The following is a 115343-nucleotide window of genomic DNA, read 5'->3' as shown; positions in this document are numbered from 1 at the left end:
CATCAAATAAAGTGGATCCATTGACAAAAATGAAAATCTATAATGGAGAAGAAATAGTCGAAAAAGGAACAACGAAAAAGATTGACATCATGGAGCTGAGAGAAGAAGCAGGTTTAAGGGAAGGAATGTCAGGTATATCCACAAGATTTATAATAAAAGCTATTGATAATGCACTTTCAAATTCTGAATATGACTGTATCAATCCTTTAAGTGTTATGGAGAATATGATAAAATCTGTAAAAGAACTTGATATATCAGATGATGAAAAAAAGAAATATTTAGCATTTTTACAAGATACCATTCGTAAAGAATACAATAAAATGCTTGAAAAGGAAATTACAAAGGCATTTATCATGAGCTACAAAGAACAAGCTGAAAGCTTATTTAATAACTATCTTGACCATGCCGAAGCATATGTAAATAAAACGAGAATTAAAGATAGGGCAACAGGGGAACAGTTAGAACCAGACGAGAAATTTATGAGGTCTATAGAGGAGCAGATAGGTATAACAGAAAGCTCTGCAAAAGGTTTCAGACTAGATGTAACATCGTATATGTTCTATCTAATTAGAAACGGGGGCAAAATCGATTATACTGCATATGAACCATTGAAAGAGGCTATAGAAAAGAAATTAACAGCTTCTGTAAAAGAACTTTCAAGAATAATTACAAAATCAAAAGTCAGAGATAAAGATCAAGATGAAAAATATAATGCTATGGTCAAAGAGATGAAAGCAAATGGATATTGCGACTACTGCTGTGACGTTGTATTAAAATATGCTGCAAATAATCTTTGGAAGGATTGATGACTATGGCAATTTTTAGGGAATTCAATCCAATAGAACATGATAGGGCTGTTGAAGATAGAAGAAGACACCGTCAGCTTGTGGAAGAATCAATCAAAAAAAATCTTGTTGATATAATATCAGAAGAAAGCATAATAGGGCAAAGCAAGGACAAAAAGATAAAAATACCGATAAGAGGGCTTAAAGAATATCAATTTATTTATGGGCGAAATATCCCCAGTATTGGAAGTGGTGATGGTACTGAAAAAAGAGGAGATAAGATAGGAAGTGTTGGTGAAAATGGTCAAGGAAAGGGTAATTTAGGCGCTGGCAATGAAGAAGGAGAAGATATTTATGAAACTGACGTTACAATAGAGGATTTGATATATTTCCTTTTCGAAGACCTAAACCTTCCATATCTTGATAGAAAAAAGTTTTCTGAAATTTTGTCAGAGAACTCCAATAAGAGGTCAGGATATCAAAGAAATGGAATACCTCCAAGACTTGCAAAGAAGAGAACAGTTTTAGAGAAATTAAAAAGAAAACAGTCTATGAAAAGAGCCTTAAAAGAAGCAGATTTGGATGAGAAGATACAGAGATTTCCATTCAAAAATGATGATTTAAGATTTTATCGGATAAAAGAATCTAAGAGGCGAGAGTCTAATGCAGTTGTTATTTGCATCATGGATACATCCGCGTCGATGGACCAAACAAAGAAATACCTTGCAAGGTCTTTCTTTTTCCTTCTTTATCAATTTTTAAGAATGCGTTATTTGAATGTGGAAATAGTATTTGTTGCACATTCGACAGTTGCAAAAGAAGTAGATGAAAATGAATTTTTTCATAAAGTTGAATCAGGAGGAACTTATATTTCTAGTGGATATAACAAAGCCTTAGAAATTATAGAGCAACGGTATAGTCCAAAATTCTGGAATATTTATGCTTTTCATTTAAGTGATGGTGATAACTGGAATGAAGATGATGTAAAGGCAATAGAAATGGCCAAAAAGCTTTGTGAAGTATGTAACCTTTTCGGCTATGGAGAAATAATGCCAAGGTTTTATTCTAGTACTATAAAGAAAAAGTATTTAGAACAAATAAAATATAGAAATTTTGTAATTGCTACTATAGAACGCAAAGAGGATTTATGGCCGTCGCTCAAATCAATGCTTCAAAAAGATTTAAAGGATGCGTGATAATATGGAGTATACAATTAAAGAGCTTGAAGAATGGAATAAAAAAATTGAAAAAATAGCAAATGATGAAGGGCTCAATTATTATCCACAAGAGTTTGAGATAATAAGTTACGATGATATGATTGCATATGAAGCATATGTGGGAATGCCTTCAAGGTATCCCCACTGGAGTTTTGGCAAATCATATGAAAGGATTAAATCGCTTTATAGATACAATCTAACAGGTCTTCCTTATGAAATGGTAATAAATTCTGATCCATGTATAGCATACCTTGTCAAAGATAATACGTTGCTTCTTCAAATTTTAACTATGGCACATGTATATGGGCATAACGATTTTTTTAAGAATAACAGACTATTTAGGATAGGTACAAATGCATCATATACTGTTGAAATGTTTAAGAACCATGGTAGCCGAATAAGGAGCTATATTAATGATCCAAGCATAGGTTATGAAAATGTGGAAAAGATTTTAAATGCTGCACATGCATTAAGATATCAAATATCAAGAGCAATCGGTGAAAAAAGAATAAGCGATGAAGAACTCAAAAAAAGATTAATTGAAGATTACAAAGAAAAAACATCAAAGCATAGCCTTATTGAACCAAAGATACAATTGGAACCACCTGATCTAAGTAAAATACCACTTCAACCAGAGGATGATTTGTTATACTTTATAATAAAATATTCTGATTTATCAGAATGGGAAAAAGATATATTGGAAACAGTTCGTGAGGAGACGGAATATTTCATACCACAAATAGAAACAAAAATAATGAATGAAGGTTGGGCAAGTTTTTGGCACTATAGAATCTTAAATAGACTTGAATTACCAACAAATTTACACCTTGAATTTATTAAAAGGCATAATGATGTTGTTGCACCCGTAAGTGGAAGTATCAACCCTTATTATCTAGGCTTTGAAATATATAAAGATTTAGAAAAAAAACATGGCGTTAAAAAATTATTTGAAGTAAGGCTTCTCGATAGAGATCAAACATTTATAAGAAGGTACCTCACTGAAGAATTATGCAATAAATTAAATTTATTTGAATATGGGAAATTCGGAAATGACTATATTATAACGGAAGTACCTGATAAAGAGGGGTTTGAGAAAATAAGAAATACATTGAGCGATTCAGCAGGAATGGGAATGATACCTTATATAAGAGTAATTGATATGTCTAAAAAAGATAAAACATTGACATTGGAACATGTTTTTGATGGTAGAGAGTTAAATGTAAAATATGCTGAGGAAACTTTAAAATACGCGGTTGAATTATGGGGACACAGAGTAATATTAAAAACAAATATTAATGGGAAATCTTCCGATATAATATGTGATGAAGAAAAAAATATTTCATACGCATAAGCAGGTTTAACCTGCTTTTTTTATGTGAATAACACAAAAAAACTATAGTAAATGTTTTATTTGAAAATTATTTAAGAATGATTAAAAATTTTAGACTTTTAATTTTATATGACATAGTGCTATAATAAAATAATAATACCAGCTACTAATTATTATAATGAATGGAGTGGATTATATGATTAATATGACGTTAGGGCAATACCTTGACCATATTGCAAGCAAATATCCAGATCAGGATGCCCTTGTTGTATCAGGTAAATTAAGATATTCTTACAAAACACTAAAAAATATTGCAAATAGATTAGCAAAAGGTCTTCTGAAAATAGGTTTAAAAAAAGGTGACCATGTAGCTATATGGGCATCTAACGTACCAGAATGGATAATAACACTTTTTGCAACTGCAAAAATTGGTTGTCCTCTCGTTCCAGTGAATACAGAATATAAGGACAGCGAAGTGGAATATATTCTTAAGCAATCAGACTCTAAAGCTATTATATTAATAGATGGATATAAAAAATTAAATTATGTTAAAACAATCTATGATTTAATGCCTAATCTTAAGAGATCTCAAAAGGATAATTTTCATTCTGAAAAATTTCCTAATCTTAATTATATAATAAATATCGGTAAGAATATATATCCCGGAATGTATAATTTTGATGAAATATTAGAAATTGGCAATATGCAAGATGATAATATAGTCTATGAAATACAAAACTCTTTAAAACCCGATGAAGTAATTGACATTCAATATACATCAGGAACAACAGGCTTTCCTAAGGGTGCGATGCTTACACACTATGGGCTTTTAAATAATGGTGATGCCATAGCAACACGAATGAAGTTTACAACAAATGATAAACTTTGTATTACTGTACCGCTTTTTCACTGTTTCGGATATACTCTTTCAGTAATGGCGTGCCTATCAAAAGGAACGACAATGGTATTAGTTGATCATTTTAACCCATTAACAGTTATGGAAGTTTTGGATAAGGAAAAGTGTACTGCAGTACACGGTGTTCCCACTATGTTTATAACCATGCTTAACCATCAAGATTTCAATAAATTTGATTTTTCAAATATGCGTACAGGTATCATGGCAGGCTCTGTATGTCCTATAAAAGTTATGAAAGCCGTTGTAGAAAAGATGAACATGAGAGAAATTACCAGTGTATATGGGTTAACGGAGGCATCGCCGGGTATAACACAGACAAGTGTTGATGATTCTTTAGAAGATAGGGTTTCGACAGTTGGATATGTTTTTCCAGAAATTGAGATGAAGGTCGTTGATCCCAAAACTGGAGATGAATTACCTATAGGTGTTGAAGGAGAAATTATAGCTCGAGGTTATAACATAATGAAAGGTTACTACAAAATGAAAGAAGAAACAGAAAAAGTAATAGAACCTGATGGTTGGCTCCATACAGGTGATATTGGAAAAATTGACGAAAGAGGATATTTGAGAATTACAGGCAGATTAAAAGATATGATCATAAGAGGTGGTGAAAATATTTCTCCGACAGAAATCGAAGAATGTTTATACCACCATCCTGGTGTTAAAGATGTACAGATTATAGGTGTACCCGATGAGAAATACGGTGAGGAAATAATGGCATATGTGATACCAAAGGAAGGCTATCATTTAGCGGAAGATGACATTATAGAATATGCAAAACAAAAATTAGCGAGATTCAAAATACCAAAGTATGTGAAGATAATAAGTGAATTTCCTACGACAACAAGTGGTAAGGTGCAGAAATATCGCTTAAGAGAAATGGCTATTTCTGAATTAAATTTTTCTTGACTTTATCATTAGAAAGTATTAAAATATCAGAAAATATCATAAAGGGGTGTCATATGAACATATATTATCTCGGCCCTAAAGGTACATTTTCTGAGCAGGCTCTTTTGACATATATAAAAGGGAAAGAAGGCTATTGCGTCGAAGAGGTAAAAACCATACCCGATATTATTATGCGTATTAGCAACAATATAGGCGATGAAGCTTTAGTTCCTATAGAGAATTCTATAGAAGGTTCTGTAAATGTGACATTGGATATGCTTATTAACGATGCTGAAGGTTTGAAAATAAAAGATGAAATAGTACTGCCAATTTCCCATTGTCTTATTGCGGACAAAATGATTGATTTTAATGATATAAAATCAATCATTTCACATCCGCAGGCATTGGCACAATGTCGAAAATATATTAAAGACAATTTTCCGCAAGCAAATATTATAAATTCTGACAGTACAGCAAAAGCAGTTGCTGAGATAAAGCACAAATACGATGCGGCTGCCATTGGAAATGCGAGAGCGGCTGAAATATATGATGCAAAAATAATAGATAAAGATATACAAGACATAAAGAATAATTTTACACGATTTATTGTACTTGCACATAAAGATTCTATGTATACAGGTTACGATAAAACATCATTAGTTTTTTCAGTACCAAATGAACCGGGAAGCTTATATAGAATACTTGAAGTTTTTGCAAATGAGAACATAAACATGACTAAGATAGAGTCTAGACCATCAAGAAGAAAAATTGGAGAATATGTTTTTTGGGTTGACATTGAAGGCCATAGGTGCGATAATCATATTATCAAAGTTTTAAATGTATTAAATGGTAAAACGGATTTTTTGAAAATATTAGGATCATATCCCAAATATAAGTAAAACGGTAGAATGGAGGAAATTTAATATGGTAATTGTAATGAAACCAAATGCTACAGAAAAGCAAATTTCTGATGTGTCAAATCTTTTGTCATCTCTTGATCTTGGAGCACACATTTCTAAAGGTGAAGAGCGAGTTGTAATAGGCGTTATTGGAGATAAGAAAAAACTTCATGATAAACCTATCGAATTAATGGATGGTGTAGAAAAAGTTGTACCTATAGTAGAATCATACAAACTTGCAAGTCGTACATTTAACCCTGTATCAACTGTTATTGATGTCGATGGCGTTTTAATTGGAGATAAAAATATAGTTATTATGGCAGGTCCATGTGCGGTTGAAAGCAGAGAGCAGCTTTTTGAAAGTGCAGAAGCGGTGAAAAAGTCAGGAGCAAAGTTTTTAAGAGGCGGTGCATATAAACCGAGGACGTCTCCATATTCTTTTCAAGGGCTTGAAGAAGAAGGTCTTAAAATGCTTTATGAAGCAAAAAGATATACTGGTCTTAAAATTGTAACTGAAGTAATGGATATACATTCAATAGATGTTGTTTCAAAATATGCAGACGTACTTCAGATAGGTGCAAGGAATATGCAGAATTTCTCATTGCTTAGAGAAATTGGTAGGTCTGATATGCCTGTTCTTTTAAAGAGAGGTATTGCAGCAACTATTGAAGAATGGTTAAATGCTGCTGAATATATTTTAAGTGAAGGTAATGAAAATGTGGTACTTTGTGAAAGAGGTATAAGGACATTTGAAACATACACAAGGAATACTTTAGACCTAAGTGCAGTTCCTGTAATTAAAAAACTGAGCCATTTACCGATAATAGTAGATCCAAGTCATGGAACCGGAAAATCGTTTCTTGTAAATTCAATGGCAAAAGCCGCAATAGCTGCTGGTGCCGATGGTCTTATCATTGAAGTGCATCCAGATCCCCAAAATGCTTTATCAGATGGTGCTCAATCACTTACACCAATGGAATTTGACATGTTGACTAAGGAAATCTTATCTATTGCTAATGCTATAGGACGTGATTTTGAATGATTAAAAAAGTGTCAATAATTGGGCTTGGACTTATAGGAGGTTCGCTGGCAAAAGCAATCAAAGAATATACAAATATTAAAATAATCGGTGTTGATATAGATGAAAATTATATTCATGAAGCAATTAGAGAAGGCATAATAGATAAAGGAATTAAAAATATTCAATCAACTTTAGACGCAGATGTTGTTTTTATCTGTTCACCTGTTGGTGAAATAATAAACTGTATAAAAAATGTAATTCCTTACTTGAAAGATGGATGTATTATTACCGATGTCGGAAGTACTAAAAAGTCTATAATGGATATGATTGATAAAGTATTAACGCAGAACACTTATTTTATTGGTGGACATCCAATGACTGGTTCTGAAAAGTCTGGCTTTTATGCAAGTGATGTTAATCTTTTTAAAGACAACAGCTATTTTATAGTGCCACATAAAAACACTCCTACAGAGATTGTAAATATGTTTATTGATGATATAATTAAAAAAATAGGTGCCAAGCCTGTTATTATTGACGATGTCTTACATGACAAAATAACAGGGATTATTAGTCATGTTCCACATATACTATCTGCGACATTGACTAATTTTGCATATAAAGAAGATTTGCATGCAATAAAATTTGCCGCAGGCGGATTTAAAGATACAACAAGGATTTCTATGTCTCAGACAGAGATGTGGAAAGATATAGTTATTAGCAATAAAGATATAATAAGGGAACTTCTTGTAAATTATGAAAAAATGCTTAATGAATTTATTTCATTCATTGATAGCAATGATATCCAATCAATATGTAGATTTTTCGATACAGCAAGGGAAATTCGAAAGAGCATATCTCTTTAAAATGCGAAAGGAATGAATTTGCTACATGGATATGGTAATAAATGAGAAAAGGTGTATTAAAGGTATAATAAATGTACCAGGTGATAAGTCTATAACACATAGGGCTATAATATTCGGCTCTATTGCAGAAGGAGATACATTAGTTAAAGGCTTTTTAAAAAGTGATGATTGCTATTCAACAATGAAATGTATGAAAAAACTTGGTGTTGATATAAAAGTAGTTGACAAAAATGTTATTGTTAAAGGAAAGGGCCTATATCTTAACGAAAGTCATGATATTCTTGATGCTGGTAATTCAGGTACGACAATGAGACTTATAATGGGCATATTAGCTGGCCAGAAATTTAAGACCGTTTTAACTGGTGATGAATCATTAAAAAGAAGACCAATGAATAGAGTTATTAAACCACTTACTGAGATGGGAGCAAAAATATCTGCCATTGATAATAATTATGCACCATTGACAATACAAGGTAACAAGCTTAAGAGTATTTATTATAAAACTAAGGTTGCAAGTGCGCAGGTAAAATCATGTTTAATGCTCGCAAGTCTTTACGCTGACGGTGAAACAATAATTGAAGAACCATATAAGTCGAGGAATCACAGTGAACTTATGCTTAATTATTTCGGTGGAAATTTTGCGGTTGATAATAATAGAATAATATGTCGCCCGGTTTCAAAATTATATGGCCGTGAGATTTGTATTCCAGGAGATATATCATCTGCGGCTTATTTTATAGTTGCTGCAAGTATATTACCACAATCAGAAGTTATGATAAAAGATGTCAACATAAACTATACTAGGACTGGGATAATCGATGTTATAAAAAAAATGGGTGGCAATATATTAATTGAAAATGAAAGGGTATTAAACAGTGAACCTATTGCAGACATTATCATAAAATCATCTAATCTTAAAGGTATAGAGATCTGTGGGGAGATAATACCAAGGCTTATAGATGAGATACCAATTATCGCTGTTGCAGCCGCATTTGCCGATGGTAAAACGGTAATAAAAAATGCGGAAGAGTTAAAAGTAAAAGAGAGCAATAGGATAAATACCATGGTGTCAGAATTAAAGAAAATGGGAGCAGACATAACTGAAACAAATGATGGAATGGTTATATATGGGAAAGAATATTTAAATGGAGCAGTAGTCAATAGCCATAATGATCACAGAGTGGCAATGTCATTAAGTATAGCAGCTTTAAGAGCGAAGGGAATTACAACGATAAAAAATGCGGAATGTACTAATATTTCATATCCAGATTTTTATAAAACACTCAATGTGTTATAATAACATTGGTGATATTGATGAAAGAAAAAATACTAGTTATTGAGGATGAAAAGCGGATAGCACGTTTTTTACAATTAGAATTTGAACATGAAGGATATAAAGTCGTAATTGAATATAATGGCGATATTGGGCTTAAAAGGGCTTTTGAAGAGAAATTTGATTTGATCATATTGGATATTATGTTACCGGGTTTAAATGGATTTGAAATATTAAGTGAAATTAGAAAGAAATCTGATGTTCCAGTAATAATCCTTACAGCAAAAGATGAAGTTAAGGATAAAGTTACAGGGCTTGATATAGGAGCAGATGATTATCTTACAAAACCATTTTCAATTGAGGAATTAATGGCAAGGGTTAGAAATGCTTTAAGAAAACATAATAAAGTAAATACTAAAAAATTAAGTTATGCTGGAATTACAATGGATTTATCTACATATAAAGTTACGAGAGATGGAAAAGAGGTTGAACTTACAAAAAAGGAATTTGATTTACTTAAATATCTTATTATTAATGCTGGGATTGTATTGTCACGTGAGAAGATCTTAGAAAACGTCTGGGATTATAACTATTTTGGAGAAACAAATATTGTTGATGTGTATATTAGATATTTACGAAGCAAAATCGATGACCCTTTTGACAAAAAATTAATACAAACTATAAGAGGTGTTGGTTATTCACTAAGGGAAGGTAATAATGAAGATTAAATATTTTCGATTATCGATAAAACTAAGAATAGCATTGCTGTATTCAATAATATTTTCAATAATTTTGATAATATTAAATGCATCTGTTTTATATGGACTCAAATACTATTTAATATATCAGGCATTCAATGATGTAGAAAACCAATCCGACGCATTAATAAAGAATCTTATTGAAGTAAATGGCGACATTGACAATATTAATAAAAACCTAATTTTTACATCTGCTATTGGAGAAAACATGTATATAAAAATTGTCGATAACAATGGCAATGTAATTTATGAGTCATCATTGAAACAAAAGACTAGTATACCGTATAATACAAATTTTAATACACCAACAAAGGTTGAAAAGGATGATACGCATATCACATATATAAACAGAAAATATGCAGTAAATAAAAATATTTTATATATACAAGTAGTTGAAAATATGAGAAGTCAATATATCTTTTTGAAACTTTTATTTTTATTGATGGCAATTTCAGATATTATTGGAGTTTTAATATCTTTTTTGGTTGGGTATTTTGTGACGGGCAGAGCTTTAAAACCTGTTGATTACATGGTTAAGGAAGTCCGCGAAATTGATGCAAAGAAACTTAACAAAAGATTAAAGATAAATGGTAAAGATGATGAACTTTCAAAACTTGCATTTACATTTAATGATATGCTTGATAGATTAGAAGACTATTTCAAAAGACAAAATGCATTTATTTCAAATGTGTCCCATGAATTAAGAACACCCTTATCAGTTTTTAAAGGATATATAGAGCTTATAGATAGATGGGGTAAAGACAATAAGGATGTGTTAGAAGAATCAATTGAGGCATTAAAAAAAGAGCAACAGGACATGGAAAGATTGATTGAAAGACTTTTAATGCTAGCAAAAGGTGATAATAAAACTATAAAATTAAATAAAGAAACATTTTATATGAATGAATTAATAAAAGAAGTTATCTTAGAAGTAAAAATGATTTATAATAAGAAGAACTTTGATATCGAAGAAAATGAAGATTTTCTATTAAAAGCTGATAGGAGCCTTATAAAGGAACTTTTAAGAATAATTATTGACAATGCTTGCAAATATACTGAAGATAATGGCAATATAAAAATTTCTACATTTAATTTAGACAAAAATATTAAAATAAGTGTAAAAGATGATGGTATGGGGATACCAAAGGAAGATTTACCATATATATTTGATAGATTTTATAGAGTTGATAAGGCCAGAAACAAAGAAACAGGCGGTACTGGGCTTGGACTTTCTATAGCAAAACTAATAGTTGATTTGCATGGTGGGAAAATCGACGTGGAAAGCGAAATAAATAAAGGCTCAGAGTTTACGATAACAATCCCAAATAGATAAGAATTCGGGATTTACTGTATTTATTGTAGTGAACTCTGTAACTTTTTAGTGACAATAACCACAATATATAGTATAATAAAAATACAATAGAAACTATATATTGGAGGATAAAAATGTTAAAACAAGAGGTTATAACCGAAAAAAAGGTGGAAGTTAAAGAATCGCTAAAAGTATATATTTGTCCTGATTGTGGTGCAAAGTTAGTACATGAAAGTGGGTGTATTTATTGTCCTTTCTGCGGATACAGTTAATGCCACTAAATACCTGTATTCCCACCAATTTAATATAGACACATTAGCCTATTCCCATTATAATTAAAGTAAAATATGCCGAATCCCCAAAAAGGGGTACGGGGGATTTATATTGGGGTGAATCCATTATGTGGTAGGGCGGCCCTTTGTCCGAACCCGTCAACTAACCTCGGAGGCAAAGGGGGAAAACTAATGTTTAAAAAATGTATTAAGGTAAAACCTCTCATTGCATCAGTCGCAGTTACCTTAATGTTGTCACAGTCTGCTTTTGCAGCAACATATACTGTAAAGCCGGGTGACAGCCTGTATAAAATCGGTCTGAATTATGGTACAACATATAATCAGATCATAAAATTAAACAATCTTAATGATACAGTCATTTATCCAGGTCAGGTATTAGTAGTACCAGGAAATGACAACACATACACAGTTCAAAAAGGTGATAGTCTATACTTAATTGCCGTAAAATTTGGTACAGCTGTTGATGCATTGAAATCTGTCAATGGTTTAACAGGTGATATGATATATCCAGGACAAGTTTTTGTAATACCTGGGAATGGGACAGGCTCAACTGCTTCAGCTACAAAGAATTATCAAGAAGTAAACAGAGGTTCAATAAGTAGAGGTGTAATATCATATACAAATGAAGAATTGGACCTTCTTGCAAGGCTTATAAATGCAGAAGCAGGTGGTGAATCGTATAAAGCAAAAGTAGCCGTTGGTGCTGTAATAGTTAATAGAGTAAAGAGTAATAAGTTTCCGAATTCTATAAAAGATGTAATATATCAGGTTGACAACAATGGCTATTATCAATTTACGCCTGTTGAAAATGGTTGGATCAATAAACCAGCTACGACAGATTCAATTAATGCCGCAAGGGAAGCCTTGAGTGGCAATGATCCTACAAATGGAGCGCTTTATTATTTTGATGATAGTGCTACAAATCAATGGTTATGGTCATTGCCTGTTGCCGCAAGAATAGACAATATGGTATTTTCTTATGCAAGATAAGATAGTATGTAAAATAAATGATGCAAATATGAGAGGTAAAGAGGAGCAAAATGGATACCGAAAGGTATCCATTTTGCTTTATAGAGTTTTTGCTTCATACAATGTTATAAAACCGAATATTATAAATATAAATGCTGAGATAAAGTGCAATACTTTTGTAGGTAATTTTTTACCAAGATATACACCAACAACAATTCCTATGACATCTGCTACAAAAATCCCTGCTGTAGCACCAATCAAAACTAGTGCAGGATTTTTATATGTAGCAGTAAGTGCTAATGTAGACAACTGTGTTTTATCTCCGAATTCGGATATAAAATATGTACTTATAATTGTAAAAGCTGGGCCATATTTAGATTTTCTGATTTTTTCATGTTCCATGTGACCGTTCTTCAACGTAATTAAGCCAAAAATCAAAAAAGATATGGCAGCTAACAATTTCACATATTTTATTGGTATGTACTCTGTAATAAATGATCCGAATAAAACTGCAATTCCCATATTTAAAAGAGCAGCAATTAAAATACTTATTAAAACAGTTCTGGCTTTTATGAATGTAGCAAATGCCATCGCCATCAACTGTGATTTATCACCCATTTCAGATGCAAAAACTAAAATAAATGATGTGAACAATGCACTCATCAATTCTGCCTCCTCATATTTTAGTGTGCCAAAAAAATAAAACCTATTACATAATATGCAAAACATATTACATAAAGGTCTCATTCTTTAAGATAAAGCCAGGTAAAAACCAGCATGTTGACTTTACCACATAGTATATATGTGAACTACTCCCCTTTATATAAAAAGTTGATAAATCAATATCCCTTTAAAAAATAAAAAATACTTAATATATTATAAAGTAATTTGAAAAATGTGTCAATATATATTGATAAATTTGATTAAACTGAATATAATATAAATAGGTAATATGAGTAGGTATAAAAAGCAACTATAATAAGGAGGTAATACATTGGTTAGGGAAGATATATATGGGAATGCTCCCGTGATATCCCATACAGCATATATTGATACTTCTGCTATATTGATAGGGAACATAGTGATAAAAGACAATGTTTATATAGGTCCAAATGTTGTTATAAGAGCTGATGAAGTTGATGAAAACTACAGAACTGGATGTATAGTAATTAGCGATGGAGTAAGTATACAAGATGGAGTCAATATAAATACCATAGGAAATTCTAATATAGAAATCGGTAAAAATGTTGTTGTTTTTAATGGAGCTATAATAAAAGGTAATTGTTCTATAGGCAATTTTTCAACACTTGGAATAAAAAGTATAGTTTTTAATTCAAATATTGATGATGGCTGTTATATAGGAATAAATTCCATTGTTGAAAATGCGAAAATTATGAATGGCATGATGGTTGAACACGGAGCAGTCATAAACGGTGATAATGTGTCGAAGTTGTTAAAGCCTATTACAAAAGATATAAACGAAATGTCGCAAAAAATAATAACAAATAGCATTAATCTTGTTACAGGTTATAAATTCATGGGAATGTAAAGGGCTACTTAGCCCTTTTTAACATATGCCATGCTGATTTATCTATAAGCCTTTTGTTAGCAAGTGAATCTACTGCTATATAAATGTAATCAAAGCCCTTGTATTTATCAAAAGGGATAGTTATATGTACTATTCCATTTTTGATCGATGCATAACCAAAATTCATGTTTTTCATTTTTCCCGATATAACTCTTGCTTTTATTCTACCAATTTCTTTATTGTCTTTAAAAAATATTCCATAAAATAAATATTCGTAATCACTATTAGCTTTTTCCCTACATTTAATATAAATATTTAGTTTATTATTTTCAGTGTATGCATATACATAAGTAATATCTGCTGCGCTATTTTCATAATCTCTTAAATTATCCCTAAAAGGATCAATGATTGCTTTATAATTATCTAAATTTCCACCAGTGTAATTTTTTATTATTCCATCCTTATAATCGCCAAAAAGTTCTGTTTTTCTGCAAAATGCCGATAAAAAGTCTTTCATTACTTTTACTTGCGTTTTGTACATCAAAAGTGCGGTTCCTTTTTTATCAATTTGATGATTTGTTAGTGGATAGAGATGCCAATTGGTTCCTGTATTTAATAGATTAGGAGGTGGATTTAAATTTAAATAAGTATGTTTCCCAAATGGCAAAGGCCAATCGCTTCTATGTATTATATATAAATATTGTGGTATATCATTTTTTTTCAATGTAAATAATGTATATTTTGTAAAACTATTAGTTCCCCAGTGGTCTGGATGGACCTCATTCGGGTGTGGGTAAACCACAAGTGTAGGATCATAATCATTGATAATTTTAGTTAAATCTTTTACTACTTTTTTACCTTCATATTCAACATTTTTGTCAAATGAATTATCATATGGGCTATGTGTAACTTTCGGACCAAAACTCTTATAAGGAGTATTCCAATAATCACCCCACAAATAAGAAAGTCCCTTATCAGGGTATCCAAGAAAAATTATATCATTTTTTTTCACCCCGAGAAATGAAAGCGCATTTAATGTTTCCTTCTGCCTTTCATATCCCATCTTTATATAATCATGCGGTTTTGGAAATGAAATATTGTAATTCTTCATAACGGCACGTGTAAAACCATCGCCGTTTGTTATAACTACAACTTTGACTTTCCCACCGTTTTTAATTGCATTTTGAATTATACCTGCGGCACCTAGTGATTCATCATCCGGGTGTGGAGCTATGACAAGCACCCTATCATATAAATTTTTTTTAGGTACTTCTTTTTTTAATGGCGTCTTACTGCCATAGTAATAATATTTCATTTCAAAAGTCAAAAATAATAAGACAAAGAGGACTAGGGTTATCAAAATATATTTTTTTCGCTTAATCATGTAAATTAATAATCCTTTCTTAGTATATAATAAATCTCAATTATATTATTTACAAAACTTCATAATTTATGGTATAATAATATTGCAAGATAAGTTCGATGCCCGAACTAATTTTTTAAAGCATTTAGTTCGGGCAGTGAACTAAATGGTGGTGATGATTTGTCACAGTATAAAAAAGGTACAAACTATCTTATCAAAAATATTAATACTGCTAATGTATTGGGCGTAATTAAGAAAATGCAGCCGATTTCACGTATAAAAATATCAAAAGTACTTAATATGAGCAAATCCACGTTATCATTATTTCATGTACGAGAATTTATTCAACCATATAAACATTAAAAAAGAGAACATTCATATCCCCGAAGGTGTATTAGATGACTTTGATAAGGAATGCAAATTGTATGATGAGGAGATAGAGAAATTTGGTGAGATAGATCTTCAAATCTTGGGGCTTGGTGTAAATGGACATATAGGATTTAATGAGCCAGATGATTATATAAATACAAAGACACATATTGTAAAACTTGCTGAGGAAACTATTAATTCAAACAAAAGATTTTTCAAAAGTGCTGATGAAGTGCCGAGAAAAGCTATTACAATGGGACTTGGGACTATAATGAAGGCAAAAAAGATTATACTTCTAGCTTCGGGGAAAAATAAAGCTATGGCAATTAAAGAAACTTTAAAGGGATATTTGACAACAGATGTTCCTTCAACGGTATTATCGTTGCATCCTGACGTAACTGTTATAATAGATAAAGATGCTGCATTTATGATTGATATAAATAAGTTAGTGGTGTAAAAAATTTTTAACAGTTTAAGCTATAGGCTTTGTCTATAGCTTTTTTATGTTGTTTATATTTTTAAATAAAATATAACTTCAAAGTAGCTATTGACAGAATGGGAAAAAGGTGATATATTTTATTTAGTAAGAGTCCCATATACAGGGGGATAGTATATAAGGAGGATGAAAATATGAAACCATTAAATGTAACAGATATGAATTTTGATAATGAGGTATATAATTCTGACAAACCTGTTTTAGTTGATTTTTGGGCAAAATGGTGTGGGCCATGCAGAATGATGGCTCCAGTCTTAGAAGAATTTGCTGAAGAATATTCTGATAGGATAAAGGTTGTTAAACTTGATGTTGATGAAAATCCTATGATAGCATCACAGTATAGGATTATGAGTATTCCTACACTAGGAGTTTTTGTAAATGGTGAATTAGTTGATAAAGTAATTGGTTTTATGCCAAAAGAACAATTAGAATACAGATTATCAAGATATCTAAATGCAGAAGTATAAAAATATATATTTTGGGATACCACACTTTAAATGGTATCCTTTTTCATATATTTTTCATTTTTTTAAGTTATAATAAATATGGGGTGTTTACAAATGAAGATACTTGTTGTAGATGATGAAAAAAAGATTCTTGATGTAGTTAAATCATACTTAGAGCATGAGGGGTTTACCATTATTACCGAAACAGATGGGGCCAATGCATTAAATATATTTAAGAAAGAAAATCCTGATTTAGTTATTCTTGATCTTATGTTGCCTGGATTATCAGGTGAAGAAATTTGCGAAAGAATACGAAATATATCAAAAGTACCAATTCTTATGTTAACTGCAAAAGTAGAAGAGGAAGATAAGGTAAATGGATTCTCAATAGGTGCTGATGATTATCTAACAAAGCCTTTCAGCCCAAGAGAGTTAGTTATGAGAGTAAAGGCGATACTAAGGCGTGCGAAAGATGAAATACCATTAAAAGATGTGTTTTCATTTAATAATAATGACCTTATCATTAATACAAGGTCACACGAAGTTAAAAAAAAGGATGAATTAATTAATCTCACACCTAACGAGTATAAACTTCTTATGGTGCTTATTCAAAATCCTAATAAAGCATTTACACGTGATGAACTCGTGACAAAAGTTATGGGATACGATTATGAGGGATATGATAGAACAATTGATGCACATATAAAAAATTTACGGCAAAAAATAGAGGATGATACTAAAAATCCAGTCTATATAAAGACTGTGTATGGAATAGGATATAAATTTGGTGAAGAAAATGCTTAAAAATGATATAAGAACAAGAACTGCTATAGCTTTTGTCTCAATTGCACTGATATCAATAATAATATTTAGCGTGATAACAAATATTGCAATAATCACAAATTTCGGCAACTATATAAAACAATCAACATACAAGGATTTTAAAGACATAGCAACATCGCTTGCTGAAGCCTATAAAGCGAGTGGAAATTGGAACGAAGCTGGTTTGGAAATATCCCACAATGTTATGATGAAAGGATATGGACTTAAAGTAAAAGACTTAAATGGAAAGACTATTTTGGACTTCTCATCAATGATGAATATGATGGGATTAAGAAATTTTAGTAAAACTACGACCAAAACACTTCCGGTTGTTTTAGATGGGAAAAAAGTAGGTTATGTTGATATTACGTATATTGGTACAATGCCGATGAATGAATTGGATTTTAAATTTTTATATGATATTAATAAATATAATATTTTTATTACTATATTAGCTATCTTAATAGCTTTTTTAATAAGCATTTATATTTCGAAATATCTTACAAAACCAATTTTGAATATTACGGCTGTAGCAAAAAAACTTGAAAATGGCAATTATAATGAAAAAGTAAATGATATTCCTAAAGAAGAAGAGCTTTTTAATTTAACAGCTGCTATAAATCATCTTGGCGAATCTTTAAAAAATCAGGAAATGATAAGAAAACAGATGACACATAATATAGCGCATGAATTAAGAACACCATTAACTACACTTAAAAGCCATTTAGAAGCAATGATTGATGGAATATGGGAACCTACTAACGAAAGATTAATAAGCCTTCATGAAGAGGTTACAAGATTATCGAATCTCATAAATGACCTTGAACTATTAAATAAAGCAGAATCAGATATTTTGGGTATAAAAAAAATTAAATTTAATCTTTCTGAAGTTGTAAAAAACATTCTTATAAATTATGAAGCAATATTTTATGATAAAAAACAAACTATCGTGAAAGATATTGATAATAATATTTTGATATATGCTGATAAAGATAGGATATCTGAGGTTATAATAAATTTAATAACAAATGCTAATAAATATACACAGATAGGTGGCAATATAAAAATTAAACTATATAAAGAAGGAAATAATGTCGTATTTATCATAGAGGATAATGGAATAGGAATTTCAAAATATGATATGCAATTTATTTTCGAAAAGTTTTATAGAGGTGAGAAATCGAGAAACAGAAAATTAGGTGGAAGTGGTTTAGGTCTTTCAATTTCTAAAGCTATAATAAAAGCACATAATGGAACAATAAGTGTTGACAGTATTTTAAATAAAGGTACAAAATTTACGGTAAAAATACCGATTGATGATTAAATTCATAAATTCTTCATAACATCATTGTAAAATATAAGTTAAGGAGGATGATAATATGATGTGGGGAATGATGAATGGATGGGGCTACGGAGGAAATTTCATATGGGGCCTCATATGGATGATTGTGGAAATAGGTCTTGTAATTGGCGCGATATACTTTATAGTATCACTTTTTCAAAACAATAAAGGTGGATATAGAAAAAATGATGCTATGGAGATATTGCGTGAAAGGTATGCACGAGGAGAAATAAGTGAAGAAGAATACTTAGAGCGTAAAAAAAATCTTGAAGAAAAATAAATTTTATGAGCCTTTATGACAAATGAAGGCTCTTTTTTATGTTATAATATTGACGTGGGGTGGTATTTTGAAAAAAATTTTGGCATTTATAACAATTTTACTTATATTAGTAATTTCAATTACCGCATGCAATACGACAAAAGTAGGTTTAACAAATAATACAAATACAGCGTCTACGACAAATGCAAATAATACACCTGCAAATAAAGCAGGAAATAAACTTAATATTTATTACTTAAATGTTGGGCAAGCGGATAGTATTCTCATAAACACTCCTGATAACAAATCCATGCTTATTGATGCAGGAAACCGTGAAGATGGCAATTTTATAGTAAATTACATTAAAAAACTTGGAATACAAAAACTCGACGTTGTTATAGCGACACATCCTCATGAAGATCATATAGGTGCGATGGCACAAATAATCAAAACTTTTGATATAGGGTCATTTTATATGCCAAAAGTGACCACAAATACAAAAACATTTGAAAATATGTTAAGGACTTTGCAACAAAATAATATAAGAGCAATATATGCAAAAGGCGGTATGAAGATACAGTTAGGGAAAGGGGTAGATATTGATTTGCTTGCGCCTAATAGGAGCAAATATGATGATTTAAATGATTACAGCGCTGTTGTAAGATTGACATATGGTAAAAAAGCATTTTTATTTGAAGGTGATGCTGGAAAACCTTCGGAGTATGAGATGTTGCAAAGGGGTTATGATTTGAAAGCCGATGTATTGAAAGTCGGGCATCATGGAAGTATTACATCAACTGGAAATAAATTTTTAGAAATGGTAAATCCCAAGTATGCCATTATCATGGTAGGAAAAAATAATGATTATGGCCTTCCTAATAAGGAAACGATTGACAAATTAAATGCGAAGGGCATTAAAATATTTAGGACAGATAAAGATGGTACAATACATATAGTAACAAACGGACAAATAATTGATGTATACACAAAACAATAAAAGCTCTATATTTCTATAGAGCTTTCTACTATATATTTATGCAGTTATATTCAAAATCTGTAGATCATTAACTACTTTTATATACTCAACATTAGGATCTTCGGTACCTTGTATACTCAAATTTGCATTTTTCATTTCATTAACATATTCTATAATTTCTCTTGTTATTCTTTCGCCAGGGCATAAAACCGGTATGCCTGGAGGGTACGCCATTAAAAATTCTGAGCTAATCTGGCCAATGCTTTCTTCTAAAGGTAAAGCAACTGATGAAGATTCAAATGCATATCTTGGAGAAATAATCATTTCTGGTATTTCAGGTATATCTAAAGCTTTTGTCATTTCTATGTCTTCTTTATACAATCTATTGCTAATTTCTCTTAATGCTCTTAATAAATAATCTACATTTTCCTTTGTATCACCGATAGAAAATACGCATAACGTGTTATACATATCAGCCAGTTCCGGTTGAATATAATATTTTTTCGCAAGGATATCTTCAAGCTCATGACCAGTTATTCCAAGACCTTTTGCTGTTATCGTGATTTTTGTAGGATCAAAATCATATGCACCATCGCGTCCAACAATTTCATTGCCGAAACAATATAAGCCATTTATATTATTTATTTCCTTACGAGCATATTCAGCAAGTTCTATTGTTTGGTCAAGTAACTCTTTACCTTCAGTCATCATTTGCATTCTTGCAACATCGAGTGATGCTAACAATATATATGAGGGACTTGTTGTTTGTAATAAACTCATGACTTGCTTAACCCTATTTATATCTATTCTTTTTGATTTTACATGAAGCATAGAACTCTGTGTCATAGAACCTATTATTTTATGCGTACTTTGTGCACATATATCGGCACCTGCTTCCATAGCAGATATTGGTAACTTTTCATTAAATTTAAGATGCGGCCCATGTGCTTCATCAACCATTAGTATTGCGCCGTAGTCATGAACTATTTCAGCTATTTTTACGATATCTGCCGACACTCCATAATAAGTCGGATTTATAATTAAAACAGCCTTTGCATCAGGATTATTTCTTAATGCTAACTCGACAGTTTCTGGAGTAACATTAAGAGCTACACCTATGTTTTTATCAACTTCTGGTTGCATATAAACCGGAATTGCACCACTTAAAATGATACCTGATGTAACAGATTTATGAATATTTCTTGGGACTATAATTTTTTCATTTTCTCCCATAACGCTTAAAATCATAGCCTGTATAGCTCCCGATGTCCCATGAATACAGAAGAATGTAGCGTCAGCACCAAATGCATCGGCAGCTAATTCCTGGGCTTTTTTTATGGGACCGGTAGGCCTGTGAAGGCTGTCAACTTGCTCGAAAACAGTAACATCCATAGATAACACATTTTTACCAACAAAGTCTAAAAATTTCTTTGCCATTCCCCTTCCCTTTTTATGGCCTGGGACGTGAAATGGTATGGTGTTGTTGTTGACATACTCCATTAATGCATCAAATAATGGAGTTTCAAAATGATTTAGCTTTTCCAACTTGATAAACACCCTCTTTCATAAGTTTAGCTCAGAATAAAAGCCTGAACCTCGTTGCAATCGGTTCGGGCCTTTGCAGAGCGAATATACTGCTTTTTTTGTTTTCAATTTATTATAAGATATATTTTTTTAGATTTCAATATAAAATTTATATTTTTTTAGATTTTTATTATGCATAGTGAAGTATAAATTTTTCTTTATTTATTACTTTTAATATATAATATGCAGCTATTGATAATAAGTAATATGTCATATAAAATAAGACGATATAATAAATTAATTATAAAATGTTCGTATTTTGCAAAAAAATTATTGTTGATTTGGGTTATTAATCTATATTATAATAAAATAAAGTTCGTAATTTTATTATGTGAGGAGAATTTTAAAATGGATATTGTAAGAAGAATATTTGTAGAAAAAAAACCTTCTTTTAACATTGAGGCTCAAAATCTTTTTAACGATTTAAAGATTAATCTAAATATTCAAGGACTTAAAAATGTACGAGTATTAAATAGATATGATATTTCTGGTGTTTCGCAAGAAAATTTTAACAAATCACTTAGAACTATTTTTTCAGAACCTACTGTCGATAACATATTTGTCGAAAAAATAGACATAGACAAAGGTGACAAAATTTTTGCCATAGAATATTTGCCAGGTCAGTATGACCAAAGAGCTGATTCGGCTGAACAATGTATGCAGATTCTTACACAAGGTGAAAAGCCAATAATAATGACTGCAAGAGTAATAATATTAAGCGGAGATATTACAGATGATGAATTTCTTAAAATAAAAAAATACTGTATTAACCCTGTAGATTCCCGTGAAGCATCACTTGAAAAACCGGAAAAACTTGATTTTCAAATAGAATATCCTGATAAAGTAAATATTTTAGAAAATTATATTGAATTAAATGAATCGGATTTAAAAACAATGTATGATTGTTTAGGACTTGCCATGAGTTTTGAAGATTTCAAATTTTGTCAATCATATTTCAAAAGTACCGAGAAAAGGAACCCTACAATCACAGAAATAAGGGTAATAGATACCTATTGGTCAGATCATTGCCGCCATACTACATTTCTTACAAAAATTAATAATATTCATATTATCGATGGTAAATTTAATATACCTGTCAAAAAAGCATTTGAAGAATATAAAAAATCCAGAGAGTTTATATATGAATCGAATAAAAAAGATATGTGTCTTATGGATATTGCAACTATTGGCATGAAAGAATTAAAGAAAAGGGGAATATTAGATAATCTCGATGAGTCTGACGAAAATAATGCGTGTAGCATAGTTGCTGATGTTAATATCGACGGTAAAATTGAGAAATGGCTTGTAATGTTTAAAAATGAGACACATAACCATCCAACAGAGATAGAGCCGTATGGTGGTGCAGCAACATGCCTTGGAGGTGCAATTAGAGATCCGTTGTCAGGAAGAGCTTATGTATATCAGGCAATGCGTGTCACGGGTTCTGGTGATCCAAGAATACCAATTGAAGATACCATCCAAGGAAAACTTCCGCAGAGAAAAATAACTGTTGAAGCGGCACACGGATATAGTTCGTATGGGAATCAAGTAGGTCTTGCAACAGGACAGGTAACAGAAATTTACGATGATGGATATGTTGCGAAGAGAATGGAAATCGGCGCTGTAATAGGTGCTGTGCCTAAAAAAAATGTTTTAAGAGATAAACCATGCAAAGGTGATGCAATTATCCTCTTAGGTGGACGAACGGGTAGAGACGGATGTGGTGGTGCTACAGGTTCATCAAAAGAGCACACACGAGAATCTTTATTAACTTGTGGCGCGGAAGTACAGAAAGGTAATCCTATAACAGAAAGGAAAATACAGAGATTATTCAGAAAACCAGAAGTTATTAAACTGATAAAAAAATGTAATGACTTTGGCGCTGGTGGTGTTTCTGTAGCGATAGGTGAATTAAGCGATGGATTAGAAATAAATTTAGATGCAGTCCCGAAAAAATATGAAGGGCTTGATGGAACTGAACTTGCTATATCCGAATCACAGGAAAGAATGGCTGTTTTAGTAGATTCAAAAGATGTTGAAAAGTTCATAGAACTTGCACATATGGAAAATTTGGAAGCCACAAAAGTTGCTGTTGTAACAGACGAGAGAAGAGTAAAAATGATATGGAAAGGCAATACAATTGTTGATATCAGTAGAGATTTCCTTAATACAAATGGAGTTACACAAGAAACAGATGTTGTAGTAAAATGTCCGGATGATAATAGCTATTTTGAAAATGCCTATAAAAGAATAGTTGGCAATGACATTAAAGAATTATGGCTTAGAAATCTTGAAGATTTAAATGTGTGCAGTCAAATAGGACTTTCTGAAAGGTTTGACTCAACAATTGGTGCAGCAACAGTATTGATGCCCTTTGGCGGTATATATCAAAATACACCATCAGAGGGAATGGCTGCAAAGATTCCTGTTTTAAATGGTGATACAAGTACGGGAACTTTGATGGCATTTGGATATAATCCAAAATTAGCAAAGTGGAGTCCTTTTCACGGTGCTGTTTACGCAATTATAGAGGCAGTTGCTAAGGTAGTTGCAATGGGTGGTAATTATAAAAGAATTAGACTTACGCTGCAAGAGTATTTTGAAAAACTAGGTAACGATCCGTTGAGATGGGGTAAGCCATTTAGTGCACTTCTTGGTGCCTTGTACACTCAAAAAATTATGGGCATACCCGCGATAGGTGGAAAAGACAGCATGTCAGGTACATTTATGGATATGGATGTTCCTCCGACACTTGTTGCTTTTGCACTTGATGTTATTGACGTTAATAATGTCATATCATCAGAATTTAAAAAAAGCGGTCATACAGTAATATTAATAAAGGCTAAAAGAGATGAAACGGAATTACCGGAATTTAATTCATTGCATAAAAATTTTTCTAAGATAAATGAATTAATCAAAAAGGGTTTTGTAGTCGCAGCATCATCTGTAAAATATGGTGGACTTGCTGAATGTATAACTAAAATGGCTTTTGGAAATAAAATTGGTTTTAGATTTGATCTTGATTTAAGCGCAAAGGACTTATTTACACCTGATTACGGTTCAATAGTCCTTGAAGTGAAAGATGGATTTGACATTGAAAATAAATTAAAAGATATTGAATATACTGTATTGGGTAAAACGACTGATGATAATATTATTTATGTAAATAATTTTGAAATTAGTTTAGATGAAGCATTAAAAAGCTGGGAAAAACCTCTTGAAAATATATTCCCAACGAGAGTCAGAAACAATAATGATAAAGTTGTGGATATAAAATATGAAAAAAAATATAGTCATAAGCCGGCAACATCATTTGCTAAACCAAGGGTATTAATACCAGTATTTCCGGGTACAAATTGTGAATATGATAGCAAGAAAGCATTTGAAAAAGCCGGTGCTATAGTTGATATTAAAATATTTAAAAATTTATCAATTAATGATATAAAGGAATCTATTGAAGAGTTGACAAAAGCTATAAATTATTCACAGATAATAATGTTACCTGGTGGATTTAGTGCCGGCGACGAACCTGACGGTTCCGGAAAATTTATTGCGACTGTATTTAGAAATCCATTTATAAAAGATGCTGTTATGGACTTATTAAAAAATCGCGATGGGTTAATGCTCGGTATATGCAATGGATTCCAAGCTTTAATAAAGTTAGGATTATTACCTTTTGGTGAGATACGTGATATTGAAGAAGATAGTCCAACACTTACATTTAATACAATAGGACGTCATGTCTCATGTATGGTAAGGACAAAGATTGCTTCTACACTTTCGCCTTGGTTTAATAATGTTAGATGTGGTGATATTCATACAATAGCAGTTTCACATGGGGAAGGAAGATTTATTGCTAATGAAGATGTATTAAATAAATTAAAGGACAAAGGCCAAATAGCGACACAGTATGTTGATTTATATGGCAATCCAACAATGGAAATGCCATATAATCCCAATGGATCTGCATGGGCTATAGAAGGTATTACAAGCCCTGATGGAAGGATACTTGGCAAAATGGGTCATTCTGAAAGAATAGGGCCGAATGTGGCAATAAATGTAGAGGGCAATAAAGATCAAAAGATATTTGAAGCAGGCGTCCAATATTTTAGATAAAAATAAGTTAAATTCACCTTGGTAATTAAGAAATAATCAAATTTTTCATGCGTAATAAAAATAAAAGAGGTTACATATTGTAACCTCTTTTAAGTTTCTTCAGTTCTTACTTTATGGACATCTTCATATCATTTTGGCTTCGGGCCTCTAAGGTATGATATTAAAGCTGCGATAAGACTGAATATCATTGATATTAAAAATGCTTCTCTTAATCCTGAAATAAATTGTGCAATGGCAATACCTTCTGAGCCAACTTGTGTTCCAACAAATAATGCCTGCATTGCTTCTGGTAATATGCTTGATGAGACAATAGCCATAGATAATGCTATGCTTATCAAAGTTCCAGCATTATTCATCATTGTCCTTGTCCCGGCTGCTATTCTTCTTCTATCAGATGAAAAGAGCCCATTATCTCACTTGTATATGGTGAGAAGAACATACCAGAACCAAAGCCTATTATTGACATCCAGATAATTAATTCAATCAATGATGTATTGGGAGATAACTTCACAAAACCTCTGCAAACATGTCTGCTATCCTATCGATTGATGGAACTAATATAGTGAGTGCTAATATATACCCCATGACTATCCACATAATTATTCCAATATTTGTATTTAAACCTTTCATGATATCTGATAATGCGATTAAAAGCATACTACAGTTTAAAGCAGAAAAAAGCCTGATTCTGTTCTTTTTAGTGTAATAAGCTTTAAATTCTCATAATAACAAATTGCCCTTTTTTTACATCTTCTATTTTATAGTATGCTTTATCCATTATACGACCTCCAAAGAAAAATCTTAATACACATTAACCTTAACGTCAATGTTAATGTAAAAAATTTATAAAACTTATATTGTATTTAAAATTTAATCTTTTTAATCATTTTAATCTTTTAAAATTGCGGTATAATATACTTGAAAGGTAATTATAACCATTATGGAGGTAATAGAAAATGGGTAAGTTATTGTCAGCTTATTTAATGCCACATCCACCTATCATTGTACATGAGGTAGGACACGGTGAGGAAAATAAGATACAAAAGACTATAGATTCCTTAAACAAGGTATCTCAAAATATAAAAGTACAAGATCCTAATACTATAATAGTTATTTCACCACATGCATATGTTTTTAGAGATGCTGTTTCTATAGATTTTCAAGAACATTTAAACGGTGATTTAAGTCAATTTGGAGCATATAGTGTGAAAATGGAATATGATAATGATTTAAATCTTGCTAAAAGCATTGTGAATAATACGAAAGAACAAGGAATACCAATTGCCGAAATTGACAATAAAATGATAAAAAAATTTCATCTGTCAAAAGAATTAGATCACGGAACTATAGTTCCCCTGTATTTTGTAAAAAAGCATAGCGAGAATTTTAAATTAATCCGTATGTCATATGGATTTTTATCTTTTGAAGAGCTTTATGAATTCGGAATGGCAATAGCTAAATCAATTAGAGATAGCGATAAAAACGTAACATTTATAGCAAGTGGAGATCTTTCGCACAAATTAACACAAGATAGTCCTAATGGTTATACGCCAAACGGGAAAGTTTTTGATGAACTAATATTAAATTTGCTTAAGGATATGAAAATTAAAGAAATAATAGGGATGGATAAAGCTTTGATAGAAGACGCTGCAGAATGTGGATTCAGATCCATATGTGTAATGCTTGGTGTATTAGACGGCTACAAAGTTAAAGCAGATATATTATCACATGAGGGTCCATTTGGCGTCGGCTATGGAGTTGCTGAATTCATACCAGAAAATTATACAGGTAAAAGTTTGTTAGAAGATTTATATAAAATTAAAAAAGAAAAAATGAATGTGATAAGAGAAAAAGAAGATTCATATGTAAAACTTGCGAGAGAAAGCCTTGAGTATTATTTGAAAAATGGAAAGAGAATGGATAAACCAATAGACTTGCCCGAGGAAATGTTAAATAGAAGGGCTGGTGTATTTGTATCATTGCATAAAGATGGAGAATTGAGAGGCTGCATAGGTACGATATATCCACAGGGGAAGGATATTGCAGATGAAATAATAAGGAATGCCATAAGTGCCGGTATAGACGATCCAAGGTTTTATCCAGTAGAACTTGATGAGCTTGATGATATAGTATATTCAGTTGATGTACTAACGGAGCCGGAACCAATTACATCAAAAGAAGAACTTGATCCTAAAAAATATGGTGTAATTGTAAAAAGTGGTTATAGAAGTGGGGTGTTATTACCGGACCTTGATGGTGTAAATACTATTGACGAACAAATATCTATTGCACTTAAAAAAGCTGGAATAAATCCCAATGAAAAATATTCACTAGAAAGATTTGAGGTTGTGAGACATAAATGAAAGAAGCAATGTTTTATGAAAAAATAAATAATAGTATGTTACATTGTTTGCTATGCCCACAGGATTGTAAAATAAGCGATACAAAACATGGATTTTGCAGAGCAAGAAAAAACGAAAATGGAATTCTATATTCGGAAAATTACGGTATTATTACGTCACTAGCAATGGACCCAATAGAAAAAAAACCACTATTTCATTTCTATCCAGGAAGTTATATATTGTCTGCTGGATCATACGGATGCAATCTTAGATGTTCATTCTGCCAAAATTGGGAGATATCTCAACAAAGGTTAGAAGGCAGATACTTATCACCGGAGCAACTTGTAACAATTGCTAAGAAACAGGAGATGAATATTGGCATAGCATATACTTATAATGAACCAACAATATGGTACGAATATGTACTAGATTCAGCAAAGCTTGCAAAAAAGAATGGATTAAAAAATGTTTTTGTATCAAACGGATTTATCAATATTAATCCATTAAGAGAACTTTTACCATATATTGATGCAATGAATATTGATATTAAAGCATTTACAGAGGATTATTATAAAAGGTTATGTTCCGGAAAGTTAGAGAATGTATTGAAAGTAGTTGAGGAAGCCATAAAGCATTGCCATGTAGAAATTACAACATTATTAGTGACGGGAGAAAATGATGATCATGAGGAAATTGAAAAACTCAGTAAATGGCTTTCAGATATAGATAAGAATATCCCAATACATTTTTCAAGATATTTTCCTCAATATAAAATGGAAAATCCAAAAACACCTTATGGAACATTAAAAGATGCCTATGATATTGCCAAAAAATATCTAAATTATGTTTATGTAGGAAATATTTTAGGCTTTGATAATAATACTTACTGCCCGAATTGCGGGAATCTATTAATAAGAAGAAATAATGGAATTTATGTGCTTGGTATAGAAAACAACAAATGTCGAAAATGTGGCTATAGTTTTTATGGTTGTGTTTAAATTTTTATATAAATTTTTAAAATAATCAATTATCTATTGATGGAAAGCGTAGAGCTTAATATAATCAAAGAATAGAGAGGTTTTTTAGATCATATAAATAGGAAAAATTATATCTTGAAGAATACAGTAAAATGAATATACATCTCATATGCTCATCGGTCAAGGGCAAGTACTGCGTCTCAGCATTGCTATGTTTCACTTCACAGGCTGACCCTCCCTAGTTTTGCAGCATATATAAATGATTAAAACCCCGAAAATATTTAATATACTAATAATTTCGGGTATTTTTATTTTTAAAATTATACATATTTTTGCTGCGGAATGTTATGGGCTATGGTATAACATACATATCATGGCAAGGGAGGAACGTTTATGTATCTCAAGAAAAGCAGGCGGAACTCCGGTCGGATTTATCTTTCCATTACCCAGTATTTACAAGGGTTTAAGGCTGCATTTTCACTTTTTCAACTGCAAAAGTCAGGATATAAAATGATAAATTTCAATATTCATTTGAAAAATATTGATTAATAAATTATTTCAGTATAATATATATGTATGTAATAATAAGGCTGGTGAATTTAATGGAAGAAATAATTAATAATGAAAAAGAGAGAGCTATTTTAGTAGGTATTATGATAGACAACAAAGATAATGAAACAATAGAAGAGTTGAAAGAACTTGCAAAAACTGCCGGTGCAGAAGTAGTAGGGGTTATTACACAAAATCGTTTTAGTATAGATAAAAATTACTATATAGGCAAAGGAAAGCTTGATGAGTTAAAAGAATATGTCAAAAACATGGATATAGATTTAGTGATATTTAATGACGAACTTTCTGGTAGTCAGCTTAAAAATATAGAAGATGTAATTGGTGTAAAAGTTCTTGACAGAACGAATCTTATTCTTGACATATTTGCCATGAGAGCTAAATCACGTGAAGGAATACTCCAAGTGCAGCTTGCACAGTTAAAATATAGGTTACCACGTCTTTTGGGTTTGGGCAATGAGCTTTCGAGATTAGGTGGTGGCATAGGCACAAGGGGACCTGGTGAAACAAAGCTTGAAACAGATAGAAGGCATATAAGAGAAAGAATAAAATCCATTGAGGATAAATTAAAAGAAATAAAAAAACATAGAGAATTGCAGCGTGAGCGTCGAATGAAAAGCGAAATTCCAGTTGTAGCGATAGTAGGGTATACTAATGCTGGAAAATCTACTTTGATGAATGCTTTGACAGACTCAGGTGTATATGTAGAGGATAAGCTCTTTGCAACACTTGATCCTACCGCACGAAAGCTAATTCTCCCATCAGGAAGAGAAGTTATAATTATCGATACAGTTGGTTTTATAAGAAAGTTGCCACATGATCTAGTTGAAGCATTTAAATCTACACTTGAAGAATCGAAGTATGCAGATGTACTTCTTCATGTAATTGATATAACATCAAAAGATATGAAAGATAAAATAATGGTTGTAGAGAAAGTTTTAAGAGAACTTGGGGCAGCTGATAAGCCTATTATTAACGTCTATAACAAGGCTGACATAGTAGAATTTGTTCCAAATAATAATGGAAATAATATTTATATATCCGCAAAAAAAAGATGGGGTTTTGATGATTTGCTTGATGCAATTGACAAGGTGGCATATGAAAATTTAGTGATTTTGGATTTTTATATTCCATATGAAAAGGAAAAACAATTTATTTATTTAAAGAGAAATTCAAAAATAATAAATGAAGAGTATACTGAGGCAGGAATAAAAATAAAAGCACAAGTAGGTGTAGTTGAAAAAAATATATTAAAAGACTTTATTATCTCTTAATAGCATTGTATTCAGCACTTTCTTGTGCTTTTATATTTTTTACTATTTGAACAATATTTTTGTATGCTTTTCTAACGCCATATGTTACCAATGGTCTCCCTATTATTGGCATTTTTAAAGCGATAGAAGTAAATCCGCCTATTTTCATTATCCAGTTAGTTGCTGATGATGTATCAATAATAAGTAGTCCATTATTATTATTGAATAGATGGTAATACAAATCCTTTAGTGCGGATTCGATTAATTTTTTTCCGCTCTTTACACCAAGGGAATATATAATATTTCCGTATTCATCTGATCCGACAGATACAATGTGACCTGTATCGTTCTGCCCATTTAATTTATCAAACATAGGAATACCTTCAATCTCTTCTTTAGTTGGGATTCTATCTGTAGGTAAAACTCCTATGTGTATATATGATGCTACAACAGAAGTGTGTGTACCGCCATAGCAATGATAAATTATATGCATAAAAATCTCTCCTTTCAAAATATATTTTTTATAAAAGCTAATATATTATTCAAAATTTAAAAACCAATTAAGGAAATTTTAAAAATTTTATACATAAATTTCATATTACAGTATATAATAATTTATAAAATTAATAAATTTTTAAGAAGGAATTTAAAAATTTATAAAGAATAATATATTATATAGGGAATATTGTGATACAAAATCACAATAAATATAAAAGCTTAGGGGGCTTATATATGTTGATTAGGGATTGCTCTGGAGGAGTTGTATTCAGAGGAGATGATGTATTTCTCCTGAAAAATGAAAAAGGAGAATGGGTTTTACCAAAAGGCGCAATAAGAAATAATGAGTTATCAGTTGATGCTGCTTTAAGAAGGGTACGAGCCGAAACCGGCTTACGATCATTAAATGTCTTATCGACTGCTGGAGAAACCAGCTATGAATTCTATTCTGTAACACGTCAACGTCCTGTTTACAATAAAATCACATGGTATCTTATGTCCACTGACGATCAAGAATTTAATATTAGTAGTGAAGATGGCTTTTCAGATGGAGGATTTTATCCAATCAATAAGGCATTAGAGCTTATTACCTATAGTCAGGATAGGGCCTTAGTAAACGTTTCTTATTACAAATACAAAACCTTTGATAAGGTAATAGCATAGTAAAAATTACTAATAAAAGCCGTAATGGCTTTTATTTTTTGTGAGATATTCTGATATAATTATCTAGGGGTGGTAATTTGCTTTATAAATATAAAACACTATATGAATATGGATGCCAAGAAGTGGACATTAAAAGATCCAAGTTTATAGGCCATGCGAAACAGATATCATCTGAAGAGGATGCTATTAAATTCATTGATGATATAAGATCAAGATATAATGATGCAACACATAATGTATATGCATACATTTTGGGTGAAAGAGATGAAATCCAGAGGTATAGTGATGATGGAGAGCCCGCTGGAACAGCAGGTATACCTGTTTTAAACGTGATAAAAAATGAAGGTCTAAAAAATGTTGCCGTTGTTGTTACAAGATATTTCGGTGGTATTTTGCTTGGGGCGGGTGGTCTTATAAGAGCATATGTAAAAGGTGCTAAGATAGGAATAGATGCGGCTAAAATAGTTGAAAAGATTCTATTTAAAAAGATGATAATTATTATTGATTATACATTGCTTGGTACTGTTCAAAATGATTTGATAAAAAATAAATATATAATAGCAAACATAGAGTATATGGATAAAGTAAAATTGAATGTATGTGTAGAATACCAAAATAAAAAAGAATTCATAAATTATATAATTAATTTAACAAATTCAAGATCAATTATAAAAGAAGGTGAGGAGATTTATTTATATAAAAAAGATGATAAATATTTAGTATAAACAGTTTGTACCTTGTATATAAATTTAATAAAACCAATTTTGGATTGCCTTAAGATTTTCATGGGGGTGTTTCAGATGAATTATTATAAAGTTTTAATATCTTGTGGCCATGTAGGCAATTCAAAAGAAATAACAATAGCAAGGTACTTTAAAGCAAAAAATATTGTAGAGGCTTTTGAAAGCGGGAACAGCATGCCTAGGGCAAAGAGAAAACATTCACACACAGCAGTTTTGCTAGTTGAACCAATTGATGAGCTATCATATATTGATGGTAAATATCAAGAAAGGGTAAATAAATATCTTGGTTTTAATTTTTATAAATAATAGGAGGATGATAAAATGGACTATGTTGAAGAAGCTCTAAAAAGAAAAGTCTGGGCTGTCGTTGGAGCAACAGATACAAAAGAGAAGTTTGGATACAAAATTTATAAAAATTTAAAACTTAGTGGGTATACGGTTTATCCTGTTAATCCACATTATCAATCTGTTGATGGAGATATTTGTTATGAATCTTTATTGAAACTTCCTGTACTACCAGAAGTAGTTGATATGGTTGTGTCGCCAAAAATCGGTGACAAATTTGTTGAAGAAGCAGCAAAATTAGGCGTGGACATAATATGGTTTCAACCAGGTGCTGAAAGCGAAGAGCTCGTGAATAAAGCAAAGAATCTAGGACTTAATGTAGTTTACAATACTTGTGTTATGATAGAAAGCGATAAGAGAAAATAATCAAAATTCTCCTCTTCCATCATATTTTACATCGTCTGTAACATAGTAATTTTCACATATTTCCATATTTATTTTATTTTTTTTGAATTTTTTATGTATCTTTTTAAATTTATATTTTTTCATTTTATTTTTTCTCCTATTTTATTTTTTGCTTAGAAACAATTTCATATATTCCCATAAGCAGCAAAAATAAAGCGAACATTTTTTTTAATATATTTGAACTTATATAAATTGATGCAAAAGAACCAATGAAACTACCAATTAAACCGGTTATGATTATGTACAGTATAATTTTTGTTTTTATATTTTTATGTTTCAGATGATACAGAAGTGCAACGGAAGCAGTTGGTATAAATGATAATAAATTTACACTTTGTGCAAGGTGTTGTTCTGTACCTGTAAATATTGTGAGCCCCGGTATTAATATTGTACCACCGCCAATACCCATGCCGCCTATCACACCAGCTAATAATCCGATTATGAATAATTTCATTATAACTTTCCTTTCGTTTCCTATAAAAATTTCTATGTAAGCCACATCCTTATAGATGCAATAATCATTATTATTCCAAATAATTTTCTCAATATTTTTATAGGCACTTTATTTAGCAGCAGTGCTCCTATATAACCACCTATAACACTACCAATCGTCACATTTAATGTTAATGGAATATCCACAATCCCATTTTTAATATATATTAATGAACTCAGTATGGTAAGTGGCAATATTATTGATATGGCTGTTGCATGTGCTTTATGATCTTCTATGCCAAGTAAAAAAACCATAAAAGGTACTATTATAGTACCACCGCCAGCACCAAATAAACCATTCAAGATTCCTGTAATAAAACCTAACATAGCTAATTTAACATATATTGTCATTACATCACCTGCAAAAACTAATTTATAATATATTCTTATATTAATTGACATAAGATATGTATAGGTTTAAAATCTTTATGTGGAGAAATTAAAATAAAAAAATGGAATTTGTAAAATTATTAGTTTTTGATTAATATCAATGAATGTTAATTTTACATATCCAATGATTTTTGATAAAATATTTTTGGCACAAAGTAAAGGAGGTTTTTTATGTCTGGACATTCAAAATGGGCAAATATAAAGCACAAAAAAGAAAAGATGGACGCACAGAAGGGCAAAATATTTACAAAACTTACAAAAGATATAATTATGGCTGCTAAAGAAGGCGGCGATCCTGAAACAAATAGTAAACTTAGGGATGCGATAGAAAAAGCTAAAGCTAATAATCTTCCGAATGACAATATACAAAGGGCAATAAAAAAAGGAACTGGTGAAATCGGCGGAGGTAATCTTGAAGAAGTTATCTACGAAGGTTATGGCCCTGCTGGATCAGCTATAATAGTAGAAGCTTTAACAGATAATAAAAACAGGACTGCTGGTGACATAAGGCATATATTTGATAGAAGTGGAGGCAGTCTTGGATCTTCAGGTTGTGTAGCATGGATGTTTGACAAAAAAGGCTTAATAACTATTGAGAAGAATGAAAATATAGATGAAGATGAATTAGCTATGCTTGTAATAGATGCCGGTGCAGATGATTTTTCATCAGATGGTGATGAATATGAGATACTAACAGATCCTGCTAATTTTCAAGCTGTAAAGGATGCCCTCAAAAATGCTGGTTACGAGTTATCGTCGGCAGAAGTTACAATGATTCCTCAAAATACTGTAAAACTAAATGATAGCGATTATGAAAGATTTGAAAGGTTTATAGAAAAAATAGAAGAGAACGACGATGTACAAGAAGTTTACCATAATGTAGATGTGCCAGATGAAGAAGAATAGAAGAAATGTTATTACATTTCTTCTATTTCTTTTTTTTCACTTTCTGTAAGTACTCTGTTTAGATTCAAATTGATTATTAAACGATCATCATAACTAACAACGGATTCTATGTATTCTTTACCTATTCCGGCAATAAAGTCTGGTGCTTCTTTTATTGAATCATTATCAACATGCAATACTTCCGTAACTGAATCAACAATAAAACCAACAGATTTATTGCCAATTTTAATTATTATTATTCTTGTATCATCATCGTAATCAACTAGTTTTAATTTTAATCTTTTTTTGAGGTCAATTATCGGTATGACCGTACCTCTCAAATTGATAATACCTTCTACGAAGTCTGGTACATCTGGTACTTTTGTTATGTTTTGCATTCTAATAATTTCAAGTACCTGCATTATGTCAACGCAAAATTCCTCATTATTTAATTTAAATATAACTATTTGGTTTAACATATTATTCATCTCCTCTCAAATGATATTATTCGATATAATTTTACAAAATCCTTCAAAATGTATATTAGATGTATAAAAAAATTTTTATTGGGTATAATTACAAAAAAGTAGTAAAAAGGTAGGTGGACGAAATAATGGAAGTACGTAGGAAAAGATTATTATCGATCATCGTCATATTCTTAGTAATAGGTTTTATTGCTGGATATGTATATTATACAAGAATATATAAAAGCTATCCATCTAAAATGCCACAGTATACAAAGGTAAATACAAAAAGCGATGTGCTTGTTAAAGAAATGGCAAAATCAGAAGGAAAACTAATGTTTGAGACATTATATACTGGAAATGGTGAAATAATAAAGGAAGAGCAAAAAATTGGGCCATCCCTATATGGTAAAAGCAGAGATGAAATAGCAAAAATTTATAGTGGATGGGATATCAAAGAATTTGATCCTGATAAAATTGTTTTGTACAAAGAAAAAAGTGGTTTGCCGCCAGACTATTATATAATATCTAATTCTGATGGATATGTGACACTTTATAAAAGCGATGGAAATGGAGGAAAATCACTTATAGAAAAAACCGATATTTCAATCAATAACCTGAATCCTAATGATAAAGAAAGGATATTAAAAAATATCGTAGTAAAAGATGTTAATGAAGCATATTCAATACTTGCAAATCTAAGTAGCTAAGTTCCCTAAAATTTAGGGAACTTTTTCTTGTTTATATATAATATAGATGTTAAAATATTACGTGGGGGGTTTTTGAATGAGGATTATAGGTATTGACCCTGGAATTGCAATAATGGGTTATGGTATAATTGATTATAATAAAAGTAAATATTCAGTTTTAGAATATGGTGCAATTACTACAAATGCTGGTGTTAAAAAAAGTTCGAGATTAAAAGATATTTATGACGGTATAATTTCAATAATAAAAAAATACGACCCTGATGTAATGTCAATAGAGGAATTATTCTTTTATAAAAATGCTAAAACAGTTATAACAATAGGCGAATCTCGTGGTGTAGCAATTCTTGCAGCAATAAATAGCGGAATAGATGTTTTTGAATATACACCACTTCAAGTTAAACAGTCAGTCGTAGGATATGGGAGAGCTGAAAAAAAGCAAGTGCAGATAATGGTGAAGGCAATACTAGGATTAAAAGACATACCAAAGCCGGATGATGTGGCAGATGCTCTTGCTGTTGCCCTTTGTCACAGCAATAGCAATATTATGAATATGAAATTGGAGTCCATAAAATGATAGCTTACATAAAAGGATATATAGCAGAAATAGGAAAGGACTATGTAATAATAGAAACATCAGGGATAGGATTTAAAATAATTGTGCCTTTTAGCACATTGAGAGAATTACCACATATAGGCGAGACAATAAAGCTTCATACATATCTACATATAAAAGATGATGGATTTCAAATATATGGCTTTTTGACGAATAATGAAATAGATGTATTTGAAAAATTGGTTGCGGTAAATGGTGTAGGGCCTAAAGCGGCAGTATCTATTTTATCTACTATAACACTTGATGAATTATATACTGCCATAAAAACTGGCGATTATAAAATTATAGAAAAATCACCCGGAGTCGGTAGAAAGACAGCACAGAGGATAATACTTGAGCTAAAAGATAAGCTAATAAATGATGCGTATAACATAAATGGCGATGATTCTTCAAGTGATGTATTGAATGCATTATTATCGCTCGGCTATACAAAACAGGAATCATTATCTGCATTATCTGGTATAGATTGTACAGATGCTGAAAATGCATTAAAACAGGCATTAAAAAAGCTAATGAAATAAGGTGATCATATGGAGGATAGGATTTTAACACAAAATTTTATACAGGAAGATGCCTCCGAATATTCATTGAGACCAAGAAAATTAACAGAATACATAGGACAGTCAAAAGTAAAAGAAGAATTAAATATTTATATAGAAGCAGCGAAGATGAGAAATGAACCACTTGATCATGTTCTGCTTTTTGGACCACCTGGACTAGGCAAGACAACTCTTGCAAATATTATCTCTAATGAAATGGGTGTTGGAATAAGGATTACATCTGGGCCGGCTATAGAAAGAGCAGGGGACCTTGCGGCAATTCTTACTAATCTGCAGGAAAATGATATACTTTTTATTGATGAGATTCATAGACTTAATCGAAGTGTAGAAGAGATTTTATATCCTGCTATGGAGGATTTTGAACTTGATATCATTATAGGAAAAGGCCCCAGCGCAAGGTCGCTAAGACTTGATTTACCACATTTCACTCTTATAGGTGCAACAACGAGAGCAGGTCTTATGACATCACCTTTAAGAGATAGGTTTGGCGTAATTATGAGGCTGGAATTTTATTCCGTTGATGATTTAAGCAAGATTATCAAAAGGTCTTCTTCAATCTTAAATATTGGGATAAACGATGAGGCGGCATACGAGCTTGGCCGAAGGTCGAGAGGAACACCGAGAATAGCTAATAGACTTTTAAAGAGAGTGAGAGATTTTGCACAGGTAAAGGGTAATGGATTCATAGATTATGTGACTGCAAAAGATGCACTTGATTTATTAGGCGTAGATGATATGGGGCTTGAATATATCGATAGAAAAATGCTTAAATCCATCATAGAAAAATTTTCTGGTGGACCCGTTGGAATAGACACGATTGCCGCATCAATTGGTGAAGAAAGTGAAACCATCGAAGATGTTTATGAACCGTACCTGATGCAAATCGGCTTTTTAAGTAGAACTCCAAGAGGAAGAGTCGCTACTAAATTGGCTTATAAATATCTAAACTATAATATTCCTGAATGAGGGGTATATATGTTTCAGAGCTTTGGTAAGATATTGATATTTACGGGGATAGTGTTAATCGTGGTAGGTGTCTTATTTATGTTTGGTGGAAAATTTGGCATAGGCCATTTACCTGGTGATATTATTTATAGAAAGGGCAATTTTACTTTTTATTTTCCACTTATGACATCAATTATATTAAGTTTAATATTTACTATTATTTTATGGCTATTAAGAAGATAAAATGCAAAGGGGTCATTATTGTGAGGCTTAGAAAGTATTTTACATTTGTTTTAATTTTTTCTTTAATAATCATATCTACGGTAAGTTATGTTAAAGCAAGTGTAGATATTCCGAAATTAATTAAAATTGGGCTTTTCTATGGGACAACTTCTAAAACATCATATGTCATATCTGCTACTAATGGCTTTAAAATTGGATCAGAGGATAATACTGGAAATATAAAATATATATACAATTTAACACAAAATAATATATCAGTAAATAAAGATGATAATTATTATCTTTCAATGGGTTCTTTCAACGATCAGGTGACTTTAGATAATGAACTATCAAAGGTTGCTTCAAATGTTCCAAATTCTCTTGTAGGATATGATGGTAATTATCATATTTATATTGGACCATATTTAAGTCAATCTGATGCTCAATCGGCAATGAAAAATCTCGCATCAAAATTTTCTGACATAACATTAGTTTTACCTGATAAAAATATTTTATTAACACAAAATAATAAAAATGTATTTTTGTACAAAGCTGATAACTTTATATATTTGACAAATTTATCTGGTGATAACCCAATGTCCATTGATGGTAAACGCTATAGAGGATTTTTTGAATTTTTAAGACAAGCAGGAAGTGATATAACTGCTATAAACGTATTACCATTAGAAGAATATCTATATGGTGTTGTGCCGTCTGAGATGCCAGGTTCATGGAATATAGAAGCATTAAAAGCTCAGGCTGTTGCAGCAAGAACATATGCTTTATATAATATCGGTAAATATAGTAAGTATGGTTTTGATTTGACAAATGATACCAATTGTCAAGCATACAATGGATTTGATGGAGAATATTCTAATTCTACAAAGGCTGTCGATGATACAAAAGGCGTTGTTGCTATATACGATGGAAAACCCATAGATGCAATATTTCATTCACATAGTGGTGGATTCACAGAAGATAGTGAGAATGTCTATGTAAATAGAGTTCCATATTTAAGAGGTGTTGAGGATAAATACGTATTTGGATACAGTAAATCACTTGATAATTGGGTATTGTATTTTACAAAGGAAATGATAGAGCAGAAATTAAGGGATACTGGTCATGATATAGGCAATGTCAACGACGTAAAAGTTACTGATAAAAGTTGGACAGGTCGAGCTGTAAAAGTAACAATATACGGTGATAAAGGAAATTATGTACTTGAAAAAGATGCAATAAGAAACTTTTTCGGGACAAAAAGCACAATGCTGACAATTAATGAAAATAGTTCAAACTCTGATAGTGATGTATATGTAGAATCAGTAACTGCAACAATTAAAAAAGTTTTAGGCGGAATCAGTGTAATATCACCAAAGGGTATATCTCCTATTACAAACAATGATATTTATGTGGTGGGACGAAATGGGATAAAGCAAATAAATATAAGTAAATCAGCTGCTAATACTTATACGATAAATGGAAGTGGGTATGGTCATGGTGTTGGCTTAAGCCAGTATGGCGCACGTGGTATGGCAGATCATGGGTATAATTATATAGATATATTAAAATACTACTATAAAGGTATTGATGTGTATGATACAATCAATAATAAATCTTTATAAATTGGTATAAATCAAAATACATTGACGTAAATAATGGAGGCATTTAAATGAATTTACATGAATTTTATTACGATTTACCTGAGGAACTGATAGCACAAGAACCTCTTTTAAATAGAGATGAATCGAGAATTATGATACTAAATAGAAGGACGGGTGAAATAAAGCATGATATTTTTAAAAATATAATAAATTATTTAAATCATAATGATTGCTTAGTATTAAATGATACAAAGGTAATACCAGCGAGACTTATTGGTGTCAGAGAAGATACAGGCGGAAAGATTGAGTTTGTACTTCTTAGAAGATTAAAAAATAATGAATGGGAAATACTTGTAAAGCCCGGTAGGCGTGCAAAAATTGGGTCAACTTTTTTGTTTGGAAATGGTGAGTTAAAAGCAGAAGTACTTTCTACTACAGAAGTTGGTGGTAGAATTGTAAGATTCAGCTACGAAGGCATTTTCGAAGAAGTGCTTGATAAACTTGGTGAAATGCCTGTACCACCATATATAAAGAAAAAATTAAAGGACAAGAATATGTATCAGACAGTTTATGCGAAGCATGAAGGATCTGCGGCAGCACCAACGGCGGGGCTTCATTTTACAAATGAGCTTCTTGAAAAAATAAAAGAAAAAGGCGTTAAAATAGTATTTGTAACCCTTCATGTTGGTCTTGGTACATTTCGACCTGTTAAGGAAGAAATAATTGAAGAGCATAAGATGCATTCTGAATTTTATGTTGTAAAAGAGGATGCTGCAGAAACTATAAATAATGTTAAAAAGAATGGGGGACGTATAATTTCTGTTGGAACAACATCAACAAGAACATTAGAATCTGTTGCTGATGAGAATGGAGTAATTAAACCAGGCAGCGGATGGACAGATATATTTATATATCCAGGATATAAATATAAGGCGATAGATGGCCTTATAACAAATTTTCACTTGCCTGAATCCACATTGATAATGATGATATCTGCTTTTGCTGGTAGAGATAATGTTATGAATGCATATAAAGTAGCTATAGAAAATAAATACAGATTTTATAGTTTTGGTGATGCAATGCTAATCATATAGAAATAGGAGGATATAATGACAGCAATAAAATACGACTTAATAAAAAGAGATTCAAGAACAAAGGCAAGGCTTGGTGTTTTACATACACCACATGGTGATATAGAAACACCGGTGTTTATGCCTGTTGGTACACAAGCAACCGTCAAGTCTATGACGCCTGAAGAGCTTAAGAATATAGGTGCAAAAATAATACTGAGTAACACATATCACTTATATTTAAGGCCTGGTCATGAATTGATTAAAAAAGCAGGTGGTTTGCACAAATTCATGAATTGGGATAGAGCAATACTAACAGATAGTGGTGGATTCCAAGTTTTTAGTTTAGGACCATTAAGAAAAATAACAGAAGAGGGTGTAGAATTTCATTCGCATCTAGATGGATCTAAACACTTTTTGACACCGGAAAAAGTCATCGAAATAGAAAATGCTCTTGGTGCTGACATTATAATGTCATTTGATGAATGTACACCATATCCGGCGGATTATGATTACGTTAAAAAATCTATGGAAATGACCGTAAGATGGGCAAAAAGAGGTAAGGAAGCACACAAAAATACTAATAAACAAGCTTTATTTGGTATTGTCCAAGGTGGTACCTATGATGATCTTAGAAAAGAATGTACTAATATGTTGGTTGATATGGATTTTCCGGGTTACTCTATTGGAGGACTTAGTGTTGGTGAAGAAAAAGAATTAATGTACCATGTAGTCGATTATACGACGGAATTTTTACCACAAGACAAGCCAAGATATCTTATGGGTGTTGGAAGCCCTGATGACTTAATAGAATGTGTTATAAGAGGCATTGACATGTTTGACTGTGTACTTCCTACAAGGATAGCCAGAAATGGCACCGTGTTGACAAGCAAAGGAAGACTTATCATACGTGATGCTCCACATGCGGAAGAATTTATGCCATTGGATGATGAATGCGATTGTTATGCATGTCGGAATTTTTCGCGGGCATATATAAGGCATCTATTTAAAGCTAATGAAATTTTGGCAGCAAGGCTTGCTACAATACATAATTTGAGATTTTTAGTTAAACTTATGGAAGACATAAGAGATGCAATAATGCAAGACAAGCTGCTTGAATTTAAATCACAATTTTATCAAAAATATGGTTATGAGGAGGAGTAGTATGCCAAATTCAACTATTTATTTAATTGGTGAAATCGTAGTTATGATAGCAATTTTCTATTTTCTATTGATTTTACCACAGCAAAAAAGAGATAAAAAAGAAAGAGCAATGATTGAAGCATTAAAACCTGGCGATGAAATACTGACGAAAAGTGGCATTTACGGAAAGATATTAAATATAAAGGACGAATCTATTACTATAGAAGTAGGCGCCGATAGAGTCAAATTAAAGATTGCAAAATGGTCTGTTGGAAAAGTAATAAATTCAGCAGAAGAAAAGAAATAATGCGGGAAACCGCATTTTTTTATGTATATCTATGGAGATACTTTGTGTACATAAAAAATGTACTATAGATTATTTATAAGGCATAAAATTTATTGATGAATAAAAGGGGGTGTCTTGTGTGAAAAGCAAATATCAGGAATATGACAATAAAGTTTTGAATATACCAGGGATAATTACGGGAATACTTATAGGTTACATAATCACTTTAGCATTTTTTATAATGTATGCAATTGCATTAACATTTACATCTCTTTCAGAGTTAACTCTTCCTACACTTACAATGTTAATAACAATAATAGGAATAGTTGTGGCAGGTGCTTTGTCCGCACGGAATACGAAAAGCAAAGGTTGGCTAAACGGTGGGTTAGCAGGTTTATTGTATGCCATAATAATGCTGTTACTTGGAGTCTTTTTTGTAAAAGATGTTGGTCCAACATCTGCTTGGGCACTAAAGCTATTATGGGGTGTAATTCTTGGAGCAATCGGTGGTATGATTGGTATCAATCTTTAACTTTTATTATGGTAGATAATATGATATAATCGAATTGGAAGAGGAGGTATGCAAAATGAGACATATTGTTACAATTAATAAACCGTCATTAAAAGAAAGTCTTAAAAAACCTGGATGCGGTGAATGTCAAGCATCATGCCAATCAGCATGCAAAACATCATGCACCGTTGCAAATCAGGAATGCCAAAATTAATTTACATAGGTAAATGGCAGTAATAACAAAAGTATTACTGCCATTTAAAATGACGTAAAAAATTGAGTGAGAAAATGAAAGGAATGCTGTTGAAATGAACAATTCTATACATAAATTTAGACAATTAAATATGTTAATTGTATTAGATCCTGTCAGCGGAGCGATACATGTTGTTGACGATATAACATACGAAATTCTTGATTATTTTGAGAAAAATAAACTTGACGATATAGTTAATTTATTGAGATATAAATTTTCAGAAGAAGATATAATAGATGCATATAATGAAATAAGTGCTCTTAAAAAACAAGGTCTTTTATTTACTGAAGACAAGTATAGAAATTTAGCTATAAATAGGACAAACTCTGTAATAAAAGCATTGTGCCTTAATGTTGCGCATGACTGCAATTTAAGATGTAGATATTGCTTTGCATCCACTGGCGATTTTAAAGGCGGAAGGAAACTTATGTCATATGATGTTGGAAAAAAAGCAATTGATTTTCTTATAAAAGGCTCGGGAAATCGGAAAGTTGTTGAAGTAGATTTCTTTGGTGGAGAACCCTTAATGAATTTCGATGTTATTAAAAAATTAGTCGACTATGGTAGAAAACAATCAGCGCAATTTGGCAAAACTATTAAATATACAATTACTACAAATGGAGTTTTGCTTGATGATGACAAAATTAAATATTTAAATGAGAATTTTTCAAATGTTGTTTTAAGTTTGGACGGGAGAAAAGAAGTCAATGATATGATGAGAAAGAGAGTTGACAATAGCGGTTCTTATGACGTTATTGCGCCTAAAATCAAAAAGTTTGTTAATATTAGAGGAAATAGAGAGTATTATGTAAGAGGCACTTTTACAGCCCAAAATCTCGATTTTACGAATGATGTATTACATATAGCAGATATGGGAATTAATGAAGTCTCAGTAGAACCTGTAGTAGAAAAAGATAAAACGGATTATGCTTTAAATGAAAATCATCTTGAAACGATATTAAGAGAATATGATAAGCTAGCGGAAGAGTATATAAAAAGAATAGACGAAGGAAGGCCTTTTTCTTTTTATCATTTTAAGATAAGTCTTGATAATGGACCATGTATAAGAAAAAGACTTCAAGGCTGTGGTGCCGGTTTTGAGTATGTTGCCATAACTCCTGATGGTGACATATATCCGTGTCATCAGTTTGTCGGAAATGATGAATATAAGCTTGGAAATTTAAATACTGGTATAGTAAATACCGCATTACAAAAATTATTTTTAGATAGCGATATATATAAAAGGAAAGAATGTTCGGAATGTTGGGCAAGATTTTACTGTAGTGGTGGCTGTTATGCAAATAATTATAATATCAATGGTGATATAAATAAACCATATAAACTGGCATGTGAAATGCAGAAAAAAAGATTTGAATGTGCTATAGCAATAAAAATATATCAGATAATGAAGGGTGATAAAGATGATAAAGAACTTTGGAGAAATACAGCCAGCAATTGATGGTGGTGCACTCATAGCTTCTTCTGCAGAGATAATAGGTAAAGTAATAATTGAAAAAAATGTTAACATCTGGTATGGAGCAGTAATAAGAGGTGATATCGATGAAATTACGATTGGTGAAGGAACAAATATTCAAGATAACTGCACAATACATGTTACAGAAGGTCATCCTTGTGTAATAGGCAAACACTGTACGATAGGACATAATGCCATAATACATTCAGCAAAGATTGGAAATAATGTTCTTATTGGTATGGGAGCTATTATTCTCGATGATGCAGTAATCGAAGACAATTGTATAATAGGTGCAGGTGCACTCGTAACTGGCGGGAAAGTTATACCAGAAGGACATATGGCATTTGGGAATCCGGCAAAGGTTATTAGAAAGCTGTCAGAAGATGAGATAAATAGCCTTGACTTGTCATATAGGCATTATGTGGAATTGGCAAAATTGCAATTCAAGACATTTATATAATTGACCGTTTACAATAAAAGTAATATAATAAAAAATAGTGAACAAAAGAAAGGAGATTATGATGAAGTCAAGAGGTATTGCTAAATTTTTAACTGTAATAGTTGTTGCCGCTATTATAGCCTATATAGCTTTTTTTGGCATTAATGCAGGCAATTATTCAATTACTCCTGTACAAAAGAACATAAGACTTGGTCTTGATTTGAGAGGCGGTGTGTATGTTTTAGAGCAGGCGGAAGGAAATGTAACGCAGGATGCAATGACAAGGGCGATTGCAATAATAAGAAATAGGGTTGACTCTCTTGGTGTTGCACAGCCACTAATTGTTCAACAAGGATCAAATAGGATACGTATTGAAATACCAGATGTAAGTAATCCAGATCAGGTTATCTCGTATTTAGGACAGACGGCACAGCTTAAATTTGTTGGACCTGACGGCAAGGTAATATTGACTGGTGCAGATGTAAAAGACTCAAAAGCCGTTTATCAAACAGACCAAAGTGGAGTTCAACAACCTGTTGTAACGCTTGTACTTAACGCCAAGGGTACGAAGGCATTTGCTGACGCAACAAAAAAATATTATCCTAATCATGAAATAATATCTATTTACCTTGATAATAAAGTTATTTCAGCACCACGTGTTGATGCGGAAATAACTGATGGAAATGCTGTAATACAAGGTATGAAGGATTTCAATGAAGCCAAAAATTTGGCTAATCTCATAAGAGCGGGTTCATTACCTGTGACATTAAAACAGGTTGAATATAATTCTGTAGGTGCAACACTTGGACCAAGTGCATTGAAAGCCAGTGAAGAGGCAGGTTTATATGGTTTAATAATAGTACTTTTATTTATGATAGCATTCTATAGGTTGCCGGGTCTTATTGCAGATATTGCACTCGGAATATATATACTTATAAACTTTATTGTATTTTCACTGCTTCATGTTACGCTTGATTTGCCAGGTATTGCCGGTATGCTATTGTCAATAGGTATGGCAGTCGATGCTAACATAATTATATTTGAAAGAATGAAAGAAGAAATGCGAGCAGGTAAATCTATCAGAGCTTCCTTAGACGCTGGATTTAGAAAGGCATTTGTTGCCGTATTTGATTCAAACTTGACAACACTTATCGCAGCGTTTGTTCTGTTCTTTATGGGCGCAGGTACTGTCAAAGGCTTTGCATTAACGCTTATAATAGGTGTTCTTGCAAGTATGTTTACTGCTATAACTGTATCTAGGTTCTTGCTAAAAGCAGTTGTTGAAACAGAGTTTACAAAAAATATTAAAGTGTACGGAGCGTAAGGAGGTGAAAAACATGAGATGGAATAACATTAAATGGAATATTGATGTTATCGGTAAAACAAAAGTATGGTTTACAATATCTGGAATAATAATATTAGCTGGATTGATTGCGATGTTTACCATGGGTCTTAACTGGGGTCTAGATTTTACAGGTGGTACTGTTATGGAATTTGATTTGCATAAGACAGTAACAACAAGTACAAACACTGAGATTACAAATTTATTGAAGTCCCACGGTGTGAAAGAATCACAAGTAAAAGCTATTGGAACTAACAACACACATGTATCAATTTCAACACCAAGCCTTGATGATAAAACAAGGACAGAGGTTATTGATGATTTAAAATCAAAATATAAATTAACTGACAAAGACTTAGTATCTTCACAAAATGTTGGCGCAGCACTGGGAAAAGAAATGCAAGTGGGAACAATCTTTGCATCATTAGTTGCTGCTGCTTTAATGCTCATATATATTGGTTTTAGATTCAATTTTGAAATGGGTGCTGCAGCAGTTTTAGCATTGATACATGATATATTAATTATGCTTGCAGCATATGCATTACTTAGAATTGTCGTAAATACACCGTTTGTTGCAGCAATACTAACAGTCTTTGGTTATTCTATAAATGATACAATAGTTATATTTGATAGAATTAGAGATAATATAAAACTAATGAGAAAGTCAAGTTATGCAGAAATTGCAAATGTCAGTATTAATGAAACGATGACCCGTTCTATAAATACAGTTATGACAGTTTTATTGATGCTTATACTCATGTACTTCTTTGGACCAGCGTCAATAAAGAGCTTTGCACTACCACTTTTAATAGGTATTGCAAGTGGTGCATATTCGTCAATATTCATTGCAAGTCCATTATGGGTTATATTTAAGGACAAGGAAGGAAAAAATAGAGTAGGAAATAAGACAGGTAATAAACCGCAAAGGGCATGATTGGAGGTGATAACATGCTTAAAGAGATGTTTCTCGCAGGGCTCGGAGCTGTTTCACTAACAAAGGATAAGATAGAGGAAATAGCTCAGGAACTCATAAAAAGAGGAGAAATTACTGCTGAAGAAAAAAATAATTTTATAAGCAGTGCAATGAATTCTGTAAAAAAGCAAAAGGAAATGCTTAAAAGCAAGGCGTACGAAAATGTTGAGCAATTTGCCAAAGAAGCTAATTTGGTGACTAAGGATGAGTATAATTCATTGCTTCAAAGAGTTGTAGAACTTGAGAGCAGATTAAACCAGTTAAATTCAACAAATCAAAACATGTAAATTTCATTATTAGTGGCATAATACTTTCAAGGTATATTGCCGCTATATTTTTATTGAGGTGTAAAAATGAGATTTCTCAGTATTTTGTCAAATAAAAAATATATCATTAGGTACAAAGAAATTTTAAAAGTGCTTACTAAAAATGGTTTTGGTTTTATCGCTGAAGTTTTATCTAAAAATAAGCGGATACCATTTATATTTATTAAAAAGAATTATGTATCTATTTCTCTTCCAGAGAGAATTAGGATAACTCTTGAAGAATTGGGACCAACGTTCATTAAAATGGGTCAATTATTAAGCACGAGACCTGATTTATTGCCACATGACGTTATTGAAGAATTGACTAAATTGCAGGACGGTGTTCCACCTGTTGATTTTGATATCATAAAAAAGATAATCGAAGATGAATTAGGGTCATCAATATCAGTGTTATTTCAAATGTTTGATGATAGACCTATTGCATCAGCGTCAATCGGACAAGTATATAGAGCTCGTACTATAGAAGGATATGACGTAGTTGTAAAAGTACAGAGACCTGGGATATATGATAAAATTGTTGGCGATTTAACTATTCTTAAAAGTATTGCGAGAATCCTAAATGAGCGATTAACTGACTCACCGATTGATTTTGTAGATGTTGTTAATGAATTATCTACATCTCTTTTGAATGAATTAGATTATACCCTTGAAGGTAATAATGCTGCTAGATTTAAAGAAAACTTTATAAATGAGGATTATGTATACATACCTGAAATATATTGGAATTATACTACGAAAAAAGTACTTACAATGGAGTACATAGATGGAATTAGTGTTAAAAATAAAAATTTACTGATAGAAAAGGGATATGACTTAAAAAAAATAGCATATGATGGTGCAATGTCAATATTAATGCAAATATTTGAGTATGGGTTTTTCCATGGTGATCCACATCCAGGTAATATACTTGTGAGATATGATGGCACGATTTCGTATATTGATTTTGGTATTGTTGGTTATATCGACAAGTCAAATCGAGAGATGATAATAGAACTTTTTAAAGCATTTGCAGATAATGATACAGATGAAGTTATAAGTATTTTATCTGATATGGACGCAATAAGAAGTGATACAAACATTAAAAATTTAAAGTATGATTTGAGCAATGTAATAAGTTATTTTTATAATACACCTTTAAAAAATATTAATATAGAGGATTCAGTTAGAAAGATAATGACCATAATTTATAAGTACAAATTAATGATGCCTGCTGAGTTTACACTGCTATTAAAATCTCTTGCCACAATTGAAGGTGTTGGAAAAGAGCTTGACCCCGATTTTAGTATTTCTGATATAGCAAAGGATTTTATACATAAGATCTATATAGAGAATTTTAGTTTATCAAAGACAGTAAAAGTTAATTTAAAAGACCTCCATAAAATATCGCTTCAATTTAGGAAGTTTCCAAGAAAATTGCAGAGCATCCTTACTAAAATAGTAAAAGATGACGTTAAGGTAAAGCTGAATATTGAAGAAACTGAAAAAATGAAATATGACTTAAATTTGATGATAAATAAAATCATCATAAGCATTATAGCATCTTCTCTTATAATTGGTTCTTCGCTTATTTTGTCATCAGATGGTGGATATAAGTTATATGGATATAATGTAATTGGGCTGTTGGGTTTTATTGTATCATTTGTATTATGTTTAAGTATTGTTTATAATATAATATTTGTCGAAAAAAGAAAAAAATGAGGCTGATTTGTGAGGTGGTTTAATGACAAAGACTTATAGGTGGGTGACAAAAAAAAGTCTTAATGAGGATTTTGTTGAAGAAGTTAGAAAAAGATTTAATTTAAAATATTTTATAGCAAAAACAATTGTTAATAGAGGTTATGATGATTTAAATAAAATAAATGAATATTTAAATCCAAATTTAAGTATGCTGTATGATCCATTTTTATTAGACGGTATAAAAGAATCTGTTTTAATTATTAAAGAACATATTAATAAAAATAATAAAATCACTATATATGGTGATTATGACGTTGATGGAATAACAAGCACATCAATATTATATAGAACTTTAAAAAAATTAGGAGCAAATGTTGATTTTTACATACCTGATAGGTTGCAGGAGGGTTATGGTATTAACAGTGATGCAATAAACAGGATACATGAATCAGGAACAAATCTCATAATAACTGTAGATTGTGGTATAACATCAATTAAAGAAGTCAGCATGGCAAAGAGCTATGGTATGGATATCATTATAACAGATCATCATCAGGTTCCTGATATTTTACCAAATGCGTTATGTATAATAAACCCACATATTAAAGATAGTAAATACCCATTCAAAGACCTTTCAGGTGTTGGTGTCGCATTTAAGTTATGTTCGGCTCTTATCGATGAGGAAGCATTGGAATATCTTGATATAGTTTCTATTGGGACAATTGCTGACATAGTACCTTTAACAAGTGAAAATCGTATAATCGTAAAAGAAGGTTTAAAAAGACTTATTACAACAAAAAATAAGGGCTTACGGGCTCTAATCAAGGTATCAGGACTTGAAAATATGGTCATTAATACACATCATGTAGGATTTATATTAGCTCCACGTTTGAACGCAGCTGGAAGACTTAAAAGTGCAATATCTTGTGTTAAATTGCTTACTACAGAAGATGAAAATGAAGCAAATAAAATCGCCAATTACCTAAATAATGAAAATACTTTAAGGCAAGAATTAGAAAAGAAAATTCTTGATGAAGCGATAATGCAGGTTGAAAATAATATTGATTTAAGTACAGAAAAATTTATTGTTTTATATAGTAATAATTGGCATCCTGGTATTATAGGAATAGTTTCATCACGGATAACAGAAATATATTCGAGACCTTCTATCCTGATAAGCGTCCAAGATGGAATCGGAAAGGGATCAGGAAGAAGTATAAAGGGATTCAATATATATGAATCTTTAAAGTATTCAAGTGAATATCTTATTAAATATGGTGGCCACGAGATGGCTGCCGGTATAACTATAAAAAGCGAAAATATAGAAGCGTTTAAAGAGAAAATAAATAATTATGCAAATGACTGCCTGAATGATGTTGATTTAGTACCGATTATAGAAATAGAGTCACACATAAAGGATGAAAAAATTAACGCTGATGCAGTTAAACAAATTAATCTGTTAGAGCCATTTGGCAATGGCAATGTTGCTCCGATTTATAGTATTGACAATTTGGTTATTAAGAATATAAGTACTGTCAAGGGAAATCGACATTTAAAACTTTGCGCGCATAAAGATGGTGTTGATTATGATATAATAGCGTTTGATATGGGAAGCGAAATAAATAAATTAAAAGTGAATGATCTCATAGATGTAGCGGGATATATTAAAATCAATGAATGGAATAATGTGGAACAAATTGAGGTAATTGCTAAAGATATAAAGATTAAAGAGAGAAATATCGAATATTTTAAAAACCTTTTAAAGACTATGATGGATCTTCAAGATGTACAAATTAAAGATATATGTTGTAATAATATGATAGATATGAGGGGAATCAGCGATAAAAATGAATATGTCCTAAAAACTTTCAAAAGCGACGAAGATGTAGCGGTGATAGTAAACACAAGATTTCAATTACAAAAACTTTTAAAATATCTTAAAAGGAATAATTTTTTTGATTATAAATTAAGCCAAGGGGAAATTTATGAACAAAGAGTTATATTTTGGAACATCAATAATGCTAATTTAATAAATAGGTTTAAAAATATATTATTTTATGATATACCATTTAATGCGAAAATGTTTTATAATATATTAGCACAGAATAATGGAGATGTAAAAATCCATTTACTTTTTGGTGATAATGATTTGTTATCAAATTTTAAAGATTTGAAAGAGATATTGCCGAGAAGGAGTGATTTTGTCAAAATATATAAAAATATCAGTAAAAACAGTAACGATATTTTATTTAAGGATCAAATATATAGCAAATTTAATATTAATACTGTAAAAGTGCTATATTGCATAAAAGTTCTCAATGAAACCGGATTGATAAATGTTAAAGAAAGTGATAATATTTTTGTGTTAGGTAGAAATAATATGGACGAAAAAATAGACTTACAAGAAAATGAGAATCTTAAAAGCATATATGTTGCTAAAGATAATTTTTTAAAGTTTGCTAATACAATATTAAAAATAAAATTTAAGGAGGAAACAGCATGAAACTTGATGATGTAAAGTCGTTAATTAGGGAAATACCAGATTTTCCAAGGAAAGGGATAGGTTTTAAAGATATAACACCTGTATTAAAGGACAAAGATGCATTTTCGTATTCAGTAAATATGCTTGCAGATGCATTAAAAGGACGAAATGTTGATTTGATTGCCGGACCAGAGGCAAGAGGATTTTTATTTGGAGCACCATTAGCTTATAAAATGGGAATTGGCTTTATACCTGTAAGAAAGCCAGGAAAACTTCCTGCGGAAACAATTAAGTATGAGTATGAGCTAGAATATGGAATGGATTCATTAGAAATACACAAAGATGCTATAAAAAAAGGGAAAAGAGTTGTAATAGTCGATGATTTACTTGCAACAGGTGGTACTATTTTTGCTGCTGCAAAACTAATAGAAGAATTAGGAGGTATCGTTGATTGCATTTTATTTTTGACGGAATTAACATTCCTCGATGGTCGTAAGAAGCTTGACGGATATGATATAATTTCATTAATTAAGTTTTAATGTGGTATAATTGCATTTAAAGGTGAAATGTTATAATGATTGAAAAAGTTATAGACAAAATTAAAGAGTATAACAAATCAGATGTTGATGTTAACTTAATAGTAAGGGCATATAATTTTGCATTAAAAGCCCATGAAGGCCAATATAGAAATTCAGGAGAACCATACATTGTTCATCCTGTAGAAGTAGCATATATATTGGCAGAACTTGAACTGGACCTTCCAACGATTGCTGGTGGGCTTCTTCATGATGTTATAGAAGATACAGCGGTTGCATACGATGACTTAAAAGGTGAGTTTGGACAAGAAATCGCTGATTTAGTCGATGGTGTTACAAAACTTGGTATGATTGAATATAAGTCAAAAGTTGAGCAACAAGCTGAGAATATGAGGAAAATGCTTATTGCTATGGCAAAAGATATCAGGGTTATAATGATAAAGCTTGCTGATCGCCTTCATAATATGCGTACACTTAAATATCTTAGTGAAGAGAAACAAAAAGAAAAAGCACAAGAAACACTTGAAATATATGCACCCATAGCACATAGGCTTGGAATATCAAGAATTAAATGGGAACTTGAAGATCTGTCACTTAGATATCTTCATCCTGAGGAATATTATAATCTTGTTGAGAAGGTAGCAAGAAAAAGAAAAGAAAGAGAACAATCTATACAGGAACTGATAAATAAGTTAAAAGAAAAATTAAAGGAAATCGGCATAAAGGCCGAAGTTGATGGCAGGCCTAAGCATTTTTATAGCATTTATAAAAAAATGAAACAACAAAATAAGACTTTTGAACAGATTTACGACCTTATGGCAGTTAGAGTCATTGTAAATACTGTTAAAGATTGCTATGGCACACTTGGGGTTGTCCATACATTGTGGAAGCCGATGCCTGGAAGATTTAAAGACTATATAGCAATGCCAAAGCCAAATATGTATCAATCACTTCATACAACTGTCATGGGGCCAAATGGTGAACCATTTGAAATACAGATAAGAACGTGGGAGATGCATAGGACAGCAGAATACGGTATTGCAGCACATTGGAAATATAAAGAAGGTAAAACTGAAGAAGACGAGTTTGACGCAAAATTAGCATGGTTAAGACAACTTTTAGAATGGCAGAGAGAACTTAAAGATGCAAAAGAATTCATGGAGACACTTAAGATAGACCTGTTTACAGACGAGGTTTATGTTTTTACACCAAAAGGTGATGTAATTAGCCTTCCCGCTGGATCTACGCCGATTGATTTCGCATATAGTATTCATACTGAAATAGGCCATAGATTGAATGGTGCAAAAGTTAATGGTAAGATAGTACCTATTGATTATGAACTTAAAAATGGAGATATAGTAGAGATTTTGACTATATCAAATACTGACAGGGGTCCTAGTAGAGACTGGTTACAAATTGCGAAAAGCTCGCAAGCAAAAAATAAAATAAGACAGTGGTTTAAGAAGGAGAAGCGGGAAGAGAATATTGAACGTGGTGAAGAAATATTCTATAGAGAATTAAAAAAACATGGAATCCAGCAAGCACAACTTAAAAACGATATTATGGAATCTGTATTAAAAAAGCTTAATATACATTCAGAAGAGGATTTGTATGCAACAATTGGGTATGGTGGTTTAACAGTCAATCAGATAATACCCCGCATCAAAGAAGAACTTAAACAAATAGAAAGTGAAATTAATAAACAAAAAATACCCACAAGTGATGCTAAGAAACACTCAAAAATCGGAGGAATGGGCGTTATTGTTAAGGGCGAAGATAATGTTATGGTGAGATTTTCTAAATGCTGTTCACCTGTTCCAGGAGATGAAATAATAGGTTATGTTACAAAGGGAAGAGGTGTATCAATACACAGGAAAGATTGCCCTAATATAAAGGATTATGTATATGATAAGAATAGAATAATAGAAGTGGAATGGAATCAAGGTAAAAATATAGCATATCAAGCAGATATTCAAATTATGGCAAATGATAGGTATGGTCTTTTAACAGATGTTACAAGCATCCTAGCAGATATAAAGATATCCGTAAGAGCAGTTAACGCCAGAACAACTAAGGATAATATTGCCATTATAAATTTAACACTAGAGATTATATCGAAGGAACAGCTTGAGAAGATAATGAATAAATTAAAAGCTCTTGATGGTGTAACAGATGTATATAGAATAAGTGCATAATATTTTTATATCAAATAAGCATAATATCATAAAATGATTAATGATAAGGGAGGAGTATTTTTGAGAGCTGTTGTACAAAGAGCGGTTAGTGGCAAGGTGACTGTTGATAGGGAGGTAATAAGTACCATCAATAAAGGTCTAGTTGTATTAGTTGGAGTTTCAATAGAGGATAGTGACGAGGATGTAAATTATATTGCGGATAAGATTGCAAATTTAAGAATATTTGAAGACAGTAACGATAAAATGAATCTATCGGTACGAGATGTTAACGGTGAAATATTGCTTGTATCGCAATTTACACTTCTCGGTGATGCAAGAAAAGGAAGAAGGCCAAATTATATGAATGCTGCAAAACCGGATGATGCACTTCTTTATTTTAATAAACTTAGAAATAAATTGAAGGAAATCGGACTAGATGTGAAAACGGGAAAATTTCGTGCAGTGATGCAGGTGTCATTAATAAATGACGGGCCTGTTACAATTTTATTAGATTCTAAAAGAAATTTTTAGGAGTGTATTTATGAACAATAATCTTAAAATACAAAGGTTTATTATAGGACCATTGCAATCAAATTGCTACGTTGTAGTTGATCCGGATACAAAAGAATGTGTTGTAATAGATCCAGGTGAGCCCATTAATGAAATACCGGATTATATAATAAAAAACGGATATAAACCAAAATACGTCTTGCTTACACATGGGCATCTTGATCATATAGGTGGTGTAGACTTTTTGAGAGACAGATTCGATGTCAAGGTGTGCATTTCGGAAGATGATTCTAAAATGTTATCTGATCCACATCTTAATTTGTCTATGATGGATTTTGAAAGAATTGTGGTTAAACCGGCAGATATTTTACTAAAAGATGGAGACGTTTTGAAGTTTGGCGATAAGAAAATAAATGTGATTCATACGCCTGGTCATACACCTGGTGGCTCATGCTTTAGAATAGGTGAAGTTTGTTTTACAGGTGATACTTTATTTAATGGCTCAATAGGAAGGACAGATTTTCCTGGTGGCAATTATAATGACATTATGGAATCTATAAAAAATAAATTGTTTAAATTAAATGATGATGTGATAATATGTCCAGGTCATGGTGAAACATCAACAATAGGGTATGAAAAAACAGAAAATCCATTTTTATAATTATTTAATTGGGGCTGTTGCAAAACTACTTTAAAGTAGTTTGCAATACCCCTTTTTAATGTAAAAAGGCTGTATAAAAATGAAAAAACAATCATGAAAATATATGTAATTCATCTGATTTTCTATGATTGTTGAGTTTTAGGCGCACTTAAATAAGCCTTGGGCTTTCTGTAATTTTTTTCTTCAAATCTCAGGCTATTTTTATTCCATGAAGGTGCTTTTCACATCTCTCATTCTGTATTTTTGCATGCAGTTTGTTTACATCGTAGGAAAAACATAACAGCATAAACTCCGTTTTTACACTGTTTTTCCCACGTGTTAAAAATCTATTAAATTGGTAATCATTTTTTAGAACTCCAAAAGCACCTTCTACCTGTATTGAACGATTAACTCTCAGGAGAATTCCCTCCTCAGATGTGATATTCTCATAAGATATTTGTCGCTTCTCTACAAATGTTTTTGATACTTGCATCTTTCGGTTGCCTCGTGCTTTTGTACATTTTGATTTATATGGACAATTGTTGCAGTCTTCACATTCGTATACAGTAATTTCTGAACGGTAGCCACTTGCTGAAGTCCTATAAATGATTCCAATTGGTCTAAGTTGTTTTCTATTGTGGCAGGTATATTCATCTTTATCTTTATCATAAACCATGTTTTCACGCTTACTAATATCATTTTTAAAACTTTTTTTCTTCCACTTTTCATATGTCTGCGGCTTTATGTAGTATTTTTGATTTTTTTCTTCCAAATACAGATAGTTTTCTTCACTCTCATATCCAGAGTCCGCTATGATATTTTGATATTTGTTTCCTAAATTTGATTCCATATCATTTAGAAATGGAATAAGGGTAGTGTTGTCAGACCTGTCCTGAAATATACCAACACCAGTGACATACTCACTTTCAACCCCAATCTGCACATTGTATCCTGGCTTTAATTGAGAGTTGTTCATGTGGTCATCTTTCATATGCATAAATGTTGCATCTGGATCAGTTTTAGAATAACTATTCCTTCCATCCAATAATTGATTGTGTGTATCATAGTTCTTTTGACGTTCGTAAAACTTCTCTAGCTCTTCATTAAATTTTTGGAGTTTTGACTTGCGTTTCCCTATACCATGAACAAATTCTATCTGCTCTTCTTCTTTTTTCTTTTTAAGATAGTCAATTATCTTTTCTATGTCATCCAATAAAGTTTCTTTAGTAACAGTAAAATTAGTCATATACGTAAGATTAATTGATTCTATGCAAGATTGTATTTTTGTAAACATCTTTGCTTGATTTTTATTAATAGCCTTTTTCCATACAAATGTATAGCGGTTAGCATTGGCTTCAATCTTTGTACCGTCTACGAAGAGATGCTCAAACTTTACTTCACCTATTTCATGGAGATGCTGTACCAACTGATAAAACAAATCTTCCATTGCATCGGCGAGATATTCCTTGCGGAATCTGGCAATAGTAGAGTGGTCAGGTGCTTTGCTTCCTTCAAGCAACCACATAAAATTAATATCCCTTTTGCATGCACTTTCTATCTTTCTGCTGGAATAAATGTTATTCATGTAAGCATAAGTTAATACCTTAAACAGGATTTTTGGCTCTACTGCAGGTTTTCTTCCAGTGAAAGAATATGCCTTGTACAACTTTTCGTAATTCAATCCCTCCAATATTTGGCTAAGCAGGCGAACCGAATCATCCTCTGGTATTAACATTTCACAATTTAATGGAAGAACTAATTGATAACATCCATTAAATTGTGTATAATTCTTATTGTATAATTTACTTTTTTGCATAACTTAATTATACAGTAATTGCAGGTTCTTTGGAACCTGTAATTTCTTTTTTGTGTATAAAAAGAGACTGATGCACTATGACCTATTCAGTCAGTTGTGCAACAGCCCCTTTTTTTATATAAATGTATATTTAAAAAAATCTAATAATATGTTATATTTGAATTGAAGTGTAACATTCAATGATTATGATTTTAACTCACGTAAAATAAAATTTAATTTAGAGAGCTTATCGCGGTAACTTTGGAGTATTTATCTATGTTCCCTTCAATGAGTATAATATTTGAAATGTTTTCCTTTAAAAAAATCTTCAAATTATATGAAAATTTAAAATCAATCTGCTTACCTTTTTATATAAAAATATCTAAAATATTGCCAGAATATGATTCATATCTAATAGAATGGCCGATATATAGTACTTGGATTACCTATTGCATTTAATAAAATCAAAAAGTCTTTAAAGTTAACAATTAATGAAAAGATTGATAGTTGATTATTAAAATCATTTATAGTAAAATATACCGTTTAAGGCAAAGACTTCGATTAAATTTATTATGAGAGTTCATAAATATCTAATCATTTATAATTTCAATATTGTACAACTTTAAATTCTATGCATAATTTTTTAATAAAATTATAATTGGATTTTTGTTTTAGCCAGGCATAAATAACCATATTTGAAAGCAATGGCTTCTGATGTTCCAATTACAAAAAATCATTATAGAGTTATTAAGGATTATTTCTTATATCTGTTATTGCATATATTTCATCTCTTTCTGGTGGCGTTATTTCAATTTTTTTATTATCATATATTAAATAATTACCGCAATCTGTTATTTTACCTATTATAGTAGCTTCAATGTTATTTTCTTTTAAAGCATTTACAATTTTTTCGCCATTCGGACTAGTAATAAGCATAGAACCACTTGATATAAGCTTTAAAGGATCAATGTTAAAAAATCTGCAAATTTCTTTAGTCTCATATTTTATTGGTATTGTGCTATAATATATTTCTATACCTTTATTTGATGCCTCAGCAATTTCAAATGCTGCACCAAGTAAACCGCCTTCGGTGATATCATGCATTGCACTTGCACCATTTTTTGCTGCTATAAGACCGTCATCAATAACACTAATTTTTTTAATAAAGTCTTTAGACTTATCAATAAATTCTAAAGGATAATGTTTTTTAAGAATATCGAAAAAATCGTGTGCAATAATAGAAGTACCTTCAAATCCAATGGCTTTAGTTACTATAACATCATCATTAATTTTAGCGCCTCCTGTTTTTATGTATTCATTCTTTTTAGCAATACCGATAGCTGTTGTACATATAATAGGCTTATTAACTGTAGATGTAACTTCACTATGACCGCCAAGAACTTCTATATTAAGTTCATTTGCAGCTTTGTTTACCTCATTCATAATATTATGTAATACCTTTTCTTCAGTTTTAATAGGTAGCAGAATAGTTTCTAAAACGCCAATAGGATTTGCACCACATGATGCTATGTCATTACATGAGATTATTACAGATAGATATCCACTTAAATTATTAGCTGCTGTTATAGGATCAGTTGATAAAACAGCGACATATTCACCAAAATCTATGATGCTACAATCTTCTCCTATACCTGAATGAACTAAAACTTCATCTCTTTTAACACCAAGATTTGTATATACGATTTTTGATAATATGTCTGATGGAACTTTTCCTTCATTCATTTTGCCACATCCTTTAGTAAAATCTTTTGTATATGTTATATTAAATATAATAACATAAAAATATAAAATGTAAATTGATAAGGTTGAATTAAATTTAAAATTCAATAGAAATTATTAAATTTGAAAAAACTATAGACAAACATAAGATAATATGATATTATAATAAAAAAGATGATGTGTCCTTTAACTGGTCCAGAGAGGCTGGCAAGGGGTTGTGGATAAAAAATTAACTTCTTGTCATTATAAGAAGTTTTTTTATTGGAGGTGCACAATTGAACTTTAAAGCAGAGATAATGGATGAAAAGGCTATAGATAGGGCCTTGATCCGCATATCCCATGAAATAATTGAAAAGAATAAGGGGATAGAAAATATTGTATTAGTGGGTATAATGCGAAGGGGTGTGCCTCTTGCTAGAAGAATTGCAAGATATATCGAAAGAATAGAAGGTAAGAAACCTCCTATAGGTTCCTTAGATATTACATTATACCGTGATGACCTATCAACAAATCTCGAACAGCCTTTAGTAAAAAAGCATGATATAGGTGTTGAGGTCATTGGCAAAATCGTAATATTAGTAGATGATGTAATATATACAGGAAGAACAGTGAGAGCTGCTATGGATGCTATTATTGATTTAGGTAGACCAAAGGCTATTCAGCTAGCAGAGCTTATTGATAGGGGACATCGAGAGCTTCCAATTAGACCAGATTATGTTGGTAAAAATGTACCTACATCAAAAAGTGAAATTGTCAGTGTAATGCTTGAAGAGACTGATAAAATAAATAGGGTAGTAATTAATGAGTTTTACCTTTAAATTAGTCCAGTGAGACTAATAAGGGAGAATGGATATTCTCCCACTTATTAAAAAGAAAGGGAGATTTTTTATGACATTTTATAAGTTTAAAAATATTATCTCAAAATATAATATTCCAATAAATCGAGCAGAACCATTATATATTTATTTTATATTTACTTATATTATGGTATCTGCTCTATTTTTTTAATAATTAAAGCAAGTTATAATTTGCAAGATAAGGCCATGAGTATTACATGTATCTAAAATTTGAATTAACTTGTTTGCTATATTTAAAAGTACTTTGAATTAGTCAGTATAGAAAGGGATGAAAAATATGTATAGAAAAGATGTACTTGGTATACGAGATTTGACTAAAGAAGAACTAATTGAAATCCTAGATACTGCAGAAGAGATGAAGAAAATTATCATGGGCCAAAAATACTCAGAAATATTAAAAGGTAAGACTGTTATAACAATATTTTTTGAACCGAGCACGAGAACAAGACTTTCCTTCGAAATGGCTACAAAATACTTAGGAGCACATTTTGGAAATATAGAGACCAAATCAAGCAGCGTTGTAAAGGGAGAATCTCTTATAGACACAGTAAGGACAGTTGAAAGAATGAGAGCTGACGTCATCGTTACACGACACAATATGTCTGGAGCACCACACCTTATGGCAAAATATTTAAATGCATCTGTCATAAATGCAGGTGATGGGCTAAATGAACATCCAACACAGGCATTGTTAGACATGATGACGATTAGAGAGAAAAAAGGCGGATTTGAAGGACTCAAAGTAGCAATAATAGGCGATATAATGCATTCAAGAGTTGCAAGGTCTAATTTATGGGGACTAAAAAAGATGGGTGCTGAAGTAAGATTTGCTGGACCATCTACACTTCTACCAACTTACTTCGAAAAGCTTGGTGCTAAAGTATACTATGATATAAATGAAGCTATAAATGGTGTTGATGTCGTTATGGGATTAAGGATACAGCTCGAAAGACAAAAAAGTGGTCTTTTTCCATCAATTGACGAGTATGCAAGATATTTTGGAATAAACGCCGAAAGGATGAATCTTGCAAAACCAGATGCTATATTAATGCATCCAGGACCGATAAACAGAAATGTCGAACTTACATCAGAAGTCGCAAATGCCGAATATTCAGTGATTGAAGAGCAAGTTACAAATGGAATCGCTGTTAGAATGGCACTTTTAAAATTACTATGCGAAAGGAGATAATGGAGATGAAGATAGTTATAAAAAATGGTATTGTTATTGACGGCTATGGAAACATTGCTAAAGCAGATGTGTTAGTTGATTGCGGTATTGTAAAAGCAATTGAAAGCCAAGTAAATGAAGATGATGGTGTCATAATAGATGCAGATGGTAAATATATAATGCCAGGATTTGTTGATATGCATACACATTTAAGACAACCGGGTTATGAAGAAAAAGAGACAATAAAGACAGGTACCTATGCAGCTGTTGCAGGTGGATATACTACTGTTGCATGTATGCCTAATACGAATCCAGCAATAGATAGTGATGTAGTTGTAGAGTATATAAAGAGTATTGCTAAAAGGGAAGGGTATGCAAAAGTAATTCCAATTGGTGCAATGACGAAGGAAATGAAGGGTGAAGAAATAACTGACATGGCGAAGCTAAAGGATGCAGGTGTTACAGCTTTATCTGATGATGGTTTTCCGATAATGAACGCTGGTCTAATGAAGAGAATAATGACGTATGGAAAAATGTACGATTTGATGATGATTACACACTGTGAAGATAAGACATTAAGTGGAGAAGGAGTAATGAATAATGGCTTAATATCGACAATGATAGGTCTTAAAGGTATACCACATGAAGCGGAAGAAGTAATGGTCGCAAGAAATATAATATTGGCTAAATCAACAGGTGCAAGGCTCCATATAGCTCATGTTTCGACGAAAGGTAGTGTCGAGCTAATAAGAAGAGCAAAAGCTGGTGGCGTAAAAATAACAGCGGAAGTCACACCACATAATCTTTGCCTTACAGAAGATATTGTTGACGGATTTGATACGAATACAAAAGCATATCCACCTTTAAGGGCTGAAGAAGATATTGAAGCACTTATAGAAGGCTTAAAAGATGGTACAATAGATGTTATTGCTACAGACCATGCACCACATACAAAAGATGATAAAAAAGTCCCTTACAATATTGCAGCATTCGGTATATCTGGTCTTGAGACAGCTTTTTCCGTAATAAATACGTATCTTGTAAAAACTGGTATAATAGGACTTAATGATTTAGTAAAATATATATCAGTAAATCCTTCTAAGTTATTAAATATACCATATGGTATTAAAGTTGGAAAAGCGGCAGATATAACAATTGTTGATATTGATAAGGAATATATTGTTGATGCCGATAAGTTTAAATCAAAGGGTAAAAATACCCCGTTTAATGGGGATAGGCTAACAGGAATTGTTGAATATACTCTCGTAGATGGAAAAATAAAATATAAAAAAGATAGCCAAAGAGAAAAAATTGAGGTATAATATATGTAGTTAATAAATATGCACGATTTTGAATAAAATTACATTAAGAGGTGTTTAAATATGTTTGCTGATGAATTGATTAACAATATCAAAATTAAAAATAATCCTACTGTTGTAGGATTAGATCCAAGAATAGAAAATATACCTGAATTTATAAAAGAAATTGCATTTAAAAAGAACGGAAATAATATAAAGGGAATATGTGAAGCATTATACTTATTTAATAAAGGAATAATTGATTCGGTCTATGATTTGGTACCAGCAGTAAAAATTCAAATAGCCTTTTATGAAGTTTATGGTATAGAAGGATTAAAAGTATTTTTTAAAACTGCAGAATACGCAAAGGAAAAGGGGCTCATTGTAATAGCAGATGTTAAAAGAGGAGATATCGCTGATGTTGCAGAGATGTATTCAAGAGCATATCTACAAAATGAATATATCGATGCAATAACAGTAAATCCTTATATGGGAGAAGATACTATTCTACCATATATTCATGATGTAATAGAGTTCGGTAAAGGTCTATTTATCCTTGTTAAAACATCTAATAAAGGGTCATATGTAATACAAGACTTAGAAACATCAGATGGACATGTTTACGAAAATGTAGCTAATATGGTAAATCGTATATCAAAGACAGTAAAGGGTAAATATGGTTATAGTTCAATAGGAGCTGTTGTTGGTGCCACATATCCAGAGGAAGCAAAAATATTAAGAAAAGAGATGCCGGGATCATTCTTCTTAGTTCCTGGATATGGCGCACAAGGAGCCTCTGCTGATGATATTGTAAGTTGCTTTGATGATAATGGATTTGGTGCAATAGTAAATTCATCAAGGAAAATAATATTTGCATATAAAAGCTTATACTGGAAAGACGTTTATTCAGAATATGAGTATGCTCAAGCATCAAGAGCCGAAGTGCTTTTAATGAGGGGCATGATCAATAATGCACTTATGAAGAGAAAATATATAGCCTGTTGAGGTGAAAAATGAGACGTAAAATAATATTTAATAAAGAAATAAGCAGCGGAATTTTTAAAATGGTATTTGAATGGGAAGGGAATGCTCTTCCGGGACAATTTGTTATGATAGGGTGTGGCGGAGACACCCTATTAAAACGCCCTTTAAGCATTTGTAATTTTGAAAAAGGCGAAATGGAAATTGTTTATCAGATTAAAGGAAAAGGTACTTATAATCTCTCAATGATGAAACCAGGCGATTTGGTTGATATAACCGGGCCATTTGGACATGGTTTCGACGTATTTAAAGATAAAAAAAATATTCTAATAGTAGGTGGCGGAATTGGAATACCACCACTTCTATATCTCGCGAGGACCTTGAATGCAGAAAATATAAATATAGCACTGGGATTTAGAGACAAGACATATCTTATAGATGAGTTTAAAAAATATGGAAATGTAATTGTTACAACAGAAAGCGGAAATTACGGTATCAAAGGATATGTGTTAGATGCGATAAGTAATATCATAAATAATGTAGATATGATATATGGTTGTGGACCTAAACTTATGTTAATTGCATTAAAAGAACTATCTCTAAAGTATAACATACCATGCCAGATATCTGTAGAAGAAAGGATGGGCTGTGGTATTGGTGCGTGTATGGTATGTGCATGTAAAACTAAAAGTAAAGATGGATATCATTATAAAAAAGTATGCAAAGATGGTCCTGTGTTTTGGGCAGAGGAGGTAGAGTTTTGAATTTAGAAGTTAATATAGGTGGACTAAAGTTAAAGAATCCAGTTATGGTTGCATCTGGCACATTTGGATTTGGCAAAGAATATTCAGAATACATTGATTTGAATCATTTAGGTGGAATAATGGTAAAAGGACTTACGGTAAAGCCAAAAAAAGGTAATCCACCTCCGAGGATATATGAAACACCGTCAGGCATATTGAATAGTGTAGGACTTCAAAATCCAGGTATAGAAGTATTTATAAAAGATGAACTGCCATTTTTAAAAAATTATAATACGAAAGTAATCGCAAATATAGCTGGTGAATCCATAGAAGAATTTTCCTATATGGCTGAAAAACTTAATATAGATAGTGTACATGCACTGGAGCTTAATGTATCATGTCCTAATGTTAAAGAAGGTGGTATGGCTTTTGGTGTAAAACCAGAAAGCATATATAAAATAACTAAAGAGGTAAAAAGCGTGACAACAAAGCCCGTTATAGTAAAATTAACACCAAATGTTGGTGATATAAAAATCTGTGCAAAAGCAGCAGAGGACGGTGGTGCAGACGCAATATCATTAATTAATACAATAACAGGTATGGCAATTGACATAAATGCAAGAAAACCGGTGTTTAAAAATATATTCGCAGGTTTATCAGGACCAGCTATTAAACCAATAGCACTTAAGCTTGTTTATGAAGCTAAAAGAGCTGTTTCTATTCCTATAATAGGGATGGGTGGAATATCATCAGCTGACGATGCTATAGAGTTTATTATTGCAGGTGCATCGGCAATTGCTGTCGGAACATACAATTTTGTCAATCCGTCTTGTACTATCGAAATCCTAGAAGGAATTAAAACATACATGATACAAAATGATATTGATGATATAAATAAATTAATTAACTCAATTACCATATAAAATTTATGGTAAACTACTTTTTAATTTTATTGTAAAAATGTTAATAAATAATGGAATATAAGAATTTTAATTAAAGGAGAATGAACAATGGATAAACAGGAAGTATTAAAAATATTAACAGAATTAAATGTATTAAATAAAGGGCATTTTTTATTGACATCGGGAAGGCATAGTGATACATATTTACAATGTGCTAAAATATTTCAATATCCCAAATTTAGTGAAATATTTTCAAAAGAAATAGCAAAAAAATTTAATGGTGTAAAAATTGATATTGTCATAGGACCGGCAATTGGTGGAATCATATTTGCTTATGAAGTTGCAAGGCAACTAAATGCAAAAGCATTATTCGCTGAAAGAGAAGAAGGTATAATGAAACTAAGAAGGGGATTTGAAATAAATCCAGAGGATATTGTTTTAGTTGTAGAAGATGTTGTAACGACAGGTGGTTCTGTGAAAGAAGTAATTGAGCTTATAAAAAATATGGGTGCAAATGTTGTAGGTGTTGCCAGTGTTGTTGATAGAAGCAATGGTAAAGTCGATTTTGGAATAAAATTTGAATCAGTCATAACACTTGATGTAATATCATATGAAAAGGAAAATTGCCCATTATGTAAAGAAGGTATACCGCTTGTAAAACCCGGTAGCAGACAAATTGGCAAGTGAGTGTGATAAATAAAACCGCTGTTAATAATCAGCGGTCTATTTTTATCCAAATAGCTGTTTTGCCATTGACTTTATTTCTTTAAAAATCTTTCATTTTAAATGCAATTAAAATTTTTCTTATCGTATTACAAAGTCAATTAAAATACTTGTAAAATCAGACATTTTAAATACTGCGTTTCTTCAGAGGCTAAAAGAATTGGATGATCCTTAGCTTGTGTTCTTTGCTCAATAAGCCTTATGATTTTTCCTGTATCAAAAGCTGCATCTTTCATTATTTGTAAAAATTTATCTGGATATATATGTTGCGAACATGAACATGTTATAAGAAATCCTCCAGATTTTAATATTTTCATTGCTCTTAAATTTATTTCCTTATAACCTCTTATCGCGTCTTTAACTGTTTCCTTGCTTTTAGTAAATGCAGGCGGGTCAAGTATAACAACATCAAATTTTTTATTTTCGTCATCATAACTTCTTAAAAGGTTGAAAGCATTATCACATATAAAGTGACATCTATTTAAATAACCATTTAGTTCAACATTTTTTTTAGCAATATCTATTGCTTCCTGTGAGATGTCTACTGTTTCAACATATTTAGCACTATAATGTAATGCATGAAGTGCAAATGAACCGGTATGACTAAAACAGTCAAGTACATTAGCATCTTTTACATAATCATGAATAGCTGCTCTATTTTCTTTTTGATCCAAAAAATATCCAGTTTTTTGCCCATTTTCAAGATCGACAAGGAATTTAATACCATTTTCTTCAAATTGTTGAATGGTATCAAATTTACCATATAGATAGCCCTTTATTTGTTTTAATCCCTCTAATTCACGAATCTTCACATCATTCCTTTCAAATATGCCCTTAGGATTAATGACTTCAACTAATAGTTTAACTATTGTTTCTTTAAAACGTTCCATTCCAAGTGATAGTGTTTGTAAGACTAAATAATCACCAAATTTATCTACTATTAAAGCAGGCAGAAAATCTGCTTCACCGAATACAATCCTACATGAATTTAAATCCTTCATAATTCTTTTTCTATATTCCCATGCGGTTTTTATTCTTTTTCTAAAAAAGTTCTCATCTATAATTTCATTTTTATCACGTGTAAGTAATCGAACTGTTATCATTGATTTAAGATTAATGTATCCTCTTCCGATAAATTCTCTTTTGTGGTCATAAACATCTACTATCCCACCTGGCTCATATTCACCTTCTATATGATCAATTTCTGTCTTATATACCCACGGATGTCCATTTAATATTCTCTTTATATTTTCATTTCTTAATATAACATCTGTCATAATATCGCTCCTAAAAATTTTATGTATTAAATAATTTATATCATATTAGGAAAAAGTATTCAATAAAGATATTATATTATTTAATAATTATGTATAATGTAATAAAAAGCAATATAAAAGAGTATAATAAAACTTGATAGACATAATTGCTCATAAATCGACATATTGTTAAAATATTAAAGTTGAAATTATTTTTCGAAAATGATATATTAATACCTGTCGCTTCAAGAGCGGGACAATAGGTCGATGCAATTCTGAGCCGAATGAACTGAGGCGAAGGATCTTAGGATCCGAAAGAAGTAGTCCAAAGAAATATGACAGCAAAAAAATAGTTGACATAAAAAATGAAATATGATAATATAGACAATGTCGCCAATGCGACAGGTTGAACCTTGAAAACCGAACAGTGAGAGAAAAAGCCAGAGAATAAAAAAGAGGTAAGGATTTAAACATGAGAGTTTGATCCTGGCTCAGGACGAACGCTGGCGGCGTGCCTAACACATGCAAGTCGAGCGGAGTAAATACTACGGTATTTACTTAGCGGCGGACGGGTGAGTAACACGTGGACAATCTACCCTATAGACCGGGATAACACACCGAAAGGGGTGCTAATACCGGATAATGTCACGAGGTGGCATCATCTTGTGAAGAAAGGAGAAATCCGCTAAAGGAAGAGTCCGCGGCCCATTAGCTAGTTGGTGAGGTAAAGGCCCACCAAGGCAACGATGGGTAGCCGGCCTGAGAGGGTGAACGGCCACACTGGAACTGAGAGACGGTCCAGACTCCTACGGGAGGCAGCAGTGGGGAATATTGCGCAATGGGGGGAACCCTGACGCAGCAACGCCGCGTGAGCGAAGAAGGCCTTCGGGTCGTAAAGCTCAATAGTATGGGAAGAAAGAAATGACGGTACCATACGAAAGCCCCGGCTAACTACGTGCCAGCAGCCGCGGTAATACGTAGGGGGCGAGCGTTGTCCGGAATTACTGGGCGTAAAGAGCACGTAGGCGGCTATATAAGTCAGATGTAAAAAACCTGGGCTTAACCGAGGGGATGCAACTGAAACTATATAGCTTGAGTCAAGGAGAGGAGAGCGGAATTCCTGGTGTAGCGGTGAAATGCGTAGAGATCAGGAAGAATACCAGTGGCGAAAGCGGCTCTCTGGACTTGAACTGACGCTGAGGTGCGAAAGCGTGGGGAGCAAACAGGATTAGATACCCTGGTAGTCCACGCCGTAAACGATGGATACTAGGTGTGGGTGAAGAATCATCCGTGCCGGAGTTAACGCAATAAGTATCCCGCCTGGGGAGTACGGCCGCAAGGCTGAAACTCAAAGGAATTGACGGGGGCCCGCACAAGCAGCGGAGCATGTGGTTTAATTCGAAGCAACGCGAAGAACCTTACCAGGGCTTGACATCCACAGAATCGAGTAGAAATACTCGAGTGCCTCGTAAGAGGAGCTGTGAGACAGGTGGTGCATGGTTGTCGTCAGCTCGTGTCGTGAGATGTTGGGTTAAGTCCCGCAACGAGCGCAACCCCTGTTGGTAGTTGCCAGCGTAAAGACGGGCACTCTACCGAGACTGCCGTGGACAACACGGAGGAAGGTGGGGATGACGTCAAATCATCATGCCCTTTATGCCCTGGGCTACACACGTGCTACAATGGCCTGAACAAAGGGGAGCGAAGGAGCGATCCGGAGCGAATCCCAAAAAACAGGTCCCAGTTCAGATTGCAGGCTGCAACCCGCCTGCATGAAGACGGAGTTGCTAGTAATCGCAGATCAGCATGCTGCGGTGAATACGTTCCCGGGCCTTGTACACACCGCCCGTCACACCACGAGAGTTTACAACACCCGAAGTCAGTGAGCTAACCGAGAGGAGGCAGCTGCCGAAGGTGGGGTAAATGATTGGGGTGAAGTCGTAACAAGGTAGCCGTATCGGAAGGTGCGGCTGGATCACCTCCTTTCTAAGGAGAAAATCCTACAAAAAGTATTAAAAGGCGAATTGTAATTATTAAGAGAGAGACGATTAATTGCGCTTTCGTAATATACTAGGCGAGTGAAGCGCAGTGAGGCGTATGAGCGAAAGCGAAAGCCGTCACAACGCATAGACGGCGTTAGCCGAACAAGCGTAAGGAGCCTAAAGTATATAGAAAGCACAATTTGTCGAACGATAATAATTACAATGAGCATATCTCACTGTTCAGTTTTGAGGGTTAAACCCTCAAAGTGAACCTTGAAAACTGCACAATGCAAAAAAAGGGTAACGAGAAAAACGAGTTACAATGAGAACCGATATACATTGTCCGGAAAATATTATTAAAAGCGAACGATTAATGAAGCTTTCGTAATATATCACGATGAACGTAGCGCAGTTTGGCGTATGAGCGAAAGCGAAAGCCGTCACAACGCATAGACGGCGTTAGCCAAACAAGCGAAGAGAACCGATGATATATTAGATAAGCGGAATTTGTGAGCGTTAATAATAATTTTCCAAAGAAAAGCGATGTATAAAAAAGAGAAGGTCAAGTTACAAAGGGCGTATGGTGGATGCCCAGGCACTTAGAGCCGAAGAAGGACGCAGCGAGCGGCGAAACGCTCCGGGGAGCCGCAAGCAGGCAGAGATCCGGAGATATCCGAATGGGGAAACCCGCTTAAGGTAATACTTAAGCATCCCATGGTGAACACATAGCCATGAGGAAGGGAGACCGCGCGAACTGAAACATCTAAGTAGCGCGAGGAAAAGAAAGAAAAATCGATTTCCCAAGTAGCGGCGAGCGAACAGGAAAGAGCCCAAACCATCACCTATGGTGATGGGGTTTAGGACCACGCAAAAGGAGTATCAGACGAAGCCGAACGGACCTGGAAAGGCCGGCCAAAGACGGTGAAAGCCCAGTAGGCGAAAGAAAGATACCAAAGTGGGATCCAGAGTACCACAGGATAGGCAACCCGGTGGGAAGACGGGAGGACCATCTCCCAAGGCTAAATACTACTAAGTGACCGATAGCGCAAAGTACCGTGAGGGAAAGGTGAAAAGAACCCCGGGAGGGGAGTGAAAAAGAACCTGAAACCATATGTCCACAAGCAGTGGAAGTCTGGCACTCAACTGAACATGTTAGGGAGGAGAAAAAAGAACTAGCGTGTCCGGTTGAGTGCCAGACGACCACGTACTTTTTGTAGAACGGACCGGCGAGTTATAGATATGCAGCAAGGTTAAGCGAAAGCGGAGCCGAAGCGAAAGCGAGTCTAAAGAGGGCGGAAGTTGCATATCATAGACCCGAAACCGTGCGACCTACCCATGATCAGGGTGAAGCCGGAGTAAGATCTGGTGGAGGCCCGAACCACGTTGACGTTGAAAAGTCATGGGATGAATTGTGGGTAGAGGAGAAATTCCAATCGAGCTCGGAGATAGCTGGTTCTCCCCGAAATAGCTTTAGGGCTAGCCTCAGGGAGTAAATATGGAGGTAGAGCACTGAATGGGCTAGGGGCCAAAAAGGCTACCGAACCCTATCAAACTCCGAATGCCATATTGATACCTGGGAGTCAGACTACGAGTGATAAGATCCGTGGTCAAAAGGGAAAGAGCCCAGACCGACAGCTAAGGTCCCAAAGAGCATGTTAAGTGGGAAAGGAAGTAGGACTTCCAAGACAACCAGGATGTTGGCTTAGAAGCAGCCATACATTCAAAGAGTGCGTAATAGCTCACTGGTCGAGAAATCCTGCGCCGAAAATAAACGGGGCTAAAACATGACACCGAAGCTTCGGATGAAAAATGGTAGGGGAGCGTACTGTATAGGGGGAAGGATAAGCGGAAGCGAATCTGGACAATACAGTAGAGAGAATGCCGGTATAAGTAACGAGAGTAAGGCGAGAAACCTTACCGTCGAAAGCCTAAGGATTCCTGGGGAAGGATAATCCGCCCAGGGTAAGTCGGGACCTAAGCCGAGGCGAAAGCGTAGGCGATGGACAACCGGTAATGAGTCCGGTACCACCAATATCCGATAAAAGAGAAGCAAGGACGCAGCGAGATAAGAAAAGCGTGCGGTTGGTAGAGCACGTCCAAGCAGCGACGAAAAGGGATGTGAGTGAAGTACCACATACCATAAGAGCTGTAACGGGGAGCCGAAAGGCGAAGTTTCAAAGGGGCTGCCGAGAAAAATTGCTATCGAGGATAAAGGTGCCCGTACCGCAAACCGACACAGGTAGGCGAGGAGAGAATCCAAAGACGAGCGGGAGAACCCTCATTAAGGAACTCGGCAAAAAGACTCCGTAACTTCGGGAGAAGGAGTGCCGAAAGGCCGCAGAGAAGAGGCCCAAGCGACTGTTTACCAAAAACACAGGTTTCTGCTAAGTCGAAAGACGAAGTATAGGAGCTGACGCCTGCCCGGTGCTGGAAGGTTAAGGGGAAATGTTATCCGGCACTCAACTATACCTATTAGGAGTGAAAAAGATGTATTATGTCTATGTAATAAAGAATGAAAAAGGAGGCATATATACAGGCTATTCAGAGAATCTACGAAAAAGAGTAGAGGCACATAATAAAGGATTAAACAAGTACACAAAAGGGCATAAATGGGAAATAATTTATTATGAAGCATACAAAGCGAAAGAAGATGCAATAAAAAGAGAAAAACAATTAAAAGAATCTCATAACGCAAGAAGATGGTTAAAAGAAAGAATAGCCAAAAGTAAAAACTCTTAGTAGATAGAGTTGAGTGCCGGAGAAGCATAGAACTTAAGCCCCAGTAAACGGCGGCCGTAACTATAACGGTCCTAAGGTAGCGAAATTCCTTGTCGGGTAAGTTCCGACCTGCACGAAAGGCGTAACGACTTGGGCGCTGTCTAGATGGGGGACCCGGTGAAATTGTAGTACTCGTGAAGATGCGAGTTACCCGCGACAGGACAGAAAGACCCCATGGAGCTTTACTGCAGCTTGTCACTGGATTTTAGTAATCCCTGTACAGGATAGGTGGGAGGCAGAGAAAGATGGGCGCAAGCCTATCTGGAGCCGACGTTGGGATACCACCCTGAGATTACCGAAATTCTAACATAGGAGCCGTAAGCCGGCATATGGACACTGACAGGCGGGCAGTTTGACTGGGGCGGTCGCCTCCAAAAAAGTAACGGAGGCGTCCAAAGGTTACCTCAGCGCGGAAGGAAATCGCGCGTAAGAGTGCAAAGGCAGAAGGTAGCCTAACTGTGAGAAAAACAATTCGAGCAGGGACGAAAGTCGGGCTTAGTGATCCGGCGGTAGAGAATGGGATTGCCGTCGCTCAACGGATAAAAGCTACCCTGGGGATAACAGGCTGATCTCCCCCAAGAGTCCACATCGACGGGGAGGTTTGGCACCTCGATGTCGGCTCATCGCATCCTGGGGCTGAAGTAGGTCCCAAGGGTTGGGCTGTTCGCCCATTAAAGCGGTACGCGAGCTGGGTTCAGAACGTCGTGAGACAGTTCGGTCCCTATCCGTCGCGGGCGTAGGAAATTTGAGAGGGGCTGCCCTTAGTACGAGAGGACCGGGGTGGACGAACCGATGGTGTACCAGTTGCGTAGCCGTACGCACAGCTGGGTAGCCAAGTTCGGAAGGGATAAACGCTGAAAGCATCTAAGCGTGAAACCCACCTCAAGATAAGATTTCCCAAACCGAAAGGGAGTAAGACACCTTGAAGAAGACGAGGTAGATAGGCCGGAGGTGTAAGAGTAGAAATACTTTGAGCTGACCGGTACTAATAAGTCGAGGACTTGACCAAGAGAAGCATTGTGCAGTATTCAAGGTTCATTTAATAAAGCAGAAAGATAATTAAAAAGATAGTATATTAAGAAAAATATTATCACCGTTCACAAATTGTGTTTTCTATATACTAACGCCTCACTACGTTAGTTCGGCTAAAGCCGTCTATGCGTTGTGACGGCTTTTATAGCCTCACCGCACTGCGTTCGCCGAGTATATAACGAAAACGCAATTAATAGTTCACTTGTGATAATATTTTTCGAAAAAAGTGTTTATCAGATAAGATTTTTTGATGTACAAGGACAAATGAACAAAAGATATCCGGTGGCAATAGCGGAGGTTAAAAACCCGTTCCCATACCGAACACGGAAGTGAAGCCCTCCAGCGCCGATGGTACTGCTATTGCGGGAGAGTAGGTCGCTGCCGGATTAAAAATAGTCCTCAGTAGCTCAATGGTGGAGCAACCGGCTGTTAACCGGTAGGCTGTAGGTTCGAGCCCTACCTGAGGAGCCATTTTATTATATAAAAAAATATTTGCGGATGTGGCTTAGTTGTAGAGTATCGGTTTCGAATCCTATCATCCGCTTTAGTGAAATCAGAGGTTCCAGAGATTATGGAATCTTTTTTATTTTATAACAGGGCAGGTGTGGTGGTGGATCACAAAAATCTACATATTCTTATTATTATATATACCTAAAAATGGTATAAGGACAATCTAAATAAAAAGATAAAAAATATTTACATATAGGTTAAGGTTAAATAAACTCATATTTAGTATTGTTTTTTGAAAAAATATTTTTACTTAAGATTACAAAATTCAATATTATAACTTTAAGTTAAACTAAAAATATAATGAATTAATCAAAGAATGGTTATATATACGTTAAATAGCAAAAGTATAATGTAAATAAATGAAAATTTTAATTTGATATTGACATTTAATAATAGTTACTTTATACTTAAATAAAGTTAAAAATAAAACAAAAAAATAAACGAAAATGGTGATAAAATGAAAAAAAGTAACCTTACAAAATATTGCAGAAGTAATCAATGTATCAAAAAATACGGTATCAAAAGCTTTGCGTGACTCTGGAATAAGTGTGAAAGTAAAAAATAAAATATTGGATACATCAATTAGAATGGGATATAAAAAAATAAAAGATTTATCCAATAAAATTATTAATGTACCAGTATTGTGCTGTGAAGACTTTCTTGTGGAATCAACTTTTTGGTCAAATGTTTTATTTGGTATCGAAAAGTCAACTAGAAACAATAATTTAAAATTAAGTATTACTGCTGTTGACGTGAAGGGTGAAGAAAATTTAAATATGCCTCAAACTATTATCAAAGAAACAACAAAAGGAATAATAGGTGAGAAATAATGACATTTAGGGAAAAATACGAAATAGAGTTGAGAAAATATAATAATTTAATAAACAGAAAAAATGTAAAGCTAGATGAGTATAATGGAATATTTGACAGATATAAATATCCGGTTTTAACAAGAGACCATACCCCACTGTTCTGGAGGTATGATTTAAATGAAAAAACAAATCCGTATTTTATGGAGCGATTGGGAATCAATGCGGTATTCAATCCGGGAGCAATAGAACTTAACGGTAAATTTTATTTGGTAGCTCGTGTAGAAGGGTATGATAGAAAATCATTTTTTGCAGTAGCCGAAAGCGACAGTGGAATAGATAATTTTAAGTTTTGGGATTATCCAATAGAATTTCCAGATATTTACCCGGAGGAAACCAATATTTATGATATGAGATTGACGAAACATGAAGATGGATGGATCTATGGAATATTTTGTTCTGAAAGTAAAGATCCAGATGCTCAGGAGGGAGATCTGTCATCTGCTATAGCAAATGCAGGGATCGTCAGAACGAAAGATTTAATTAACTGGGAAAGGTTACCCAATCTAAAGACTAAGTCACCTCAGCAGAGAAATGTGGTTTTACATCCGGAGTATGTAGACGATAAATATGCTTTTTATACTAGACCACAAGATGGTTTTATAGAAGCAGGGAGCGGTAGTGGAATATGCTTTGGATTGTGCGATGATATAGAGAACCCGGAAGTAGTAGAAGAAAAATTAGTAAGCCCCAGAATTTATCATACAATAACCGAAGTTAAAAATGGTGCAGGATGTGTTCCAATAAAAACGGAAAAAGGATGGATACATATTGCGCATGGAGTTAGAAATACCGCTGCTGGATTAAGATATGTAATATACTTATTTGTAACTGATTTAAAAGATCCGAGTAAGGTTATAGCAACGCCCGGAGGTTATTTAATTGCACCAAGAGGAGAAGAGAGAGTCGGGGATGTATCTAACGTTGTGTTTACAAATGGAGCAATTGCAAGAGAAAATGGCGATGTATATATTTATTATGCGTCTTCTGATACAAGGGTACATGTTGCCACTACAACTGTTGATAGACTTTTAGATTATGCATTTAATACTCCCCAGGATGCCTTAAGGTCTTTGGACTGCGTAAAGCAAAGAAAAGAGCTCATCAAAAAAAACCTCGAACTAAAACTAAGTGAAAAATAAATTGGGGTGTTGTTTATGTTTTATGATTTTCCTTTATAAGAGTATAAGAGCTTAAAAAGTATATGGATAAAAATACATGCTCGCCCCATATAGATAAATACTGGGATAATGCCATAAAAGAAGCAAATTAAATTGATCTAAACGTTAAACTGGATAAAATAGATTATCATGATAATTCCATAGAAGTATACAATTTATACTTTAATAGTACAAATCTAGTATACTGGGGAAAACATAGAAGAGTTATGTCTAAGGGAGACTCTGGATGGTGGCAGTCTATAAAAATAAGTGCGGGTCCAATTCCAATAGAAATAACAGGAGGCTGGTTGTTGTTTTACCACGGTGTAACAGGAACATGCAATGGTTTTGTATATTCAATGGGAGCTGCTATTTTAGACAAAGATAATCCGTGTAAGGTTTTTTATAGGACGAGGGACTACTTGCTGACGCCGGAGATGCAATACGAAACTCAAGGCTTTGTAGCAAATGTTGTATTCCCATGCGCTATATTGCAAGATTCTGAAACAGGAAGAATTACAATTTATTACGGTGCGGCAGATACTTATGTAGCTGTTGCATACACTAAAGTTTATGAACTGATAGAATACATAAAAGAAAATTCTGAACTCGTAGATGGTGATAATATTGAATATAGATAATTAAATATTTTTTAATATCAGTTTTACAATAATGAAAATAGATAGTACGGAAAAAGGCATGATTATTGCGAGGAATTTATAGAATGTTAAAAATAGGAGAGAAAGCCGATGAGAAAATATGGTTTTAATTTTCAATGGATATATGTGTGGGATGAAGGAAGGACTCCAGAATTGCCTGATCAGAAAGCTTTGGATTTTTTGGCGAAACTGGGATTTAACTTTGTTAGAATACCAGCTGATTACCGATTTTGGATAAACAATTTTAATTATTTTAATCCCAATGAAAGAATATTTGAGTTTATTGATTCATATTTACACGAATGCAGTAAAAGAAATATTCATATGTGTTTGAATTTGCATAGGGCTCCGGGGTATTGTATAAATCGAAACGATATAGAGCGTGATAACTTATGGCTGGATAAAATAGCACAGGATGGTTTTGTCTATCAATGGGAGCTCTTTGCAAAACGATACAAGGGGGTCTCTAATAAATTTTTAAGTTTTGACCTTGTAAATGAACCGCCGGACGTTGGACAGTATGGACTGACTCGTGAAAACCACGCTTCTTTAATAATCCGTACAGTAAATGCAATACGGCATATAGACCCTAATCGTGAAATTGTCATAGATGGGTTAGGTGGGGGAAATATTCCTATACCTGAATTATCCGATATTGATGTTATACAGAGCGGCAGAGGTTATCAGCCTATGGCTTTAACACATTATCAAGCCACATGGTGGAATGGTTATAAGGGTTTACTTGACCCTAAATATCCTGATTTAGTTTGGAATGATAAAATATGGAATAAGGAGGCAATACGTGAGTATTACAGACCCTGGCGAGAGTTAGAGGATAAAAATGTTGAAGTGCACATAGGCGAATTTGGATGCTATAATGAAACTCCTAACGACGTTGCTATTAGATGGTTTAAAGATCTTTTAAGCTTGTACAAAGAATTTAAGTGGGGTTATTCATTGTGGAATTTTAAAGGTCCTTTTGGAGTTGTAGAACATGGCCGTTCGGGTGCTAAGTATGAATATTATCACGGGTTTAAAGTTGATAGAGAATTGTTAGATCTCCTTTTGGAAAATATTGTATAAATCATTTGCCGGACAATTTTGTATCGGCTTATTTTTTGAAATGAATAGTTTTCTTGATTGTGATTATAAATCATATTATTCAAATGGGGATTGTAATGTCCATAAATAGATAGTATATAAAATTTAATAATTACAACTATATAATTTTAGTGTATAATTTTTGTATGTGATAAAAAAATAGAATATAAGGTACAAAAAATACCTTCCATTCACATGAAACATCCACTATAATGTTTAATTGAAAAAATAAAATCATTGAGAGGATGATTATATGTTCGAATAAAGTTTAAATGAAAATGAGATAAATTTTAAGGCTTTAGTGTCATTTATCAAATTAAATTAGTTTAAAATACCATATTTTCCCAAATTATATTTCCTAATAGAGTAAATTTGCGATGCTCTGAAACCTAGGCATATCAATAAATTGTGATACAAATTCTAACAGTATAATGCTTTTTTAAAGGTTGTGAAAAAAATTTTAAAAATACAACCCCAAAGTCTAGATAAGTAAAATATACGTGAAACTCACTTTCTATAGTATATAGTAGTAATAGAAAACCATAAACTTAAGAAGGTTGGTTCACTATAGCTATTAAAAAAGAACTTGTTGAATCATATGGGGAATCATTGTTTATAAATGTCAATTCAAATAAGGAAGTTTTCAATAAGGCAATCGTTAATGAAAAACTGATAAGTGAGAATAATGAAAACAGTTTTTTTATTATCATTGCTTGATAACCTTATCAATCAAAGCTTTAGGTACAAACTACTTTTCAAGGGAGAATATTTCTTCATTTTGTACAACAGAAATGGCTATATAATCAAGCTTATATATATGAAGATAAGCTAAATAATTGCTTCAACAAATTGCATTTTGCAGAAGGTAATAGTCTAAGGTTTGAAGATTTCGGTACAAATGCGGTTAGTGTGGATATGGAATACAAAAACTTGGATGAATTGTGCGGTAAGGATCATTATTGCGATTTATTCAAGGACTGGTACTGTACTGCAATGCCAATAATGGATAATTACAATAGAAAATAATTGCATATCTTGATATGTCACGTATTAATATCTCAAGCATTAAAGAACAGAGTATTATACTAAAAAACATAGTAATTTATCTTGAAGAATGTATATCATACAAGAGCAAAAAATGTCTTTTATAGGACCAGAACTTTATGATACTGATATATTAATTCTATCATCGTTAGCCCGTAATGGCGCAAGGAAAGTGGTAATGGACGATGTCGGCATATCTGATAGGGCATTGAGAAATCATCTAAATAAGCTTGGCACTTTATTTAAAGCAAATAATGACATTGAAATAGTTTTAGCCGCCATAAAAGCCGGATTTATAGATCTCAATGGGACTATATTATAAAATTGTTGTAACTATTAAAATTTTGATGTGCCGAAAAGCAGCACCTATTTTAGTATATTAGCGAAAAAATGTGTCGAATTTCGGAACTTCCCAAAAGTTGGGATGGAGTTTATAATATAGTCAAACAGATGAATGGCCATTCAATGTTTAATAAAAATGTAGTTAGTATACTGTTTTGGTACCGAGATAGTATTACTAACTATAAAAGGGAGATGTTTAGAAATGAAAAGATTCTTGGTTTCACCTCTACTGTGCTTGACATTAGTTTTTTCGACGACTGTAGGTTTTGCAGCAAATGAAAATAAAAAAGACGAAAATTGGGAAATAAGAAGGGCATTTATAGAAAAAAATATGATTAAGTTAGGGGAAAATGGTTATCAAAGTGTTGATGACTTTTTAACAAAGAACGGTTTTGAAAAAGCTAATAACATAAAAAGCTTTTCTATAATAACACCAGATAGTAGCAATGGAAGTGTAAAATTTATTAATATGAGTGGGTATCGTGATAGGCTTTCAGGTAAATATTTATAAATGGTTGGTGGACTTGGAAAAGTATTTATTCTGTTGATTCAAATAGTGGTGCAGTAGATGGAGTTTCAATAGCGCTTACAAATACAAATTTTAATCCAGCGACTGGATATGTTCTTTCTAGTAATCCTGCTGGTATTGCAGTATATGACCAAAACGGAACATATTGGCCAGATGCTGGAGGTGTTTCAACAATTAGCAAATCTGGTATTGTGTATACATTTCAAGATGCGTGGGTACGTTCTAGCCTAAATGATGCGAAATATATTGGATATCAAGGGCAGATATGGTTTTGGCTAGATAAACTCCAACGGAATTACCTTTATATATAGCGATGAGCTTAGAACATACATGGCAAGACGTAACTTTAAAATCACTCGGTTTAAGTTGGCAACCTGGTAGTGCTCCAGTAGTTAATTTAGAATTTAATAATATTCCATCAAATTTCAAACTAACTGATCAAGTTACTTTATATTCTTAGCCAGAACAATAAGACTTGTTATGATTGGACCTATGAAATCTAAATTAAATTTGTATAATAATAGACGATAAACATAAGATTTCATAGGCCATAATTTTCTTGAAAGAAGGTTATAAAGTATGAAAGAGTCGCAATTTTGGGGTTTATAATGTTGTGTTTAGTGTATTTAGTTGGTTGCAATATACCGAAGCTAACTGATATTGAAATAAATAAAAAATTATTTGAACTAATATCTAATGAAGCGATAGGAAGGGAAAATATTGTTATATTATGCAAAAAAAGTTTTAAAAACAAAAATATTGTTTTGTTTTCATACGATTTAGCTGATGTAAATCATATTGATTATAATTATTATGAGATAAATGGCAGAAATATTCGATTACTTGGAGGAAGCAGTAATTTTAATATTGAAAATAGAATTGTCACCCATGGGATATGAGTGATTCAATTGAAGCGAACGGCGATTCTTTACATATAGATTATGGCAAAGCAGATGATGAAAGGATAAAAACAATAATAGTTTATTACACGGATGGGGCATTTAAATCAGAAGAAATGAAAAAAGGTGACAAAGGGTATTTAATAATAAGAGACGGCAAAGGTCAACTATCAGGGACAAAAGAAATTGATTTTTTAGATAAAAATAATAATTTATTATACAAGTTACCTTAATAAACAGTTTATTATAATTATCTTCTATTTCATGATATGATATATTTTACAATAAAAATAGATAGCTCTAAGAGATTAAATGGGAAAAATATAAAAGATTTAAGTTATAAAATGAATTAATACGATATTGTCAGAAGTTATCTGTGCTTAAGACAAGCGATGTAATGTCAAGTAGTATTTTTTGGAACCTTACTACGAAAATGGGATAATTTCTTTCAAGACCTCAAAGGTACTTGCGAAGGCTCGCACGTTGGCAACTTTATATACTAGCCCTAAAAAGGCTAATACTACCCTATGCGAGTATAATCGTCTATACTTACCTCATACATATCCAGTGTAATGAAAATATCCCATTTATGCGGGCTGCTTTACCTCAAAACCGAGTTTTTGAAGTTCATAAACCATTCTTACAACTCGTTTTTTCTCGGTTTGAAGCCTGCGTGATTCAAAACAGTTTTCGTTATACTTGGTATCTGTTTTAAGTATAGTATAGATGATTACAAGCAGTTTCCTGGCAAAAGCTACAATTGCTTTTTTAGCACCTTTACGCTGTTTCATCTTCCAATACCATGCGCACAAATATGATTTCCTCTGGCCTTATTATCCAGGCCACTTCACAAAGGATGCATTTTATATATGGGTTACCTTTATTGATGTTTGCTCGTTTTTTTTACCTGCGCTTTCATTGTTACCTGGACTTAACCCAGCCCAGGAACAAATATGTTCAGCAGTTTTGAATTTACTCTTATTAGTGCCGATTTCTGCAAGTATTGTAGGTGCAGCTATTTTATCTATACCTGGTATACCATCTATTAGCTCTATTTGATGGTCATACTTTTGAATAAATGAATTAATCTGGCTCTCTACCTCTGAAAGATGGGCTTTAAGATTCTCGAGATGACTAAACATCATTTTAAGAAACTGCATCTGGTGTTTGTCCAGTCTGCCATTTATAGCCTGCATTATTTCATTTATCCTTCTGCGGGTTTTGGTTTTAAGACAACTATCAAGATCCTTGATAGTAATGCTGCCGTGAGTGTAAAGATGCTTTATTATTGCACTGCCAGAAGCACCAAATATATCTGATATGAAAGATGAAAGCCTGAAACCACAGCTTTGTAAAAACTTCTCAATACGATTCTTTTGTGAAGTTATATCTGATATAACGCTTATACGATATCTTGTGAGGTCCCTGACCTCTCGGATATCTTTTTTCGGAATAAAACTTCTGTTGAGAAGACCAGCTCTTAGAAGAGTAGCAATCCATTCCGCATCTTTCATATCAGTCTTCTTGCCGGGTACGTTCTTCATATGCCTTGCATTGGCAACAATTAGAAACATACGTCCATCAAATGCTGTTTCAAGAGTTTCATAGACAGACACCCAATATATACCTGTACTTTCCATAGCCATATGCATGCAGCTTTCTTCAACAAGCCATGCTTTTAGAGAATCAAGGTCTGAAAGCAGTGTTGAAAATATTCTGATTTCAGAGGTGGGTTGCTTGTTAATCGGTCCTTTGAGAAGACATGCAACTACGGATTCTTTGTGGATATCAAGTCTGCAGCAGCATTCAAAATGTCTTGTATATAAATCAACTCCTTTAAATATTTTGACAGGAATGATTGCCCGAGATTATATGAACTTTACTACTCGTGCTGCCTATAGGTCCACAATTGGTTGTGCTCGAAGGCAATCAGTTTACGTTGAAAAACGGGGTACTATTCCTCCGATGTTCGACCAAACTCTGTTCCTGTCCTACTTTGAATTTAGCACATAGTTGAAATTATGCAAGTACTTAACCCATTTTCATCCCTGGTTGTGATAGTAAGATCATGACCCATTGAAAAATGAATACTTATATAAAACAGTATATAATATTGTCTTAAGTTTATCTATTTTTTCTGTTTATGAGTATAGCAAAGCTAATCCTTTTATTAGGGTTTTTCAATAGGTATTATGCTTAATTTATATTATACTATTGAAAATGACATCAGTGCCTTTCTTATTCGTGGTATTATAGTCTTTAACAAAGGAACATTAGGATAGCGTATATGCTTATACCATCCATTCCCGACTATATTGCTAGCTATATTGTAGAGTATACGCCTTAATGTTGGTATTTCATGATGTCTCATGAACTCTGGTAAGATAGCTTGCTTAAACCAATTATGCAGATTTATGCTATCATCTTAATGAGTAAAAATATTTCATTGCATAGTTTGTTTCTCTGACTGTTTTTTAAAAAGCAATTCCTTCTTTTAGTTCATCAATTTTGTTTTCTATATCGCATCGTTGATTATATTCATGAAATATCTCTGTTGGTGTCATATATTCAATATTAGTAACTATAGCTTGATATTCATATTTGAATTCGTCTAAATCTATAGTTATTTGTCCATTTTTATGATTTGGTAATTTATGCAAATTGCAATATTAAATGCAACACTTTTTAAATAATTGATAAAACCATTATTTTCCAAACCATGTATGATATATCTGTTTCCCCTATAGGGGAAATAGAGACCTTAATTTTGCATTTTGATATGGTTGAACTATTTCATCGTAATCATTGCGCAAAATTGATAACTTTGCTAACCTTATCTAAAAAACATTCTTCAGGCGTCTTGTATCTTAAGATCCTCCTTGGAAGTTGATTGCACCAATTTTGCACTAGTCTTATAGCCCACTCTGATAAGTCAGCTATCGTTTTGCCTTTTTAGGTATAAACCTCCTTATTGACCCATTATGACGCTCGTTTGTCCCTCTCTCAAATGCAGAATATGGGTGACTAAAATATGCCTTGCTTTCACATTCATTTAATATCTCACTCAATTCGGCAAATTCCGCGCCATTGTCTGCCGTTATGCTCTTAAATATCTTTGAAAAATTCTCTTTATATTGCGCTTTGAGTTCATCAAATACCTTCTTGATTGATAAGCTGTCTTTTTCATCTATCACAAAGTTATATTCATACCTCGTTAAACTTTCTGTCAGTGTTAATAATGCTTTATCATTTGATCTCTTGCCTATAACAGTATCTATTTCCCAATGCCCAAAACTCTCTCTTTTGTTTATCTCCTCAGGTCTTTGCGATATGCTCTACCCCATAATCTTCTTGTTCCTTCTTATTATCTTCTTCTTTGGTTTTAAACGCACTTTTAAGCACAAATCAATATTGTGAACTCTTAACAGACCTTTATCTATGTAATTATAAAGGGTTTTGGTGCATACCATTTCTTCTTGCCAGTCGGCATTATTTCTGCAGTAACCCACAACTGCATCAGGTGACCATTTCTCTTTCAATATTTTTCCTTCTGCAAATCTCAAGAATTTCTCTGCTTTTACCACTTTTAGCTTTGCTCCGCAGTTTTTTCGATTCTTTTTATATACCTCGTAGCCCACTTCGGGAAAATACTTCTCATATGTAGTTAAATCTGATCTCATTTGGGTTACAGTTCCTCTTCTTATCTCTCTTGAAATAGTACTTGGAGCCCTTCTCAGTATCTTTGCTATTTGACGCATTGATTTACTTTGTTCTCTTAATGTATAAATCATTCCTCTTTCATATTGTGACAGGTGTTTAAAACTTCTCTTTTTTGTGGTATTATTATTATTCTTAGCCATAGTTTCAAACCTCCTGTATTGTGATTTGATTTTCACTTAATATCATACATGGTTTGAAACTATGATATCAATTTTTCTCAATTAAATTTTTGCCTGTTGCATTTAATTATACAGCTAACCATCAAAATTTTTTTATAAGGACAGAAAATAATCTGCCCTTTATTTTTTATAGGGCAATTGAAGGAAAAATGCAGAGCTAAAATGCGTTTTAGTTTTCTAATCTGTAAGCTCCAATTGTAAAAATTTTTTAAGCATTTTAAGTTAGAAAGATTTTGTTTATCCTAAATGTGGTGTATATGCTTAAATGTTATTAAAGTAAATTGATAATTCCAAATTTTAATGTTTCGAATTCCAGAATTTCAATTTTTTAAAACCTATGATTTTTACTTTAATGAAAAAATAAAAAAATTTTAAAAAACTGTAACAAATCCAAAGGTAATTTTGTTATATATTTACGAAAGGAAAAATTAGTGAGGTGATAGTATGTTTAAAAAATTTTTGCCTATTTTTGTGTTGACAATAATGATGATGACATTACTTTCAACCACTGGTTTTGCAGATGATGGTATTTCAAAGAAATTGATGACAGATACAGTAAGACCTAATTGGATAGCTATATCCCAGTTTACTAATACATTCGATATATAATCGATGGGAAAATCAACTGTCGACAGTGCATTATATGCATTCAGCGTTGACAAAATCAGAATTGATGTATATATTCAACAGTACAAGAACGGAAACTGGGTGACTATCAAAAGCTGGTCCAATACATCAACAGATATTAGCTGCTCTATAAGTGAAATATGGTATGTTGATGAGGGTTATTATTACAGGCTTGTCACGAAGGGTACAGTCTATAGAAATGGAGTTCAATTAGAGCAAGCTAGCTATACAAGCGATGCACACTGGTATTAAAATATATAGCAATCTACCTTGAAAATTGCATATCGTATAGAAGCGATAAGATGTCTGCCATAGAAGAAGAGATCAATGACACTGATAAGCTTATCCTATCATCATTGGTCCGAAATGGTGTAAGGAAAGCAGTAATGGACGAAGTAGGCATATCTGACAGAACCTTGAGAAACCATCTAAATAAAATAGGCATACTATTTGACGCAGACAATGACATAAAAATAATAATGACAGCCATAAACTTAGGTATTATAGACACACATGGCAATATATTATAGAATGATGTGCCGGAATTCGGCACCTAATTCATAAAAAATGTGCCGAATTTCGTAACTTTCCAAATGTTGGACTTGGAGTTATAATGTAGTCAAACAGATGAATGGCCATTCGATGTTTGATAAAAAAGTAGTTAGTATGCTGTTTTGGTACCGAGATAGTGTTACTAACTATAAAAGGGAGATGTATAGAAATGTTAAAAAGACGTATGTTAATTGTGTATATAATCAGCACAATGTTAGCTTTATCAATTGGAATTTCAGCGAAGGCATTTCAGAAAGAATCAATGGCATTAAATGATACACATTCTAAAATTAATATAGATGCTGGTAGTTATAGAGAACTTGAAGATGGGATAAAAGTTTATACAGATACGTTGGGAGGAATAGTATTACATTTTGCGGGAACGAAAGAAATTACTAAAGAGGAAGTAGATAAAGGGAAAAAGATTCTAGAAAACCAGGACACTGAAAAAAGTGCAATGGAAAAAGATTTAGAGGTCAGAAAAAATAATCCTGACAACTATACAATGATTTCTGGAAACTATTATGATATTGAGTATTATCCAATTTATATTGGAACTTGGGGTAATGTAGATGTTTATGCTAGACATACAATAGGTACTAGATCAACATATAATGGTCAGGATTATTTGACATCCTATGGTGATGTTACATGGTATAATACGAGTGGATATAATGCATTACCATATAGAAATGGAAATGCAACTGTTCCAAATCAGAAAGTTGTTGATGTGGCTCAACCGGTACTTTTTAATATTAGAGATTTAGGAACAAATAGAGCAAAAGAGATAACTCGAAATGATTTTGGACCTAACCAAGTTGGCATTGCAACAAGAAGAATTGCTGATCTTGATAAATATATTTTTAATGATTTGCATGGGAATACTAGTGATGGCGTTTTTTATAGTCGTACATTTGTACCGCTAACTAATTATAATCCAGAACCATGATGAATTATTATTAAAGATTAAGTAGCATAATTTAAAAATTAATGATTATATTTAGTTATAAACAGTATATAGTATGATGTACATTTAAAAAATTAATAGAAAGATTTGTTAAACTTATTTTCAAGAATGTTTATATTTGTTTAAATATGAATACGAAATTGTAAAATTGCTAGTATTTTTCTTATTTGACCAAACTTCGTGTCTAAATTTTATGTGAAAGGATAATGAAAATTCGAGATGGGTTTATGTTAACTTAGCTTAGACACGAAGTTTATGATCTTTAATAAATATAAAGTATATTTTTAATAAATTTTGACAAAACGAAAATAAGTTATAATTATATCTTAAGATTAATATAGGGGAGTTTTTATGAGTGCAGGCGAACAATTAAAAAATAACCATGGGAAAAAATTTACAAGTTTAGTCATAATTATAATTGTAGTTTTTATTAGTTTTATCATTTGTTTATTTAACTATTCATATAAAAATCAATATAATGGATGGTTAACAGGCCTTATACCTGACAAGAAGGGCTCGGACCTTATAGTAGTTAACCCAATAAGTCATGATGTAAAGAAAATATTGACATTACCGGATATAGCTCCAGATCAATTTGGAGCAGTTAGTCCAAATGGTAAGTATGCAGCATACACACAAGTAGATCAGAAAAAAGGGATAACTTATATCAATATTATGGACTTAAATAAAAAAAATTATATAAAAAAGTACCTTGATGATGTATATGGAATGCAAGCTGTATTTTATTTATCTTGGTTTCCTGATAATCAAAATTTGTTACTAGTACGTATGACGCGTAATAAAGATTTGAATAGCAATCAAGAAATATGTATACTTAATATTAAAAACAATAAGCTAAAACATTTGGTAAGTGGAGGTGAATGGGATGGCGTTGGACTAACTGATGATAATAAAATTAAATATTATATGTCGCAGGAAGAATTAAATAAATTAATAATGAAATATGGTGGACCGAAGACTATTCCAATCGAGAAAGTTGGAACTAAGTTGTTTGTGAGATTTTCTAGCCCTTCGATATCTCCTGATGGTAGTAAAATAGTATATAGTGCGACATTGTATCGTAATCAAGCAGATGAGGGTGATCCTATTAGGCTTTGGCTTGCGTCAAGTATATGGATGATTGATCTTAAAGATGACAGTTTAAAAAGAATATACTCCGATCAAGAAGTATCAAATGGAAGTGCTATTGGGCACGTTACTTGGAGTTCTGATGGAAAGCGGCTGGTTTTTTATCGGTATAGAGGGTCAAACGGATCAAATGGCAGACTTGATTGCCTTGATTTGAAAAGTATAAAGGTTAAAACAATAGTACCTGTAACAGAAGAGAATTACACAAATATAAGTCCGCATTCTTTACCTAATAATAACATATCATTTATCTCGGTATCCAAGCAAGGCAGCCCAGAAAATGCTAAACAATATATTGTTAATTTGAAAACTGGAAGCATAAAAGATAATGAAATAAAATTTAATAAAAGAAGTATAATTATGTGGAATTTCACTGATTTGCATTGATAAGTAGTAAACATTTATTATAATTGATACATAAGTAAAAAGAAAGGAATGAATGATAAATGAGGATGAAATTTGTTTTTCTTAAACGTATTTTGTTTGTTGCTATTTTTGCTGTTGTATGTACAGGATCCATCGCTTACGCCGTACAAGATGATGGAAAACCTGTAACCAAAGAAACTGTCCTTCAAGCAGGATATTCTCAAGAAATGGACAATGGCATAATCATTTATAGAGATTCAGGTGGAGGCACTGTAATACATTTTCCTTATGTTCCGAAAATCAAGATAAATGGGCAAGAGATAAAATTTATTCAGGAGCCATTTACTTTAATAGACGGAATTACATTAGTACCGGCGCGTGAATTTTTTGAAAAATTAGGTGCAACAGTAAATTGGCATAGTGACAGTCAAACAATAACAGTAGAAAAAGGTAGTACGACTGTAGAGTTGACAATAGGGACAAAGGTAGCAGAAATAAATGAAAAGATCAGTGAACTTCCAGCGAAGGTGCGATTAGTCAATAATTGCACATATATTCCCCTAAGGGTTATAAGTGAAGCATTTGGATATAAAGTCGATTATAAAGATGGTGTTATAACAGTAGATGCTGCTCAAGGCAATTAAATATAGTGTATATCTATAATAAGTTGTTGACAAATGTAACTTACCAATTAAGGACAGAAAATGCTCTGTCCTTAATTTTTTATCTTGCAATGAGAGAAAATTAAAAGCTAAAAAATGCTTTTCGTTCCTAAAAATGATATTTTCGTTCCTGAATTGACAATATTTAAATGAAATCTTTTATATTGAAATTGATAAAAAATTTTTTATAAAAAACTGTAACGAAATCCAGTGTAAGTTGTTTTATATTTATGAAGGGAAAAAATTAGTGAGGTGATAGTGTGTTTAAGAAATTTTTGTCTATTTTTGTGTTGACAATAATAATGGTGACATCACTTTCAATTACTGGTTTTGCGGATGATGACATTTCAAAGAAATCGGTGACAGATACAGTAAGACCCAATTGGATAGCCATATCTCAGTTCACTAACACATTCGATATATCATCGATGGGAAAATCAACTGTCGACAGTGTATTATATGCTTTCAGCGTTGACAAAATCAGAATTGATGCGTATCTACAACAGTTTAAAAATGGGAATTGGGTGACAATTAAAAGCTGGTCCAATACATCAACAGATATTAGCTGCTCTATAAGTGAAATATGGTATGTAGAAGAAGGATATTATTACAGGCTTGTCACGAAGGGTACAGTCTATAGAAATGGAGTTCAATTAGAGCAAGCTAACTATACAAGCGATGCACATTGGTATTAAAAGAATAAGAATTATGTTCAATGATTTACGGAAAGATAAAAGGATGGAGTGATATTGATGAACAATGACGCATTTATAAAAAGAGGAAACGGAAAACTGACTGTATCTTATGGGGAATCATTGCTTATAAATATCAATCCTGACAAAAACTCCTTTGATAAAACAATCGATGATAATGCATTGTTAAAAAAGAGAAGAGATAATAACTTTTTAATATTGCTGTTAAACAACTTCGTAAATCAATGTTATAGGTACAGAGTACTTATTGAAGAAGGCTACTTCTTTATTCTGTGTGATAAAGACGGTTATGTGATTGAAATTATAGCTAATGCCCAATTAAATGAAGATTTCAAAAAGCTGCAATTTAAAGAAGGCATAAGCCTAAGGCTTGAAGACAGTGGCACAAATGCAGTCAACATAGCCATGGAATACAAAAGCCTTGCACAGTTATACGGAAAAGACCATTATTGCGACTTGTTTAAGAACTGGTATTGTACTGCAATGCCTATTACAGATCATTATAGCAAAGAAATAGTAGCATATCTTGATGTTTCGCGCATAAAGATTCCCAGCATAAAAGAGCAGAGCATTACTCTAAAAAACATAGCAATTTACCTTGAAAAATGCATATCGTATAGAAGCGAGAAGATGTCTGCCATAGAAGAAGAGATCGATGATACTGATAAGCATATCCTGTCATCATTGGTCCGAAACGGTGTAAGGAAAGCAGTAATGGACGATGTAGGCATATCTGACAGAGCATTGAGAAACCATCTAAATAAATTAGGCATACTATTTGATGCAGACAATGACATAAAAATAATTATGACAGCCATAAACATAGGCATTATAGACACACATGGCAATATATTATAAGGTGATGTTCCGAAAAACGGCACCTACTTCATAAAAAAATGTGCCGAATTTCGGAACTGCCCAAAAGATGGAATGGGGTTTATAATATAGTTAAACAGATGAATGGCCATTCGATGTTTAATAAAAATGTAGTTAGTATACTGTTTTAATACCGAGATAGTATTACTAACTATAAAAGGGAGATGTTTAGAAATGAAAAGATTCTTGGTTTCACTTCTACTGTGCTTGGCATTAGTTTTTTCGATGGCTATTGGTTTTGCAGCTTTGACACATGATATTAATGCAAGCAACAAAAATACGGGCTTCTATTACAATATTAGAGGCGATCAGATAGAAATTCAATCTGAATTTAGCGATTATAATATTGATCAAAATAGCCAAGTAATAAATGGATCAATAGAAGGAGTAAATTTTTCGGTCGATAAATACAAATCTGAAGAAGATGTCGATTATTTTAAAGGTAAAGCTCAATATGGAGATCAAACTTTAGATATAAATATTGTTAAAAATAATTACGGTTTAAGTGGAATAGTTTTTAACAATAAAAAAGATGTTATTAAAGCCTTTATAATATCAGATAAGCAAAAATTAAATGAAATTAAGGAAGATATTAAAAATGTAAATTTATCAATTCAAAACAACGAGAAATCTAATGGCGATTTAGATTTAGATAAAGAAACAATTATTACGCCAAATACTTATTATCAGGATAAGCAGCTTCATATTTTTAAAAGTGCTTTAGATATACCATTTATTTTAAGTGGTGGCACTGTAGAAGGTACTTTATATTATACTGTTATTAGCAATGCACCTGATGGTATGAGATTTTAATTGATAGGCTTTATGGATATATAGATTGGGCTTCAGGTTTTGACGGTATTACGATAGCTAACGAAAATGAACCTTATGGTATTTTTTGGGGTACACCTGATTGCCCAAGCCGAAATATACAAACATGGTATATTAGCCAAGGGGCTTATGAAAGTGGAAATTATTATTTAGAGGCAACTGTTAGCTATACACTTTTAGTTAAAAATGTTCCTGTATTATTTTGGGATACTGATCAAGAATTAATTCAATAAATACAAAAGATATGAATCCCTTACATTTTTATTAAAATAATGTAGGGATTCATATCTATGCTATTTTTGTTTCTTTCAATTAATTGTTTAGAATTTTATCGGGTGGTGATAGAGTGAATTTTGTGGCAATATTAGTTATGTTACAAGGGACATTGTATATATTAGACTCAATTACAAGGATACTTGAAGGAGCAAACTTTAAAATTGGCAGTAATATCATATTAAGTACAAATTTTTATTTTATTGGTATCATATTTGGAGCTATATTTATTATATCTTCAATTGGGTTATTAAAGAAAAGAAAATATGGATATTTTTTAGCATTATCTCTTTATGCAATATTGATTATTTATTATTTAATGGCTATAGTATATTTAATTATTAACCAGCAGTATTTTTTGGCATTTTATTGTATTGTCGTAATGGTTGTTTTTTATATGATTATTAATTATGTCAGGAAGAATAAATCGGAGTTTACTAAATAATTATATATTTTTTAATACTCTAAAATTGCATTAATTTTAGCGAAATATGCAACAATGAACAATGACGGTCTATACAGTTTAAATAGACTAATTTAGGTATTGTGAGGAGTTGTTATAATTGGGATTAGGTATAATGATAGACATTAAAACTATCATACCGGTGATAGTTTTAATATATGGATGGTTAATTTTTTATATGTGGAGAAAGAGACAACGCAGTATTGGATATATATTATGTCTTTCGGTATTTTTTATATATTTACTCTCTGTAGCTCATTATACATTATTTCCTATTCGATTATTCCAATACAATGACTTAATTAAAGAAGGAGTTGATTGGAAAAATGGTTTAAACTTTATTCCATTTCGTGAATTGAAATATTCTTATTTGCTTTCAATACAAGGATGGGGGAATGTGCTAATTACTATTCCATTTGGGTTTGGATTGCCTTTTATAATAAATGTTAATCTGAAATCAATTATATGGAAAGGAATCTTATTTTCTATTTCAATAGAATTTTTGCAGTTTTTGGAGAACATATTTTATTTATCTGGTTATATCGTGAGAAGTGTTGATATAAATGATGTTATACTGAATGCCTTAGGAGTATTATTAGGTTACTGTTTATTTTGTATACTTTCTTGGCTTTATATTAAAAGCATGCCGTCAAACGAAAAGGTGGAAGGAGTGTGGGATCATATTCATAAAGTTTTAATAAGAGAGAATTCTAGAAGTATATAATATTTGCCTTTACACGATATAATTTGGATAAAATGATTAAAGAGAGGAGTTGGTGTGAGGATGAAATTTGTTTTTCTTAAACGTATTTTGTTTGTTGCTATTTTTGCTGTTGTATGTACAGGATCCATCGCTTATGCCGTACAAGATGATACAAAACCTATAAGCCAAGAAACTGTCGCTCAAGCAGGATTTTCTCAAGAATTGGACAATGGTATGATCATTTATAAAGATTCAGGTGGAGGTACAGTAATACATTTTCCTTATGTTCCGAAAATCAAGATAAACGGGCAAGAGATAAAATTTATTCAGGAGTCATTTACTTTAATAGACGGAATTACATTAGTACCGGTGCGTGAGTTTTTTGAAAAATTAGGTGCAACAGTGAATTGGTATAGTGGTAGTCAAACAATAATAGTAAAAAAAGACAATATGACTGTAGAGTTGACAATAGGGTCCAAGGCAGTAAAAATAAATGAAAAGATCAGTGAACTTCCAGCAAAGGTGAGATTAGTCAATAACTGTACATATATTCCTTTGAGGTTTATAAGTGAAGCATTTGAAGATATAGTCAATTATAAAGATGGCATTATAACAATAAATACTACTCAAGATAATGTGTATATGCTAATATAAAAGTAAGCCAAAAAGTGGTTCTGTGCTAACGAAAAAGTGATTCACTATTCAAAAAAAACCTGTAAAATTTATTTTTTTTTATATAAATGATAGATTATGTTAAACAAAAGAGTTGTTGGGATGATGCGGATTTTCAAACATGGAGATTGATTCTTAAGAGGGTATTAAGCAGTCCTGCGAAGAACCTGGAAGAACTCAAGAAATATGAGTTAAATCAGGACATAGAGTTAAATTTAAAGGAATAAATAGTAAATTGGTCACTCAATTGGCAAAATCAATAATCTGCAGTGTCTTTCTAAAATACGGAAAATTACAGAAAGGATATGATGGCAAGTGTCATATGATAAAAAAATGAATGTACTAAATATATATATAAAAGATTTGTTTAAAAAAATTGGAATTATTAAGATACTGCTTTATTGCATGGTCATGTTATTGTACTATTCACTATTTTCCTTACAGCCTTATTTTTTGCCACGGATATATGAATCCACAGTTGAAGGTAAATATAAACTAAATTATATATATTTATTGTTGACATTTGTAACCTTTATGTCAACGTCGATGATGAACTATCCAAATAATTATTTCCTACAGTGCATCAGAAAATATACGAAACAATTAATATGGGAACGGAATAAAGAGAAGAATTATTCATATTTTATTAATAAAGAAGTTGGGAATATACAAAATTTAATATCAGAAATATCGCGCTCAGTACGTAATATACAGTATGAAATCATACAAGTTATCATAAAATCTTTTGTAATGATCATTATTTACACGGTTTTATTATATAGTTACAGCACAATTTTATCTGTTTCGTATGCTGTGTCTTATTTAATATTTTTTCTTATGTCATGCTTACTGTCAAAAGAGAATAAAAAGGGCATAAAAGAAGTATTAAGGTCAAGTTCAAAAATTAACGCGTATACAATAGATTATTATAAAAATATAGATACTATTATTACAAATAAATCTTTTGGTCTAGAAAATTCGATTTATGATAAATTGCTTGATGATGAAAAAGCATCATATTATAATCTTCAAAAGAAAATTGATAATTCACATCTATTACAACAGGTCATTTTGACAGTGATAACTCTTATGCTGTTAATTATGAAAGCATATTTCAAAAAAAATTCTGTGGCTGATATATCGTTTCTTTTAATACTAATTTACTCAGCTTTTAATCTGAGTAGCTTTGGAAAAGCATTCTTGTCGTTACTTGAATACAAGGATAGAATCAAAGTCGCTTTAGAAATGTTAGAGTATGGGAAAAGTGACAAAACAAGTTTTCGTAATTTTAAAGAAATATCAGATGATAAAGCACCTTGTATTCAATTGGTAAATCTGTCTTTTTCTTATAATGATAAACCTGTTATTAAAAATATTAACCTAAGCATTAACAATAAAGATAAGATTGCAATTATAGGAAAGAATGGTTCTGGAAAATCAACATTGCTTAAATTAATAGCAGGTCTTTTGACTAATTACCAAGGAGAAATAATCTGGAATAAGAAAAGTAATCTAGATTTTAACGAAATACGTTATTATTCTCAGTCTGCTAATCTCTTTGACCGTTCAATCTATGAAAATATGATTTATCCAAAGGAAAGTTATCCTATAGAAGAAGTAAAAAAATTAGTTAAAAAATTAAATTTGAATTCTTTGGTAACTAATGAGGAGGATTTATTAAATAAAACACCGGGAGATTTCGGGGCAAAGTTTTCCGGAGGAGAAAAGCAGAAAATATTAATAGCAAGAGCTATTGTTAATAAGGCACCAATTGTTTTATTTGATGAAATAACAGCATCTTTAGATAAACAAACTGACACGCTCTTCGCCCAAATATTGGATGAGTACTTTGAAGATAGCATTGTAATTTGTGCAACACATAAAAAAGTTGGTATTGAGACATTTAATAAGGTGTATGATCTGGATGCTAAATAAATGTGCTGTATTTTTCTACTTTTTTTACTTATACTTTGACAATAATACAGAAGCTGAGAAGATAGCAATAATTGGGAAAGATCTGCGATGCAACATGATTTTCACGAAACTTTAAGTTCTTCCGAATATATCGTAAAGAATTCAATAAATGTAGGAAAAACTATAACAATAGATAATGTTAAATTCACACTTTTCTCTTATAGCATACCAAAAGTTAAATTTAAATTTGCTGGATATGCTATTTTAAAAAAGGGAATATACAATAAATATAAAATTGAATCATTTGGGTATGGGACAAATCTTAATAATGATTGTATTATCAAAATTGAGAAAGAGAATCATTTGATTTTATATGGTATAAATTACAGAGGGGAAATAGCCAAAATTGTTGGCAAATATGATAATCGAAATTATGAGGTCAATATCAATAGAGGTGATGAATTTTATTTAAAAGATTTTAAGCTAAACGAGATGATTGAGAATACTAATTCGATATCTATGAATTGGACATTATATGATAATAACTTGAATGATATTACAAATCAAATTAATAGAGAATACAATGAGGAGGTATTAAAACACTATGGAAAGTAAGAAAATTACTAATACTTTTATGTTAATAATAATTGTTTTATTGTTGGTATTAGTTTTGGGCAATCGAACAAGTAGCGTACAATATGTCCCCAATAATAATGGATATGCAAGTCACAATATTGCCATAGTAAATATTGGTAATAATCGTATATTAATAATGGATCCTGATATAAATTCGGGCTCTTTTGGCAAGGTAATGGTATTAGAATATGATGAAAAAAATTTAAAATTTAAAGTAATGCAGGAAGAAGATTTAAGAAACGAATTTAGAGGTTTTTTAGGTTTATCAAAAAGATAAAGCAAAAAAGAATTGATTATGTCCAGTTTAATATAAAATTTCTATTTATTAATAAAATTGTTAATTAAAGATATAAATTATCGGGTGGCGATAGAGTGAATGTTGTGGCAATATTAGTTATGTTACAAGGGGCCTTGTATATATTAGACTCAATTATAAGGATGTTTGAAGGAGCAAACTTTAAAATTGGCAGTAATGTCATACTAAGCACAAATTTTTATTTTATTGGTATTATATTTGGAGCTATATTTATTATATCTTCAATTGGGCTATTAAAGAAAAGGAAATATGGATATTTTTTAGCATTATATCTTTATGCAATATTGATTATTTACTATTTAATGGCTATAGCATATTTAATTATAAATCAGCAGTATTTTTTGGCATTTTACTGTATTGCTGTAATGGTTGTTTTTTATATGATTATTAATTATGTCAGGAAGAATAAATCGGAGTTTACTAAATAATTATATATTTTTTAATACTCTAAAATTGCAATAATTTTAGCAAAATATGTGACAATGAACAATGACGTATCTATACAGTTTAAATAGACTAATTTAGGTATTGTGAGGAGTTGTTGTAATTGGGATTAGGTATAATGATAGACATTAAAACTATCATGCCGGTGATAGTTTTAATATATGGATGGCTAATTTTTTATATGTGGAGAAAGAAACAACGCAGTATTGGATATATATTATGTCTTTCGATATTTTTCATATATTTGCTCTCTGTAGCTCACTATACTTTATTTCCCATTCGATTGTTCCAACACAATGACTTGATTAAAGATGGAGTTGATTGGAAAAATGGTTTAAACTTTATTCCGTTTCGTGAATTGACATATTTTTATCTTAATTCAGTACAAGGATGGGGAAATGTACTAATTACCATTCCTTTTGGTTTTGTACTGCCGTTTATAAGTAATGTCGATCTGAAATCAGTTATTTGGAAAGGGTTCTTATTTTCTATTTCGATAGAGCTTTTACAGTTTTTAGAAAACATATTTTATTTATCTGGTTATGTTGCCAGAAGGGTTGATATTAACGATGTAATACTGAATGCCTTAGGAGTATTATTAGGTTACTGTTTATTTTGTATACTTTCTTGGCTTTATATTAAAAGCATACCGCCAAATGAAAAGGTGAAAGGAGTGTGGGATCATATTCATAAAGTTTTAATAAGAGAGAATTCTAGAAGTATATAATATTTGCCTTTACATGGGCTGGTTTGGATAATGTGATTAAAGAGGAGTTGGTGTGAGAATGAAATTTGTTTTTCTTAAACGTATTTTGTTTGTTGCTATTTTTGCTGTTGTATGTACAGGCTCCATCGCTTATGCCATACAAGATGATGGAAAATCTGTAACCAAAGAAACTGTCCTTCCAGCAGGATATTCTCAAGAAATGGACAATGGCATAATCATTTATAAAGATTCAGGTGGAGGCACTGTAATACATTTTCCTTATGTTCCGAAAATCAAGATAAACGGGCAAGAGATAAAATTTACTAAGGAGCCATTTACTTTAATAGACGGCATTACATTAGTACCGGCCCGTGAATTTTTTGAAAAATTAGGTGCAACAGTGAATTGGCATAATGGCAGTCAAACAATAACAGTAGAAAAAGGCAGTACGACTGTAGAGTTGACAATAGGGTCAAAGGTAGCAAAAATAAATGATAAGATCAATGAACTTCCGGTGAAGGTGAGATTAGTCGATAATTGCACATATATTCCACTAAGGTTTATAAGTGAAGCGTTTGGATATAAAGTCGATTTTAAGGATGGTATTATAACAGTAGATGCTGTTCAAGGTAATTAAATATAGTGTATATCTATAATAGGCTGTTGACAAATGTAACTTACAAAATAAGGACAGAAAATAATCTATCCTTATTTTTTTGTCTTGCAATTGAAGAAAAATTAAGAGCTAAAAATGCTTTTTCGTTCCTAAAAATGATATTTTCGTTCTCAAATTGACAATATTCAAGTGAATTTTTATATACTGAAATTGATAAAAAATTTTATAAAAAACTGTAACGAAATCCAGTGTAAGTTGTTTTATATTTATGAAAGGAAAAAATTAGTGAGGTGATAGTGTGTTTAAAAAATTCTTGTCTATTTTTGTGCTGATAATAATAATTATGACATCACTTTCAACCACTAGTTTTGCGGATGACGGCATTTCGAGTGACGCCCATTGGTATTAAAAGAATAAAAATTATGCTTAATGATTTACGGAAAGATAAAAGTATGGAGTGATATTGATGAACAATGACGCATTTATAAAAAGAGGAAATGGTAAGCTGACTGTGTCTTATGGGGAATCATTGCTTTTAAATATCAATCCTGACAAAAACTCATTTGATAGAACAATCGATGATGATGCATTGTTAAAAAAGAAAAGAGATAATAACTTTTTAATATTACTGTTAAACAACTTTTTAAAACAATGCTATAGGTATAAAGTGCTTATTGAAGAAGGCTATTTCTTTATTCTATGTGATAAAGACGGTTATGTGATTGAAATTATAGCTAATGACCAATTAAATGAAGATTTCAAAAAACTGCAATTTAGAGAAGGCATAAGTTTAAGGCTTGAAGACAGTGGAACAAATGCAGTCGACATAGCCATGGAATACAAAAGCCTTGCACAGTTATACGGAAAAGACCATTATTGCGATTTGTTTAAGAACTGGTATTGCACTGCAATGCCTATTACAGATCATTATAGCAAAGAAATAGTTGCATACCTTGATATATCCCGCATAAAGATTCCCAGCATAAAAGAGCAGAGCTTTACTCTAAAAAACATAGCAATTTACCTTGAAAAATGTATATCGTATAGATGTGAAAATATGTCTTTCGTAGAAGAAGAGATCAATGACACTGATAAACTTATCCTATCATCATTAGTCCGAAATGGTGTAAGGAAAGCAGTAATGGACGAAGTAGGCATATCTGACAGAGCATTGAGAAATCATCTAAATAAATTAGGCATATTATTTGATGCAGACAATGATATAAAAATAATAATGGCAGCCATAAACATAGGCATCATAGACACACATGGCAATATATTATAGTAATGATGTGCCGGAATTCGGCACCTAATTTATAAAAAATGTGCCGAATTTCGGAACTTCCCAAATGTTGGGCTTGGAGTTATAATGTAGTCAAACAGATGAATGGCCATTCGATGTTTAATAAAAATGTAGTTAGTATGCTGTTTTGGTACCGAGATAGTGTTACTAACTAAAAGGTTTCGGTAGTATTCAGGAGATAATTCAAAAATTAAAGAAAATTTAATCTATGAAATTAATTAAAGTTTTTCAGTATCACCGAGGATACCGGCTTCGGCGGAAGGCCTAACAGCAACATAGGCAAAAATTTGTTGAAAAAGCTTCTCAGGTCTTGATTCAAAATTTTCACCCTGTAAAGCCAAATCAACAAATTTCTGTATAATACCAGGGTGGCGTGGTGGAAGCTTCTGATTTTTAGCAAGTTTTTTACGTGGTTTACGTTTAAAAGGATGGAGAGAAACCTGTCGGTCTTTTTCAATATCAGGATCCTCAAGCCAAAACCTGTTAATCAAGTCATAATGAGTGCCAACACCAGGAATATTATCAGGGGATACGCCAATCATGTAACACAAAAGATCATCATGATGAAGCATGTAAACCCATTTAGTAATACTGTGGCACTTAAGCATAGACATAAGCACAAAAGACCGAAAAACTTTAGGCTGGTTTTTGGTTGGAGAACCAGTATTAGAGTAATAAGGTTACAACACAGGTTCAAGAACATCAAGATCTAAATTATAGAGTTTAGATAAAGCTTCAGAAAATTGAAGAACACGATTTTTATCTGAAGCATAAATGGGTCGAATATTTTCAACAAGGAAAGACTGATAATCAGAATGCGAACGCCATGCGCCCAACATAAAATCACCTCAATAACAAGTAGTATGCTAAAAACACCATCCATTTCGGTTATTGGGGCGATTTAAAAAAGTCAAGATAGAATGCAACCATATATGTTAAATGAAGGGAAAAACAAAGAAAAAATTCTCACAATGTAAATAAAGATGTAAATGAATTGGAAATCGAAAAATGATTTCAGAACGAAATTTTGGGGGATAAATTTAAAATATGTTTCCTGAAATTCAGTTATATCAGGCAACAGAAGTTGCCGAGAATACTCAATAATATAAAGGGAGATGTTGGTAAATGTTTCAAAAAATTATTTCATTTCTTTTGGTTTTAGCACTTCTTTCGGTTTTAAGTTTGAGTTCTGTTTTTGCTTCTACAGCTATTTCAAAAGATTTGACATCAAATTACGAATCACTTCAGAAGAGTATTTTGAACAAGAATTTCGATGTGTCTAAAATGACTGTTGCTGAACGCAAATATTACGATTCCGTTGTTCAAGCAGCGTTAATTAAAAGCGGTGGAAAATCTTTTAATACTACCGAAAACATTAAAATTGTAGAAGATATATTGGCAGATAAAGACAATCAAAATGAACCGGAAAGAACAATATCTGGTTATGTAACTACTTCTGGATATTCCATGGCTACTTCCGGAAGTTCCATTCACCACATAATAAGTGTTGGAACGGCAGGTGCAATTTTTAATGCTGTAATTTGGGTGGTGCTATCGTTTTATGGAGGAGGGAGCGTAGAAGCTTGTATTCGTACGCTAATTGCAAAATATGGTTATAATGAAGCCAGAAGCATTATTGAACAGCAAGTTGTAAGTAAAATTGTAAATACACTAATTAGGTGGGGAATGGAAAAAAGTTTGGTGTTGTCACTGACTTATAATATAACAACCACTATTATTCAAGCTGCTATAGACCCCGGAGATGCAATAGCTAATTATATCGATTCTCGTGATGCTGCACCTAATAATGGATGGATTGATGTGGCATATTAATAATGAAAATGGTGAAGAACAATGCTAAATCATAAGATGTTGAAGTATAAGATTTTTCTAACATTGTATACTGTTTTACTTATAACGCTATTTTTTGCAAGCTTTAAGTATAAAATTCCAAATTCTATTTTGATTTCAGTCATTTGCTTGTCAGTATATGTAGCTTTTCATAATGAAACAGTGGGTATTAGTGCTTCCAGTGCTTTTAATCTTTTGAGATATAAAATGAATAAGAGGATGTTTAATGTAATCCAGTTAATCCTTATGTTTAGTATCGGTATTTCAGTGTTTGGACTGGAATCCTATTTGAAAGAAACGAGAATATGCTCATTCCCATACTTTCAAATGATTATGTTGCTGGTAATGGAGAAATTAGTAGCTGATACGGTTTTTGCTTTTTTTGTTAAACAGCCCCCTAAAAATTGATTGTTGGTGAGTAGCCTGCCCTTAATGTTGCAAAATAAAAGGCAAGCAGTATAAAGGGTGGGCTATTTTTGATATTAGCAACAAATAATAATTTCGTTTAATAAAAAAGTAATAATAAACTAAATTAGTGAATATAAACATTGATTAAGGTGTCAAAAGTATTTTTCATCCATGATAAACTAAAAATATGGTAAAATAGAAATATAAACAAAAAGAAATAGAAGGAGCGATACGTAGCCATGGCATTCAAATCAAACGAATATCAACAAATCACAATGGATGATAGATTCTTAAACTTGGATGAAAGAACAAGAAAGTTTGTTTTAAACTCATGGGCAAAAGGCTTTGCTGAAATCATATTTCCAGCAATCAATGAAAAACGCTTTTCCGTATTGTACAGTGACAATCCCGCTTCTCGTCCAAACAGTCCTGTAAACGCAATAATCGGAGCCCTAATACTAAAAGAAATGTTTAATCTTACAGATGATGAACTATTAGCAAGCATCTTATGTGATGTTCGTTTCCAATACGCTCTTCACACTACAAGCTTCAAAAGTCAACCTTTCAGTGATAGGACTTTTAGCCGTTTTCGTGAAAGGCTATATCTTTACAATCTAGAAACAGGAAGAGACCTTCTTCATGAAGAAATGGAAGCCATGGCAAACGTATTTGTAAAATACTTTGATATAAATCCATCAGTAAAAAGAATGGACAGCATCATGGTATCATCCAGTTGCAAAAAAATGTCCAGATTAGAAATACTATACACATGCGTAGCAAATATGGTCAAGGCAGTATACAAAACAGGAGAATATCAACACCTCAAAAACATGGAACACTACCTAGATGAAGACGACAGAAACAAAACAATCTATCATAGAAAAAACGAAGAAATAACAAAAAGACTTCAAGAAATAATTGAAGATGCCTATACACTAATAAAAGAATTAGGAGAAGCATACGCTGAATTACCAGAATATCAGCTATTACAGCGTGTACTAAAAGAACAAACAGAAATAACAGAAGAAGGCAAGATAGTACCAGTAGAAAAAGAAAAAATAAGCCCTGATAGTCTTCAAAACCCAAGCGACCCAGATGCAACATATCGCAAAAAAGCAGGAAAAGACCATAAAGGCTATGTAGCTAACATAGTAGAAACAATAGACGAAAAAGGCTCCATAATAACCAGCTATGACTATGATGTAAACACACACAGCGATAGCAGCTTTTGCAAAGAAACAATAGAAAAGCTAGGGAAACAAGAAAAAGAAATAACAATAATAGCAGATGGAGCTTACAGCAGCATTGAAAACATAGAACTTGCAGATAAAAACAATATCGAACTAATAACAACAGCTCTTATAGGGAAATTGCCAGATGAAATACAAAGCGAATTTGAATTAGATGAAACGACCCATGAAATAATCAAATGCCCAAGAGGAGAAAAACCATACAAAACAAGATACTATGAAAAAACAGGATTATATAGAGCATCCTTCAATAAAAAAACATGTGAACATTGTCCACTAAGAGAAAAATGTGGAGCGAAGCTACAAAAGAAATCGGCATATGTACTGATAACAGCAAAAACAATACAAAGAGCAAGCTATTTGAAAAAGATGTCAACAGAAGAATACAGTGTACTTCAAAAGATAAGAAATGGAGTGGAGGGTATTCCATCAATACTAAGGCGCAAATATTATGTAGATGTGATACCTGTAAGGGGATTAGTGCGCTCAAAAATCTGGTTTTCATTCAAAATAGGAGCCATAAATGCAAAAAAATACTGAAAATGGCAGCGGAGATGGCTGCAACTTTGTATAAAAATATAAAAATCAGATTTACTTTTACAAAATCAGGTAAAAATCAGGCAAAGTTATCATTAGTAGCTTAAAAAAATGCTTCTTATGACACTCAAATCAAAATTAATAGCTAAAAATATGAATATTACTGTAAGTACATGCAAAGAAGTTTGCATAAATATTAATGATGTTAATTATAATGCTGAGGCACAACAGAAAGGCTATAACTGTGTCGGCTTTACAAAATACTAATTAAATTCTGCGTATAGAGAAGCATTACAATATTTTATATAGAGTAATCTCCTAATATTGAAGAAAAGGAATTTAAAATATAGCAATATAAACTTTGTAATAGGATCAAATTATATTTATTTAGCATAATAAGTTAGTGTGATCTTAAATTTTAATAAGGTAATCCATTATGATTTATGCTTTATGTTAAAAAATGGGTGATGGTTTACATACTAATATTTTTCTTTTAACGGTGAACTAAATTTTAATAATATATTAACTTAAAATTAAAGAGGAGTGTGTAGTAATTGAATAATACTCATAAGTTGGAAGGCTTAGTTATTCCATGCATTACACCATTTACTGATGATTTGAGTAAAGTTGATTTTGAAAAGTTTGATAAATTGGTGGATTATTTGATAGAAGAACAATGCGCAGATGCAATAATTCCAATTGGAACAACTGGGGAATCGACATCATTATCACATCTTGAAAAGGAGTTAGTTATAGAAAGAGCAGTAAAACGAGCTAATAAAAGAGTACCTATTTTTGTTGGTGCTGGAGGTGCAAACTTGGATGAAACAATAAGTTTGACTAAATATGCTGAAAATATTGGAGCCGATGGTCTGTTAATAGTTGTTCCATATTATATTAGACCAGATCAGGAAGGTATTTATCAATTTTTTAAGGCGGTAGCCCAACATACAAATTTACCAATCATGATTTATAATATACCATCTAGGACAGCAGTTAATATGAGTATTGATACAATTATTAAGGTAGCAAATATTGACAATGTAATTGGTATAAAAGATTGTTTTAACGACATTACAAATACTTCCGAGATGATAAGGATATGTCGGAATGAATTAAAAAAAGAATTTTCTATCTTGACAGGTGAAGATACTAATATATTTATAAACCTATGCCTGGGAGGAAATGGTGCAGTTGCTGCAACAGGTCATGTTGTTGGTAAAAAAATAAAAGAGATGATAAATAAATATAAAGCTGGAGATATAATAGGTGCAAGAAAAATTCAATTTGACATATGTACACTTCAAAAGAGTATGTTTAAAGCTCCTAATCCTGCACCAATCAAAGCAGCATTGGATATATTAGGTCTAAATTTAGGAGGTAAAGTAAGATTGCCCTTAGTAGATATAAATGATGACATTAAAGAACTTATAAAGTCAGAGTTGCGTAAATTTTATGATTTTTAATACATGAGGAAATTGTATAATTCAAAAATCGAATGCAATTGAACAACATATAGTGTTATAACTATAAATAAACGACAATATGTTGATATATTTTGATAAGAAAGTTAATTATGAAATTCGATCACATAAATAGCTTATGGCAATAAATGTGCAAAGCTTACAGATAAAATTATTAATAAATAATGGCATTCTATTTTTAATAAAACTTAATTTAACTCGTGTGATAGATTATAAAATAAGAGAAATATACTAGAAAAATCCAGTATATTATGCTTCTTATCATTGAATCTTGAGTTACAACAAACAATGATTTAAAAATTATTATATGCTGGATTTAAATAATATTATTTTATGAAAGTTATCGAAAATTTGAAAAACTATAGACCATAATATATATATAATATAATGATACCAGAAAACTAGACAGACAAAAAGTCAAAAATAAGTTAGAATATAGTTATGAATAAGAGAAGAAATTTTACACCAGAACAAAAAGCAAAAATTGTATTAGAGGTATTGCGAGAAGAAAAAACGCTTAATGAAATCGCTGCTGAATATGAAATACATCCGAATATGATTAGTCGCTGGAAAGCAGAATTTGTCAATAATGCAGCAAAGGTATTTAGCAAAGAAACCGACGAGTTAGAAAAGGTCAAAAAATCATATGAAAAGGAGAAGGAGGAATTGTTGAAACAAATAGGGCAACTCTCTTATGAGAATGCCTGGCTTAAAAAAAAATCTGGCCAATTCTAAATCTCGTGAGGAACGCATGAAAATGATTGATAGGGGTGATAAAAAGCTTAGTATTAGCAGACAGGCTGAGCTCTTAAGCATTAATCGCACAAGTCTTTATTACAAGCCTGTGCCAACAAGCGATGAGGAATACACGATTAAGCGTATCATTGATGAGGTCTATACAGCCCATCCCGAATATGGCTATCGTAGAATGACAACTATACTAATGAGGGATTATGGAATCATTAAACCGTAAAAGGACTCGCCGTTACATGCGGGAGATGAGCATACACGGATTTTGCCCTGGACCAAATCTTAGTAAGAGACTGCATAGCAAATACCTATATCCATACTTATTAAAAGGACTAAACATTGATCATCCTAATCAAGGTGGGAGAAGCTTTACCTAGAAGACTGTGAAACCGGGCATCAGCTAAGAAAAATAACACAAGAATATATTGAATACTACAACAACAGGAGACCACATCAGTCATTAGGGAATAGAACACCTGCTGAATATTACTACGGAAAATCTAATATTCTTGTACAAGCTGGCTAAATCTGTAGCATTTATCACATGTTCCCTGTGATGAACTTCTCATTCCATGTCTTGGTGCATCAGTGGTTACTATGATATGTTTATAGCTGTTTAACATGGTATGCATCTATTGTAATAAGGCTATAGACTCGAACAACTTCAGTTTATGTATCTAACTTACATTTTATATAAAATTATCTAAATAAAGGAGGTAAGAAAATCTAACTTAGATTTTTAAAAAAATTGTCTTGACAGATGGGGGCATTATAATACACCTAAGGTTTATAAGTGAAGCGTTTGGATATAAAGTCGATTATAAAGATGGTGTTATAACAGTAGATGCTGCTCAAGGTAATTAGATATAGTGCATATCTATAATAAGCTGTTGACAAATGTAACTTACAAAATAAGGACAGAAAATAATCTGTCCTTATTTTTTTTATTTTGCAATGAGAGAAAATTAGAAGCTAAAAAATGCTTTTTCGTTCTCTAATCTGCAGATCCAAAATGGGCGTATGTGCTTAAATTTGGCATAAATTGAATTTACGATTTTTATTTTAATGAAAAAATAAAAAATTTATAGAAATCTGTAACAAATTCAATTTTAATGTGTTATATATTTATGAGGAGTAAATTAGTGAGGTGAATAACTTCAAAAATGTGCCGAATTTCGGAACTTCCCAAAAGATGGAATATAGTTTATAATGTAGTCAAACAGATGAATGGCCATTCGATGTTTAATAAAAATGTAGTTAGTATGCTGTTTTGGTACCGAGATAGTGTTACTAACTATAAAAGGGAGATGTTTAGAAATGTTAAAAAAGGTTGTTTCATTGGTTCTTGTTGTAGCGCTTCTTTCAGTTTCATCATTCAGTTTTGCCTTTGCAGCAAATAATTCAGATAATAATAAAATAATCGTTAAAATTTCTGATTCAGAAACAGGTCATGTTTGGAAATGGGAAATCCCAGAATCAGAAATTAAACTAACTACATCAAAGATTGACAATTCAAAAATATCAGCTTTTAGTTCTAGTTTAAATAATATGAATGGGGAAATAGTACAAAAATCAGCAAATATACATTTAGGAAAATATTTGAATCAGACGCTTTCTAGTATAATTGATGGATCTACTACAAAAAATGATGATATTATTTTAACCACTGGATTATCATATTCAGCAAATGCGTTAAACAATACTGTTTCTATATATGCTGTATTTGGTTCTACTACACCTCAAGGTATGTACTATGCAGGAAATAGAGTAGTATATTGGCGCAATCCTGGAGCAGGGCTAGGTGGTAAGTTTTATCCTACTTCTGATTCATGGCATTATTCAACAGATTCGACCCCGGGAGCTTATAGATCTGATGTACCACCATATTCAATATTAGACTGTAGAATTTACGTTTATGGTATGACAGCATACAGGGATGTGAGCGTTGAATTTGACCTTACTAATCCTTAGAAGTATATAGTTGTCAAAGTTTCAAACTAAAAAACTATGTCCAATATTTATAAAAAATATCACAACTTGAAGATTTAGCTATAACAAACGTCCGCAATGTAATAAGGAAATTACTCAGGTATTAATGTTTTAATGAATTAAAAGTCATATGAAGAAAGCCGATAATACAAGAATTTACTATATACTAAATATTATGTAGATTCAGTGAGATAAAAAATGTTGACAATTAGTTAAGAGAAACAATTCCATAAACTATGAGGAGTAAAAATTCTGGTATAAAATGTCAACAGAAAATAAAAATTTAGCAAAGAAAAATAAAGGATTGCTAAACTAAAAGTAGGAAAATATGAATTACTTGGTATAAAAATATTTAAAATATGAAGTTCACACTTAACCTATGAAGCATATATTATGGATTATTTACTCCTCGTAGCTGCATTTTATATCTTAAATATTGCCAGCGATAATAATATATAATATAAATTTATCTAAATAATTAAAAGGGGGATTTAAAGTATGCAAAGAAGAGTGTCACATGAAGGAGTTTTTGCTCTAATAGCTTTGCTGAGTTTAGTATACATGAGATATTATGAGAAAACATTATATTATAAAACTATAAATCGATTTTTTGATATAATGTATGAATATATTTCAATTCCTTTTTTTTATTTTTTTACGGCGGCTTTTATTACTATACTACTTATTTATTTATTTAAAATTAACTTACCTAAAAGAATAGTGCAAATACTTAATTATCCTATCATATTTGCTTTCATAATATATGCTATATTTATATTTTTGAATATAACAGGAATTTTGTCCATTCATTTTATTTTTCTAAAGCCCATGTATTCAATTTTATTTGCTGCTTTAGGAGTTTTATTTGCTTTTACTAAAGTGTAGCACCAGCATTTCCGAAAAAAGCGATGCTATGTTATTAATTACAAAACAATTTCATTTGCTGTATATAATTATGGAGGTTAAGTATGTATAAATATTTCAGAACAATGATAGTTTTGATATTGTTAATATTTATGTTTACGAGATGCTCAAGACGTATTTTATCAACTAAACCTCTATAAGAGATTCAGATAAAAATTTTATTAATAACAATAATATTAAGCCATTAGAAATTTAGAAAATAGTACTGTTATTTTATTTGAAAGTGAAGCAAAAAAGGGATTTTACGTAATAGGAGATGATTGTTATGCCTACACCAAATGTATCTTTCAGGAGTTCTTGATATTTTACGTTTCTCCGCATAAATCTTACTAATCCTTTTACAAGGCCCTTTTCATGGCATTGACCTCTATTACAGTATATACTTTCAAAAGCATAATAGGTTTTTAATGCTTTGAAATCTGTTTGTTCATCACTTACGTATTTTCCCAGCTATCTTTTAAAGCTGTTTTGAGATTGTCGTATATCAGCCTTTTTGGCATTCTGCCCAAAAAACTCAAATTCCTTTATATGACCGTCTAAAAAAGCATCTTTTCTTTTCATCGGATATGCTATTACAAATGGAGCACAACTAGCAGATAGTCTAGCACAGAATAGATGGGCTTTTATTTCTTTCCTGTTTATTTTAAAAACTACTTGTCCCAAATCTACCTGCATTGCTTTTTCGTAATCAACTCTGGACTATATGCTTCTTTTTCTTGTTTTTGATTTCACGTACTAGTTGTCTTATGGTAGATTCTCCTCCTTTAAAGTCATATTCTTCTATCTGATATACTGATATTGGTCCACATCAATCATTCCTTTCAACATCCTGTATCATATTTTTTCCAATTCTATAATACAGTGTCTATGTTACACTAAAAGTACCCCAGTATTTCAGTTGAAAAATCCCCCACTTTAAGATAAAATTTCTCTCATGTAATAAAATACATGAGGGAGTGATGGAGTTGATTTCTTTGAAAGACAAACAGGAAATAATATTATCATATATAAGAGATGGTAAATCTCAAAGACAGATATCTAGAGAAACTGGTATTGATAGAAAAGTTATTAGAAAATATATTAAAAAATATGAAGAAAAGAGAAGGGACTTGATAAATGAATGGAAAATAGATGTAAATACAGATATTCAAGAGATTATTGATGATATAGTTGAAAAACCTAAGTACAACATTGAAAACAGGCATAAGATAAAGTTAACTGAGGAAGTGATAAATCGCATAAAATTTTATCTTAGAGAAAATGAGCAAAAAAGGTATTTAGGACAGTCCAAACAACAAAAAAAGAAAATTGATATATATAATGCCTTAAGAGAAGAAGGCTATGACATAGGTTATACATCCGTTTGCCAAGCAATAAATAAGATATTAAATGAGCAAAAAGAAGCATATATAAAGGCGGAATATCAACTTGGAGATGTGTGTGAATTCGACTGGGGTGAAGTCAAATTATTTATAAAAAGCGAGTTAAAAACATTTCAGATGGCGGTATTTACAAGTGCCAAAGGCAATTACAGATTTGCAAAACTTTTTCCAAAACAAGATACTTCATGCTTTCAAGAAGCACATGTATCATTCTTTGAAGATATAAAAGGCGTTTATCATACTGTAGTATATGACAATGCAAAAGTTATGGTTAAAAAATTTGTAGGAAGGAGTGAAAAAGAACCAACAAAAGGACTTTTAAAACTATCAATATATTACTGCTTTAAATTTAGATTTTGCAATACATATCGAGGCAATGAAAAAGGACACGTTGAAAGAAGCGTAGAATTTATAAGAAGAAAGGCATTTTCTAATAAAGACTACTTTGACTCATTGGAAGAAGCTAATAACTATCTTTATGAAGTATGTAAAAAGCTGAATAATACAAAAAATCATTTAAAAGACAATAAGTCACCTGCAGAGATACTTGAAGAAGAGAGACCGTATTTGCTGCCGCAATTACCACCATTTGATGCAGCAAGATGTGAAGACTTGCGGGCAGATAAATATTCAACAATAGTTATAGACTCATGTCATTATTCTGTACCGGATGCTTATGTCGGTAAAATCATATTTACAAAAATATATTCGCATAAAATACTTTGCTATTATGACAATGTAAAAATTGCCGAACATGAGCGAATATACGGATTTAACGAATGGTCAATAAAAATAGAGCACTACTTGAATACACTAAAGAAAAAACCTGGGGCCCTGCCTTCAAGCACAGCGCTTAAACAGGCAGACCCAAGGTTGCAAAATATCTACCATACCTATTATACCACCAGGGAGAAAGAATTCATAGATCTCTTGCAATATGTAGGTATAGTAGGTATGCAAAAAATACTTGATGCTATTGAGAAATTGAGAAAAATAGATCCAATTGATATTACAACAGATAAAATAAAAATAATATGCGAAAGAAAGGTTGATGAATATATAGAAAAGACAAAAACAAATAATGAAATAGAAGATAAATCAAAAGAAATGCTGAAAGAATTCGGCAATTTAATACCTAAAGAGGCCGAAAATTTCAAAGAGGAGGCCGTCATTTAAAATGAATAAAAAAGAAATATCAAAAGAAATAGAACAATTTGCAACAAGCTTAAAACTACCAGGGATAAAGAAATATTTTAGAGAAGATACAAAAGATGCTGCAGCAAGAGATATAAGCTATGAAGAATACTTATACGGATTGCTCCAGAAAGAATATGATCTAAGACAGGAACATGCGAAAGAAAATCGTATAAGACTAGCTAATTTTCCATACAAAAAATATCTAGAAGACCTAAAAGTAGAGTATCTACCAGATGATGCGAATAGAAAATTAAAGATATTAAGTTCACTTGAATTTATTAAGAATGGACAAAATGTAATACTTGCAGGAAATCCAGGTACAGGCAAAACACATATAGCAATAGGACTAGGCATAAAAGCTTGTTTGGCAGGATATAGAGTACTATTCACAACAATTCCAACTTTAATAAATCAATTAAAAGAAAGTAGATCAGAAAGAACATTACACACTTTTGAAAACAAATTTGCGAAATACGATCTAGTAATAGCAGACGAACTTGGCTATATCTCTTTTGACAAAGAGGGATCTGAGCTTTTATTTACAAACTTATCATTAAGAGCAGGAAGAAAATCAACGATAATAACAACAAACTTATCATTTGAAAGGTGGGCTGAAATATTTCAAGATCCAGTGATGACAGCAGCGATGGTAGATAGACTAACACATAAAGCCTATTTAGTAAATATGAATGGAAATTCATATAGACTTAAAGAAACGGAGGAATGGATAAAGAGTCAGAATATTGCTTAATTTTTTACACACTAAGTGGAGGAAAATTCGATTGAAATTTGGCGCATCTTTCACTTGACAAATGCATACAGGATTTTTGATTAATGTGAATTACTTTTTTATCATTACTTATGCTTTATTTGGCTCAATTTTATTTTAGTATTTTACAGCTTTTTGTTGACAAATCAAGTTATGCAATTGTTTCTTTATTGTGATAATTAAAGATAGGTGTTGCAACGCAATACCAATCTTAAATAATTCACAATGATGATCTTCTCCGTATATTTCAGATTGCTCTTTCTTTTTCATAACCATACATTTTGCATTTGTATCGCAATCTTCAATTTTTAAGCTGGTAACATCTGAAAAATTAATGTGTTAAAATAGTCTTTCAGTCGATCATCATATGATTCTACTGCAAAAAGTCGAAAAATATAGAATTTCAAAACATTAAGGGGTATAATTAGAATATAATACATTGCAGTAAGGGGTTAAAGATATGTTTAGAGAGAATAAAGATCATTTACAGCAAAAGATGTTTACCAGTTAATTTTGGATGGATGAACGTATACGGTAGAGATTTCGAACAGTTGGACACCACTGTATTTTAAACATGTATTTTGTAAAATTAGTGAGAAACTTTTTGCGACCTTTTATACACAAAACATAGGAACGCCCAATTTTCCAGCTAACATACTTTTGTCTTTGGAGTATATTAAGCATTTTTAACGACTATACTGATGAAAACCTCATTGACCAATTTTATTATAATGCTTAGATTGCTTGTGCACCTGGTATAAAAAATGTTGGTAAAATAAATCTTGGAGTAAGGACACTATACTACTTTAGAAGACATGGGAAAAAGAATCCAAAGAAATCAGGTGAATTTGCGATTGTTATAAATAAAACTTCTGAATACATTGGAAATATTGCTTGGAAAAATAGAAACTGCGAAATAGAAATAATGATAGATGAAGAAAAATATCGCAATAATGGATATGGCACAGAAGCTTTGCAATTATTAATTAATTTTATATTTAATGAATTAAACTTGCATAGAATAGAATTAAGAGATTATGATTTTAAAGAAAGAGTAATAAGGTGTTATAAAAAATGTGGATTTAAAAAGATGGATTATTGAGAGTAATTGTTTATTAACAAAGGAAATACACAAATGAGTATATAATGAGCATAATTGAAGATGATTATATTAAACATTAATTACCAGGGAAATAATAACATATAATAAAGGAGGATAATATGAGAGCATTTTTGGCAGTTAAATTAAGTGATATGGCCGTTAACGAAATTGCAAATTTACAGGAAGAACTTAAAAAATATACTTTAAAGGGAAGATGGACAAAAAAAGATAATTTACATATAACACTCAAATTTTTAGGCGAAATAAATACTGACGATGTAGACAAAATTAAAGATGCAACAGAGGATGTGGCGAAAAGTTTTTCTCCATTTAATATTAGAATAGATAAAATCGGCTGTTTTAAAGGTAAAGAAAGTTATAGAATTTTATGGGTTGGCATTGACAATGATAAAGAGCTGAAAATTCTTCATGATAAAATCGAAGACAATCTATTAAAAATAGGATTTAAAAAAGATGATAGAAATTTTAAGACACATATTACAATAGCGAGAGATATATCGTTAAATATTGATGTGAATAAAATAAATAAAATATTTCAATTGAAATCCGATAGTTTTATGGTATCTAATATTTATTTGATGGAAAGCAAATTAGAGAATAATAAAAGAATTTATACAAACATATTTGATGTCTTACTAAATAAAGTAAAATAATTAAATATATAAAAAGAGATAATTCAAAAAATTATCCCCAAAATTTATGGTGTAACATATAATGTTTTTTGATTTGTATAGATTACAAATCCTGGCTTTGCTCCAGATGGTTTTTTAACATATTTTTTAAACGTATAGTCGACAGGGACATTTGACGAATTCTTTGCCTTGCTGTGTGCGGCAGCCAGTTTTGCTGCCTCAAGTATAGTTGTATATGGTATATTACTATCTTTATTTTTAATTATTACATGTGATCCTGGAATATTTTTAGTGTGTAGCCATATATCATTTGCAGATGCAAATCTTAAAGTAAGATAATCATTTTGTACGTTATTTTTGCCGATGTAAATATCAAAATTATCAGACGATACAACATGGATTGGCTGTGAAACAACCTTTTTTTGCTTTTTATTTTTATCTTTTTTTCTGATATAACCCATATCAGATAGCTCTTCCCTTATTTCATCTATTTCGGTTGGCAATGTACATTGCTCTAAATTTATAAGCTGACCCTCCAAATATTCTATTTCTTCTTTAGTATCGTCGATTTGTTTAGTTAAAATTCTAACAGCATTTTTGGCTTTTGTATATTTTTTTAAAATATCTTTGCGCGTTTTCTGCAGGTGTGTATTTAACATCAAGAGGTATTTGGATTTCCTCTCCTGTATAATAATTTATTGTTTTAAATTCATTAATTTTTTTATCTAGCTTATATAAATTAGCAGTTATAAGTTCTCCATATAATCTATAAATATCAGATTTTTTCTGCATTATTTAGTTCATCCATTTGTTTATCAAGTTTAGTGTATAGTCTTTCAAGATGTACTTCGATCAATTTTTTTAAATCATGCGAACGGGTTTTTATGTTTTCAACATTTGCTTTTTCTTTATAAAATGTCAATGCAGCTTCATTAACATTTTTATGAAATTTTAAATTAATATACTGTTTAAGATCTATACAAGAAAACTCAATAGGATTATTATCGATGTAAGCGGTACAAGGCTTGAAATTATTGCTTGTTATTGTCAACTTAAACTCTGATAAATTAAAATATAAGTTTTCAATTTCATTATTTGTAAGTTCTTCTACATATTTGTCATTTACTTGACTTCTAAAAGTCATTTCCCTCGATAGAACGGGGCTAAATCCTTCAAATAAAGTCAAAATGGCTTTTTCGATTTTCTTACCCTTTAGTAATTTTAATGATTCAAAAAATACATCCTTAGAAATATTAGTTATATTTATTTTATTTTGTGATGGTGGTAAGTCATATTTTAAGCCTGGTAAAATTTCGCGTACTTTACTCATGTCATGGTATACACGCTTAATACTATCAACAATAACTCTACTGTTTTTATCAATCAATACAATATTGCTGTGTCTGCCCATAATTTCTATGACCAATGTTTTTATTACCATGTCTCAAACTCATCACGACTTTCAATATCAATTAAAGCAATTCTATCAAATCGGATCTGATAAATATCTAATAATTTTCCACCTTGGAGATATTTGCGCAATAACATGCAAAACATAGGAGGCACAGTTGGGTTTTCTTTATTTTCATCTGTAAGATATATTCTCGGATAGTTTGCATTACTTGATAAAAGAAGTTTATAATTTTTACCTTTATTTC

Annotated in this window: 117 protein-coding genes, 1 tRNA gene, 3 rRNA genes, 4 pseudogenes and 1 riboswitch (1 of these 126 running past the window's edge); of the genes and pseudogenes, 99 read left to right on the top strand and 26 right to left on the bottom strand. The window is 32.0% G+C overall.

The annotated features are described in order from the left end of the window. The 12 genes from CPG45_RS00575 to CPG45_RS00525 all read left to right on the top strand — a co-directional run. Positions 1-806: the final stretch of a PrkA family serine protein kinase gene (locus tag CPG45_RS00575; protein ID WP_096230154.1), read on the top strand. It extends 1117 nt beyond the left edge of the window; the window shows 806 of its 1923 coding nt (coding positions 1118-1923); its start codon lies beyond the left edge, outside the window; it ends in the stop codon at positions 804-806. 5 nt (positions 807-811) lie between these two features. Further along, positions 812-1981 (top strand): sporulation protein YhbH, encoded by a 1170-nt coding sequence (yhbH, locus tag CPG45_RS00570; RefSeq protein WP_096233397.1) that lies wholly within the window; start codon positions 812-814, stop codon positions 1979-1981. A 4-nt stretch (positions 1982-1985) separates the two neighbouring features. Continuing rightward, positions 1986-3353: a SpoVR family protein gene (locus CPG45_RS00565; RefSeq protein WP_096230153.1), complete on the top strand. Its 1368-nt coding sequence runs from the start codon at positions 1986-1988 to the stop codon at positions 3351-3353. A 175-nt stretch (positions 3354-3528) separates the two neighbouring features. Further along, positions 3529-5157, top strand: coding sequence for an AMP-binding protein (locus CPG45_RS00560; RefSeq protein ID WP_096230152.1), 1629 nt, complete (start codon positions 3529-3531; stop codon positions 5155-5157). 53 nt (positions 5158-5210) lie between these two features. Beyond that, the gene (gene pheA / locus CPG45_RS00555; protein WP_096230151.1) at positions 5211-6035 is read left to right on the top strand and encodes a prephenate dehydratase; all 825 of its coding nucleotides are present in this window, start codon (positions 5211-5213) and stop codon (positions 6033-6035) included. A gap of 25 nt (positions 6036-6060) precedes the next feature. Continuing rightward, positions 6061-7077: a 3-deoxy-7-phosphoheptulonate synthase gene (aroF, locus tag CPG45_RS00550; RefSeq protein ID WP_096230150.1), complete on the top strand. Its 1017-nt coding sequence runs from the start codon at positions 6061-6063 to the stop codon at positions 7075-7077. Next, positions 7074-7919 (top strand): prephenate dehydrogenase, encoded by an 846-nt coding sequence (locus CPG45_RS00545; protein ID WP_096230149.1) that lies wholly within the window; start codon positions 7074-7076, stop codon positions 7917-7919. Before aroF ends, CPG45_RS00545 begins: the two co-directional genes overlap by 4 nt. A 25-nt stretch (positions 7920-7944) precedes the next feature. Continuing rightward, a complete protein-coding gene (aroA, locus tag CPG45_RS00540; RefSeq protein WP_096230148.1) occupies positions 7945-9216 on the top strand; it encodes a 3-phosphoshikimate 1-carboxyvinyltransferase in 1272 nt (423 codons plus the stop codon). 17 nt (positions 9217-9233) lie between these two features. Further along, positions 9234-9920 (top strand): response regulator transcription factor, encoded by a 687-nt coding sequence (locus CPG45_RS00535; protein ID WP_096230147.1) that lies wholly within the window; start codon positions 9234-9236, stop codon positions 9918-9920. Then, complete coding sequence (locus CPG45_RS00530; RefSeq protein ID WP_096230146.1) at positions 9910-11283, top strand: sensor histidine kinase; 1374 nt, start codon at positions 9910-9912, stop codon at positions 11281-11283. Before CPG45_RS00535 ends, CPG45_RS00530 begins: the two co-directional genes overlap by 11 nt. A gap of 113 nt (positions 11284-11396) precedes the next feature. Continuing rightward, positions 11397-11534: a hypothetical protein gene (locus CPG45_RS16975; RefSeq protein WP_172856432.1), complete on the top strand. Its 138-nt coding sequence runs from the start codon at positions 11397-11399 to the stop codon at positions 11532-11534. Between the two features lie 66 nt (positions 11535-11600). Then, a riboswitch (cyclic di-AMP (ydaO/yuaA leader) is annotated at positions 11601-11726 on the top strand. After that, positions 11727-12545 (top strand): cell wall hydrolase, encoded by an 819-nt coding sequence (locus CPG45_RS00525; protein ID WP_096230145.1) that lies wholly within the window; start codon positions 11727-11729, stop codon positions 12543-12545. A 78-nt stretch (positions 12546-12623) separates the two neighbouring features. Here CPG45_RS00525 and CPG45_RS00520 read toward each other — a convergent pair whose 3' ends face one another. Further along, positions 12624-13187 (bottom strand): TMEM165/GDT1 family protein, encoded by a 564-nt coding sequence (locus CPG45_RS00520; protein ID WP_096230144.1) that lies wholly within the window; start codon positions 13185-13187, stop codon positions 12624-12626. 331 nt (positions 13188-13518) lie between these two features. Here CPG45_RS00520 and CPG45_RS00515 point away from each other — a divergent pair, with 331 nt between their 5' ends. Beyond that, complete coding sequence (locus tag CPG45_RS00515) at positions 13519-14073, top strand: LbetaH domain-containing protein (protein WP_096230143.1); 555 nt, start codon at positions 13519-13521, stop codon at positions 14071-14073. Between the two features lie 4 nt (positions 14074-14077). On the opposite strand, the gene CPG45_RS00510 is transcribed toward CPG45_RS00515, so the two are convergent. Continuing rightward, positions 14078-15436, bottom strand: coding sequence for a PIG-L deacetylase family protein (locus tag CPG45_RS00510; RefSeq protein WP_096230142.1), 1359 nt, complete (start codon positions 15434-15436; stop codon positions 14078-14080). Between the two features lie 159 nt (positions 15437-15595). On the opposite strand from CPG45_RS00510, the gene CPG45_RS00505 reads away from it, so the two are divergent. The 7 genes and pseudogenes from CPG45_RS00505 (at position 15596) to CPG45_RS00475 (ending at position 20146) form a co-directional block, all read left to right on the top strand. After that, positions 15596-15778, top strand: a complete 183-nt coding sequence (locus CPG45_RS00505; RefSeq protein ID WP_096230141.1) for a hypothetical protein — start codon at positions 15596-15598, stop codon at positions 15776-15778. Beyond that, positions 15732-16241 (top strand): annotated as a pseudogene (locus tag CPG45_RS00500) (glucosamine-6-phosphate deaminase); the annotation flags it as partial. The gene CPG45_RS00505 and the pseudogene CPG45_RS00500, both read left to right, overlap by 47 nt. A gap of 173 nt (positions 16242-16414) precedes the next feature. Further along, entirely contained in the window at positions 16415-16747 is a 333-nt protein-coding gene (gene trxA / locus CPG45_RS00495) for a thioredoxin (protein ID WP_096230140.1), read from the top strand. Between the two features lie 93 nt (positions 16748-16840). After that, entirely contained in the window at positions 16841-17530 is a 690-nt protein-coding gene (locus CPG45_RS00490; RefSeq protein WP_096230139.1) for a response regulator, read from the top strand. Further along, positions 17523-18872, top strand: a complete 1350-nt coding sequence (locus CPG45_RS00485; RefSeq protein ID WP_096233395.1) for a sensor histidine kinase — start codon at positions 17523-17525, stop codon at positions 18870-18872. Before CPG45_RS00490 ends, CPG45_RS00485 begins: the two co-directional genes overlap by 8 nt. Positions 18873-18927: 55 nt before the next feature. Continuing rightward, positions 18928-19170: an SHOCT domain-containing protein gene (locus CPG45_RS00480; RefSeq protein WP_096230138.1), complete on the top strand. Its 243-nt coding sequence runs from the start codon at positions 18928-18930 to the stop codon at positions 19168-19170. Positions 19171-19237: 67 nt separating this feature from the next. Next, on the top strand, positions 19238-20146 hold the full coding sequence (locus CPG45_RS00475; RefSeq protein WP_231968904.1) for a ComEC/Rec2 family competence protein: 909 nt from the start codon (positions 19238-19240) through the stop codon (positions 20144-20146). A gap of 36 nt (positions 20147-20182) precedes the next feature. On the opposite strand, the gene CPG45_RS00470 is transcribed toward CPG45_RS00475, so the two are convergent. Beyond that, complete coding sequence (locus tag CPG45_RS00470; RefSeq protein WP_096230137.1) at positions 20183-21670, bottom strand: aminotransferase class I/II-fold pyridoxal phosphate-dependent enzyme; 1488 nt, start codon at positions 21668-21670, stop codon at positions 20183-20185. Between the two features lie 387 nt (positions 21671-22057). Between CPG45_RS00470 and CPG45_RS00465 the strand changes: the two genes are divergently transcribed. After that, positions 22058-25825 carry a phosphoribosylformylglycinamidine synthase gene (locus tag CPG45_RS00465; RefSeq protein ID WP_096230136.1) on the top strand — a complete coding sequence of 1256 codons (3768 nt, stop codon included), beginning with the start codon at positions 22058-22060 and terminating at the stop codon, positions 25823-25825. 128 nt (positions 25826-25953) lie between these two features. Here the strand turns inward: CPG45_RS00465 and CPG45_RS18375 are convergent, their stop codons facing one another. Both CPG45_RS18375 and CPG45_RS18370 read right to left on the bottom strand, forming a co-directional pair. Continuing rightward, positions 25954-26184 carry a hypothetical protein gene (locus CPG45_RS18375; RefSeq protein WP_231968903.1) on the bottom strand — a complete coding sequence of 77 codons (231 nt, stop codon included), beginning with the start codon at positions 26182-26184 and terminating at the stop codon, positions 25954-25956. A gap of 17 nt (positions 26185-26201) precedes the next feature. Beyond that, complete coding sequence (locus CPG45_RS18370) at positions 26202-26336, bottom strand: hypothetical protein (RefSeq protein ID WP_255405108.1); 135 nt, start codon at positions 26334-26336, stop codon at positions 26202-26204. A gap of 445 nt (positions 26337-26781) precedes the next feature. Between CPG45_RS18370 and amrA the strand changes: the two genes are divergently transcribed. From amrA to hflX, 3 genes are all read left to right on the top strand, one after another. Beyond that, complete coding sequence (amrA, locus tag CPG45_RS00455) at positions 26782-28188, top strand: AmmeMemoRadiSam system protein A (protein WP_096230135.1); 1407 nt, start codon at positions 26782-26784, stop codon at positions 28186-28188. Further along, positions 28185-29165 (top strand): AmmeMemoRadiSam system radical SAM enzyme, encoded by a 981-nt coding sequence (gene amrS / locus CPG45_RS00450; RefSeq protein ID WP_096230134.1) that lies wholly within the window; start codon positions 28185-28187, stop codon positions 29163-29165. Before amrA ends, amrS begins: the two co-directional genes overlap by 4 nt. A 581-nt stretch (positions 29166-29746) precedes the next feature. After that, on the top strand, positions 29747-30985 hold the full coding sequence (gene hflX, locus CPG45_RS00445; RefSeq protein WP_096230133.1) for a GTPase HflX: 1239 nt from the start codon (positions 29747-29749) through the stop codon (positions 30983-30985). Here hflX and CPG45_RS00440 read toward each other — a convergent pair. Continuing rightward, positions 30975-31457 (bottom strand): DUF3189 family protein, encoded by a 483-nt coding sequence (locus CPG45_RS00440; protein WP_096230132.1) that lies wholly within the window; start codon positions 31455-31457, stop codon positions 30975-30977. The two genes, hflX and CPG45_RS00440, sit on opposite strands and share 11 nt — an antisense overlap. Positions 31458-31696: 239 nt before the next feature. Between CPG45_RS00440 and CPG45_RS00435 the strand changes: the two genes are divergently transcribed. The 4 genes from CPG45_RS00435 (at position 31697) to CPG45_RS00420 (ending at position 33579) form a co-directional block, all read left to right on the top strand. Beyond that, positions 31697-32125 carry an NUDIX hydrolase gene (locus tag CPG45_RS00435; protein ID WP_096230131.1) on the top strand — a complete coding sequence of 143 codons (429 nt, stop codon included), beginning with the start codon at positions 31697-31699 and terminating at the stop codon, positions 32123-32125. A gap of 77 nt (positions 32126-32202) precedes the next feature. Further along, on the top strand, positions 32203-32850 hold the full coding sequence (locus CPG45_RS00430; protein WP_096230130.1) for a YigZ family protein: 648 nt from the start codon (positions 32203-32205) through the stop codon (positions 32848-32850). 75 nt (positions 32851-32925) lie between these two features. Beyond that, the gene (locus CPG45_RS00425) at positions 32926-33174 is read left to right on the top strand and encodes a hypothetical protein (protein WP_096230129.1); all 249 of its coding nucleotides are present in this window, start codon (positions 32926-32928) and stop codon (positions 33172-33174) included. A 15-nt stretch (positions 33175-33189) separates the two neighbouring features. Next, positions 33190-33579: a CoA-binding protein gene (locus CPG45_RS00420; RefSeq protein WP_096230128.1), complete on the top strand. Its 390-nt coding sequence runs from the start codon at positions 33190-33192 to the stop codon at positions 33577-33579. Here the strand turns inward: CPG45_RS00420 and CPG45_RS17820 are convergent, their stop codons facing one another. Genes CPG45_RS17820 through CPG45_RS00410 form a run of 3 tightly spaced genes read right to left on the bottom strand, consistent with a single transcriptional unit; the run spans position 33580 to position 34461 of the window. Then, positions 33580-33702 carry a hypothetical protein gene (locus CPG45_RS17820; RefSeq protein ID WP_255405107.1) on the bottom strand — a complete coding sequence of 41 codons (123 nt, stop codon included), beginning with the start codon at positions 33700-33702 and terminating at the stop codon, positions 33580-33582. 13 nt (positions 33703-33715) lie between these two features. Continuing rightward, positions 33716-34072 (bottom strand): sulfite exporter TauE/SafE family protein, encoded by a 357-nt coding sequence (locus CPG45_RS00415; RefSeq protein ID WP_096230127.1) that lies wholly within the window; start codon positions 34070-34072, stop codon positions 33716-33718. Between the two features lie 32 nt (positions 34073-34104). Further along, positions 34105-34461, bottom strand: a complete 357-nt coding sequence (locus tag CPG45_RS00410) for a sulfite exporter TauE/SafE family protein (protein WP_096230126.1) — start codon at positions 34459-34461, stop codon at positions 34105-34107. Between the two features lie 210 nt (positions 34462-34671). On the opposite strand from CPG45_RS00410, the gene CPG45_RS00405 reads away from it, so the two are divergent. Next, complete coding sequence (locus CPG45_RS00405) at positions 34672-35406, top strand: YebC/PmpR family DNA-binding transcriptional regulator (RefSeq protein WP_096230125.1); 735 nt, start codon at positions 34672-34674, stop codon at positions 35404-35406. An 11-nt stretch (positions 35407-35417) separates the two neighbouring features. On the opposite strand, the gene CPG45_RS00400 is transcribed toward CPG45_RS00405, so the two are convergent. After that, positions 35418-35864 carry a chemotaxis protein CheW gene (locus tag CPG45_RS00400; RefSeq protein WP_096230124.1) on the bottom strand — a complete coding sequence of 149 codons (447 nt, stop codon included), beginning with the start codon at positions 35862-35864 and terminating at the stop codon, positions 35418-35420. Between the two features lie 134 nt (positions 35865-35998). On the opposite strand from CPG45_RS00400, the gene CPG45_RS00395 reads away from it, so the two are divergent. From CPG45_RS00395 to CPG45_RS00290, 22 genes are all read left to right on the top strand, one after another. Then, positions 35999-36559, top strand: a complete 561-nt coding sequence (locus tag CPG45_RS00395) for a hypothetical protein (protein WP_231968901.1) — start codon at positions 35999-36001, stop codon at positions 36557-36559. Positions 36560-36635: 76 nt separating this feature from the next. Then, positions 36636-37133 (top strand): crossover junction endodeoxyribonuclease RuvC, encoded by a 498-nt coding sequence (gene ruvC / locus CPG45_RS00390; protein WP_096230123.1) that lies wholly within the window; start codon positions 36636-36638, stop codon positions 37131-37133. Further along, positions 37130-37693: a Holliday junction branch migration protein RuvA gene (gene ruvA, locus CPG45_RS00385; RefSeq protein WP_096230122.1), complete on the top strand. Its 564-nt coding sequence runs from the start codon at positions 37130-37132 to the stop codon at positions 37691-37693. The genes ruvC and ruvA overlap by 4 nt, the downstream gene beginning before the upstream one ends. 9 nt (positions 37694-37702) lie before the next feature. Beyond that, the gene (ruvB, locus tag CPG45_RS00380) at positions 37703-38698 is read left to right on the top strand and encodes a Holliday junction branch migration DNA helicase RuvB (protein ID WP_096230121.1); all 996 of its coding nucleotides are present in this window, start codon (positions 37703-37705) and stop codon (positions 38696-38698) included. Between the two features lie 9 nt (positions 38699-38707). Further along, entirely contained in the window at positions 38708-38920 is a 213-nt protein-coding gene (locus tag CPG45_RS00375) for a DUF2905 domain-containing protein (RefSeq protein ID WP_096230120.1), read from the top strand. A gap of 20 nt (positions 38921-38940) precedes the next feature. Beyond that, entirely contained in the window at positions 38941-40521 is a 1581-nt protein-coding gene (locus CPG45_RS00370; protein WP_096230119.1) for a SpoIID/LytB domain-containing protein, read from the top strand. 47 nt (positions 40522-40568) lie between these two features. Further along, positions 40569-41594: a tRNA preQ1(34) S-adenosylmethionine ribosyltransferase-isomerase QueA gene (gene queA / locus CPG45_RS00365; RefSeq protein ID WP_096230118.1), complete on the top strand. Its 1026-nt coding sequence runs from the start codon at positions 40569-40571 to the stop codon at positions 41592-41594. A gap of 15 nt (positions 41595-41609) precedes the next feature. Continuing rightward, the gene (tgt, locus tag CPG45_RS00360; protein WP_096230117.1) at positions 41610-42734 is read left to right on the top strand and encodes a tRNA guanosine(34) transglycosylase Tgt; all 1125 of its coding nucleotides are present in this window, start codon (positions 41610-41612) and stop codon (positions 42732-42734) included. Position 42735: 1 nt separating this feature from the next. After that, entirely contained in the window at positions 42736-43020 is a 285-nt protein-coding gene (gene yajC / locus CPG45_RS00355; RefSeq protein ID WP_096230116.1) for a preprotein translocase subunit YajC, read from the top strand. A gap of 118 nt (positions 43021-43138) precedes the next feature. Continuing rightward, positions 43139-43531, top strand: a complete 393-nt coding sequence (locus CPG45_RS00350) for a TIGR04086 family membrane protein (protein ID WP_096230115.1) — start codon at positions 43139-43141, stop codon at positions 43529-43531. Positions 43532-43586: 55 nt separating this feature from the next. Then, positions 43587-43724 (top strand): six-cysteine ranthipeptide SCIFF, encoded by a 138-nt coding sequence (scfA, locus tag CPG45_RS00345; RefSeq protein ID WP_096230114.1) that lies wholly within the window; start codon positions 43587-43589, stop codon positions 43722-43724. A 94-nt stretch (positions 43725-43818) separates the two neighbouring features. Next, a complete protein-coding gene (gene scfB / locus CPG45_RS00340; protein ID WP_096230113.1) occupies positions 43819-45222 on the top strand; it encodes a thioether cross-link-forming SCIFF peptide maturase in 1404 nt (467 codons plus the stop codon). Next, on the top strand, positions 45185-45697 hold the full coding sequence (locus CPG45_RS00335; RefSeq protein WP_096230112.1) for a gamma carbonic anhydrase family protein: 513 nt from the start codon (positions 45185-45187) through the stop codon (positions 45695-45697). Before scfB ends, CPG45_RS00335 begins: the two co-directional genes overlap by 38 nt. Before the next feature lie 61 nt (positions 45698-45758). Next, positions 45759-47000 (top strand): protein translocase subunit SecD, encoded by a 1242-nt coding sequence (secD, locus tag CPG45_RS00330; protein WP_172856607.1) that lies wholly within the window; start codon positions 45759-45761, stop codon positions 46998-47000. 13 nt (positions 47001-47013) lie between these two features. Continuing rightward, entirely contained in the window at positions 47014-47952 is a 939-nt protein-coding gene (secF, locus tag CPG45_RS00325) for a protein translocase subunit SecF (RefSeq protein WP_096230110.1), read from the top strand. A gap of 14 nt (positions 47953-47966) precedes the next feature. Next, positions 47967-48278 carry a phasin family protein gene (locus tag CPG45_RS00320; protein WP_096230109.1) on the top strand — a complete coding sequence of 104 codons (312 nt, stop codon included), beginning with the start codon at positions 47967-47969 and terminating at the stop codon, positions 48276-48278. A 66-nt stretch (positions 48279-48344) separates the two neighbouring features. Next, positions 48345-50015 carry a 2-polyprenylphenol 6-hydroxylase gene (ubiB, locus tag CPG45_RS00315; RefSeq protein ID WP_096230108.1) on the top strand — a complete coding sequence of 557 codons (1671 nt, stop codon included), beginning with the start codon at positions 48345-48347 and terminating at the stop codon, positions 50013-50015. Positions 50016-50037: 22 nt separating this feature from the next. Continuing rightward, positions 50038-52497, top strand: a complete 2460-nt coding sequence (gene recJ, locus CPG45_RS00310) for a single-stranded-DNA-specific exonuclease RecJ (protein WP_096230107.1) — start codon at positions 50038-50040, stop codon at positions 52495-52497. After that, the gene (locus tag CPG45_RS00305; RefSeq protein WP_096230106.1) at positions 52494-53015 is read left to right on the top strand and encodes an adenine phosphoribosyltransferase; all 522 of its coding nucleotides are present in this window, start codon (positions 52494-52496) and stop codon (positions 53013-53015) included. The genes recJ and CPG45_RS00305 overlap by 4 nt, the downstream gene beginning before the upstream one ends. Positions 53016-53050: 35 nt before the next feature. After that, positions 53051-55207: a RelA/SpoT family protein gene (locus CPG45_RS00300; protein ID WP_096230105.1), complete on the top strand. Its 2157-nt coding sequence runs from the start codon at positions 53051-53053 to the stop codon at positions 55205-55207. Positions 55208-55267: 60 nt separating this feature from the next. After that, positions 55268-55717: a D-aminoacyl-tRNA deacylase gene (gene dtd / locus CPG45_RS00295; protein ID WP_096230104.1), complete on the top strand. Its 450-nt coding sequence runs from the start codon at positions 55268-55270 to the stop codon at positions 55715-55717. Positions 55718-55727: 10 nt separating this feature from the next. After that, entirely contained in the window at positions 55728-56357 is a 630-nt protein-coding gene (locus CPG45_RS00290) for an MBL fold metallo-hydrolase (RefSeq protein WP_096230103.1), read from the top strand. Positions 56358-56547: 190 nt separating this feature from the next. On the opposite strand, the gene CPG45_RS00285 is transcribed toward CPG45_RS00290, so the two are convergent. Then, positions 56548-58152, bottom strand: a complete 1605-nt coding sequence (locus CPG45_RS00285; RefSeq protein WP_096230102.1) for an IS1182 family transposase — start codon at positions 58150-58152, stop codon at positions 56548-56550. 726 nt (positions 58153-58878) lie between these two features. Beyond that, on the bottom strand, positions 58879-59874 hold the full coding sequence (locus CPG45_RS00280) for an AIR synthase family protein (protein ID WP_096230101.1): 996 nt from the start codon (positions 59872-59874) through the stop codon (positions 58879-58881). Between the two features lie 272 nt (positions 59875-60146). On the opposite strand from CPG45_RS00280, the gene pyrR reads away from it, so the two are divergent. The 7 genes from pyrR to pyrE all read left to right on the top strand — a co-directional run bounded on the left by pyrR (position 60147) and on the right by pyrE (position 66507). Then, entirely contained in the window at positions 60147-60689 is a 543-nt protein-coding gene (gene pyrR, locus CPG45_RS00275) for a bifunctional pyr operon transcriptional regulator/uracil phosphoribosyltransferase PyrR (protein ID WP_096230100.1), read from the top strand. A 316-nt stretch (positions 60690-61005) separates the two neighbouring features. Next, entirely contained in the window at positions 61006-61917 is a 912-nt protein-coding gene (locus tag CPG45_RS00270) for an aspartate carbamoyltransferase catalytic subunit (protein WP_096230099.1), read from the top strand. Positions 61918-61922: 5 nt separating this feature from the next. After that, positions 61923-63218, top strand: coding sequence for a dihydroorotase (locus tag CPG45_RS00265; protein WP_096230098.1), 1296 nt, complete (start codon positions 61923-61925; stop codon positions 63216-63218). A 60-nt stretch (positions 63219-63278) separates the two neighbouring features. Further along, positions 63279-64199: an orotidine-5'-phosphate decarboxylase gene (gene pyrF / locus CPG45_RS00260; RefSeq protein WP_096230097.1), complete on the top strand. Its 921-nt coding sequence runs from the start codon at positions 63279-63281 to the stop codon at positions 64197-64199. A gap of 8 nt (positions 64200-64207) precedes the next feature. Next, positions 64208-64939, top strand: coding sequence for a dihydroorotate dehydrogenase electron transfer subunit (locus tag CPG45_RS00255; RefSeq protein ID WP_096230096.1), 732 nt, complete (start codon positions 64208-64210; stop codon positions 64937-64939). After that, positions 64936-65841 (top strand): dihydroorotate dehydrogenase, encoded by a 906-nt coding sequence (locus CPG45_RS00250; protein WP_096230095.1) that lies wholly within the window; start codon positions 64936-64938, stop codon positions 65839-65841. The genes CPG45_RS00255 and CPG45_RS00250 overlap by 4 nt, the downstream gene beginning before the upstream one ends. Before the next feature lie 87 nt (positions 65842-65928). Continuing rightward, positions 65929-66507 carry an orotate phosphoribosyltransferase gene (gene pyrE / locus CPG45_RS00245; protein ID WP_096230094.1) on the top strand — a complete coding sequence of 193 codons (579 nt, stop codon included), beginning with the start codon at positions 65929-65931 and terminating at the stop codon, positions 66505-66507. A gap of 137 nt (positions 66508-66644) precedes the next feature. On the opposite strand, the gene CPG45_RS00240 is transcribed toward pyrE, so the two are convergent. Continuing rightward, entirely contained in the window at positions 66645-67820 is a 1176-nt protein-coding gene (locus tag CPG45_RS00240; protein ID WP_096230093.1) for a class I SAM-dependent rRNA methyltransferase, read from the bottom strand. 447 nt (positions 67821-68267) lie between these two features. Between CPG45_RS00240 and CPG45_RS00235 the strand changes: the two genes are divergently transcribed. The 10 genes from CPG45_RS00235 to CPG45_RS00190 all read left to right on the top strand — a co-directional run bounded on the left by CPG45_RS00235 (position 68268) and on the right by CPG45_RS00190 (position 79784). Further along, a 16S ribosomal RNA gene (locus tag CPG45_RS00235) occupies positions 68268-69782 on the top strand. 556 nt (positions 69783-70338) lie between these two features. Next, positions 70339-73565 (top strand): 23S ribosomal RNA (locus CPG45_RS00230). A 301-nt stretch (positions 73566-73866) separates the two neighbouring features. Continuing rightward, positions 73867-73975: ribosomal RNA gene (gene rrf / locus CPG45_RS00225) — 5S ribosomal RNA — on the top strand. The 16S, 23S and 5S rRNA genes sit together here with 1 tRNA gene alongside, the layout of an rRNA operon. Before the next feature lie 9 nt (positions 73976-73984). Next, positions 73985-74059, top strand: a tRNA-Asn gene (locus CPG45_RS00220). A gap of 626 nt (positions 74060-74685) precedes the next feature. Further along, positions 74686-74928, top strand: coding sequence for a type 1 periplasmic-binding domain-containing protein (locus CPG45_RS00215; RefSeq protein ID WP_231968900.1), 243 nt, complete (start codon positions 74686-74688; stop codon positions 74926-74928). Then, positions 74928-76109 carry a glycoside hydrolase family 130 protein gene (locus CPG45_RS00210; protein ID WP_096230091.1) on the top strand — a complete coding sequence of 394 codons (1182 nt, stop codon included), beginning with the start codon at positions 74928-74930 and terminating at the stop codon, positions 76107-76109. Before CPG45_RS00215 ends, CPG45_RS00210 begins: the two co-directional genes overlap by 1 nt. Before the next feature lie 131 nt (positions 76110-76240). Then, positions 76241-76768 carry a glycoside hydrolase family 130 protein gene (locus CPG45_RS00205; RefSeq protein ID WP_502695830.1) on the top strand — a complete coding sequence of 176 codons (528 nt, stop codon included), beginning with the start codon at positions 76241-76243 and terminating at the stop codon, positions 76766-76768. A 108-nt stretch (positions 76769-76876) separates the two neighbouring features. Further along, positions 76877-77869 carry a glycoside hydrolase family 5 protein gene (locus tag CPG45_RS00200; RefSeq protein ID WP_096230089.1) on the top strand — a complete coding sequence of 331 codons (993 nt, stop codon included), beginning with the start codon at positions 76877-76879 and terminating at the stop codon, positions 77867-77869. A 1156-nt stretch (positions 77870-79025) separates the two neighbouring features. Beyond that, positions 79026-79253 carry a hypothetical protein gene (locus tag CPG45_RS17220; protein ID WP_231968899.1) on the top strand — a complete coding sequence of 76 codons (228 nt, stop codon included), beginning with the start codon at positions 79026-79028 and terminating at the stop codon, positions 79251-79253. Between the two features lie 222 nt (positions 79254-79475). Next, positions 79476-79784: a hypothetical protein gene (locus tag CPG45_RS00190; protein ID WP_096230088.1), complete on the top strand. Its 309-nt coding sequence runs from the start codon at positions 79476-79478 to the stop codon at positions 79782-79784. Positions 79785-79809: 25 nt separating this feature from the next. Here CPG45_RS00190 and CPG45_RS16665 read toward each other — a convergent pair whose 3' ends face one another. Further along, entirely contained in the window at positions 79810-79983 is a 174-nt protein-coding gene (locus tag CPG45_RS16665; RefSeq protein WP_157732299.1) for a hypothetical protein, read from the bottom strand. A gap of 427 nt (positions 79984-80410) precedes the next feature. On the opposite strand from CPG45_RS16665, the gene CPG45_RS00185 reads away from it, so the two are divergent. Both CPG45_RS00185 and CPG45_RS00180 read left to right on the top strand, forming a co-directional pair. Next, positions 80411-80701 carry a hypothetical protein gene (locus tag CPG45_RS00185; protein ID WP_096230087.1) on the top strand — a complete coding sequence of 97 codons (291 nt, stop codon included), beginning with the start codon at positions 80411-80413 and terminating at the stop codon, positions 80699-80701. Beyond that, positions 80698-80934 carry a hypothetical protein gene (locus CPG45_RS00180; RefSeq protein ID WP_096230086.1) on the top strand — a complete coding sequence of 79 codons (237 nt, stop codon included), beginning with the start codon at positions 80698-80700 and terminating at the stop codon, positions 80932-80934. The genes CPG45_RS00185 and CPG45_RS00180 overlap by 4 nt, the downstream gene beginning before the upstream one ends. 354 nt (positions 80935-81288) lie before the next feature. Here the strand turns inward: CPG45_RS00180 and CPG45_RS17815 are convergent, their stop codons facing one another. From CPG45_RS17815 to CPG45_RS00165, 4 genes and pseudogenes are all read right to left on the bottom strand, one after another. Continuing rightward, positions 81289-81513: a hypothetical protein gene (locus CPG45_RS17815; RefSeq protein WP_255405103.1), complete on the bottom strand. Its 225-nt coding sequence runs from the start codon at positions 81511-81513 to the stop codon at positions 81289-81291. A gap of 51 nt (positions 81514-81564) precedes the next feature. Further along, positions 81565-82488 (bottom strand): IS110 family RNA-guided transposase, encoded by a 924-nt coding sequence (locus CPG45_RS00175; protein ID WP_255405164.1) that lies wholly within the window; start codon positions 82486-82488, stop codon positions 81565-81567. Between the two features lie 419 nt (positions 82489-82907). After that, positions 82908-83355, bottom strand: a pseudogene (locus CPG45_RS00170) (transposase); the annotation flags it as partial. 148 nt (positions 83356-83503) lie between these two features. Further along, positions 83504-84561, bottom strand: a pseudogene (locus CPG45_RS00165) (IS30 family transposase). 483 nt (positions 84562-85044) lie between these two features. Here CPG45_RS00165 and CPG45_RS17215 point away from each other — a divergent pair. From CPG45_RS17215 to CPG45_RS00075, 19 genes are all read left to right on the top strand, one after another. Then, entirely contained in the window at positions 85045-85209 is a 165-nt protein-coding gene (locus CPG45_RS17215; RefSeq protein ID WP_231968898.1) for a hypothetical protein, read from the top strand. 3 nt (positions 85210-85212) lie between these two features. Next, the gene (locus tag CPG45_RS17210) at positions 85213-85479 is read left to right on the top strand and encodes a hypothetical protein (protein WP_231968897.1); all 267 of its coding nucleotides are present in this window, start codon (positions 85213-85215) and stop codon (positions 85477-85479) included. Between the two features lie 50 nt (positions 85480-85529). Next, the gene (locus CPG45_RS00155) at positions 85530-85757 is read left to right on the top strand and encodes a hypothetical protein (protein WP_231968895.1); all 228 of its coding nucleotides are present in this window, start codon (positions 85530-85532) and stop codon (positions 85755-85757) included. Positions 85758-85948: 191 nt separating this feature from the next. Next, positions 85949-86728 carry a hypothetical protein gene (locus tag CPG45_RS00150; protein ID WP_096230085.1) on the top strand — a complete coding sequence of 260 codons (780 nt, stop codon included), beginning with the start codon at positions 85949-85951 and terminating at the stop codon, positions 86726-86728. A gap of 369 nt (positions 86729-87097) precedes the next feature. After that, positions 87098-88282, top strand: coding sequence for a TolB-like translocation protein (locus CPG45_RS00145; protein ID WP_096230084.1), 1185 nt, complete (start codon positions 87098-87100; stop codon positions 88280-88282). 59 nt (positions 88283-88341) lie between these two features. Then, a complete protein-coding gene (locus tag CPG45_RS00140) occupies positions 88342-88905 on the top strand; it encodes a copper amine oxidase N-terminal domain-containing protein (RefSeq protein ID WP_096230083.1) in 564 nt (187 codons plus the stop codon). 278 nt (positions 88906-89183) lie between these two features. After that, complete coding sequence (locus CPG45_RS00135) at positions 89184-89618, top strand: hypothetical protein (protein WP_096230082.1); 435 nt, start codon at positions 89184-89186, stop codon at positions 89616-89618. A 57-nt stretch (positions 89619-89675) separates the two neighbouring features. Next, positions 89676-90494, top strand: a complete 819-nt coding sequence (locus CPG45_RS00130; protein ID WP_096230081.1) for an AsnC family protein — start codon at positions 89676-89678, stop codon at positions 90492-90494. A gap of 192 nt (positions 90495-90686) precedes the next feature. Beyond that, entirely contained in the window at positions 90687-91325 is a 639-nt protein-coding gene (locus tag CPG45_RS00125) for a hypothetical protein (protein ID WP_096230080.1), read from the top strand. A 364-nt stretch (positions 91326-91689) separates the two neighbouring features. Next, positions 91690-92061 (top strand): hypothetical protein, encoded by a 372-nt coding sequence (locus tag CPG45_RS00120; RefSeq protein ID WP_096230079.1) that lies wholly within the window; start codon positions 91690-91692, stop codon positions 92059-92061. A 118-nt stretch (positions 92062-92179) separates the two neighbouring features. After that, on the top strand, positions 92180-92803 hold the full coding sequence (locus CPG45_RS00115) for a VanZ family protein (protein WP_096230078.1): 624 nt from the start codon (positions 92180-92182) through the stop codon (positions 92801-92803). Between the two features lie 60 nt (positions 92804-92863). Continuing rightward, on the top strand, positions 92864-93436 hold the full coding sequence (locus CPG45_RS00110) for a stalk domain-containing protein (RefSeq protein ID WP_231968894.1): 573 nt from the start codon (positions 92864-92866) through the stop codon (positions 93434-93436). A gap of 333 nt (positions 93437-93769) precedes the next feature. Further along, entirely contained in the window at positions 93770-95389 is a 1620-nt protein-coding gene (locus CPG45_RS00105; RefSeq protein ID WP_096230076.1) for an ATP-binding cassette domain-containing protein, read from the top strand. A gap of 87 nt (positions 95390-95476) precedes the next feature. Then, positions 95477-95983, top strand: a complete 507-nt coding sequence (locus CPG45_RS00100) for a hypothetical protein (protein WP_096230075.1) — start codon at positions 95477-95479, stop codon at positions 95981-95983. Further along, positions 95973-96281 (top strand): hypothetical protein, encoded by a 309-nt coding sequence (locus tag CPG45_RS00095; RefSeq protein WP_096230074.1) that lies wholly within the window; start codon positions 95973-95975, stop codon positions 96279-96281. Before CPG45_RS00100 ends, CPG45_RS00095 begins: the two co-directional genes overlap by 11 nt. A gap of 95 nt (positions 96282-96376) precedes the next feature. Continuing rightward, the gene (locus CPG45_RS00090) at positions 96377-96748 is read left to right on the top strand and encodes a hypothetical protein (protein WP_096230073.1); all 372 of its coding nucleotides are present in this window, start codon (positions 96377-96379) and stop codon (positions 96746-96748) included. 119 nt (positions 96749-96867) lie between these two features. After that, positions 96868-97491 carry a VanZ family protein gene (locus CPG45_RS00085; RefSeq protein WP_096230072.1) on the top strand — a complete coding sequence of 208 codons (624 nt, stop codon included), beginning with the start codon at positions 96868-96870 and terminating at the stop codon, positions 97489-97491. Positions 97492-97549: 58 nt separating this feature from the next. After that, on the top strand, positions 97550-98107 hold the full coding sequence (locus CPG45_RS00080; RefSeq protein WP_231968893.1) for a copper amine oxidase N-terminal domain-containing protein: 558 nt from the start codon (positions 97550-97552) through the stop codon (positions 98105-98107). Positions 98108-98552: 445 nt separating this feature from the next. Continuing rightward, complete coding sequence (locus CPG45_RS00075) at positions 98553-99371, top strand: AsnC family protein (RefSeq protein WP_096230070.1); 819 nt, start codon at positions 98553-98555, stop codon at positions 99369-99371. A 236-nt stretch (positions 99372-99607) separates the two neighbouring features. Here CPG45_RS00075 and CPG45_RS17205 read toward each other — a convergent pair whose 3' ends face one another. Together CPG45_RS17205 and CPG45_RS17200 are read right to left on the bottom strand one after the other, a co-directional pair. After that, a complete protein-coding gene (locus CPG45_RS17205; protein ID WP_231968892.1) occupies positions 99608-99961 on the bottom strand; it encodes a hypothetical protein in 354 nt (117 codons plus the stop codon). Positions 99962-100069: 108 nt separating this feature from the next. Then, the gene (locus CPG45_RS17200) at positions 100070-100228 is read right to left on the bottom strand and encodes a hypothetical protein (RefSeq protein WP_231968888.1); all 159 of its coding nucleotides are present in this window, start codon (positions 100226-100228) and stop codon (positions 100070-100072) included. A gap of 286 nt (positions 100229-100514) precedes the next feature. Between CPG45_RS17200 and CPG45_RS00065 the strand changes: the two genes are divergently transcribed. The 5 genes and pseudogenes from CPG45_RS00065 to CPG45_RS00045 all read left to right on the top strand — a co-directional run bounded on the left by CPG45_RS00065 (position 100515) and on the right by CPG45_RS00045 (position 106195). Next, entirely contained in the window at positions 100515-101222 is a 708-nt protein-coding gene (locus CPG45_RS00065; protein ID WP_096230069.1) for a hypothetical protein, read from the top strand. Positions 101223-101887: 665 nt separating this feature from the next. Next, entirely contained in the window at positions 101888-103438 is a 1551-nt protein-coding gene (locus CPG45_RS00055; RefSeq protein ID WP_231968887.1) for a transposase, read from the top strand. Between the two features lie 117 nt (positions 103439-103555). Further along, on the top strand, positions 103556-103702 hold the full coding sequence (locus CPG45_RS16655) for a hypothetical protein (RefSeq protein WP_157732296.1): 147 nt from the start codon (positions 103556-103558) through the stop codon (positions 103700-103702). Positions 103703-103989: 287 nt separating this feature from the next. Next, on the top strand, positions 103990-104901 hold the full coding sequence (dapA, locus tag CPG45_RS00050; RefSeq protein ID WP_013296731.1) for a 4-hydroxy-tetrahydrodipicolinate synthase: 912 nt from the start codon (positions 103990-103992) through the stop codon (positions 104899-104901). Positions 104902-105360: 459 nt separating this feature from the next. Further along, positions 105361-106195: pseudogene (locus CPG45_RS00045) on the top strand (IS3 family transposase). Here CPG45_RS00045 and CPG45_RS17810 read toward each other — a convergent pair. Further along, positions 106170-106292 carry a hypothetical protein gene (locus tag CPG45_RS17810; RefSeq protein ID WP_255405189.1) on the bottom strand — a complete coding sequence of 41 codons (123 nt, stop codon included), beginning with the start codon at positions 106290-106292 and terminating at the stop codon, positions 106170-106172. The pseudogene CPG45_RS00045 and the gene CPG45_RS17810 overlap by 26 nt on opposite strands. 694 nt (positions 106293-106986) lie before the next feature. Between CPG45_RS17810 and CPG45_RS00040 the strand changes: the two genes are divergently transcribed. Next, positions 106987-107640: a hypothetical protein gene (locus tag CPG45_RS00040; RefSeq protein WP_096230067.1), complete on the top strand. Its 654-nt coding sequence runs from the start codon at positions 106987-106989 to the stop codon at positions 107638-107640. 1392 nt (positions 107641-109032) lie between these two features. On the opposite strand, the gene CPG45_RS00030 is transcribed toward CPG45_RS00040, so the two are convergent. After that, positions 109033-109245: a hypothetical protein gene (locus CPG45_RS00030; RefSeq protein ID WP_096230065.1), complete on the bottom strand. Its 213-nt coding sequence runs from the start codon at positions 109243-109245 to the stop codon at positions 109033-109035. A 296-nt stretch (positions 109246-109541) separates the two neighbouring features. Here CPG45_RS00030 and istA point away from each other — a divergent pair, with 296 nt between their 5' ends. From istA to thpR, 4 genes are all read left to right on the top strand, one after another. Then, positions 109542-111140 (top strand): IS21 family transposase, encoded by a 1599-nt coding sequence (gene istA, locus CPG45_RS00025; protein ID WP_096230064.1) that lies wholly within the window; start codon positions 109542-109544, stop codon positions 111138-111140. Position 111141: 1 nt separating this feature from the next. Then, positions 111142-111912, top strand: coding sequence for an IS21-like element helper ATPase IstB (gene istB / locus CPG45_RS00020; RefSeq protein WP_096230063.1), 771 nt, complete (start codon positions 111142-111144; stop codon positions 111910-111912). Between the two features lie 757 nt (positions 111913-112669). Beyond that, positions 112670-113032 carry a GNAT family N-acetyltransferase gene (locus tag CPG45_RS18045; RefSeq protein ID WP_350354090.1) on the top strand — a complete coding sequence of 121 codons (363 nt, stop codon included), beginning with the start codon at positions 112670-112672 and terminating at the stop codon, positions 113030-113032. Between the two features lie 119 nt (positions 113033-113151). Next, positions 113152-113706, top strand: coding sequence for an RNA 2',3'-cyclic phosphodiesterase (thpR, locus tag CPG45_RS00010; protein WP_096230062.1), 555 nt, complete (start codon positions 113152-113154; stop codon positions 113704-113706). 44 nt (positions 113707-113750) lie between these two features. Here thpR and CPG45_RS17190 read toward each other — a convergent pair whose 3' ends face one another. From CPG45_RS17190 to CPG45_RS17795, 4 genes are read right to left on the bottom strand one after another with little or no spacing between them, the layout of a single operon-like run. After that, positions 113751-114344 carry an NFACT RNA binding domain-containing protein gene (locus CPG45_RS17190; RefSeq protein WP_255405102.1) on the bottom strand — a complete coding sequence of 198 codons (594 nt, stop codon included), beginning with the start codon at positions 114342-114344 and terminating at the stop codon, positions 113751-113753. Continuing rightward, positions 114271-114477: an NFACT family protein gene (locus CPG45_RS17805; protein ID WP_255405101.1), complete on the bottom strand. Its 207-nt coding sequence runs from the start codon at positions 114475-114477 to the stop codon at positions 114271-114273. Before CPG45_RS17805 ends, CPG45_RS17190 begins: the two co-directional genes overlap by 74 nt. Next, the gene (locus CPG45_RS17800) at positions 114461-115126 is read right to left on the bottom strand and encodes an NFACT family protein (RefSeq protein WP_255405100.1); all 666 of its coding nucleotides are present in this window, start codon (positions 115124-115126) and stop codon (positions 114461-114463) included. Before CPG45_RS17800 ends, CPG45_RS17805 begins: the two co-directional genes overlap by 17 nt. After that, positions 115120-115287, bottom strand: a complete 168-nt coding sequence (locus CPG45_RS17795) for an NFACT family protein (RefSeq protein WP_255405186.1) — start codon at positions 115285-115287, stop codon at positions 115120-115122. The genes CPG45_RS17800 and CPG45_RS17795 overlap by 7 nt, the downstream gene beginning before the upstream one ends. Positions 115288-115343 lie beyond the last annotated feature (56 nt).

The organism is Thermoanaerobacterium sp. RBIITD, assembly GCF_900205865.1.
Classification (GTDB): Bacteria; Bacillota; Thermoanaerobacteria; order Thermoanaerobacterales; family Thermoanaerobacteraceae; genus Thermoanaerobacterium.
This window is presented reverse-complemented; position numbering and strand designations above follow the sequence as displayed.

Excerpts from the sequence above, each read along its gene's own strand:
- CPG45_RS16655 (WP_157732296.1), top strand. The coding sequence starts at position 103,556 with ATGACACTCAAATCAAAATTAATAGCTAAAAATATGAATATTACTGTA.
- CPG45_RS18375 (WP_231968903.1), bottom strand. The coding sequence starts at position 26,184 with ATGATGAATAATGCTGGAACTTTGATAAGCATAGCATTATCTATGGCT.
- CPG45_RS00410 (WP_096230126.1), bottom strand. The coding sequence starts at position 34,461 with ATGACAATATATGTTAAATTAGCTATGTTAGGTTTTATTACAGGAATC.
- ruvB (WP_096230121.1), top strand. The coding sequence starts at position 37,703 with ATGGAGGATAGGATTTTAACACAAAATTTTATACAGGAAGATGCCTCC.
- CPG45_RS17800 (WP_255405100.1), bottom strand. The coding sequence starts at position 115,126 with ATGGTAATAAAAACATTGGTCATAGAAATTATGGGCAGACACAGCAAT.
- CPG45_RS17200 (WP_231968888.1), bottom strand. The coding sequence starts at position 100,228 with ATGTTGGGCGCATGGCGTTCGCATTCTGATTATCAGTCTTTCCTTGTT.
- CPG45_RS00320 (WP_096230109.1), top strand. The coding sequence starts at position 47,967 with ATGCTTAAAGAGATGTTTCTCGCAGGGCTCGGAGCTGTTTCACTAACA.
- amrS (WP_096230134.1), top strand. The coding sequence starts at position 28,185 with ATGAAAGAAGCAATGTTTTATGAAAAAATAAATAATAGTATGTTACAT.
- CPG45_RS17810 (WP_255405189.1), bottom strand. The coding sequence starts at position 106,292 with ATGTTAAACAGCTATAAACATATCATAGTAACCACTGATGCACCAAGA.
- CPG45_RS00285 (WP_096230102.1), bottom strand. The coding sequence starts at position 58,152 with ATGCAAAAAAGTAAATTATACAATAAGAATTATACACAATTTAATGGA.
- yhbH (WP_096233397.1), top strand. The coding sequence starts at position 812 with ATGGCAATTTTTAGGGAATTCAATCCAATAGAACATGATAGGGCTGTT.
- CPG45_RS00305 (WP_096230106.1), top strand. The coding sequence starts at position 52,494 with ATGAAACTTGATGATGTAAAGTCGTTAATTAGGGAAATACCAGATTTT.
- CPG45_RS00485 (WP_096233395.1), top strand. The coding sequence starts at position 17,523 with ATGCTTAAAAATGATATAAGAACAAGAACTGCTATAGCTTTTGTCTCA.
- CPG45_RS00075 (WP_096230070.1), top strand. The coding sequence starts at position 98,553 with ATGAACAATGACGCATTTATAAAAAGAGGAAATGGTAAGCTGACTGTG.
- istB (WP_096230063.1), top strand. The coding sequence starts at position 111,142 with ATGAATAAAAAAGAAATATCAAAAGAAATAGAACAATTTGCAACAAGC.
- CPG45_RS00290 (WP_096230103.1), top strand. The coding sequence starts at position 55,728 with ATGAACAATAATCTTAAAATACAAAGGTTTATTATAGGACCATTGCAA.
- secD (WP_172856607.1), top strand. The coding sequence starts at position 45,759 with ATGAAGTCAAGAGGTATTGCTAAATTTTTAACTGTAATAGTTGTTGCC.
- yajC (WP_096230116.1), top strand. The coding sequence starts at position 42,736 with ATGCCAAATTCAACTATTTATTTAATTGGTGAAATCGTAGTTATGATA.
- CPG45_RS17205 (WP_231968892.1), bottom strand. The coding sequence starts at position 99,961 with ATGCTTCATCATGATGATCTTTTGTGTTACATGATTGGCGTATCCCCT.
- CPG45_RS00395 (WP_231968901.1), top strand. The coding sequence starts at position 35,999 with ATGGAAGTACGTAGGAAAAGATTATTATCGATCATCGTCATATTCTTA.
- CPG45_RS17220 (WP_231968899.1), top strand. The coding sequence starts at position 79,026 with ATGTCTTTTATAGGACCAGAACTTTATGATACTGATATATTAATTCTA.
- CPG45_RS00415 (WP_096230127.1), bottom strand. The coding sequence starts at position 34,072 with ATGAAATTATTCATAATCGGATTATTAGCTGGTGTGATAGGCGGCATG.
- istA (WP_096230064.1), top strand. The coding sequence starts at position 109,542 with ATGGAGTTGATTTCTTTGAAAGACAAACAGGAAATAATATTATCATAT.
- CPG45_RS00080 (WP_231968893.1), top strand. The coding sequence starts at position 97,550 with ATGAAATTTGTTTTTCTTAAACGTATTTTGTTTGTTGCTATTTTTGCT.
- thpR (WP_096230062.1), top strand. The coding sequence starts at position 113,152 with ATGAGAGCATTTTTGGCAGTTAAATTAAGTGATATGGCCGTTAACGAA.
- CPG45_RS00465 (WP_096230136.1), top strand. The coding sequence starts at position 22,058 with ATGGATATTGTAAGAAGAATATTTGTAGAAAAAAAACCTTCTTTTAAC.
- CPG45_RS00405 (WP_096230125.1), top strand. The coding sequence starts at position 34,672 with ATGTCTGGACATTCAAAATGGGCAAATATAAAGCACAAAAAAGAAAAG.
- CPG45_RS00210 (WP_096230091.1), top strand. The coding sequence starts at position 74,928 with ATGACATTTAGGGAAAAATACGAAATAGAGTTGAGAAAATATAATAAT.
- CPG45_RS00265 (WP_096230098.1), top strand. The coding sequence starts at position 61,923 with ATGAAGATAGTTATAAAAAATGGTATTGTTATTGACGGCTATGGAAAC.
- CPG45_RS00335 (WP_096230112.1), top strand. The coding sequence starts at position 45,185 with ATGATAAAGAACTTTGGAGAAATACAGCCAGCAATTGATGGTGGTGCA.
- CPG45_RS00255 (WP_096230096.1), top strand. The coding sequence starts at position 64,208 with ATGAGACGTAAAATAATATTTAATAAAGAAATAAGCAGCGGAATTTTT.
- scfA (WP_096230114.1), top strand. The coding sequence starts at position 43,587 with ATGAGACATATTGTTACAATTAATAAACCGTCATTAAAAGAAAGTCTT.
- CPG45_RS00140 (WP_096230083.1), top strand. The coding sequence starts at position 88,342 with ATGAGGATGAAATTTGTTTTTCTTAAACGTATTTTGTTTGTTGCTATT.
- CPG45_RS00185 (WP_096230087.1), top strand. The coding sequence starts at position 80,411 with ATGTTGTGTTTAGTGTATTTAGTTGGTTGCAATATACCGAAGCTAACT.
- CPG45_RS00110 (WP_231968894.1), top strand. The coding sequence starts at position 92,864 with ATGAAATTTGTTTTTCTTAAACGTATTTTGTTTGTTGCTATTTTTGCT.
- hflX (WP_096230133.1), top strand. The coding sequence starts at position 29,747 with ATGGAAGAAATAATTAATAATGAAAAAGAGAGAGCTATTTTAGTAGGT.
- CPG45_RS00300 (WP_096230105.1), top strand. The coding sequence starts at position 53,051 with ATGATTGAAAAAGTTATAGACAAAATTAAAGAGTATAACAAATCAGAT.
- CPG45_RS00215 (WP_231968900.1), top strand. The coding sequence starts at position 74,686 with ATGGGATATAAAAAAATAAAAGATTTATCCAATAAAATTATTAATGTA.
- CPG45_RS17215 (WP_231968898.1), top strand. The coding sequence starts at position 85,045 with ATGTTTAAAAAATTTTTGCCTATTTTTGTGTTGACAATAATGATGATG.
- amrA (WP_096230135.1), top strand. The coding sequence starts at position 26,782 with ATGGGTAAGTTATTGTCAGCTTATTTAATGCCACATCCACCTATCATT.
- CPG45_RS00420 (WP_096230128.1), top strand. The coding sequence starts at position 33,190 with ATGGACTATGTTGAAGAAGCTCTAAAAAGAAAAGTCTGGGCTGTCGTT.
- CPG45_RS00400 (WP_096230124.1), bottom strand. The coding sequence starts at position 35,864 with ATGTTAAACCAAATAGTTATATTTAAATTAAATAATGAGGAATTTTGC.
- CPG45_RS17805 (WP_255405101.1), bottom strand. The coding sequence starts at position 114,477 with ATGCAGAAAAAATCTGATATTTATAGATTATATGGAGAACTTATAACT.
- CPG45_RS00440 (WP_096230132.1), bottom strand. The coding sequence starts at position 31,457 with ATGCATATAATTTATCATTGCTATGGCGGTACACACACTTCTGTTGTA.
- queA (WP_096230118.1), top strand. The coding sequence starts at position 40,569 with ATGAATTTACATGAATTTTATTACGATTTACCTGAGGAACTGATAGCA.
- CPG45_RS00530 (WP_096230146.1), top strand. The coding sequence starts at position 9,910 with ATGAAGATTAAATATTTTCGATTATCGATAAAACTAAGAATAGCATTG.
- CPG45_RS00055 (WP_231968887.1), top strand. The coding sequence starts at position 101,888 with ATGGCATTCAAATCAAACGAATATCAACAAATCACAATGGATGATAGA.
- pyrE (WP_096230094.1), top strand. The coding sequence starts at position 65,929 with ATGGATAAACAGGAAGTATTAAAAATATTAACAGAATTAAATGTATTA.
- CPG45_RS00150 (WP_096230085.1), top strand. The coding sequence starts at position 85,949 with ATGTTAAAAAGACGTATGTTAATTGTGTATATAATCAGCACAATGTTA.
- aroA (WP_096230148.1), top strand. The coding sequence starts at position 7,945 with ATGGATATGGTAATAAATGAGAAAAGGTGTATTAAAGGTATAATAAAT.
- CPG45_RS00190 (WP_096230088.1), top strand. The coding sequence starts at position 79,476 with ATGAAAAGATTCTTGGTTTCACCTCTACTGTGCTTGACATTAGTTTTT.
- CPG45_RS00490 (WP_096230139.1), top strand. The coding sequence starts at position 16,841 with ATGAAGATACTTGTTGTAGATGATGAAAAAAAGATTCTTGATGTAGTT.
- CPG45_RS00130 (WP_096230081.1), top strand. The coding sequence starts at position 89,676 with ATGAACAATGACGCATTTATAAAAAGAGGAAACGGAAAACTGACTGTA.
- ruvA (WP_096230122.1), top strand. The coding sequence starts at position 37,130 with ATGATAGCTTACATAAAAGGATATATAGCAGAAATAGGAAAGGACTAT.
- CPG45_RS00180 (WP_096230086.1), top strand. The coding sequence starts at position 80,698 with ATGAGTGATTCAATTGAAGCGAACGGCGATTCTTTACATATAGATTAT.
- CPG45_RS00240 (WP_096230093.1), bottom strand. The coding sequence starts at position 67,820 with ATGACAGATGTTATATTAAGAAATGAAAATATAAAGAGAATATTAAAT.
- CPG45_RS00535 (WP_096230147.1), top strand. The coding sequence starts at position 9,234 with ATGAAAGAAAAAATACTAGTTATTGAGGATGAAAAGCGGATAGCACGT.
- CPG45_RS00565 (WP_096230153.1), top strand. The coding sequence starts at position 1,986 with ATGGAGTATACAATTAAAGAGCTTGAAGAATGGAATAAAAAAATTGAA.
- CPG45_RS00480 (WP_096230138.1), top strand. The coding sequence starts at position 18,928 with ATGATGTGGGGAATGATGAATGGATGGGGCTACGGAGGAAATTTCATA.
- ruvC (WP_096230123.1), top strand. The coding sequence starts at position 36,636 with ATGAGGATTATAGGTATTGACCCTGGAATTGCAATAATGGGTTATGGT.
- CPG45_RS00270 (WP_096230099.1), top strand. The coding sequence starts at position 61,006 with ATGTATAGAAAAGATGTACTTGGTATACGAGATTTGACTAAAGAAGAA.
- aroF (WP_096230150.1), top strand. The coding sequence starts at position 6,061 with ATGGTAATTGTAATGAAACCAAATGCTACAGAAAAGCAAATTTCTGAT.
- CPG45_RS00520 (WP_096230144.1), bottom strand. The coding sequence starts at position 13,187 with ATGAGTGCATTGTTCACATCATTTATTTTAGTTTTTGCATCTGAAATG.
- ubiB (WP_096230108.1), top strand. The coding sequence starts at position 48,345 with ATGAGATTTCTCAGTATTTTGTCAAATAAAAAATATATCATTAGGTAC.
- CPG45_RS17210 (WP_231968897.1), top strand. The coding sequence starts at position 85,213 with ATGGGAAAATCAACTGTCGACAGTGCATTATATGCATTCAGCGTTGAC.
- pyrF (WP_096230097.1), top strand. The coding sequence starts at position 63,279 with ATGTTTGCTGATGAATTGATTAACAATATCAAAATTAAAAATAATCCT.
- CPG45_RS17190 (WP_255405102.1), bottom strand. The coding sequence starts at position 114,344 with ATGTTAAATACACACCTGCAGAAAACGCGCAAAGATATTTTAAAAAAA.
- scfB (WP_096230113.1), top strand. The coding sequence starts at position 43,819 with ATGAACAATTCTATACATAAATTTAGACAATTAAATATGTTAATTGTA.
- CPG45_RS16975 (WP_172856432.1), top strand. The coding sequence starts at position 11,397 with ATGTTAAAACAAGAGGTTATAACCGAAAAAAAGGTGGAAGTTAAAGAA.
- CPG45_RS00425 (WP_096230129.1), top strand. The coding sequence starts at position 32,926 with ATGAATTATTATAAAGTTTTAATATCTTGTGGCCATGTAGGCAATTCA.
- CPG45_RS00095 (WP_096230074.1), top strand. The coding sequence starts at position 95,973 with ATGGAAAGTAAGAAAATTACTAATACTTTTATGTTAATAATAATTGTT.
- CPG45_RS00065 (WP_096230069.1), top strand. The coding sequence starts at position 100,515 with ATGTTTCAAAAAATTATTTCATTTCTTTTGGTTTTAGCACTTCTTTCG.
- CPG45_RS00560 (WP_096230152.1), top strand. The coding sequence starts at position 3,529 with ATGATTAATATGACGTTAGGGCAATACCTTGACCATATTGCAAGCAAA.
- recJ (WP_096230107.1), top strand. The coding sequence starts at position 50,038 with ATGACAAAGACTTATAGGTGGGTGACAAAAAAAAGTCTTAATGAGGAT.
- CPG45_RS00280 (WP_096230101.1), bottom strand. The coding sequence starts at position 59,874 with ATGAATGAAGGAAAAGTTCCATCAGACATATTATCAAAAATCGTATAT.
- pheA (WP_096230151.1), top strand. The coding sequence starts at position 5,211 with ATGAACATATATTATCTCGGCCCTAAAGGTACATTTTCTGAGCAGGCT.
- CPG45_RS00155 (WP_231968895.1), top strand. The coding sequence starts at position 85,530 with ATGTCTGCCATAGAAGAAGAGATCAATGACACTGATAAGCTTATCCTA.
- trxA (WP_096230140.1), top strand. The coding sequence starts at position 16,415 with ATGAAACCATTAAATGTAACAGATATGAATTTTGATAATGAGGTATAT.
- CPG45_RS17820 (WP_255405107.1), bottom strand. The coding sequence starts at position 33,702 with ATGAAAAAATATAAATTTAAAAAGATACATAAAAAATTCAAAAAAAAT.
- CPG45_RS00525 (WP_096230145.1), top strand. The coding sequence starts at position 11,727 with ATGTTTAAAAAATGTATTAAGGTAAAACCTCTCATTGCATCAGTCGCA.
- tgt (WP_096230117.1), top strand. The coding sequence starts at position 41,610 with ATGACAGCAATAAAATACGACTTAATAAAAAGAGATTCAAGAACAAAG.
- CPG45_RS00545 (WP_096230149.1), top strand. The coding sequence starts at position 7,074 with ATGATTAAAAAAGTGTCAATAATTGGGCTTGGACTTATAGGAGGTTCG.
- CPG45_RS00145 (WP_096230084.1), top strand. The coding sequence starts at position 87,098 with ATGAGTGCAGGCGAACAATTAAAAAATAACCATGGGAAAAAATTTACA.
- CPG45_RS00510 (WP_096230142.1), bottom strand. The coding sequence starts at position 15,436 with ATGATTAAGCGAAAAAAATATATTTTGATAACCCTAGTCCTCTTTGTC.
- CPG45_RS00200 (WP_096230089.1), top strand. The coding sequence starts at position 76,877 with ATGAGAAAATATGGTTTTAATTTTCAATGGATATATGTGTGGGATGAA.
- CPG45_RS00375 (WP_096230120.1), top strand. The coding sequence starts at position 38,708 with ATGTTTCAGAGCTTTGGTAAGATATTGATATTTACGGGGATAGTGTTA.
- secF (WP_096230110.1), top strand. The coding sequence starts at position 47,014 with ATGAGATGGAATAACATTAAATGGAATATTGATGTTATCGGTAAAACA.
- CPG45_RS00100 (WP_096230075.1), top strand. The coding sequence starts at position 95,477 with ATGCAACATGATTTTCACGAAACTTTAAGTTCTTCCGAATATATCGTA.
- CPG45_RS00040 (WP_096230067.1), top strand. The coding sequence starts at position 106,987 with ATGTTAAAAAAGGTTGTTTCATTGGTTCTTGTTGTAGCGCTTCTTTCA.
- CPG45_RS00435 (WP_096230131.1), top strand. The coding sequence starts at position 31,697 with ATGTTGATTAGGGATTGCTCTGGAGGAGTTGTATTCAGAGGAGATGAT.
- CPG45_RS00125 (WP_096230080.1), top strand. The coding sequence starts at position 90,687 with ATGAAAAGATTCTTGGTTTCACTTCTACTGTGCTTGGCATTAGTTTTT.